104 protein-coding genes, 1 other RNA gene and 2 pseudogenes (1 of these 107 running past the window's edge) are annotated in these 113594 nt (G+C 60.0%); 56 read left to right on the top strand and 51 right to left on the bottom strand.

Translation table 11 applies throughout. The annotated features are described in order from the left end of the window. A protein-coding gene (rep, locus tag K5E40_RS11725) for a DNA helicase Rep (protein WP_221730868.1) crosses the window boundary here: on the bottom strand, window positions 1-1607 show its 5' portion. Its footprint begins 403 nt before the window's first position; 1607 of the gene's 2010 nt are visible here — the first part of the coding sequence; its start codon is at window positions 1605-1607; its stop codon lies off the left edge, out of view. Between the two features lie 262 nt (window positions 1608-1869). On the opposite strand from rep, the gene K5E40_RS11720 reads away from it, so the two are divergent. Then, window positions 1870-3543 (top strand): bifunctional diguanylate cyclase/phosphodiesterase, encoded by a 1674-nt coding sequence (locus K5E40_RS11720; protein ID WP_221730867.1) that lies wholly within the window; start codon window positions 1870-1872, stop codon window positions 3541-3543. A 25-nt stretch (window positions 3544-3568) separates the two neighbouring features. Here K5E40_RS11720 and K5E40_RS11715 read toward each other — a convergent pair whose 3' ends face one another. After that, window positions 3569-4963, bottom strand: a complete 1395-nt coding sequence (locus tag K5E40_RS11715; RefSeq protein ID WP_221730866.1) for a NorM family multidrug efflux MATE transporter — start codon at window positions 4961-4963, stop codon at window positions 3569-3571. Window positions 4964-5122: 159 nt separating this feature from the next. On the opposite strand from K5E40_RS11715, the gene K5E40_RS11710 reads away from it, so the two are divergent. Continuing rightward, entirely contained in the window at window positions 5123-6043 is a 921-nt protein-coding gene (locus K5E40_RS11710; protein ID WP_221730865.1) for a LysR substrate-binding domain-containing protein, read from the top strand. 187 nt (window positions 6044-6230) lie between these two features. Further along, complete coding sequence (locus K5E40_RS11705; RefSeq protein WP_221730864.1) at window positions 6231-8207, top strand: methyl-accepting chemotaxis protein; 1977 nt, start codon at window positions 6231-6233, stop codon at window positions 8205-8207. A gap of 106 nt (window positions 8208-8313) precedes the next feature. On the opposite strand, the gene K5E40_RS11700 is transcribed toward K5E40_RS11705, so the two are convergent. From K5E40_RS11700 to K5E40_RS11650, 11 genes are read right to left on the bottom strand one after another with little or no spacing between them, the layout of a single operon-like run. Further along, complete coding sequence (locus K5E40_RS11700) at window positions 8314-9693, bottom strand: VWA domain-containing protein (RefSeq protein WP_221730863.1); 1380 nt, start codon at window positions 9691-9693, stop codon at window positions 8314-8316. Between the two features lie 57 nt (window positions 9694-9750). Continuing rightward, a complete protein-coding gene (locus K5E40_RS11695) occupies window positions 9751-10257 on the bottom strand; it encodes a hypothetical protein (protein ID WP_221730862.1) in 507 nt (168 codons plus the stop codon). A 4-nt stretch (window positions 10258-10261) separates the two neighbouring features. Continuing rightward, window positions 10262-10993, bottom strand: a complete 732-nt coding sequence (locus K5E40_RS11690) for a hypothetical protein (RefSeq protein ID WP_221730861.1) — start codon at window positions 10991-10993, stop codon at window positions 10262-10264. Window positions 10994-11027: 34 nt separating this feature from the next. Further along, on the bottom strand, window positions 11028-12572 hold the full coding sequence (locus K5E40_RS11685; protein WP_221730860.1) for a formylglycine-generating enzyme family protein: 1545 nt from the start codon (window positions 12570-12572) through the stop codon (window positions 11028-11030). After that, a complete protein-coding gene (locus K5E40_RS11680) occupies window positions 12562-13785 on the bottom strand; it encodes an ABC transporter permease (protein WP_221730859.1) in 1224 nt (407 codons plus the stop codon). Before K5E40_RS11680 ends, K5E40_RS11685 begins: the two co-directional genes overlap by 11 nt. Continuing rightward, window positions 13769-14491 carry an ABC transporter ATP-binding protein gene (locus K5E40_RS11675; protein ID WP_221730858.1) on the bottom strand — a complete coding sequence of 241 codons (723 nt, stop codon included), beginning with the start codon at window positions 14489-14491 and terminating at the stop codon, window positions 13769-13771. Before K5E40_RS11675 ends, K5E40_RS11680 begins: the two co-directional genes overlap by 17 nt. A 10-nt stretch (window positions 14492-14501) precedes the next feature. Continuing rightward, window positions 14502-16493, bottom strand: a complete 1992-nt coding sequence (locus tag K5E40_RS11670) for a vWA domain-containing protein (protein WP_221730857.1) — start codon at window positions 16491-16493, stop codon at window positions 14502-14504. After that, window positions 16493-17518 (bottom strand): SPOR domain-containing protein, encoded by a 1026-nt coding sequence (locus tag K5E40_RS11665; protein WP_221730856.1) that lies wholly within the window; start codon window positions 17516-17518, stop codon window positions 16493-16495. Before K5E40_RS11665 ends, K5E40_RS11670 begins: the two co-directional genes overlap by 1 nt. Before the next feature lie 3 nt (window positions 17519-17521). Next, on the bottom strand, window positions 17522-20236 hold the full coding sequence (locus K5E40_RS11660) for a putative virulence factor (protein WP_221730855.1): 2715 nt from the start codon (window positions 20234-20236) through the stop codon (window positions 17522-17524). Continuing rightward, window positions 20233-23292 (bottom strand): virulence factor SrfB, encoded by a 3060-nt coding sequence (locus tag K5E40_RS11655; protein WP_221730854.1) that lies wholly within the window; start codon window positions 23290-23292, stop codon window positions 20233-20235. Before K5E40_RS11655 ends, K5E40_RS11660 begins: the two co-directional genes overlap by 4 nt. Window positions 23293-23309: 17 nt before the next feature. After that, complete coding sequence (locus K5E40_RS11650) at window positions 23310-24668, bottom strand: SrfA family protein (protein ID WP_221730853.1); 1359 nt, start codon at window positions 24666-24668, stop codon at window positions 23310-23312. Window positions 24669-24935: 267 nt separating this feature from the next. On the opposite strand from K5E40_RS11650, the gene K5E40_RS11645 reads away from it, so the two are divergent. Beyond that, entirely contained in the window at window positions 24936-26150 is a 1215-nt protein-coding gene (locus K5E40_RS11645) for an aldose 1-epimerase family protein (RefSeq protein ID WP_221730852.1), read from the top strand. Here the strand turns inward: K5E40_RS11645 and K5E40_RS11640 are convergent. After that, the gene (locus K5E40_RS11640) at window positions 26147-27640 is read right to left on the bottom strand and encodes a YifB family Mg chelatase-like AAA ATPase (RefSeq protein ID WP_221730851.1); all 1494 of its coding nucleotides are present in this window, start codon (window positions 27638-27640) and stop codon (window positions 26147-26149) included. The two genes, K5E40_RS11645 and K5E40_RS11640, sit on opposite strands and share 4 nt — an antisense overlap. A gap of 291 nt (window positions 27641-27931) precedes the next feature. Here K5E40_RS11640 and K5E40_RS11635 point away from each other — a divergent pair, with 291 nt between their 5' ends. Next, entirely contained in the window at window positions 27932-28438 is a 507-nt protein-coding gene (locus K5E40_RS11635; protein ID WP_221730928.1) for a nucleotidyltransferase family protein, read from the top strand. 150 nt (window positions 28439-28588) lie between these two features. Here the strand turns inward: K5E40_RS11635 and K5E40_RS11630 are convergent, their stop codons facing one another. Beyond that, window positions 28589-29095, bottom strand: a complete 507-nt coding sequence (locus K5E40_RS11630; RefSeq protein ID WP_221730927.1) for a Bro-N domain-containing protein — start codon at window positions 29093-29095, stop codon at window positions 28589-28591. Window positions 29096-30268: 1173 nt separating this feature from the next. Here K5E40_RS11630 and K5E40_RS11625 point away from each other — a divergent pair. From K5E40_RS11625 to K5E40_RS11600, 6 genes are all read left to right on the top strand, one after another. Next, a complete protein-coding gene (locus K5E40_RS11625) occupies window positions 30269-30985 on the top strand; it encodes a LuxR family transcriptional regulator (RefSeq protein WP_221730850.1) in 717 nt (238 codons plus the stop codon). 248 nt (window positions 30986-31233) lie between these two features. Next, entirely contained in the window at window positions 31234-32298 is a 1065-nt protein-coding gene (locus tag K5E40_RS11620; protein ID WP_221730849.1) for a fatty acid desaturase family protein, read from the top strand. A gap of 4 nt (window positions 32299-32302) precedes the next feature. Continuing rightward, on the top strand, window positions 32303-33274 hold the full coding sequence (locus K5E40_RS11615) for a proline dehydrogenase family protein (protein WP_221730848.1): 972 nt from the start codon (window positions 32303-32305) through the stop codon (window positions 33272-33274). Between the two features lie 14 nt (window positions 33275-33288). Continuing rightward, the gene (locus tag K5E40_RS11610; protein WP_221730847.1) at window positions 33289-34539 is read left to right on the top strand and encodes an ATP-grasp domain-containing protein; all 1251 of its coding nucleotides are present in this window, start codon (window positions 33289-33291) and stop codon (window positions 34537-34539) included. Window positions 34540-34541: 2 nt separating this feature from the next. Continuing rightward, window positions 34542-35741: an MFS transporter gene (locus K5E40_RS11605; protein WP_221730846.1), complete on the top strand. Its 1200-nt coding sequence runs from the start codon at window positions 34542-34544 to the stop codon at window positions 35739-35741. Between the two features lies 1 nt (window position 35742). Then, complete coding sequence (locus K5E40_RS11600; RefSeq protein ID WP_221730845.1) at window positions 35743-36864, top strand: aminotransferase class V-fold PLP-dependent enzyme; 1122 nt, start codon at window positions 35743-35745, stop codon at window positions 36862-36864. 10 nt (window positions 36865-36874) lie between these two features. Here the strand turns inward: K5E40_RS11600 and K5E40_RS35605 are convergent, their stop codons facing one another. Beyond that, window positions 36875-37069, bottom strand: coding sequence for a hypothetical protein (locus tag K5E40_RS35605; protein ID WP_221730930.1), 195 nt, complete (start codon window positions 37067-37069; stop codon window positions 36875-36877). A gap of 85 nt (window positions 37070-37154) precedes the next feature. Here K5E40_RS35605 and K5E40_RS11590 point away from each other — a divergent pair, with 85 nt between their 5' ends. Further along, window positions 37155-37409 carry a hypothetical protein gene (locus K5E40_RS11590; RefSeq protein ID WP_221730844.1) on the top strand — a complete coding sequence of 85 codons (255 nt, stop codon included), beginning with the start codon at window positions 37155-37157 and terminating at the stop codon, window positions 37407-37409. A gap of 337 nt (window positions 37410-37746) precedes the next feature. Here the strand turns inward: K5E40_RS11590 and K5E40_RS11585 are convergent, their stop codons facing one another. After that, window positions 37747-38007, bottom strand: a complete 261-nt coding sequence (locus K5E40_RS11585) for an accessory factor UbiK family protein (protein WP_007920416.1) — start codon at window positions 38005-38007, stop codon at window positions 37747-37749. Window positions 38008-38420: 413 nt separating this feature from the next. Here K5E40_RS11585 and glnK point away from each other — a divergent pair, with 413 nt between their 5' ends. From glnK to sutA, 4 genes are all read left to right on the top strand, one after another. Continuing rightward, a complete protein-coding gene (glnK, locus tag K5E40_RS11580) occupies window positions 38421-38759 on the top strand; it encodes a P-II family nitrogen regulator (RefSeq protein ID WP_002555808.1) in 339 nt (112 codons plus the stop codon). A gap of 36 nt (window positions 38760-38795) precedes the next feature. Beyond that, a complete protein-coding gene (locus K5E40_RS11575; RefSeq protein ID WP_221730843.1) occupies window positions 38796-40133 on the top strand; it encodes an ammonium transporter in 1338 nt (445 codons plus the stop codon). A gap of 215 nt (window positions 40134-40348) precedes the next feature. Continuing rightward, window positions 40349-40774, top strand: coding sequence for a secondary thiamine-phosphate synthase enzyme YjbQ (locus K5E40_RS11570; RefSeq protein ID WP_221730842.1), 426 nt, complete (start codon window positions 40349-40351; stop codon window positions 40772-40774). 101 nt (window positions 40775-40875) lie between these two features. Next, the gene (gene sutA, locus K5E40_RS11565) at window positions 40876-41202 is read left to right on the top strand and encodes a transcriptional regulator SutA (protein WP_116028492.1); all 327 of its coding nucleotides are present in this window, start codon (window positions 40876-40878) and stop codon (window positions 41200-41202) included. Window positions 41203-41389: 187 nt separating this feature from the next. On the opposite strand, the gene K5E40_RS11560 is transcribed toward sutA, so the two are convergent. Genes K5E40_RS11560 through lptM form a run of 6 tightly spaced genes read right to left on the bottom strand, consistent with a single transcriptional unit; the run spans window position 41390 to window position 45999 of the window. Continuing rightward, the gene (locus tag K5E40_RS11560) at window positions 41390-42097 is read right to left on the bottom strand and encodes an HAD family hydrolase (RefSeq protein ID WP_221730841.1); all 708 of its coding nucleotides are present in this window, start codon (window positions 42095-42097) and stop codon (window positions 41390-41392) included. Then, window positions 42094-42993 carry a tyrosine recombinase XerC gene (gene xerC / locus K5E40_RS11555; RefSeq protein WP_221730840.1) on the bottom strand — a complete coding sequence of 300 codons (900 nt, stop codon included), beginning with the start codon at window positions 42991-42993 and terminating at the stop codon, window positions 42094-42096. Before xerC ends, K5E40_RS11560 begins: the two co-directional genes overlap by 4 nt. Before the next feature lie 2 nt (window positions 42994-42995). Continuing rightward, a complete protein-coding gene (locus K5E40_RS11550) occupies window positions 42996-43721 on the bottom strand; it encodes a DUF484 family protein (protein ID WP_221730839.1) in 726 nt (241 codons plus the stop codon). Between the two features lie 13 nt (window positions 43722-43734). Further along, entirely contained in the window at window positions 43735-44565 is an 831-nt protein-coding gene (gene dapF / locus K5E40_RS11545; RefSeq protein WP_221730838.1) for a diaminopimelate epimerase, read from the bottom strand. Between the two features lie 3 nt (window positions 44566-44568). Further along, on the bottom strand, window positions 44569-45816 hold the full coding sequence (lysA, locus tag K5E40_RS11540) for a diaminopimelate decarboxylase (protein WP_221730837.1): 1248 nt from the start codon (window positions 45814-45816) through the stop codon (window positions 44569-44571). Between the two features lie 9 nt (window positions 45817-45825). Then, window positions 45826-45999, bottom strand: a complete 174-nt coding sequence (gene lptM, locus K5E40_RS11535) for an LPS translocon maturation chaperone LptM (RefSeq protein WP_007911098.1) — start codon at window positions 45997-45999, stop codon at window positions 45826-45828. 316 nt (window positions 46000-46315) lie between these two features. Here lptM and cyaY point away from each other — a divergent pair, with 316 nt between their 5' ends. The 3 genes from cyaY to rnk all read left to right on the top strand — a co-directional run bounded on the left by cyaY (window position 46316) and on the right by rnk (window position 47414). Beyond that, window positions 46316-46648: an iron donor protein CyaY gene (gene cyaY, locus K5E40_RS11530; RefSeq protein ID WP_077575013.1), complete on the top strand. Its 333-nt coding sequence runs from the start codon at window positions 46316-46318 to the stop codon at window positions 46646-46648. A 4-nt stretch (window positions 46649-46652) separates the two neighbouring features. After that, on the top strand, window positions 46653-46874 hold the full coding sequence (locus K5E40_RS11525; protein ID WP_221730836.1) for a DUF1289 domain-containing protein: 222 nt from the start codon (window positions 46653-46655) through the stop codon (window positions 46872-46874). A gap of 129 nt (window positions 46875-47003) precedes the next feature. Beyond that, window positions 47004-47414 carry a nucleoside diphosphate kinase regulator gene (gene rnk / locus K5E40_RS11520; protein WP_221730835.1) on the top strand — a complete coding sequence of 137 codons (411 nt, stop codon included), beginning with the start codon at window positions 47004-47006 and terminating at the stop codon, window positions 47412-47414. Between the two features lie 7 nt (window positions 47415-47421). On the opposite strand, the gene K5E40_RS11515 is transcribed toward rnk, so the two are convergent. The 3 genes from K5E40_RS11515 to K5E40_RS11505 all read right to left on the bottom strand — a co-directional run bounded on the left by K5E40_RS11515 (window position 47422) and on the right by K5E40_RS11505 (window position 51246). After that, window positions 47422-50265: a class I adenylate cyclase gene (locus K5E40_RS11515; RefSeq protein ID WP_221730834.1), complete on the bottom strand. Its 2844-nt coding sequence runs from the start codon at window positions 50263-50265 to the stop codon at window positions 47422-47424. Between the two features lie 194 nt (window positions 50266-50459). Next, window positions 50460-50705, bottom strand: coding sequence for a TIGR02647 family protein (locus K5E40_RS11510; RefSeq protein ID WP_003229392.1), 246 nt, complete (start codon window positions 50703-50705; stop codon window positions 50460-50462). Window positions 50706-50958: 253 nt separating this feature from the next. After that, on the bottom strand, window positions 50959-51246 hold the full coding sequence (locus K5E40_RS11505; protein WP_221730833.1) for a hypothetical protein: 288 nt from the start codon (window positions 51244-51246) through the stop codon (window positions 50959-50961). Window positions 51247-51369: 123 nt separating this feature from the next. Here K5E40_RS11505 and K5E40_RS11500 point away from each other — a divergent pair, with 123 nt between their 5' ends. Further along, entirely contained in the window at window positions 51370-52029 is a 660-nt protein-coding gene (locus K5E40_RS11500; protein ID WP_221730832.1) for a glutathione S-transferase family protein, read from the top strand. 114 nt (window positions 52030-52143) lie between these two features. On the opposite strand, the gene argH is transcribed toward K5E40_RS11500, so the two are convergent. Further along, complete coding sequence (gene argH / locus K5E40_RS11495) at window positions 52144-53538, bottom strand: argininosuccinate lyase (RefSeq protein ID WP_007911110.1); 1395 nt, start codon at window positions 53536-53538, stop codon at window positions 52144-52146. A gap of 334 nt (window positions 53539-53872) precedes the next feature. Between argH and K5E40_RS35600 the strand changes: the two are divergent. From K5E40_RS35600 to rsd, 8 genes and pseudogenes are all read left to right on the top strand, one after another. After that, window positions 53873-54013: pseudogene (locus K5E40_RS35600) on the top strand (sensor histidine kinase); the annotation flags it as partial. Beyond that, a complete protein-coding gene (locus tag K5E40_RS11490) occupies window positions 54010-54756 on the top strand; it encodes a LytTR family DNA-binding domain-containing protein (RefSeq protein WP_221730831.1) in 747 nt (248 codons plus the stop codon). The pseudogene K5E40_RS35600 and the gene K5E40_RS11490, both read left to right, overlap by 4 nt. Window positions 54757-54894: 138 nt before the next feature. Then, on the top strand, window positions 54895-55836 hold the full coding sequence (gene hemC / locus K5E40_RS11485; protein WP_221730830.1) for a hydroxymethylbilane synthase: 942 nt from the start codon (window positions 54895-54897) through the stop codon (window positions 55834-55836). Further along, complete coding sequence (locus K5E40_RS11480) at window positions 55833-56600, top strand: uroporphyrinogen-III synthase (RefSeq protein ID WP_221730829.1); 768 nt, start codon at window positions 55833-55835, stop codon at window positions 56598-56600. The genes hemC and K5E40_RS11480 overlap by 4 nt, the downstream gene beginning before the upstream one ends. 16 nt (window positions 56601-56616) lie before the next feature. Next, complete coding sequence (locus K5E40_RS11475; protein ID WP_221730828.1) at window positions 56617-57759, top strand: uroporphyrinogen-III C-methyltransferase; 1143 nt, start codon at window positions 56617-56619, stop codon at window positions 57757-57759. After that, window positions 57756-58994 (top strand): heme biosynthesis protein HemY, encoded by a 1239-nt coding sequence (locus K5E40_RS11470; protein ID WP_221730827.1) that lies wholly within the window; start codon window positions 57756-57758, stop codon window positions 58992-58994. The genes K5E40_RS11475 and K5E40_RS11470 overlap by 4 nt, the downstream gene beginning before the upstream one ends. A 218-nt stretch (window positions 58995-59212) precedes the next feature. Continuing rightward, window positions 59213-59764, top strand: coding sequence for a disulfide bond formation protein B (locus tag K5E40_RS11465; protein ID WP_221730826.1), 552 nt, complete (start codon window positions 59213-59215; stop codon window positions 59762-59764). A gap of 183 nt (window positions 59765-59947) precedes the next feature. Beyond that, complete coding sequence (gene rsd, locus K5E40_RS11460) at window positions 59948-60406, top strand: sigma D regulator (protein ID WP_221730825.1); 459 nt, start codon at window positions 59948-59950, stop codon at window positions 60404-60406. 56 nt (window positions 60407-60462) lie between these two features. Here rsd and K5E40_RS11455 read toward each other — a convergent pair whose 3' ends face one another. Beyond that, entirely contained in the window at window positions 60463-61128 is a 666-nt protein-coding gene (locus tag K5E40_RS11455) for an FKBP-type peptidyl-prolyl cis-trans isomerase (RefSeq protein ID WP_221730824.1), read from the bottom strand. A gap of 192 nt (window positions 61129-61320) precedes the next feature. Between K5E40_RS11455 and K5E40_RS11450 the strand changes: the two genes are divergently transcribed. Then, the gene (locus tag K5E40_RS11450) at window positions 61321-62421 is read left to right on the top strand and encodes an AlgP family protein (RefSeq protein ID WP_221730823.1); all 1101 of its coding nucleotides are present in this window, start codon (window positions 61321-61323) and stop codon (window positions 62419-62421) included. Here K5E40_RS11450 and K5E40_RS11445 read toward each other — a convergent pair. After that, the gene (locus K5E40_RS11445) at window positions 62418-62882 is read right to left on the bottom strand and encodes a TIGR02444 family protein (protein ID WP_221730822.1); all 465 of its coding nucleotides are present in this window, start codon (window positions 62880-62882) and stop codon (window positions 62418-62420) included. The two genes, K5E40_RS11450 and K5E40_RS11445, sit on opposite strands and share 4 nt — an antisense overlap. Window positions 62883-62932: 50 nt before the next feature. On the opposite strand from K5E40_RS11445, the gene K5E40_RS11440 reads away from it, so the two are divergent. The 3 genes from K5E40_RS11440 (at window position 62933) to K5E40_RS11430 (ending at window position 66251) form a co-directional block, all read left to right on the top strand. Then, window positions 62933-64843: an ATP-binding cassette domain-containing protein gene (locus K5E40_RS11440; protein WP_221730821.1), complete on the top strand. Its 1911-nt coding sequence runs from the start codon at window positions 62933-62935 to the stop codon at window positions 64841-64843. Beyond that, the gene (locus tag K5E40_RS11435; protein ID WP_221730820.1) at window positions 64843-65424 is read left to right on the top strand and encodes a mechanosensitive ion channel family protein; all 582 of its coding nucleotides are present in this window, start codon (window positions 64843-64845) and stop codon (window positions 65422-65424) included. The genes K5E40_RS11440 and K5E40_RS11435 overlap by 1 nt, the downstream gene beginning before the upstream one ends. 194 nt (window positions 65425-65618) lie before the next feature. After that, a complete protein-coding gene (locus tag K5E40_RS11430; RefSeq protein WP_221730819.1) occupies window positions 65619-66251 on the top strand; it encodes a LysE family transporter in 633 nt (210 codons plus the stop codon). 62 nt (window positions 66252-66313) lie between these two features. On the opposite strand, the gene K5E40_RS11425 is transcribed toward K5E40_RS11430, so the two are convergent. From K5E40_RS11425 to K5E40_RS11405, 5 genes and pseudogenes are all read right to left on the bottom strand, one after another. Next, a complete protein-coding gene (locus K5E40_RS11425) occupies window positions 66314-67057 on the bottom strand; it encodes a penicillin-binding protein activator LpoB (RefSeq protein WP_221730818.1) in 744 nt (247 codons plus the stop codon). Between the two features lie 3 nt (window positions 67058-67060). After that, on the bottom strand, window positions 67061-67648 hold the full coding sequence (gene lpoB / locus K5E40_RS11420; protein ID WP_039757415.1) for a penicillin-binding protein activator LpoB: 588 nt from the start codon (window positions 67646-67648) through the stop codon (window positions 67061-67063). Window positions 67649-67684: 36 nt separating this feature from the next. Then, complete coding sequence (locus K5E40_RS11415; protein WP_221730817.1) at window positions 67685-68059, bottom strand: YcfL family protein; 375 nt, start codon at window positions 68057-68059, stop codon at window positions 67685-67687. Between the two features lie 15 nt (window positions 68060-68074). Beyond that, window positions 68075-69477, bottom strand: a pseudogene (locus K5E40_RS11410) (COG3014 family protein). 204 nt (window positions 69478-69681) lie between these two features. After that, window positions 69682-71091 (bottom strand): COG3014 family protein, encoded by a 1410-nt coding sequence (locus tag K5E40_RS11405; RefSeq protein WP_221730816.1) that lies wholly within the window; start codon window positions 71089-71091, stop codon window positions 69682-69684. 232 nt (window positions 71092-71323) lie between these two features. Between K5E40_RS11405 and K5E40_RS11400 the strand changes: the two genes are divergently transcribed. Then, window positions 71324-73219, top strand: coding sequence for a cytochrome c/FTR1 family iron permease (locus tag K5E40_RS11400; RefSeq protein WP_221730815.1), 1896 nt, complete (start codon window positions 71324-71326; stop codon window positions 73217-73219). Window positions 73220-73321: 102 nt separating this feature from the next. Continuing rightward, window positions 73322-73777 carry a YaiI/YqxD family protein gene (locus K5E40_RS11395; protein ID WP_221730814.1) on the top strand — a complete coding sequence of 152 codons (456 nt, stop codon included), beginning with the start codon at window positions 73322-73324 and terminating at the stop codon, window positions 73775-73777. 126 nt (window positions 73778-73903) lie between these two features. On the opposite strand, the gene elbB is transcribed toward K5E40_RS11395, so the two are convergent. After that, window positions 73904-74572 (bottom strand): isoprenoid biosynthesis glyoxalase ElbB, encoded by a 669-nt coding sequence (gene elbB / locus K5E40_RS11390; protein ID WP_221730813.1) that lies wholly within the window; start codon window positions 74570-74572, stop codon window positions 73904-73906. Between the two features lie 115 nt (window positions 74573-74687). Here elbB and K5E40_RS11385 point away from each other — a divergent pair, with 115 nt between their 5' ends. After that, the gene (locus tag K5E40_RS11385) at window positions 74688-75923 is read left to right on the top strand and encodes a sterol desaturase family protein (RefSeq protein WP_221730812.1); all 1236 of its coding nucleotides are present in this window, start codon (window positions 74688-74690) and stop codon (window positions 75921-75923) included. Here the strand turns inward: K5E40_RS11385 and K5E40_RS11380 are convergent. Further along, window positions 75904-76536 (bottom strand): DedA family protein, encoded by a 633-nt coding sequence (locus K5E40_RS11380; protein WP_221730811.1) that lies wholly within the window; start codon window positions 76534-76536, stop codon window positions 75904-75906. The genes K5E40_RS11385 and K5E40_RS11380 overlap by 20 nt on opposite strands. Window positions 76537-76743: 207 nt before the next feature. On the opposite strand from K5E40_RS11380, the gene hemB reads away from it, so the two are divergent. After that, window positions 76744-77757 carry a porphobilinogen synthase gene (hemB, locus tag K5E40_RS11375; protein ID WP_221730810.1) on the top strand — a complete coding sequence of 338 codons (1014 nt, stop codon included), beginning with the start codon at window positions 76744-76746 and terminating at the stop codon, window positions 77755-77757. An 18-nt stretch (window positions 77758-77775) separates the two neighbouring features. Further along, window positions 77776-80001, top strand: a complete 2226-nt coding sequence (ppk1, locus tag K5E40_RS11370; protein ID WP_221730809.1) for a polyphosphate kinase 1 — start codon at window positions 77776-77778, stop codon at window positions 79999-80001. A gap of 67 nt (window positions 80002-80068) precedes the next feature. Here the strand turns inward: ppk1 and ppx are convergent, their stop codons facing one another. The 5 genes from ppx to K5E40_RS11345 all read right to left on the bottom strand — a co-directional run bounded on the left by ppx (window position 80069) and on the right by K5E40_RS11345 (window position 84621). Further along, window positions 80069-81571, bottom strand: coding sequence for an exopolyphosphatase (ppx, locus tag K5E40_RS11365; RefSeq protein ID WP_221730808.1), 1503 nt, complete (start codon window positions 81569-81571; stop codon window positions 80069-80071). A gap of 203 nt (window positions 81572-81774) precedes the next feature. Beyond that, entirely contained in the window at window positions 81775-82512 is a 738-nt protein-coding gene (locus K5E40_RS11360) for an amino acid ABC transporter ATP-binding protein (RefSeq protein WP_221730807.1), read from the bottom strand. Next, on the bottom strand, window positions 82499-83149 hold the full coding sequence (locus K5E40_RS11355; protein WP_221730806.1) for an amino acid ABC transporter permease: 651 nt from the start codon (window positions 83147-83149) through the stop codon (window positions 82499-82501). Before K5E40_RS11355 ends, K5E40_RS11360 begins: the two co-directional genes overlap by 14 nt. Then, window positions 83146-83814: an amino acid ABC transporter permease gene (locus K5E40_RS11350; RefSeq protein WP_221730805.1), complete on the bottom strand. Its 669-nt coding sequence runs from the start codon at window positions 83812-83814 to the stop codon at window positions 83146-83148. The genes K5E40_RS11355 and K5E40_RS11350 overlap by 4 nt, the downstream gene beginning before the upstream one ends. 21 nt (window positions 83815-83835) lie before the next feature. Continuing rightward, a complete protein-coding gene (locus tag K5E40_RS11345; protein ID WP_221730804.1) occupies window positions 83836-84621 on the bottom strand; it encodes a transporter substrate-binding domain-containing protein in 786 nt (261 codons plus the stop codon). 256 nt (window positions 84622-84877) lie between these two features. Between K5E40_RS11345 and K5E40_RS11340 the strand changes: the two genes are divergently transcribed. From K5E40_RS11340 to K5E40_RS11310, 7 genes are all read left to right on the top strand, one after another. Then, window positions 84878-85585, top strand: a complete 708-nt coding sequence (locus K5E40_RS11340) for a FadR/GntR family transcriptional regulator (RefSeq protein WP_221730803.1) — start codon at window positions 84878-84880, stop codon at window positions 85583-85585. Between the two features lie 120 nt (window positions 85586-85705). Next, entirely contained in the window at window positions 85706-86035 is a 330-nt protein-coding gene (trxA, locus tag K5E40_RS11335) for a thioredoxin TrxA (RefSeq protein WP_003206727.1), read from the top strand. 248 nt (window positions 86036-86283) lie between these two features. After that, complete coding sequence (rho, locus tag K5E40_RS11330) at window positions 86284-87543, top strand: transcription termination factor Rho (protein ID WP_042561678.1); 1260 nt, start codon at window positions 86284-86286, stop codon at window positions 87541-87543. A 137-nt stretch (window positions 87544-87680) separates the two neighbouring features. Beyond that, window positions 87681-89636, top strand: coding sequence for an acyltransferase family protein (locus K5E40_RS11325; protein ID WP_221730802.1), 1956 nt, complete (start codon window positions 87681-87683; stop codon window positions 89634-89636). A gap of 80 nt (window positions 89637-89716) precedes the next feature. After that, complete coding sequence (ubiD, locus tag K5E40_RS11320) at window positions 89717-91183, top strand: 4-hydroxy-3-polyprenylbenzoate decarboxylase (RefSeq protein WP_221730801.1); 1467 nt, start codon at window positions 89717-89719, stop codon at window positions 91181-91183. After that, complete coding sequence (locus tag K5E40_RS11315; RefSeq protein ID WP_221730800.1) at window positions 91183-92151, top strand: CDP-6-deoxy-delta-3,4-glucoseen reductase; 969 nt, start codon at window positions 91183-91185, stop codon at window positions 92149-92151. The genes ubiD and K5E40_RS11315 overlap by 1 nt, the downstream gene beginning before the upstream one ends. Window positions 92152-92347: 196 nt before the next feature. After that, on the top strand, window positions 92348-93016 hold the full coding sequence (locus K5E40_RS11310) for a gamma-glutamylcyclotransferase (RefSeq protein ID WP_221730799.1): 669 nt from the start codon (window positions 92348-92350) through the stop codon (window positions 93014-93016). Here the strand turns inward: K5E40_RS11310 and glpT are convergent. Continuing rightward, window positions 92992-94341 (bottom strand): glycerol-3-phosphate transporter, encoded by a 1350-nt coding sequence (glpT, locus tag K5E40_RS11305; protein WP_221730798.1) that lies wholly within the window; start codon window positions 94339-94341, stop codon window positions 92992-92994. The genes K5E40_RS11310 and glpT overlap by 25 nt on opposite strands. A gap of 226 nt (window positions 94342-94567) precedes the next feature. Here glpT and K5E40_RS11300 point away from each other — a divergent pair, with 226 nt between their 5' ends. Then, a complete protein-coding gene (locus tag K5E40_RS11300; RefSeq protein ID WP_221730926.1) occupies window positions 94568-95197 on the top strand; it encodes a flagellar basal body-associated protein FliL in 630 nt (209 codons plus the stop codon). A 17-nt stretch (window positions 95198-95214) separates the two neighbouring features. Here the strand turns inward: K5E40_RS11300 and K5E40_RS11295 are convergent, their stop codons facing one another. Next, the gene (locus K5E40_RS11295) at window positions 95215-96192 is read right to left on the bottom strand and encodes an NADPH:quinone oxidoreductase family protein (protein WP_221730797.1); all 978 of its coding nucleotides are present in this window, start codon (window positions 96190-96192) and stop codon (window positions 95215-95217) included. 150 nt (window positions 96193-96342) lie between these two features. Between K5E40_RS11295 and K5E40_RS11290 the strand changes: the two genes are divergently transcribed. Next, the gene (locus tag K5E40_RS11290; protein ID WP_221730796.1) at window positions 96343-96750 is read left to right on the top strand and encodes a flagellar basal body-associated protein FliL; all 408 of its coding nucleotides are present in this window, start codon (window positions 96343-96345) and stop codon (window positions 96748-96750) included. Window positions 96751-96769: 19 nt separating this feature from the next. Here K5E40_RS11290 and K5E40_RS11285 read toward each other — a convergent pair whose 3' ends face one another. The 4 genes from K5E40_RS11285 to K5E40_RS11270 form a co-directional block, all read right to left on the bottom strand. Beyond that, window positions 96770-97888 (bottom strand): ABC transporter permease, encoded by a 1119-nt coding sequence (locus K5E40_RS11285; protein ID WP_221730795.1) that lies wholly within the window; start codon window positions 97886-97888, stop codon window positions 96770-96772. Continuing rightward, window positions 97888-100611, bottom strand: a complete 2724-nt coding sequence (gene rbbA, locus K5E40_RS11280) for a ribosome-associated ATPase/putative transporter RbbA (RefSeq protein ID WP_221730794.1) — start codon at window positions 100609-100611, stop codon at window positions 97888-97890. Before rbbA ends, K5E40_RS11285 begins: the two co-directional genes overlap by 1 nt. Further along, the gene (locus K5E40_RS11275; protein ID WP_221730793.1) at window positions 100608-101573 is read right to left on the bottom strand and encodes an HlyD family secretion protein; all 966 of its coding nucleotides are present in this window, start codon (window positions 101571-101573) and stop codon (window positions 100608-100610) included. The genes rbbA and K5E40_RS11275 overlap by 4 nt, the downstream gene beginning before the upstream one ends. 122 nt (window positions 101574-101695) lie before the next feature. Then, the gene (locus K5E40_RS11270) at window positions 101696-102145 is read right to left on the bottom strand and encodes an EVE domain-containing protein (RefSeq protein ID WP_221730792.1); all 450 of its coding nucleotides are present in this window, start codon (window positions 102143-102145) and stop codon (window positions 101696-101698) included. A gap of 197 nt (window positions 102146-102342) precedes the next feature. Here K5E40_RS11270 and K5E40_RS11265 point away from each other — a divergent pair, with 197 nt between their 5' ends. Further along, a complete protein-coding gene (locus K5E40_RS11265) occupies window positions 102343-102498 on the top strand; it encodes a hypothetical protein (RefSeq protein WP_221730791.1) in 156 nt (51 codons plus the stop codon). A gap of 35 nt (window positions 102499-102533) precedes the next feature. Here K5E40_RS11265 and K5E40_RS11260 read toward each other — a convergent pair whose 3' ends face one another. The 4 genes from K5E40_RS11260 to K5E40_RS11245 all read right to left on the bottom strand — a co-directional run bounded on the left by K5E40_RS11260 (window position 102534) and on the right by K5E40_RS11245 (window position 103951). Further along, complete coding sequence (locus K5E40_RS11260; protein ID WP_221730790.1) at window positions 102534-103139, bottom strand: 5-formyltetrahydrofolate cyclo-ligase; 606 nt, start codon at window positions 103137-103139, stop codon at window positions 102534-102536. A 79-nt stretch (window positions 103140-103218) separates the two neighbouring features. Continuing rightward, a non-coding RNA gene (gene ssrS, locus K5E40_RS11255) (6S RNA) lies at window positions 103219-103397 on the bottom strand. Window positions 103398-103427: 30 nt separating this feature from the next. After that, entirely contained in the window at window positions 103428-103745 is a 318-nt protein-coding gene (locus K5E40_RS11250) for a cell division protein ZapA (protein WP_221730789.1), read from the bottom strand. Continuing rightward, window positions 103742-103951: a TIGR02449 family protein gene (locus K5E40_RS11245; protein ID WP_221730788.1), complete on the bottom strand. Its 210-nt coding sequence runs from the start codon at window positions 103949-103951 to the stop codon at window positions 103742-103744. Before K5E40_RS11245 ends, K5E40_RS11250 begins: the two co-directional genes overlap by 4 nt. A 129-nt stretch (window positions 103952-104080) precedes the next feature. On the opposite strand from K5E40_RS11245, the gene K5E40_RS11240 reads away from it, so the two are divergent. The 9 genes from K5E40_RS11240 to gcvH all read left to right on the top strand — a co-directional run bounded on the left by K5E40_RS11240 (window position 104081) and on the right by gcvH (window position 113500). Continuing rightward, window positions 104081-104641: a YecA family protein gene (locus K5E40_RS11240; protein WP_221730787.1), complete on the top strand. Its 561-nt coding sequence runs from the start codon at window positions 104081-104083 to the stop codon at window positions 104639-104641. Between the two features lie 27 nt (window positions 104642-104668). Next, complete coding sequence (pepP, locus tag K5E40_RS11235; protein ID WP_221730786.1) at window positions 104669-106003, top strand: Xaa-Pro aminopeptidase; 1335 nt, start codon at window positions 104669-104671, stop codon at window positions 106001-106003. Further along, on the top strand, window positions 106000-107187 hold the full coding sequence (ubiH, locus tag K5E40_RS11230) for a 2-octaprenyl-6-methoxyphenyl hydroxylase (RefSeq protein ID WP_221730785.1): 1188 nt from the start codon (window positions 106000-106002) through the stop codon (window positions 107185-107187). Before pepP ends, ubiH begins: the two co-directional genes overlap by 4 nt. Further along, window positions 107180-107665 carry a DUF4442 domain-containing protein gene (locus K5E40_RS11225; protein ID WP_221730784.1) on the top strand — a complete coding sequence of 162 codons (486 nt, stop codon included), beginning with the start codon at window positions 107180-107182 and terminating at the stop codon, window positions 107663-107665. Before ubiH ends, K5E40_RS11225 begins: the two co-directional genes overlap by 8 nt. A 9-nt stretch (window positions 107666-107674) precedes the next feature. Further along, complete coding sequence (locus K5E40_RS11220; protein WP_221730925.1) at window positions 107675-108892, top strand: 2-octaprenyl-3-methyl-6-methoxy-1,4-benzoquinol hydroxylase; 1218 nt, start codon at window positions 107675-107677, stop codon at window positions 108890-108892. 176 nt (window positions 108893-109068) lie between these two features. After that, window positions 109069-110073 (top strand): extracellular solute-binding protein, encoded by a 1005-nt coding sequence (locus K5E40_RS11215; protein ID WP_221730783.1) that lies wholly within the window; start codon window positions 109069-109071, stop codon window positions 110071-110073. Window positions 110074-110213: 140 nt separating this feature from the next. Continuing rightward, window positions 110214-111830 carry an iron ABC transporter permease gene (locus K5E40_RS11210; RefSeq protein WP_221730782.1) on the top strand — a complete coding sequence of 539 codons (1617 nt, stop codon included), beginning with the start codon at window positions 110214-110216 and terminating at the stop codon, window positions 111828-111830. A 156-nt stretch (window positions 111831-111986) separates the two neighbouring features. After that, window positions 111987-113069 (top strand): glycine cleavage system aminomethyltransferase GcvT, encoded by a 1083-nt coding sequence (gene gcvT / locus K5E40_RS11205; protein WP_221730781.1) that lies wholly within the window; start codon window positions 111987-111989, stop codon window positions 113067-113069. Between the two features lie 47 nt (window positions 113070-113116). Further along, a complete protein-coding gene (gene gcvH / locus K5E40_RS11200) occupies window positions 113117-113500 on the top strand; it encodes a glycine cleavage system protein GcvH (protein ID WP_221730780.1) in 384 nt (127 codons plus the stop codon). Window positions 113501-113594: the final 94 nt, after the last annotated feature.

The following is a 113594-nucleotide window of genomic DNA, read 5'->3' as shown; positions in this document are numbered from 1 at the left end:
AGGACCAGTTTGCCGATGGCGTCTTCGACAGTCATTTCGCCTTCTTCGTCCTTCTCAAGGGTGTTTTTCAACGCCTCGATCAGGAACCAGACGTTGCTCATCCGGTAATCGGCAGCCTTGTCACTGGAGCTGTTGGTGCGCAGCCAGTTCTCGTAGTCGATGTCCATGACCATGCTGCGCAGGGCTGAGATCGGATCTTCGCCGGCGCACTGCTCACGGACCTTGTCCATGAAGCGCTTGAAACGCGAGAGGCGATCGGTGAAGCGGCTGTCGAGATGCTCGCCCAGACCGATTTCGTTGGTGGCGGCGTACATCGAGATCTTGCGTTCGGTGGCGTAGTTGCCGAGTTTTTCCAGGGTGGTCGAGCCGATTTCGCGGCGCGGCACGTTGATCACCCGCAGGAAGGCGTTGTCGTCATCCGGGTTCACGATCAGCCGGAAGTAGGCCATCAGGTCTTTTACTTCCTGGCGGCCGAAGAAGCTGTTGCCGCCGCTCAAGCGGTAAGGCACCTGGTGGTGCTGCAACTTCAGTTCGATCAGTTTGGCCTGATAGTTACCGCGATAGAGGATCGCGAAATCGCTGTACGGCCGGTCGGTGCGCAAGTGCAGGCTGAGGATTTCCATGGCCACGCGCTCGGCTTCGGCGTCCTCGTTGCGGCAGCGGATCACACGGATCTCGTCGCCGTGGCCCATCTCACTCCACAGCTGTTTTTCGAATTCGTGCGGGTTGTTCGAGATCAGCACGTTGGCGCAACGCAGAATGCGGCTGGTGGAGCGGTAGTTCTGCTCCAGCATCACCACTTTCAGGGACGGATAGTCGTCCTTGAGCAGCATCAGGTTTTCCGGGCGCGCACCGCGCCAGGCGTAGATCGACTGGTCGTCGTCGCCCACCACGGTGAACTGGTTACGCTTGCCGATGAGCATTTTCACCAGCAGGTACTGGCTGGCGTTGGTGTCCTGGTATTCGTCGACCAGCAGGTAACGCACCTTGTTCTGCCACTTTTCGAGAATGTCGGCGTGCTCTTCGAAGAGCTTCACCGGCAGCAGAATCAGGTCGTCGAAGTCCACCGCGTTGAACGCCTTGAGCGTGCGCTGATAGTGGGTGTAGACGATGGCGGCGGTCTGCTCCTTGGGATTACGTGCGTTCTCCAGCGCCTGGGGCGGCAGGATCAGGTCGTTTTTCCAGGCGCCGATCATGTTCTTGATCTCGTCGACGCCGTCCTCGCCCGCGTATTCCTTTTGCATGATATCGGTCATCAAGGACTTCACGTCGGTCTCGTCGAAAATCGAGAAACCGGGTTTGTAGCCCAGCCGCGCGTGTTCCTTGCGGATGATGTTCAGGCCCAGGTTGTGGAAGGTGCAGACCGTCAGGCCACGCCCCTCGCCGGCCCGCAGTAGGGTGCCGACCCGCTCTTTCATCTCGCGTGCGGCCTTGTTGGTAAAGGTCATGGCGACGATGTACTGGGCGCGGATGCCGCAGTTCTGGATCAGGTGCGCGATTTTGCGCGTGATCACGCTGGTCTTGCCGGAGCCAGCACCGGCGAGCACCAATAGAGGGCCGCCGACGTAGTTCACGGCTTCTTGCTGCCGGGGATTGAGTCGGGACATACGAAAATTCGGGAGTCGTTGACGAAATGGGCCGGCATTTTAACAGGCTCAGAGAATTGTGCTGCTCTGTCCGACTTGTGACGCACCACGCGATTCAAATTTGCCGGTTTTGTTACTTTCACGCAGGATGCGCGGAGATTTTGCGGCTAATGTTCTCATTCGTGACAAAAAATAACGTTCTGATAACCGTTGTCATTTGGTCATTGAACGGCGCAACGGCATAATGCCCCGCCCACATCATTGCAGAGTCTAGGGAGCTAGCTTGTCTACGCCTGTCGAACCCTTGCGTTTGCTGCTACTGGCCGAAGAGCCAGCGTGGACAGCGTTATTGCGTGAGTGTCTGGCTCCGATGGGGAGCGCGGCGGTGCTGATCAGCGCGCCGAGCTGGGAGTCGGTCAGCCGTTTGTTCGAAGACAACCGCCACGCGGTGCTGTTGACCGTTCCCGCGTTGCAACCGCTCCCTGGTCGTTGCAGCCTGCCGACGGTATTGTTGCTGGACCAAGAGCCCGCCACGGCGCCCGTTGGCGTCAGCGACTGGCTGGTGTTCGACGCCCTTGACGCCGGCATGCTGCGTCGTTGCCTGCGCCATGTGCGCGAACGCGGCGTGCTGGAAAACACCCTGCAACGCCTCGCCGAACAGGATCCGCTGACCGGTATCGCCAATCGTCAGGGTTTTCAGACCTTGCTCGCGGCGCGCCTCGCGGAAAACGACGGCCGTGGTCTGGCGCTCGGGCATCTTGATCTCGACAACTTCCGCCACGCCAACGACGCCCTCGGCCATCAGGCCGGCGACCGCTTGATCCTGCAAGTGGTGTCGAGGCTGAAAAGTCAGCTGGAGGCCGGCGATCAGTTGGCGCGGTTGGGCAGCGACGAATTTGCCTTATTGATCGACACCCGTCGGGCCCCGCAACGCGCCGAGTGGATGGCCGAACGCATCACCGAAGCCTTGGCCGAACCTTATTGGGTCGATGGCGAAAGCCTGCTGATCGGCTCCAGCCTTGGTATTGCACATGCCCGAGCCCAGGGCGGCGCCGATCCGCTGATGTGGCACGCGCACATCGCCATGCAGCAAGCCAAGAGTACGCAGGGCTGCACCTTTCATATCTTCAACGAGCGCATCAACCGCAACGCGCGAAGCATGGCTGACCTGGAAAGCGAGTTGCGCCGGGCTTTGCGCCGCGATGAGCTGGAGCTGCATTACCAGCCACGTTTGAATCTTGCAGACGGGCAGATCGTCGGCCTCGAAGCCCTGGTGCGCTGGCGTCATGGCGAGCGTGGTCTGTTGCCGCCCAGCGAATTCGTGCCGCTGGCTGAGCAGAGCGGTTTGATCGTGCCGCTCGGTTACTGGGTGATTTCCCGGGCGCTGCGGGACATGCAGGCGCTGCGCGAGCGCGGACTGCCAGCGCTGCACATGGCGATCAACCTCTCTTTCCGGCAGTTTCAGGACAGTCAGTTGCTGCCGACCCTCAGCCGTTTGATCGCCGAGCGTGGCGTCGAGGCGCAGTGGCTGGAATTCGAACTCACCGAAACGGCCGTCATGCGCCGCAGCGATCTGGTCAAGCAGACCATGGACGCCCTCGGTCGCCTCGGCGTGCGCTTCTCGCTGGATGATTTCGGCACCGGTTTTTCGTCGTTTGTGCACCTCAACAGCCTGCCGATCACCTTGCTGAAGATCGACAAGAGCTTCGTCGGTGGCATGGAACAGCGCGAAGAGAACCGCAAACTGGTGCACGCGATGATCAACCTCGCGCACAACTTGCATCTGGAAGTGGTGGCCGAAGGGGTGGAAACCCCAGAACAGCTGGAGTTGTTGCGCGGCTTTGCTTGCGATCAGGTGCAGGGTTATCTGATCAGCCGGCCGTTGCCGTTGGCGGAGTTGGTTGAGTACCTGACGTTTGGATCCAGCCAACAGCCAGCCCTCGAAATCGTGAGCTGACCACATAACTCCCACGGGGTGAAACTTATTCAGGCTGGGGGATATTGAAGCCTTGCGATTGCGGCTCACGCCGAATCATCCGCTTCATTTTCCATTCAAACGCCAGCGTCAAACTCACTGCCGCACACGCCAGCCCCAGCGCCAGCCCCCACCAGACCCCCGTCGGTCCCCAATTCAGGTGAAACGCCATCCACCAGGCCGCCGGCGCACCGATCAACCAATAGCAACCGAGCCCGACCAGAAATGTAGTCTTCGCGTCCTTCAAGCCGCGAATGCAGCCCATCGCAATCGTCTGTGTGCCATCGAACAACTCGAACCACGCCGCCACTGCCAGCAGGCTCACCGCCAGCCTGATCACCTCGGCGAACGCCGGATCACTGTGATCGAGGAACAGGCCGACCAACTGATTTGGCAGCAGCCAGAAGACCATCGCAAACCCGAGCATGGCCACCGCGCCGAACACGATCCCGACCCGCCCGGACATCCGCGCATCGTTCAGTTGCCCGGCGCCGTAATGCTGACCGATGCGCATGGTGATCGCGTACGACAATCCCGCCGGCACCATGAACGCCACCGAAACGATCTGCAGAGCGATCTGATGCGCGCCCAACTGCGTACTGCCCATGGTGCCCATGCACAGCGCCGCGAAGGCGAACAACCCGACTTCCACCGCATAGGTGCCGCCAATCGGCAGGCCGAGGCGCCACAGCTCTTTGAGGTATTGGCGGTTAGGCCGCGACAGGCCGGCGCGCAACGGATAAGCGTCATAGGCCGGGTGCCGACGGATGTGCCAGGCCAGTGCCAGCGCCATGCAGTTGGCAACAATCGCCGTGACCAGACCGATGCCCATCAGCCCGAGTTTCGGCAGGCCGAACATGCCAGTGATCAGTGCGTAATTGAGCAGGAAGTTGGCCACAGTGCCGGCCAGACTGATGACCATGACCGGGGTCGCCCGGCCAATCGCGCTGGTGAAGCCGCGCAGGGCCATGAAACTCAAATAGCCGGGCAGGGCGAATGGCAGCGCAATCAGGAACTGGCCCGCAGCGTTGACGTTGGTTTCGGTCTGGCCGAACAGCAGCAGCACCGGTTTGAGGTTCCAGAGCAGCAGCCCGGCGCCCAATGCCATCAGCCACGCCAGCCACAACCCGGCCTGGGTCAGGCGTGCGACACCGATGATGTCGCCCGCGCCCTTGCGGATCGCCACCAGCGTACCGACTGCAGCGATCACGCCGATGCAGAAAATCGACACGAACGAGTAAGTCGCCGCGCCGAGACCGCCGCCAGCCAGAGCCTCGGGACTCAAGCGCGCCATCATCAACGTGTCGGTCAGTACCATCAGCATGTGCGCCAACTGTGAAGCAATCAGCGGCCCTGCCAGCCGCAGGATGGCCCAGAGTTCGGTACGCACAGGATGCTGCATGGTCATCACCACTCGATTGACAGAGGGAACTGGAGACCGTCGATTCTCGGCGCATGCTCGCGATAGCACAAAGGGATAAAAAGGATGGGTGGCATGATTAAAACTCATCCTGAGCGGATTCTGCTAAGTTGCTCTCGTCCCGCTATAGGAGCTTTCTGAATGTCTCGTCGCCTTCCTCCTTTGTATGCCCTGCGCGCATTTGAAGCGGCGGCGCGGCACAGCTCGTTTACGCGCGCCGCTGAAGAGCTGTCGATCACCCAAAGTGCAGTGAGTCGGCACATTCGCACGCTTGAGGATCATTTTGCCTGCCGCTTGTTTCACCGCAGCGGGCGCAACCTGCAACTCACCGAGTCGGCGCGCATGCTGTTGCCGGGCATCCGTGAAGGTTTTACCGCCCTTGAGCGGGCCTGCAACACCTTGCGCGCCGAGGACGACATCCTGCGCATGAAAGCCCCGTCAACGCTGACCATGCGCTGGCTGCTGGCACGGCTCAGTCGCTTCCGCCATTTGCAACCGGGCAATGAGGTGCAATTGACCAGTGCCTGGATGGATGTGGATTCGGTGGATTTCAACGATGAGCCCTTTGACTGTGCCGTTCTGCTGAGCGACGGCCATTTCCCGCCGGACTGGGAGGCCAGCCTGCTGTTTCCCGAAGAACTGATCCCGGTGGGTGCCCCCAATCTTCTCAATGACCAGCCGTGGGACGTCGCGCGACTGGCGTCCACCGAGTTATTGCACCCGACCCCGGATCGACGCGATTGGCGCAGTTGGCTGGAGTGCATGGGGCTGTCCGATCAGGTGTCGCTCAAGGGCGGGCAGGTGTTCGATACGCTGGAGCTTGGCATGATCGCGGCGGCTCGGGGTTATGGCGTGTCGATGGGGGATCTGCTGATGGTCGCCGAAGATGTCGCGCAAGGTCGCTTGAGTTTGCCGTGGCCGACCGCGGTTGCCAGTGGACTCAACTATTTCCTGGTCTGGCCCAAAACCCGTCCGGGAGGTGAACGTTTGCGCCGTCTGAGTGATTTTTTGCAAGGTGAAGTCCGCGCCATGGAATTGCCGACCGTCGTACGCTTGAGCTGAAACGTTCGAGCCCTCACAATGCCGGCCTTGTGCCATAACCCTGCTTATTGCTCAAGTATTGGGCTTTTGCGCCGAATACGTGCTTGTGGAACCGTCGTGCCGGTGTCCGCGATTCACCCCATTCTTAGAATTTTCCGAGCAAGTGCTGCGATCAAGGAGGATCCGGTGGCTCGGCCAGGAGCTATCCATGTCTCAACCTCGCGCCCGGATCGCCTCACAACTGGGCCTCGCGCTCGCTGTGATATTGGCGATTGTCATCAGCGGCAGTACGGTTTTCGCCCTGCGTTCGCTGGATACCGCCAACCTCGCCACTCGTGAAGAGCATCTGGCCAGTGAGGCCCGCCTGCTGGCGGACCAACTGAGCACTTTCCACGGCACCTTGCGTGAAAGCACGCAGCGCCTGAGCGGGTTGTTCGAAAAGCGATTCAGCACAGGTTTGAGCATTCACCCGAGTGAGCCGGTGACGGTTGCCGGCACCCAGACGCCGGGCCTGCACCTGGGCAGCGAAGTGATGAACAACAACTTCAAGGAAGTTGACGAGTTCCAGCAGATGACCGCCGGCGTCGCCACGCTGTTTGTACGCAGCGGCGAAGATTTCGTGCGGGTCAGCACCTCGTTGACCAAACAGGACGGCACGCGCGCCATCGGTACTTTGCTTGATCACACTCACCCGGCCTATGCGAAGTTGATGGCAGGGCAGGGCTACGTGGGTCGTGCCGTGCTGTTCGATCGCTCCTATATGACCCAATACACCCCGGTGCGCGACGGCAGCGGCAAGGTGATTGCGGTGCTGTTCGTTGGTTTCGACTACACCGACGCGCAGAACGCCCAATTTGAAAACCTCAAGCGCTTCCGCATCGGCCAGACGGGCTCGCTGGCATTGCTGGATGAGCAAAACAAATGGCTGGTTCCGCCAGCCGGCGTGCAGGCGCTGGATCAAGCGATTGCAGTGATCAGCGGTTTGACCAAGACGCCGGGCAAGGGCCAGTTCTGGAGCGACAAGGCTGAAGACTTCTACAGCGTATCGGTGCCGTTCGACGGCGGGCCGTGGTCGGTGGTGGCAAGCATGCCGAAAGCCGAGATTCGCGCGGTGACCTGGAGCGTCGGCACCCAACTGGCAATCGGTAGCCTGCTGGCGATGTTGTTGGCGGTCGGTTCCGTGGTCTGGTTGCTGCGCAGCAAACTCGCGCCATTGAGCGACCTGGTGCGTCAGGCTGAAGCCCTGGGCGCCGGTGATCTGAGCGTGCGTTTGAATGTGTCCAGCAATGATGAAATCGGTCAGCTGTCCCGCGCGTTCAACCAGATGAGCCAGGCGCTGTCGACCATGGTCGAGCACATCCGCCGTGCCTCGGAAGAGGTCAACAGCCGTGCGCAGGCACTTTCCGGCCTGTCCGGCGGCGCGTACGACGGTATGGAACAGCAGTCCGGCGAAATCACCAGCATGGCCGGTGCGGTTGAAGAGTTCAGCGCAACCTCGCTGGACATCGCCGACAACATGGGTGCCACTCAGCGTCTGGCTCAGGAAAATGCCCAGCAAACGCAGATTGGTCGCAGCTCGATGGAAGAGGCTTCGTCGTCCCTTGAGCAAATCGCGGGCGCCCTGAACAGCACTGCCACGGTGATCAACACCCTCGGCCAGCGCTCCCAGGAAATCGGTGGCATTGTCGGCGTGATTACCTCGATTGCCGAACAGACCAACCTGCTGGCGCTCAACGCGGCGATTGAAGCGGCCCGTGCCGGTGAACAAGGTCGCGGCTTTGCCGTGGTGGCTGATGAAGTGCGCAGCCTGGCCTCGCGCACCCGTCAGGCGACGGATGAAATTTCCAGCATGATTCACAGCATCCAGCAGGAAACCGGCAACGCAATCAGCACCATGGAGCAGGGCAACGTGCTGATGCAGGAAGGCTTGTCGCGTAATGCCAACGTTGCTTCGGCACTGGCGCGGATCGATGAGCAGAGTCGTTCGGCCGGGCAACAGTTTGCCGCGATTACCACCGCAACCCAGGAGCAGAGCAGCACGGCGACCTTGCTGAGCAGCAACTTGCAGAGCATCGCGTTGGCCAACAGTGAACAGCGTGAGGTTGTTTCCAACCTTGCGGTGACGGCTAAAGAGCTTGAGAAATTGGCGGCGGACTTGCGTTCCGAGGTTGATCGTTTTCGTTGAGGTGTGGCTGAAGTAGCCATCGCTGGCAGGCTCACGCCTACAGGTCGTCAGAAGATCTGTGGGCGTGAGCCTGCTCGCGATTGGGCTATCTGAATCTCAAAGAACGTCAGTCACACTTGGCGTTGCTGGCGACTTCCTTGCTCGCCAATTTCAACTGTCTGGCCAGTTCCACCGCGTTGGTACTGGCGTAAACCCGGCCACCGGTGTTTTTCGCAATGCACTGTGAAGGCCCGCCGGCACCAATGTTCACCACGTTGACGCGCAAGCGCGGTTGCTCCTTGGCGATTCGACGCGACACCGCACAGACATCCTTCTCACAGCCGTCTTCGCCGTCGACGAACATCACGATCACCGCGTCGTTGTTACGCCCGTCAACCTTGCTGGCGGCTTTGGCCAGACTGTCCGCCAACGGCGTGCCCTGGTTCGGCACCAGACCACGAATACCGTTGATCAGGCGCGCACGATCGGCAAACTTGAACACCCCTTGGTCAGGCGTGCTTTCGCATCCATTGAAGGTGATCAGGCGTGTGTCGATCTTCGGGTCCAGCGCATTGATCATCCCGGCCAGCGAATCCTGGGCGACATTCATGCGGCTGGGTTTGGCGAAAATCTGCAACGTTCGGTTTGGGTCGAGGTACTTGTTCATGTTGTTGCCGAAAAACCAGTCCTCATCGGCTTTCACCGAATTGATGTTCAGTTCCATCGACCCCGAGGTATCGAGCACCACGACAAACTGCGGGACAACGGCATTCGGTGCTTTTTTACGGCAGGCGAAGTTGTCCAGCGTCGGCGCAGGTGCAACCACAACCGGTTTTGGCGGCGGGACAGGCTTGGGTTCTGGTATCGGTTCCGGCTCAGGAACGGGTTCCGGTTCCAGGACAGGCTCAGGCACCGGTTCGACCGCTTGCTCCACCGGCGCCACAACGGCCGCCGGGGGAATCGCGATGACCGCAGGTTCGCGGTGTAGAAACCACCAGAGCAACAGCGCCAACAGCAACAACAGCAGCGCGAGCAGGGCCGCAGCGATCCACCAGCCACGACGCGAGGGCGCTACGACCGGTGCCAGCGGCACCACCGGCGGCACAACCGGTTTCGGTGGTCGCTGGTTCCAGCGCACCACCAGTGGCTCACCATTGAGACTGTAGAGCTTGTCCAGCTCCGGGCTGCCCAACAGGCTGCGCAAGTCATCGGCTACAGTGGGCTGACCGCGTTTTTGCAACTCGTCCGCCAACTGTCCAAGGGACGTCTGGCGCACTTCATAGGTTTGCAGCAAGCGTCGTTGCGCGTCCTCGCTAAGCTCGGCATATGGCGTGGGCTGACCACCCAGTTCGGTCCACCATTCCAGCACATCGCCACTGCCCATCCGCGGTATGGCGAAAAGGCTGGCGGCGGTGGGCGGAAAATGTTTCTGAATGAGGGCAACTTTCGCCTGTAGCGCACTCATCCCCTCCGGTGTGGCGTGCGCATCCCTGATGACCCGCTGCATGACGACGATTCCTGAAAAGGCTGCAGGCCTCGAACGGGAGGCCTGCGGGGTGAACAGTTACTCTTCGTAACCGAGACTGAACTGCAACTGATTAACTTTCTTCTGAAGCACTTTGAGCTGTTCCTGCTTGGCGGCCAGCGTCGCTGGTGAAGCTTTGGCTGTCGGCGCCACCTGCGAGGCCTTGAGCTGCTGTTCTAGATCAGCGATCTGCTTCTGCACCTGGCCTTCATTGCCGCGCCGGCCCTTGAGCGACGTCAGCAACTTGCCCAGCGACTGGTTCAACTCAGCCTGGGACTTCTGCTGGCTGGCCAGATCCGTCCGCGTGCTCAGTTGCTGCGCCTGAATGTTTTCGTAGACCTGACGAAACATCGCGTTTTGCTGGCGGGACTCGGCCAAGGCCAACTCCTTCTGCTTGACCTGATCACTGTAACCACCGGAGTAGTCGCAGTTCATTTTGGTCAGCATGCTGCTGTCGCGATTGGTCGAATCGCATTCGCCAGGTTGGGTCGCGCAACCGCTCAGTGCCAGGACGGCAGTGAGAACTGCCAGTGGTTTTAGCGTCATGTGCTTAACCCAGAGTGATCGCAGAGCGCTGACTGTAGAGACCGTCGACTTCCTTCTGCAGGGCGGCGACTTTCTCGTTCATTTTCAGGATGTTCACATCCACCTGCTTCATTTCGGCGCTGGTACCTTGTGCACGTTCGGCGTCGGCCACTTTGGTGTACTCAGTGACTTTGGTGCGCATGTTGCCGAGGTCTTTGCGCAGGCGCGCGATGTTCTGGTCGATCTCGGCGACTTGCGCCTGAGCCTTGGTCTTGTCGACCTTCTTGTTGGCGATGTCCTTTTTGATCTGAGCGATGCGCGCTTTGTCGTCGTTAATCACTTGTTGAGCGGTCGCGGTACGCGCGATGACGTTTTGCGTGTCTTGCTCGACATCGCTGTTCATCTTCGCCAGACGGGTCGTGGTGTCGGAGTATTCGCTGCGACGCTGGTCCAGATAATAGTTTGCGCCCATGGCCACGCCGCAAGCGGTAATACCGGCGGCGATGGCGCAGACCGCTTTGTTGCTGCTGTTGGACAACGCGCAACTGAGGATGCCGACGCCGGCACCGACGGCGCAGGCCTGGTAACCGGACTTGCTGAAGAACTGCGCGTCACTGCCTTGGGTCAGGCGTGGGTCTGCGCCATCACTGCCGCCGAGCATCGAGCTGCCGGTGTTGGCGCAGCCGGTCAGCAGCAGGCTGCCGGTGAGCACGAAAGCGATTTGAAGCTTGAAGCGAGACCAGAGGCTGCGCGACATGGTGAAACTCCTTGATGACGTGTTTTGCGTGTTGTTATTGAGATACGGTCTTGCAACTGGTCAGCCAGGCGTCGGTGTCGATCTTCTGCTTTTGCAAAAAGGTCTTCTGATTCGCCCAGTGCGTGCGCAAGTAAGGTTTGAGGTCTTGAAGCTGTTTGTTGCGGGTGATGATCTCTTCCATCACGGGAACCTGTGCCTCAAGCAGCGGCTGGCCATACAACGTCGCTGATTCGACGAGGCTACTGGCGTAGTAACGGCTGAGCTTGTGCAGGCGATCTTTCTGCTCGTCGAGCTTGCCTTTGCGCATGTCGCAACTGGCGTCCTTGTCGGCGGACTCACAGTTGAGCTTGTAGTTTTTCTGCAGGAAATCCACGTACTGACCGTCGTCGAGCATCTTGGTGCACAGGAACGCGCCGAGGTTGAGGCTTGCGCGAATCGCTTGGTCACGGGTTTCTTCCTGTTGCTGATTACTGGCGCGCAACTGGTTTTCGAGGGCCTGGAGCTTTTCCTTGAGCGCTTTGTCTTCAACGCCCGAAGCCAGCGAACTGAGGGATTGCACCGTGCCTTTGTCGGCTGATTCGGCTTCCTTGCTGCCGGTACCGAGTTTCTTCCAACTGCTTTCGATACTGGCCACACGTTCGCGAGAGGTCAGCGTCGGCGACACCATGACCAGACGCAGGCCAGTGGTTTTGTTTTTCACATGGCCGTCAGCGTTGTAGTAAGGCGCTTCCTTGCGCAGAGCGGTACGCAGGTCGGCCTGGCTGGTCAGGTAATTACCGCCGCGCACCACGTAACCTCCTGCCTGGCCGTGCTGGCGGTCCAGTTTGTTCAGGCGAAACGGCTCGAACATCATCTCGTCGACGTTGCCGAGCATGTCGTGCAGGCCCAAGGGATTGGGTTTTTGCAGGCCACTCAGTTGAAGTTTGCCGTTGGACGATTGCGCCCCGGCGAACCACTCGTAGGCGTTAATGCCCTCGGGCATCGGGTAGCGCGTGTCGCGAAACTCCGCCGCGCCGACTTCCAGTCCGCCGCGTGCCGCGAACTCCCATTCGACTTCCGTCGGCAGGCGCAGAAAACCCAGTGCGCCGTCTTCCTTGGGCAGCTTGTCGGCGGCGTTCTTGCGCAGCCACAGGTTGTACTTGTCGGCAGCATCGATGGCCTGCACCCAGCTTACGGCGACTTGCGGCAGGCGCATTTTGGTCGCGGCGGTGGGGCAGGTTTCTTCAGTCAGAGCGGTGTATTGCAGCTGGCTCATCTCGTACTTGGCCATCAGGTAGTAACGGGATTTTTCGCTTTTACTACCGGTAAAACTGCCAGCAATGAAGGTCGGGCGAGTCTGTTCGACATAACCGTATTCCGCGCCATCCTGTCCGATATTGATCGGATAATCGTCGAGTGGCCCAGCGACAGGAATGAATACCTTGCGAAAGACCATCGAGCCTTCGCAAGGCATCGGTAGAACAACGTCGCTGGCTTCGGGCATCGGGTTGTAATACTTCTCTTCCCAGCCCGCCGCCGAGGCGTCGAGCAGGTAGCCCAGGCTCATGGGCAACAGCAAGCCAAAACGTTTATAGCTCACGCAGACTCTCCGCAGGTTGGATGCTGATGGCTCGCACGGCACCGATCATGGCGACCAGTGCAGCGACCAGAAAGGTCAGAAGCAGGGCGGTGAAGCCGTGCCAGAAAGTGATGTGGCAAACGAAAGTGCCGGTGGCCTGGCTGCTCCCGAGCAGGTAATCGAACAAATGACTGCCGACGGCATAGAACCCCAGCCCGCCGAGGTAACCGGCCAGACTCAGCAGCAGCGCTTGCACAATCACGAAGCCCGCAACCGCCGCACGCTTGAAGCCCAGCAGACGCATGACCGCGAGGCTTTTGCGTTTACGGTCGATGTTGGCCAGAAACGCCCCGACCATCGATGCCACGCAGCCAATCAGTGCCGCTAGCGCAATCACACCGAAGATCAAACCCAGTACATGGTTGATGGCTTTGACGTTGTCGATGTCGGCCAGTCGGCTCGAGGTTTCGATGTGTTGTTCGTTGAGCCAGCGTTCCAGCGGTGCAACTTGATCGATGTCACGCGCATACACCCGAGCGCGGGCGTACAGCGGTTGCAGAGCACCTTGCGGCTTGCCGGTGTCGAGGCCTAAAGCACTGACCTGATAGCCGTCGCGAAAGCGTTCGAGATCCAGCAGCAATGGCGGTGCGACAAACCCGGCGGCACGGCCGAAGCGTGCACCATCAAGTACGGCGAGTACGGTCAGGGTCATTTCACCGCGCTCGTTGACGCCATCCAAGCGTCGCAGCACGCGCAACTGCACACGGTCGCCGGGCTTTGCCTGCAAGCGTTGCGCAGCGCGGGCGCTGAGGATCACTTGATCGCCCACAGGATTGAGTCTTGGCAGGTTCAGCTGAGGATCGCCGGGTTCGGTGGCGATGATTTCCGCGCTTTCGACAAACCGTTGCATACCGATCAGCAAGTCAGCCTGGGTGTTCAGCGAGCGGGTCTGGCCGAGGGCAAATCCGGTTTCAGGTCGCTGGCGCAGGCGCTCTATCCAGGCACTGTCGTAGTTGCCGTTGCTGAGCATCTTCACTTCAAGGTTGCGTGGGTCGCGCAGCAGCTCATCCTGTAACTGACTGACGACACCGTGCTTGAGCCCGAAAAGCAGCAGCAGCGGTGCGATTACTGCCATCAGCGACGCGGCAATGCACAGCGACAACTTGCGGTCGTGCCAGAGGTCTTGCAGGGCCAGCGTTGCCAGCAGGCGCACGCGGTCAGTCCATCGGTTCAAACAGTGTTTCTCCCTGACGGCTGACAGCGCCGAGCCTTGGCAAACCGAAATCTTTGAGCAAAGCCCAGTCATGCGAGACCACCAGGGCACTCAAGCCCATACTCGACACCAGACTCAGCAACAATTCGAACAAACGCCGGGCGCTATGAGGGTCGAGTGCGGCAGTCGGCTCGTCGGCCAACAGCAACAGCGGCTCATGGGCAATCGCTCGCACGCAAGCCACTCGCTGACGCTCGCCGATTGATAACGCTTGTGGTTGTTTGCCGAGCAAACCTTGCAAACGCAGCACCTCAACCGCGTGGTCGACGTGAGCGCTTTGTGCCGGCATCCCCAGCAAACGTCGTGGCAGGTTGATGTTGTCTCGCACGCTGAGAAACGGCAGCAACCCACCACTTTGCAATATGAATCCCAGATGCCGTGAACGCACCGCCGCCAGCCCCGGCTGATCATCTGTGGCGAGCAACCGAGCGATGTCTTCAGGTGCTTCGGGTTGCGTCGCGCACTGCGCCAGGCCGAGGCGAAAGCGTTCGAGCTCGACCGGCGCAAGCAATAGGCCGATGGCTTCAAGCAGCGTGCTTTTGCCGCTGCCGCTCTCGCCGGTGATGGCGAGGATTTCCCCGGCACCGACCTGCAAACGCGGCAGGCGCACATGGTGGGCCAGTGCGCCTTCACCGCGGCGCACCAACAGGTTCTTGATATCGAGCATCGGCGTCTCGTTAAGGCATCATTTCCAGAGGCACGGGGTAAACGTTGTCCCGGGCGTCACTGTCCTTGGCTAATGCCACCCAACGGTCGACGTCAGCGTTATAACGCTGGTAGTGCCGTAGTTTGGTATTGAGCGTGCGGATGAATTTCTCTTGCGCAAGGCCGTCCCAGCTCTTCCAGGTCTCCTCGTCGAGGTTCAGCACTTCGCTCTGGTACGGCAGGTCTTCGAGGTACTCACCGAGCACGCCCATGTCCGCCAATTTGGCGTTGCTGTTTTGCTTGAGCTGATTGGGATCGGCACCCATGGTCGCGGCCACGGAGCGCAGACGCTCGAACATTTCCGTTGGCGAGATCAGGCCTTCGTTGGCGGCGTCGAGGATCTGTTTCATCACCTCACTCAGGTCGCTGAGTTGGGATTTGGTCAGCAGTACGCGTACATCGGTGGTCGGGATGTTCTGCTTGATCAGGTCGCGGTCGGTGATCCACGCCTTGAACACGGGCGGGGCCTTGCTGTTGGTTTTCTCGCCCAGATACGCCAGTTGCATGGCGTGGCCGATCAATGCCGAGTCTTCGAGCATCTTTTTCTCGGCTGGATCCTGCTTGGCGTTCAGCGCACTGCCGATCGCGTCTTCGCCCATGTAGGCGGCTTTAACCTGCGAGGTGATTGCCATGGCCAAGGTATCGACCTTGCGTCCGAACTCCTGAATGTCGCCAGCGTTAACGGGGTAGTACAGCGAAGTGTTGGTACCCGGGTAAGTCGACAGGTTTTGATACTGCGCCTCGGCTTTGGCGTGGTCCTTGATGCCGGCCGGGGTCTTCAGGTGCAGGGTATAGATCGCCACGCCGGGGTTGGCGGCTTCGAGCCGAACCTGTGCGGCGCTCAAACCTGTTTTCGACAATTTGTCGTCGCCTTCAATAGCGCCGGCATCCGTGATCAACACCACATAACGCGCGCCAAACTGGCTCCAGTCGACCTTGTCGATACTGTGCATTACGCCGGCGTAGGCATCTTCGTCGAAGCTGCTGCTGGAGACCTTGGCCTGCTTGAGGTCGGCAACCTTGGCGAGGAAGTCGGCGCTGTCTTTTACCTTGGTCGGATCGGCGTACATCTTGGTGGTGTATTCCAGCCCTGGCACCGCCTGGGTGCTGGAGCGGAACGCGACCAGTCCGAACTTGACCTGCTTGCCGAGGTTTTGCGACTCGATCTGCTGATACACCTTGCGGATCGCCTCGCGAGTGCGGTCGATATACGGGTCCATCGAGATCGTTGAATCGATGACAAACACTACCGCCGCACTGAACGCCTTCAGTTGGCTGGTTGCCTTGTCTTCGGCCTCCTTACTGCCGGGCGCGGCGTTGTCAGCGGCACCTTTGGCTTCTTTTGCGTCGTCCTTGCTGACCGACGCAACATTGAGCAGGCGGGTACGAAACCCTGCTTCTGTCATGACCTCTTCGCCGCTGAGTACCGGTAGCAGGTAAAACTGCTTTTGCAGGTCGACGAAATATTCAGGCTCCTGGGCCAGTACGCCGGGGGCCTGTTTGCCTTTCTTCAGCGCAGCCCGCAACGGCGCGACTTTGCTCACCGGGTCCGGCGCATCGAGGATGCCTTCGACGGTCTTGCGCTCTTTGAAAAACAGCAGTCGGTCGCGATTGGCCGGGTTGGTGAAGGCCAGCGTCAGCTGCATTTTCCAGTCGGTTGTGCAACTGGCGGGCAGCCAGCCAATGGTTTTGCCGTAGCTATCGGGGCCTACTTTCAGCCATTCGGCGTTGCTCGCCTGAGCCCGCTCGTACACATAAAAACGGCTGAACACGGGTTGCTCTTCGCCTGCTGCGCCGCCCGCCGCCGGGCTGATTTTGCAGCCCGGAGTGGTCAGCACCCGCTGGAACAAGGTTTTTTTTCCTGCCTGGATCAACGGTTTGTCATCGGCCATGGCCAGCGGGCTGATGCACAGCGCCAGCAGCGCGGCACTGCTCAACAGAAAACGATTGATGGACGAGCGCATCACTTTTGCAACTCCTCGAAACGCTGCTTGGCTTCGGCGTTATTCGGGTCCTGGGTCAGGATCGTTTCGTACCAGTAGGCGGCGGTGGCGTTATCCGCTGCCGGGAAGCACTCGCTGGCCTTGAGGTATTTCGGATCGTATTCATGCGCATAGGCGTTGGCGATCAACGCGTCGCCGGCTTGGGCGCGGTTGGCGTAAAGGCGCTGGGCGACACCACAGTGTTTGCCGGCCTTAGCCTGGTTGATGATCTCCAGCAGCTTGGCGCTGTCGGGCGCCGCTTTGATGCAGTTCTGCACGAACGTCAGCTCGGGCAGGCTGTTCATGCTTTCGAGCGTGCACGCCTGAGCTGCGCCGGTGGCCGGTGTGTTTGTCGCAACGGCCGGGGTTGCGGCAGCCGGTTCCGGATTGCGTTTCATCAGCCAGAAACCGACGGCCGCCGCTAATAGCAGCAGCACAACAATGGCGAGAGCGATCAAGCCTTTGTTGCTTTTCTTCACCGGTGCGGGTGCCGGGGTGTAGGCGGGCTCAGGTGCGACCGGCTCAGGCTCTGCCTCTGGCTGCGCGGCGGGCAGCACCAGTTCGGGCAACTCGGGGATTGGCGGTGCCGGTGTACTTGGCGTGCTCAGTTCTGCGCCACCGTAAGTCGAGCGGGTTTCGCCACCGGCCGATGACGGCAGCAGCCCGACACCTGGGCGGACTACGCCAACGTCGCAATGGCCCTGGCTCTGCTCACGCAGTTCAATACGAAACTGCGAATTGGTGCCACCTTCCAGCAGCGGATCAACCACCTCCGGGCCAACCTGTGCTTCGAGGGCTTCACCATTGGCGGCAAGGTTGAAACGCGAAACCTTGAACCAGAACGGGTTGTTGCTCCAGGCTTGTTGATCCTGGAGGTAGAAACTGTCCTGGTTGCGCTGAATGGAAAACTCCAGATGTTCTTCGCCACCTTGCCATTTCTTTACAGTAAGGCAGGCCCGGCCAGGCACATTGGGCTCTAACGCGAGCAGGTCGACACGAATTGGCATTGCTTATCTCGCTGCGAAGGCTGTGAGCACTTGGCCCAGCCGTTCGTTCTGTTCAGGGGTGATTTCGCGACCGGCACCATGGCCGGCGTTGTCCAGAGTGATATAGGCCAGACCGGAGAGCCAGTCGCCCAAAAACAGCTGTGCCTGGTTTGACGGTTGGGCCGGCAGTTGCGGAACCTGTCCCGGGCCGATGTCGGTATAAAACGAGAACAGCGGGGCCTTGGCGCCGGCACGGCTGTTCGGGCGTTCGCTCAGCGGTTTCTGGATGTAGCCGAACCAGGAAACGAAGTCGCGCAGCACGCGCTGCACTTCCAGCACTTGCCGCTCGACCAGTTGATCGCGACGGGCGCCACTCTGTGCGCGCTTGAGCACGGCCCGGCTCAGTTGCCCTGGCAAGTCCTGGCGGTATCCGGCGGTGATCAATTCATCGACCACGGCCTCCAGTAACGCTTTCTCCAGGCCCAGCAGGTTCAGCAGGCTTTGTCGGGTCGTCAACTCACGCAGGTTGGCGATCCAGGCTTTGAAGGCCGCTTTGGCAAACCGGTGTTCATTGCTTTGCAGCTCCGGCGCCGAGGCAGAGGTTTTATTGCTGGCGGGTGGGCTGTCCTGCCCCAGGTCACCACCGAAATCGAAATCGAAACCGGCGTCGTTGCCATACAGGCTCTGGCTCGGTGCCGCCGCAACCGGCTCATCGCTGGCGGCATTTTCGTCATCGGTTTCGTAGACACCACTGAGGTACAGATCCCGAACTTCTTCGCTGGGCATGTCGAGTTGATCAATCAACTCCCCAAGCACCGCGGGGCGACGACCGAGCCCCGACAAGATCATCTGCGCCTGGGCTTTTTTGGCCGCTGCCGCACCGTCACCGTCGGCGTGGTACCAAGTGCTGAGGCCATGAGTGGTGAGGCCTTCGAGGCATTCGTCCAACTGCTCGCGGATGCGCTGCAGCTTGAACTCGATCTTCGCCACACCCGTGAAGCTGCCGCTGAAGTGACTGATGCCACCGTCATCATTGCGCAGCATCTCTGCCCAGGCTTTAGCCGGATGGGCGACGTGTTTGCACACCAGTGCGTTGTTGGCAAAACTGGTGCCCAGCGTATCGATGCGTGCCTGATAAATGCTGTTCAGGCCCGTTTCGGCGCCGCTGTCGTCCTGCACGATAAACGCCGCGTCCATGCGTGGTTTGCGCACCAGGAAGGTGTTCTGAAACGGCGTACCGGCCCAGTCGCTCATCCAGCTCAGGCTGCCGAAGCGCTCGAGCATGGTCAGCTTGACCATGCCGTTCCAGCTCTCGTCGTACTGATCAGCAGTCAGGCTCAGGGAGTTGGTGATGCGCAGATCGAGCATGGTCAGCGCCCAGATCAGACCGGTCTCGCGTTTGCTACGGGCGGCGGCATCGGGGCCCTGGGTTTTTTCGATCCACCGCGTCAGCACCGGGCCAACGTCGTTGACGTCACTCTGTTTGGTCGAGCCGGTGCAGACCACCAGTGCGTTCATTTCCTGATTGTCGGTGTAGCGTTCGAACAGGTAAGCAACCTTGCCGCGCAGTATCAGTTGCGAGACGGAATTGTCCTTGGTAGCTGATTCCGGGTCTTTGGAATCGGCAATCTCATGCAGCTTCTTGCGACCGCGATATCCCGGGAAATCAAGCAGGTCGACCTCATTGACGATGTCGTCCGCCGGCGCGTTGACCAGTCCGAACGTCATCTCGGCCGTCAAGGCCGCCAGTTGCGCAACGGGAATGCTCTGAACATTCTTCAGTTGCCCGGAGACACAAGGACGTACGTCGATCGGCAAATCCGCCGCGCTGCCGAAGCGCTCGAGAATGTCGACGTTCATGATGCTGTCGCGTTGGCTATAGGTGTCGTTCTCGAGCGTCACCAACGCTTTGATCGGTGCAAATACGGTCTCGGGCAGACCTAGCTTGTGCAGCGCGCCGGCCAGTTGTTGGTAGACGCGCGTCAGTTCGCTCTGCTCACCCCAGAGGATGGCGAAGAGCTGCGCACGTTCCTGGTAATTCAGGCGTGGTGCCAGTTGCAGCGCCTTCGGCCAGTACAGGTGTTCGAGTTTCTTGACCGAGTTTCGGAAGTTGTCCCGCAGGTAATCCCACAGCGACACCAGATCGTCAGCGCTGACGCCTGGCTGCAACGGCCCGTTCTCGCGGCCTTCAAACGGTTTTAGCACACGCTGGATGCGTTCTTCGTCGATCTCGTAGGAGATCCGCTCCAGGTCGAAGTCCTTGAACCAGGAGTTGGCCAAAATCTTCGCCAGTTCGATTTCCTTGAACAAGGTCAACTCCACCGGGAACTGCGGGTCCTGGCTTGGCATTGCGCGGCGGCTGAAGCGTGTCACAAGGCCAGTGGCTTCCTTGCCGCCACCGACCGGGTTGATGTGCCGAATGAAGTCCAGGCGCTGACCACCGAAATCGGTTTCCAGTTTGCCGTTCTCGCCGGCTGCAAGGGCCGATATCAGATAGGACTTGCCCGCCTGGGATAAACCGAAAAAGCCTATGGTCATTGGCGTGCAGGCCACACGACCGAGGCTGTGAGCCAAGTTGCGGGCGCGGTGCAGGCGTATGTTCAGATTGTCGGCTTCGCTGTCCAGACGTGGCGCGTTGACGCGTGTCTGGTCAATCCAGTCCAGTGCCTGACCGGCACCTTCATAAACCGCAGCCCACTGGGCAGAGAGCTGACGTTGATCGGGGGTCAGGTCATTCATTTGCGTTTCACACTTCCACTGTCGAGCCAGTACTTGGTCTCGCTCAGGCCGGCGTCGAGCATGGTGTTGAGTTCCAGTTCGAGGTCGCTGCGCGGGTTGAAGTTGACGTTGTTGCTGTTGGATTCGATGTCACGCACCGAGAGTCGGTCGCTGACCAGATCCTGTTTTTTTGTGTATTTGTCGGCGGCCTTGACCTCAAACCGCACCTTGAGCAGCGGCGCACTGCCGTTTTCACCCACCGCACGGGAGAATTTCTCCCGGCCGGTTTTGGTGAAACGCAAGGTGTAGAGCGGCGATGCCGACCAGCGATCAGCGGCGAGTTGACGGAAACCGAGGCGCAGATCACCACGCATTTCCAACTGCGGGGTGTCGGCTTCATCGTCCACGCCGATTTCCGGCAACTTGATCTTGTAATCTTCGGACTGGATGTCGCGGTAAAGCACGTCGGCATCCTTGATCACGTTGTTCAGATCGATCACGCCGATGTGCTTGACCGTTGAATACGGTTTCAGCGCCGAAGAACGGAAATAGAAGTTCGGCACACTGTGGTTGGCGCATAACAGGCACAGCATGGCGCCGACCGACGCGGTACTTTTCGGGTCGTCGATGCGACCGTTCTTGTGGAACGGGTACCAGCCGCCGGTCCGGTAGTTCTGCAGCGCCAGAATGCGCCCCGGAGGCAGCGGCAACACCTTGCGGATAAACGCCTGAATGCCGGGCAGGCGCGAAGGCCTGCCAGTCAGCAACAGGACGTCGCACGGGTATTGCGCGACGACTTCACACAGCGCACCGAGAATCTTGGTGATGTTGATCTGATCGTTGAGGAACGCGGCATGAAGCTTTTGCAGGTCGAAGCTGATCTGCGCTTCATACAGGTCGAAATTGCTCTGCCCGCCGACGTCGCGGCGTACCGCCGCATTGACGTATTCGAGCACGGTCTGACTGATCGCATGGTCGCCGAGCAACTGTCGATAACTCTGCGGACTGACTTCCTGCGGGACTTGCGGATCGTAGTGCTCATACGCCTTGAGCAGTGCCAGGCCGAGTGGCGAGAACACTTGCAGGTTCAATTGCTGGCGCAGGATAACGTCCTGGGCGCTGACCGATTCGTCGCCGCACAATCGTGACATCAGTGAGTCCGGCGCCCTCACGCCAGCATTCTGCAAGGCTTTTTCGAAGCTGGGTAGGATGAAGTCCTGAATCACGTCGAGCAGAATGTCATCGCCGGCGACTTTGAAACCGTCACGGAAACGCTGCTCCGGCACGATGTGCACATTGCTGCCGCTACCGGTATTGCCGGCGCGGTCGAGGCGGTAATCGGTAATGACCAGGTCAGTGGTGCCACCGCCAATGTCGATGGTCGCCAGCGTGATGCGTTCGCGATCGGTCTTGTCAGGCCGGGCGATGGTGTCGAAAAATTCTTCTGGGTGACCGGCGAAGTTCTCGTTGACCTCGGTGTACAGGTACACCAATTGCCCGCAGGAGGCTTCGTCCCATTCGACGCGGATGCTCGGGATCGGCGTGCGCGGGCTGGCCGCTTCATCTTGATGCGGGTCCTCTTCGCCGACGTGCCATCCGAGGCTTTTCCACACCAGGCCGATGGCTTGCAGCATGCGCTCGTTGAGAATGCTGCGTTCGGCCTGAGGCATCCCCGGCGGCACAGTCAGGGTGATGCTGTTGAGTTGGCGCGGCGAGCGTGTATGCCCTTGGCGCGAGCGCTGGGCCGGGCTGTTGATTTGTGACAGCGCTTGCGCCAGCACTTCGGCGAGCATGAAAGTCATCAGTGAGCTGCGCGAATAACGTGGCATGAACACCGGCAGACGGTCATCTTCGTCGAGGCTGTAGAGTGCTTCGCCAGTTTCGTTGATCAGGTGCGAAAACGGTGCGGCGGTGGCGTATGGCTCGTTGTCGGTTTTGACGTACGAGCAGTTGAATCGCCAGCCAGGCGCGTAGGCCTTTTCGTCCCACAAATAACGTTTCGGACTCGACAACCCCGTCGAGCCTTCAGTGCCGCGACGACGACTGGCCAGACGCCCGGCCTCGTTACCAACGCGAGCGATCGTTGCCCATTGGAACGCATCGTGCCGACCACTTTTGACCGAGCAATGGTCCTTGCCAAAGTTCGCCTGAGCGAACTCGACGCGGCTTTCGAACGGCTGGTTGTAGGTGTGTTCCGGGGTGATCAGGTCGCGCAGTTCCAGCACGTAATTGTGCTTGAGTCCGGAGCCGGCCTGACCGTGGTTTTCGATGAGGATGCCGCAAGTGCGCGAGTTGCCGACGTCGAGGACCAGGTCAACCGGGATCGATTGACCGTTGCTGTCGTTGGCGACCACTTTGAGTTCCGGAATGTCGACTTTCGGCCGGGCCGTCGACTGCATCGCTGTCGATGGCTTGCCCAACAGGCTCAACACATTGAGGTAATGCGCTAGGTGATGGTTGGCGCGGATGTCGATGTCGAGTTCTTCGCGCGAACGATGGCTGTTGCCCTCGTTGAACAATTCGAGCAGCCATTCATTAACCCACGGCTGAGTCAGGAACCAGCGGGTTTCGCTGGCCTTGGTCGCCAGTTTGAAAGACACACCGGAGCTGATGTCTTCTTCGTTCGGCGCCAGGTAAGCCGTGCCGTCACGCTTGGGCATCACGCGGCTGTCGAATGCCATGGTCAGGCGGTGCGTGTTGCCGTCGATGTCTGGATTGGCCAGTTTGACCAGGCGCATGCGCGACCAGTTGCTCGGGCCTTCATCGAAGCGGTGCGGTGGCATGAAGCGGAAAAACGGGATTGGCAGCCAGACACCGTTGAGCAGATCGAGACTGCTTTTCATGTCGATGCTGAACGCCGGTTTAGCCTTTTCGATCTTTTCCGGTTCGGGCTCGTAGAAGTAGAAGTCTTTCTCTTCGTTGTACATCAACCGGCAAACCAGCCCGCTGATCATCGGAGCGAACTCGCCGGCGGGCTCCTTGCGAGGGTCCAGGCGCAGAGCGAAATCCATGAACTGGATGCCGGTGTCGCTGACGAGCGTGACGGTGTCTTCGAATTGGGTGACTTCAGGCAACATTTCGCGTTATTCCGTGCTTATTCGCCCATTTGTCGCATGGACATGGGGAATTGATCTTTGCCATAACCGCCCGTGCAGTCGGCGACCGTGGTCGCTCCTTTGCGGCAGTTGACCTTGGGCATGTCGTAGGTGCTGCCATCGCCGCAGACGGCCTGGCCCTGACTGTCGATGGCGAGGCTGCCGCCTTTCATGGCCGCGACGACCGGGCCGCTGCATTTCGAGCCATCTGCCTGATGCACCGTCACTTCGCCCTTGCCGTCCTTGAACTGGTACTCCAGGCGCAGCGGTTTGCCGGTGCGGCGGTCTTGAATGCCGGCGCCGGCACGGTATTGGCCATCAAGGAAATTGGCGGCACCGTCAGCGGCGTCCGGTGGAATGCTCAGGGCCGGGCCTGCTTTTGTCGCGCTGGCTTTTTCCGGGTCGGCCGCTGGAGTGGCCGGCGGGGCGGTCTGGTTCTCGGGTTCGATGGCAGGTGCTTCGGCGGCTGGGTCCTGATTCACGCCAGCGTTTGCGGCATCCGCTTCGTTGCCGTCAACTGCCGGGGTGTCTCCTCCCTGCATGTCGCCCCCCGCCGTGCCGGCGTCGACACTGGCACCACTGCCGATAACCGGGGTGCCGGTTAGTGTAGTGGCGTTGCCGGTGAGTTGCGGCTCCACTTGCCTTTCCACGGGCACGACCCCTTCAGGCAGCAAGTTTACGGCCACCAGTGGGATCGGCACGCAGCCGCGCAGGCCGAGCAACAACCATAGCAACAGCAACAGGAAGGGCAGCAGCAACAGCCACCACCAGCGTCGCCACCAAGGGCGCGCCACAACCGGCACCACAGGCGCGATGGGGGGCGCTACAGGGGGCGGCGTCTCGGGAGGCAGCGTGAAGGTTAGCGGTACTTGATAGAGGCAGTGCAGTGGGTCGCGATTGCGATCAGCCCCCGCGTGCTCAAAACCCCAGAAGGTGAGTACGGGCTTACCTTGAACCAGGTAGACAAAGTTTTCGTCGGGGAAATGGATGACGCGCTTGAGCAACTTGCCGAACACGGCTTTGTCGCCTTGCTGCTGTTCGTCCGGATCAGTGCCCAAAAACCGCTGGCTCAAGTCTTCGAGTGCAGACTTCAGGGCTTCCAGTTGGCGACGGGCAGGCGCGCGCTCTTCTTCGGTCGCACTGCTCCACGGGATCACATCGCCGTCGAGGCCGCTGTACCAATCGATCTGATTGCCCAGTTCATCGCTTTGGGGAATGGCCAGGTGATCGACCATTTCGGGGTTCTTGCGACGAATGGCTTCGCGCAATTGCAGAGCCGCCCGGTAAACGGGTTGACCGGTTTCGCCCAAAGCTGTGAATGACCCGCTCTTGCCGCTGCGTAATAGTGCCCCGCGCATCCATACTCCATATGTTCCGTTGCGCAATGACAGGCGTGAATGCCTGTACCTTGATCCTGCATTTAGCTGGCGACCTTAATGTCATTATGATGTCGCCGTCAATCAGCCAATGGGCCAAAACCGAACGAGGTTAGTTCAAGAAAGCAGGCCTTGCTCGAGATTAATTTTTCATTTGACGAGGAGGCTATCGGAGATGCTGTTTTTGTACTTGCTGAAACGTTTCATCAGCGCTATATAAAAACTACAAATCCAAGAAAAGGCCTTTCCATGACTTCGCTCAAACTCGCTGTCGCCCTCGGCACGATGGCTGCTGCTTCTCAGGCAATGGCCTGGGATTACATCCTGCTCGACACCGACAAACCTGCGCAAAACTGGACAATCACGAGTGAGCAACTGGGCGTAAAAATCGACAAACCGTTTTCCGTGACACTGCGAACCCTGCATGGCGGTCGTCAAGAAGGGGTGGGCATTGTCGACATCGATAACGGAGCGATGAAACTCTCGGTGGTGCCGACCCGTGGCATGAATGTCCTGCACGCCTCCGTTGGCAACGTGCGTATGGGGTGGGACTCGCCGGTCAAGGAGGTGGTTAACCCGGCATTCATCGAACTCAATGGCCGCGGCGGATTGGGCTGGCTGGAAGGTTTCAATGAACTGGTGACCCGCTGCGGCTACGAATGGGTCGGTCATCCCGGCATGGACAAGGGTGAGTTGCTGACCCTGCACGGACGCGCTGCCAACATCCCGGCCAGTACCGTTACGTTGCACATCGACGAAAAACCGCCTTACGCCATCAGCCTGCGTGGCGAGTTGAAAGAGCAGGCGTTCAAGAAAGTCGATTTTTCTGTAGCCACCGAACTGGTCACCGAGCCCGGCAGCGTGCGTTTTGCACTCAACGATACGCTGACCAACAACGGCGATTATCCGAAGGAATACCAGGCGCTGTATCACAGCAACTTCAGCACGCCGTTCCTCGAACAGGGCGCACGTTTTGCTACGCCGGTAAAACAGGTGTCGCCGTTCAACGACAAGGCCAAGGATGAATTGGCGAGTTGGCAGACGTATCGCGCACCAACCAAGGACTACGACGAAACCGTCTACAACGTCGTGCCCTATGCCGACGCCAAAGGCGAGACCCTGGCCGTTTTGCACAACAAGGCCGGCAGCCTTGGTGTCTCCGTCGGCTTCAATACCCAGCAATTGCCGGTGTTTTCCCTGTGGAAAAACACTGACACCCAAGGGCAGGGCTATGTCACGGGGCTGGAGCCGGGCACCAGTTTCTCCTACAACCGCCGCTATCAGCGTCCGCTGAATCTGGTGCCGACCATTGCGCCGAAGGAACACAAACAGTTCCAGATCAGCTACAGCCTGCTCGCGGACAAAGCTGCCGTGGATAACGCCTTGAAGCGAGTAACCGAAATCCAGGCCGGGCGTGAAACCGAAGTGCGGCAAGCGCCGCTGGTTGATCTGACCGAGCATTAAGGCGTCGCCGGCCGGTATTGCAGCGCTTCGGCGAGGTGTTCACGTCTGATTGCATCGACTTGCTCAAGGTCGGCCAGGGTTCTGGCGACCTTGAGTAACCGATGGGCCGAGCGCAGCGATAGCGTTAGCCGTTCACAGGCTGATTCCAGCCATTTTTCATCGGCTGTGGATAACGTGCAGTGCCGCTTCAACCCCGGAAGATCGAGAAACGCATTGGCACAACGCTGACGCTTTTGCTGGCGCTCTCGGGCTTCGGCCACCACGGCGGCTGCACTGGCGCTGTCCTCTCCCGGCTTCACCGTCGGATTCAGCGCCGTCGCCTCCCGCGCTACCGTCAGGTGCAGATCTATCCGATCCAGCAATGGCCCCGACAGTTTGTTGCGATAACGCTGGACCATGTCCGGCGTGCAGGAGCACTTGCCGCTCGGCTCGCCGAGATATCCACAGGGACACGGATTCATCGCCGCCACCAACTGGAATCGCGCCGGAAAGCGCACGCGATCCTTGGCCCGCGCAATCACGATATGCCCGGACTCCAGCGGCTCACGCAGCACCTCCAGTACCTTGCGGTCGAACTCGGGCAGTTCATCGAGGAACAGCACGCCATGGTGGGCGAGGGTGATTTCGCCGGGCTGCGGTTTGGAGCTGCCACCGACCAGTGCCGGGCCGGATGCGGAATGGTGCGGTTGACGGAATGGCCGCTGCGGCCAGTGGGTCAGCGGCACGCCGCTGGCGACCGATTGAATCGCCGCCACTTCCAGCGCTTCACATTCAGATAGCGGCGGCAGCAGCCCCGGCAAGCGACTCGCCAGCAAGGTCTTGCCCGTCCCCGGTGGCCCGCTGAACAACAGGTTGTGCGCGCCCGCCGCCGCAATCAGCAGCGCCCGTTTCGCGGCCATCTGCCCTTGCACTTCATTGAGGTCGGGATAAGGTTTTGCGGCGTGGATCAGCCCGTCCGACACATAAGGCTCCACCGGCGTATGCCCATTGAAATGCGCCACCGCTTCCAGCAGATGATCCACCGCAAACACCTTCAACCCTGAAGCGAGACACGCCTCCTCGGCATTTGCCCGTGGCACCACCAGCGCCCGCCCGGCCTTGCGCGCCGCCAGCGCTGCCGGCAGCACTCCTCGCACTGGCCGCACGGCGCCGGACAATGCCAGCTCACCGAGACACTCCACATCGTCCAGCGTCAGACACGGCACCTGCACACTCGCCGACAGAATCCCCAAGGCAATCGCCAGATCAAACCGCCCGCCATCCTTGGGCAGATCCGCCGGCGCCAGATTCAAAGTGATCCGCCGCGCCGGAAACTGCAGCCCAGAATTGATGATCGCGCTGCGTACGCGGTCCTTGCTCTCCTTCACCGCTGCTTCGGGCAGGCCGACCATGGTCAACGACGGCAGGCCGTTGGCCAGATGGACTTCGACGGTAACGGCGGGAGCATCCACGCCAATTTGGGCGCGACTGTGGACAATGGAGAGGGACATGGTCGTTCCTTGAGCTGAATCGGGGGGCCGCTTCCTGCGGGTTTTTGAAGGGTAGTAGGGGGCGGGTGAGTTGGAGGGGTGGGGGCGTGGGTAAACTTTCACGGGATGTTGCGAACGTATGGCTCTGGTCGCAACCGGGAAATGACTATTGGATGTCGTCTTGTGGCCGCCAGCCTTGAACCTGCGGTGGTTACACTGGCCTGTGTCGAAATCGTGAAGAATTGAAACGTGACAACGGACGTGAAACAGATAGAGCAAATCCAAGTGCTAATCGAGGCGGATCCAGTGCGTATGCGGATATTACGTCTGGTGCAGAGCCTTGGATTACCTGATTGCTGGATAGGGGCGGGATTTCTGCGTAGCGCCGTATGGGATCGATTACACCAGCGCGTTTATTCGCCATTGCCATCGGACATTGATGTCATCTGGTTCGATCAAGAGCGGGCCACTGCTGAATCAGACACTGAACTGGAGGCTTGCTTACGGAATATTGACGCCTCATACAACTGGTCAGTGAAGAACCAGGCGCGTATGCATCTGCGAAATGCTGATGCGCCTTATGCGAGCGCAATTGATGCCATCAGGTTCTGGCCGGAAACAGCGACGGCAATTGCCATAAGGCTCGGTACGCAGGGCGTTCTGGAGGTCGCAGCACCGCTTGGTCTGGATGACCTCTTCGATCTTGTTGTTCGGCCTACTGCGAGGTTCCAAACCGAGAAGCATGCAGTTTACCTGGATCGTTTACGTACCAAGGATTGGCTTGGTGTATGGCCAAACCTGAAGGTTATCGACTACTGACAATTGTTTGCAGGCCTCAACCATCAGGGATTTTAGTCGGGCCAGTCTCGACGCGAAAAAAAACCGCCTTAAGAAGGCGGTTTCAGTTTGCAGGCTTCGGTGAGGCCAAGGCCTGCGCATCCTTAGCGGACACACTCACGTTCGCTGAGGTTATCCATGTCTGCTCGTCGGGACAAGCATCCGTTTAGCCCATTTCCACCAAGGGTTCGCCACCGTGTGTTCTCTGAGTTTCTGCTCCACCACCATCAACGGCACATCCTGCAACCGTATCCACGGCTGGTTATTCCAGTGCAACAAACTCAACGTCATGTCCGGCCAACTGAGCAGGCTCAGTTGTGGGCGTTCGCTTGTGGTGGGGTGTTGGGTGTCGCGCAGGGTGGGGATGACTTGGTGAGTAAGCCATTCGCGCAAGGCTCGGTATTCGGGGCAGTAGTGGTAGACGAGGAGGGCGTAGACGCCGGATTCGCTGATCAGCAGGATGTTTTCGATTTGGTTGTGGATCAGGGTTTTGCGGGTTTGGTGTTGGTCGGGGTCAAGTTTTCGCAGCATGCGTTCGTTTAGGTAGATGTGCAGTAAGCGCCCGAGGTCGCGGGCGGAGAACCAGGGCTGGTTCTGGATCAGGAGGGCGTGGAGGGGGAGTTTGTGGCGAGTGAAGATGTATTGTCCCTGGCTATCCTGGGCGGTTGCGCTAACGGAAAGTCACAGAGAGGCGGAACCAGCTACAGTCGATAGAACATTCAAAGGTGGTGCGTATGAGACATCACTATCTGCGTCGTATGTGGTGATAGCGCCGAGAAAGCTTATCCAGAAGGCAGTTTTGATGATTCTAAATGTCCGAGCTGTGGCTACTACTCAGTCAATCGGCAGTTGATTGAGGAGATGGAGGCAGCAAATCAGGTCTTTGATACCGAGCGCACCCAGCAATATTGATGATCCACTCTCGGCCGGGCCAGGTGCCTGCGATTACGCGTGACGAGCCTACAAAGCATCAACTAATTGTGGAGAGCACGTGAACAAGGTGGGGGGTTCCGAGCAATGCCGGTGCTGGCACCACCGCCACCGGCGAACAGGTCAACCACCAGTTCTTTTTCAAACGGCGGGCCCCTGCTTGACTGGCCATGGATGAACTGGGGTAACTTCTATTGTGCGGACATAGAGGATCCTCGTCGGCTGGCGTGAAGTGGTTTTGTGGGCTATTGCGTGGTATGTCGGTGGAGTGCTGGATGACAAGGAAGTCGAAATGGGCTTATTGGTAGAACGGCCTTATCCTGTGGATTACGTCCACCCAAATGGTAAAAGAGCGAAGATTGATTTCATCTGGGGAAAGCCGGATAACCCTGCCCCGGTGGGGCTTCGTGTCCGGGGGCGAGACGGTAGTAACGATGTCCTGCTAGCCAAAGAAAGCTGGCCTTGGAAAAGCTTCGATGAAGCAATGAGGCGCGGGATTAGACTGGCTACGAAATGGTGTGAGCGATAATTGTTATTAGCAAGCCGGTCTCGGTTGCTTAAGTTATTGCGCAGCGAGCTGAGTTTCAGTCCAGCTTCAGCCACTTGGGCCGAGATCTGAACCGGCTTGGGCATCAACCTCATGCTGTGCCTTGCGTGGTGATTATCGGTCTCCAGCCAGAAGGGGACCAGAACGGGCCTTGCCTGACCACTGTCGGCTCCTTGTCGGAGCACTGGACAAGGCTGGTAGGGCATGCTCTATTCTTGCCTTTGATTTGGGAAATTTCCTACAGCCCGGGTCGAATCTGATGAGGCGCTTCAGGATTAAAGCGTCTCCGCCAGCTCGCTAGCCTCCGCCGTTGTCACTTATCAAGGATGATATTCATGCGAAACGATTGTCCAACCAATAACAACGCGCCCATGCAGTCCGTCGACGTGCACCAATTGCTCGATGCCGAGCTGAGCAGACGTGGCCTTGGGCATTTCGAGGTTTATCAGTGTGGGCCGACGCTGGATGAAGCGGAAATCATCACCAATTATCCCGATGCGCTGGACCGCGGTGACTCTGCGGATGACTTCTACCAACGCGGTCAATTGCTGTCTTTGTCGAAGCGCCGCATAAAACCGTTTTTCTGGAGCGATGAAAACATCCTCGCGCCCGCAGCAGAAGCGGTCCCGGTGCCGGGGCCCTGTGCACCCGTCGGTGAGGGAGCCAGTTTTATTGTGCATGGCAATCGGGGTTTTTATTCCATCCTCAACCTGTGCAGCTTCGGCGAACACCAGCAGTTTCGCGAGAAAGTGCTGGCTAACAAAAGTGAGCTGCAGATGCTGCTGGTCTCGGTCTACGACGAGGCCTTGGAAAGCGACGTAGCCGTGCGCGCCCCAGTTTTACAGGAAACTGTACTCACGCCTCGGGAAACGGAGGTGTTGTCCTGGACCAGCCTGGGCAAGACCTATAACGAAATAGCGCTCTTGGTTTCAATAAGCCCGCGCACCGTCAAGTTCCATATGAAGAATATCTTCAGCAAGTTGGATGTCACCAACGGAAAGTCCGCAATTCGCAAAGCCTTGCAATTGGGCTACATCCGCGAACAGGCCTGATCAGCAGGCACTCCCATCTGCCAATGCCACGCCAGCCGGTGAATTTTCACCGGCTGGCGTGCGCGCGCGCGCGTGATTTGGCCCTACCTGTCTAAAAGGGCAGCTTGTTCGCGATCAAGCGGTGCTTTAGTTTTTTTGCAGCGGATGAGTCTAGCTCAGGCAAAAAAACAATAGCCGCAACATCTGAAAAAACCTTAGCCCAGCAATGAGCCTGGTGTTGCAGCGTGCCGCTTAATTATGGAGTGATTATGCTGGTCGATAAAAACAAAGAGCCTGTTGGCGAATACGCTGCGGGTATTTCCCGTGAAACCTTCGGAATGCTCAAGCATCTGTGCAAGAAGGATAACTATCACTGGGCCATAGCGCTGGGTAAGGACTACGCAGTCATCGTCTTTGCCATCTACCTGTCCCTGGGTGTCAGCTACTGGTTCTATCCGCTTTCGCTATTTCTGATCGGTACCACCCAACGTGCCCTGACGAACGTGCTACACGAGTCAACCCACAAGGTCTTGGCGAAAAATCGTGCGATCAACTGGTTCGCCGATACATTTCTCTCGGGCTACCTGGTTTTCCACCTGTATCAGTCCTACAGCACATCGCACATCAAGAACCATCATGTGCACTTGGGGCATCCGGAAAAAGACCCTGACTACAATTTTCATCTCAAATGCGGCCTATACGACTTGCAACAGAGCGAGCATGAGTTTTTCTTGAAAAACGTGGTGATGGCGCTTTCCGGCTACAGGACCCTTCAGTACATCAAGTACGTGGTCAAGGACCGGGTCCAGGGCCAGGACCCCCGCATCCGCAATGAACGCAGGATGATGTGGGCCTACTGGGCGGTGATTCTGGCGGTGGCCGTCTGGTTTGGCGTGGTTGCTGAACTGGTGCTGTTCTGGCTGGTACCGCTATTCACCACCGCCGTCGCCGTAGGCTGGATCATCGAACTCGCCGAGCATTATCCGCTGCCTGCCGTAGAGACCGACAAGCTCTTGCTGACCCGTAACCGTAAAGGCAACGTGCTGGAAAACTTCTTTTTTGGTCGCCATGACGATAACTATCACCTTGTGCACCACCTGCACCCGTCGATACCCCATTGGAATATGCGCAAGGCACATAAGCTGCTGATGTCACACCCTGAGTACGCTCGCTGGGACAACATGTGGGCCGGTATTTTTACTCGCGACCGGCATAGCCGCCATAAAGAGACCATGCTCAGTTACGCGGCCAAGTTCCGCGCCCACAAGATTGCCAATCAAGGCGACGATTCGAGTTTCGCACGTCGCATGCTCAACCAAACTTACGGGGTTTAATGCCATGAACACTACAGATAACAGCCTGCTGGCCACCCTGGCTCTGAAGAAACTGGCGGCAAACAAGAGCTATCGTGACTTGTTCCTGGCCAGCGAGACGCTGCGTGATTTTCTACGTCCTGCTGCCCTTCGCTACATCATTTCCGAAGACCGCCTGGAGATGCTCGACAAGCTGGCTGCCCTGCTGGGGAAAGGCTATCGCACGGGTGTCGAGTTTGTCGGCGAGGAAGCGACTACGTTGGCCGAAGTGACCACCGCAACCGATGAGTACCTGAAGCGGATCGACTTGATCGTGCAGCACCCCAAACTCGGTGAACCACCTCAACTGGGGTTCGACCTGTCCAACGTAGGCACTATCATTTCCAGGGAACTGGCGATCGAGAACTGCTCGAAGATCCTGACGCACGCGGCCGACAAGGATGTCGGTGTGATCATCAGCATGGAACGCTCTCAATGGACGGATTCGATCCTCGATATCTTCCTGCAACTGAGCAGGCGCTTTTCAAACGTGGGCATCACCCTGCAGGCGCAGTTGAACCGAACCCCGGATGATCTGGGGGCGATCCTGGAAACCGGCTGCAAAGTACGCTTGGTCAAAGGCGTCTATGCTGAGCCTGCGGCGATTGCTTTGCCCCGTGGCTCGGCGCTCAACGAACGTTACGTGGGGCTGCTGGACCGGATCAATGGAGGCCGCGGGCAGTTTGCGTTCGCGACCCAGGACCCTTTGCTGGTTGAAGAGATCCTCACCAGCCGCATCGCCGATCGAGGCGAGCTGGAGATGCTTCACGGCGTGCGTCCTGAACTGATCAAGGCGGTAAAAGACCAGGGCCAGGTCAAGACCCGGGTGTCGGCGGTTTATGGCACCAACTGGTACTTGCACCTACTGCACCGTGTGGCTGAGTTTCCGCAGAACATTTTCCTGGCGCTGGACGACGTGGCTTCTCCACGGACCTCTGAAACCGCCACTCAATACTGAAAAGGGACATTCTTATGAAGCAGTACGTTGCATTGGTGGATGTCTACTCAAGCGGTAATTTCCTGCCGCAGTATTTCCGGGATGCCGGCTTCAGCCTGATCCATGTACAGAGTACCCCCGAGTTGATGCCGAGCATGCTCGGGCCGAACCTGTCGGAGTTTGAGCAAAATTTGGCGCTCAACGACAACGCCGAAGAGATCGTGCGACGCTTGCGTGAATTCAACGTGGTTGCCGTCATTGCCGGCCAGGAGCCTGGCGTGCCATTTGCCGACTACTTGAGTGAACAGTTGCAATTGTCCACCTCCAACGGCAGCGCAGGCTCACGCGCTCGCCGCGACAAGTTTGAGATGATCAGCAAGGTCGCCGCCGCAGGCCTGTTAACGGCACGCCAGCTCAAATCGGCGGACCCCGCCGAACTGCTGGCCTGGGTAGAGTCCGGCCAAGTGTTTCCCTGCGTGATCAAACCGCTGAGCTCGGCTTCGACCGACGGGGTTTCGATCTGCCACAACGCCGAAGACGTCAAGCGTGCTTGTGAGGAAGTGGTGTCCAACCTGGATATCTTCGGCCTGGCCAATACCGAGATTCTTTGCCAGTCCTACCTCAAAGGCCCGGAGTACATCGTCGATACCGTCAGCCGTGATGGGCAGGCCTACGTCTGTGGGATCTGGCGCTACGTGAAGCGCGAAATCAGCGGCGGTAAGAATATCTACGACCGCGACGTGCTGATTGCCTCGGACAGTGCCGAGGCTAACGTGCTGGTGGACTATATCGTGCAGGTGCTCAAAGCGTTGGGTATCAATAACGGTCCGGCCCATTCGGAAGTGATCCTCACCGAAGCCGGCCCCGCGCTGGTGGAAGTCGGTGCTCGCTTGAACGGCAACATGGAACCCAAATTCCATGACATCAGCCTGGGCGGCAACCAGGCACAGCTTACTTACCTCGCGTACTGCGACGGTGAGGCGTTCAAGGCAAACTACGCTGGCAAGCGCTACCACAAGCTCAAGGAAGCCTGCGTCATCAACACCGACACCACGCTGCAAGGTGAGGTTACCGGCTTCAATGAAGAGGCCATCCAGCTGATCGAGGGGTTGCCCTCTGTGCATAAGCTGAGCGTCAAATACAAGGCCGGCAAACTGATGAAAAGGACCGTGGACCTGCTCAGCAGCCCGCTACGGGTGTTCCTGGTATCGGAGAGCCAGCGCGATATCGACCAGGATTACGAGCAGATCCGTCAGTACAAAGACAACGTCTATGTGATCCGCTGAATATGGGCACTTATCGCGCGTTACGCGGGCTCAACGCTCGCTTGCAGTTGCTGTTCCTGATCACCCTGGTGTTCCGCATGGGCACCATGGCGTTCCCTTTCTATGCGGCGTACCTGATTCATCAGCACGCCGTATCGGCGGGCACCGCAGGCTTGCTGGTGGGCGTCTATGGCGCAGGGGCGTTGTTTGTGGACTTGATCATCGGCGGAGTGATCAAGCGGTATTCCGCCAATCGGGTGATCCTCGGTTCGTTGCTGCTCAACGCGCTGCTGCTGTTAATCATTCCGTCGGTGGATAACCCCGCGGTGCTGTTTGTGCTGTCGTTTCTGTGGGGCGCCTGTTATGAGGCATTCACCCCCGCGACGTTCTCCGAAACAGTCAGCCATAGCAGTAGTGAGTCGCGCAAAGTGGCGTTCTCTTGCAACCGCCTGGCGATCAATATCGGCATGGCGATCGGGCCACTGCTGGGCAGCCTGATTTTCCTGAGTAACGCCGACGCGGTGTTCTACATCAACGCGGCGTTGTCCCTGGTGGCCTTCGTTGCCTGCCTGCGTTTCGGGCGTGCGGTGCCGGCGACGGAAGGGGCTGCGGTCGTCAGCAAGGGCAATGGTTTGCCGGAGAGCGCATTGCACGAGCGCTCGCGCTTGCTGGTAATTTTGCTGGCGGCATTGCCGGTGCACATCGCCTATGCGCTGCCGCCGACTTTTCTGTCGGCCTACATCATCAACTACACCGAATTGCCGGCGTACTACGTGGGTATCATCTTTTTCATCAATGCACTGTTGGTGATTCTATTCGAAGTGCCGATCAACCAGCGGATGTCGCACCTGTCGAGCAGCCGGTCGCTGGTGGCCGGTTTCCTGGTGGCGGGCGTGGGGTTCTTCCTGATGGGCTTCAGCCATATCGGTGTGTTGTTACTGGTGGCTACGGTGCTCTGGAGCCTGGGGGAGATGATCGTGTTTCCCGGCATCACCCACTACGTCAGCAGTATCTCAAGCCGTCACACCGTGGATCGCAACCTCGGCTATTACTCGGCGGGAGTCAATATCGGCGTGATGATTACGCCGTCGCTGGCGTTCATGCTGGTGTCACAGCCATCCCTGCCATCGCCGTGGCTGCTGGCGGGTACGGTATTGGTGCTGTTCGCGGTGGCGGTGGGGGTAATGAAAGGATCGACTGTTTTGTGGAACAAGGAAGCGTGAAATGAATGTGGTGCATTTGAACACTGCTGGTGCGGGCCTGATGTCTTCGGCCACTCTGAATGCGATCCAGCGTTTTACCGCCATTGAAGCGCAAATGGGTAGCTATGAAACCGAGCTGGCCTACGAAGAGTTGCTCAACGTCGACCTGTACCGGGTGGCGGCCGGGTTGTTGAACGCACAGCCTTCGCAGATTGGCTTTTTCAGCAGTGCCACCGAAGCTTGGACCAGCATCCTCAGCAAACTGCATTTTCCCCGAGGTAAGCGGGTGTGGGTATCGACCTCGGAGTACGCGGCAAACCTGATCTTTTTCAACTACCTCAAGCTATCGCGCGAAATTCGTGTCGAAGTGATCCCGACCACGGCCACCAGTCCGCTGGACCTGGAATGGGTGCAGCGTCATTTGGATGATGATGTGTTTCTAGTCAGCGTGTCGCACTTGCCCTCGTGCTGTGGGGTAATCAATCCAGTAGAAGCGCTGGGTGCGCTGCTCAAGGGTTCGAACGCGCTGTATGTGGTGGATGGGTGCCAGTCATTGGGGCAGTTGCCGCTGGATGTGCGTGAAATCCGCTGTGATCTATTGACGGGCGCGGGCCGCAAGTTTCTCTGCGGGCCCCGTGGCAGTGGGATTGCCTACGTGTCGCCCCGCCTATTTGGCCAGTTGCAGCTGAATTTTGCCGATTTGCACGCCGCCAGCACGGATGGCCAGGTCAACCGGGTGGAAATGTCCGGCGCGCGGGTGCTGGAGATCGCTGAAAAGAGCTTTTCGGCGCTGGTGGGGTTGCACACAGCGTTGCAGGAGTACGTGCAGGTGGGCGGCGGGCAGATGAGCACGGAGCCCTATGCGCTGTTGGTGCAGGAGTTGCGGCGTCTGCCGAAGTTAACGCTTATGTGTGACCAGTTCGAACAGACCGGGATTGCCTCTTTCGTGCCGCACAACATGCCGGCCCAGGCATTTGTCCGCCAGGCCCGCGAGCTGGGGCTCAACCTATGGGCGGGCACCGCCGCCCATACCCCTTTGCTGCTCAAGGACTTGGGCGTCACGCACTTCGTGCGTGCCTCAGTGAGCCGGCACATCACCCTCGCCCAGATTGAACAGGCTCTGGTGATCCTGCGGAGTCTTTAGCTGCGGCCACTCACTGCGCGGCGATGGTGTAGCCGTCAAAGGCGCTTTGCTGATGCCGCGCGGTCACGATGCTCTTGCGCGTGACCCGCTGCTCTGCGCCACTGTTGCCCGAACCACCACGGTACGACCCACGCCGCGCAATGCGTTGAGCGAGAGCGAACGACAAGCGATCCTGACGCTGTGCAACAGCCCTGCTTACGCTCATCTACCGCGAGCTGCTGAGACAAAATTTAGGCTTTGATAAAGGACGCTACGTAGCGGCTGATCGAAGAGCCTTTGCGCAGAAGGCAATGGCCATTGTAAAGCAGGCCGATCTTTCGGTTATTCGCGAGCATTCAATCAAAACCTATCTAAACAAGTTGCCTCGTTCAAGAGAGAGGGATGAGTTTTTACTGGCACCAGATAGACCAAAAGAGGCCCACGAGCGCTGGTCGGTTTGGTTCGACAGCCAGATCAAAGTGCGTCCGTTTGATGTGACGATATCTGAACCCGCTCAAGAGGGGCCACGTCGCCAAACGATCGGGTGGCAGTTGTACGCGGGTTAACCGGAGCAAAAGGAACCCGGCAGACCCGAAGATCTCCCACGCACAACCGCCATAACTCGATGAGGCGGTACATCTTGCCGCCATCAGATGGTAGTCGTGCGCCTTAAGCTTTCCAGGTCGCCAAACCCGGTGCTGAACATTCAGCATCGGGTGAGCTTAGGAACCGGGGCTTTTCGACGCAATCGGACGGCGGTCACTCAGGTTGTAGGACGTTGCCGAGATGATTGAAGGGCTGAAGATCAAAAGATCGCAGCTTTCGACAGCTCCTACAGGTGAATCTGAAGGTCGTGCCGACCTTCAATCGCGAGCAGGCTCGCTCCTACAGTGAATTGCGGGCTTATTCGGCGGGCGGTGTCAGCTTCGCTTCCATCTCGGCCACCTTCGCTTCGAGGCTCTCGAGGCGAGCGCGAGTGCGGGCCAGCACCACCATCTGACTATCAAACTCTTCACGGCTGACCAGATCGAGTTTGCTGAAGGCACTTTGCAACAGCATCTTGAACTGGCTTTCGATTTCGGCTTTCGGCAGCGGGGTGTCGCCGCTGAACAGGCGGGAGGCGGTGCCGCTCAGGGCGTCGAGGAAGTCTTTGGGCGCGAGCATGGTGAATGTCCTGAAAACAATGGCCGGCAGTGTATCACGCAGTGTCTATAGTCAATCTCGCAGGTAGGGATGCACGCTTTTCGCGCAAGGGGATAGATGGCGACGCACTGTTATTGTGCGTATCCGCATGGCCTTTTGCACGAAGGTGCTTGCGACAGCGGCCAAGCGATTGAAATCAGTGGGTTTTGGCGAGATGGCAAGGTTTCTGCTTAGTGACCTGTGACCCATGCACTGATGCAGTCGCTGTGACGAATGCAGTGCGGCAGGCGGAGCGGGGAGTTTCGTCAGCAGCGGTTAGCTGGCGTCAGTCGGGCAGGTAAGGCCGACGATGCGTTACAAAGCCAGGCACTGCGCTTAGACTTGAGTCGGGTTTGTTTTCCTGGGGCAAGTCCACCAATTCGGGAGAAAGTTTCATGAAGCTAGTCACTGCCATCATCAAGCCGTTCAAGTTGGACGACGTGCGCGAGTCGCTGTCCGAAATCGGCGTGCAGGGCATTACCGTTACTGAAGTCAAAGGCTTCGGCCGGCAGAAGGGTCACACCGAGCTGTATCGCGGCGCGGAATATGTGGTCGATTTTCTGCCCAAGGTGAAAATCGACGTGGCCATCGACGACAAGGATCTGGATCGCGTTATCGAGGCGATAACCAAGGCGGCCAACACCGGCAAGATAGGTGACGGCAAGATCTTCGTGGTCAATCTGGAACAGGCGATTCGTATCCGTACCGGCGAAACCGATACCGACGCGATTTAAGCCGCCACAAACCCCAACGCCCCAGGAGAAAACAATATGACTCTGCGTAAATTCGCAGGGCTAGGAGCCCTGTTGTCCATCGTAATGCCAAGCCTTGCAATGGCGGCAGACGAAGTGGCGGCCCCAGTCCTCAATTCCGGCGACACTGCCTGGATGCTCACCTCGACAGCCCTCGTGCTGTTCATGACCATCCCGGGCCTGGCGCTGTTCTACGGCGGCATGGTTCGCTCCAAAAACATTCTTTCCGTGATGATGCAGTGCTTCGCCATTACCGGTCTGATCAGCATCCTGTGGGTCATTTATGGCTACAGCATTGCGTTCGACACCACCGGCATGGAGCAGGGCGTCGTCAACTTCAACTCGTTCTTCGGCGGCATGGGCAAAGCGTTCCTCGCAGGCGTTACGCCTGACAGCCTGACCGGCCCGGCCGCGCTGTTCCCTGAGGCGGTGTTCATCACCTTCCAGATGACCTTCGCAATCATCACCCCAGCGCTGATCGTCGGTGCGTTCGCCGAGCGGATGAAGTTCTCCGCGATGCTGATCTTCATGGGCGTGTGGTTCACCCTCGTTTATGCGCCGATCGCACACATGGTCTGGTCCGGTAACGGCGGCCTGCTGTGGGACTGGGGTGTGCTCGACTTCGCTGGCGGCACCGTTGTGCACATCAACGCCGGTATCGCAGGTCTTGTGGCGTGCCTGGTGCTGGGCAAGCGCAAAGGCTTCCCGACCACTCCGATGGCTCCGCACAACCTCGGTTACACCCTGATGGGCGCGGCGATGCTGTGGTTCGGCTGGTTCGGCTTCAACGCTGGTTCCGCTGCGGCGGCCAACGGCACCGCCGGTATGGCGATGCTGGTCACTCAGATCGCTACTGCGGCGGCGGCGCTGGGCTGGATGTTCGCCGAGTGGATCACCCACGGCAAACCTAGCGCATTGGGCATTGCCTCGGGTGTGGTGGCCGGTCTGGTTGCGATCACTCCGGCTGCCGGCACCGTGGGCCCGATGGGCGCACTGGTCATTGGTCTGGCGGCGGGTGTGGTGTGCTTCTTCTGCGCCACCACTCTGAAACGCAAACTCGGTTATGACGACTCCCTGGATGCGTTCGGCGTACACGGTATCGGCGGTATTCTCGGCGCGATCCTCACCGGTGTGTTCGCTGCACCGTCGCTGGGTGGCTTCGGCACCGTCACCGACATCGCCGCTCAAGTATGGATTCAGTGCAAAGGCGTCGGCTTCACGGTGATCTACACCGCGATCGTCACTTACATCATCCTCAAGGTACTGGACGCCGTGATGGGTCTGCGTGTGACCGACGAAGAAGAGTCGGTGGGCCTGGATCTGGCACAACACAACGAACGCGGCTACAACCTGTAAGTACGCGCACTAAAAAACTTGCCCGGTTCGCCGGGCATTTTTTTGTCTGGGATTTGTCATTGAAGGACAAGCTGAAAGGATTTTTCGTACGGCTTTTGTCGTGTTTATGAAGGGTGTTTTTCTGCGGGCAATGGCTTACACCATTGCAGGAATATTAGGGCCTTTGTTTTTTCCCAGAGCGCGCTAGAATGCGCCCCGAACGTGCGGAGAACTGTATGTGGCAGCAGACTCTGATAACCCTGCGGGCGCGACCCCGGGGCTTTCATCTGGTAACGGACGAGTTGATCAATGGCCTGCCTGAACTCAAGGCGTGCCGGGTCGGTCTTTTGCATCTGTGGCTGCAACATACCTCGGCGTCGTTGACCATCAACGAGAACGCCGATCCGGCGGTCCGTCGCGACTTCGAACGATTTTTCAATCGTCTGATCCCACAAGGAACAGACGGCTATGAGCATAACGACGAAGGCCTGGACGACCTCCCGGCGCACTTCAAGGCCAGCGTGTTGGGTTGCCAGATCAGTCTGCCGGTTTCGGCAGGTCGACTGGCACTGGGCACCTGGCAAGGCGTTTATCTGGGCGAGCACCGTGATCATGGCGGTGCCCGTAAAGTCCTTGCCACCTTGCACGGTGAAGGGGCATAGCCGCTGATCAGCAGCGGTGAATGATTTTTTAACGGCGACTTTCGACAGTTGCCAAAGCTGGTCTATAACTAATCTGCTTTTCGCAAGTCATGAGGTAGAACATGAGCGACGATGATCTGGAAAACGACGACCTCGAAGTAGGCGACGAAGACGAGGCCGAGGAAGGCCTGGAAGCAGCAGCGGAAGACGTTGCTGACGACGATGGCGGTGACGATGCGCCGGCCCCGGCTGCCAAAGGCAAAGCCAAGGCTGCGGTGTCGGTTGACGAGTTGCCGAGCATTGAAGCCAAGAACAAGGAGCGCGACGCCCTGGCCAAGGCCATGGAAGAGTTCCTGTCGCGCGGCGGAAAAGTGCAGGAAGTGGAGGCCAATGTGGTCGCCGATCCGCCGAAGAAGCCGGACAACAAGTACGGTAGCCGCCCTATCTGAGGCGTGCCGCTTGCTTGCTGAAAAAGCCCGCCGTCGCTGCGGGCTTTTTCATGCCTGGATTAAAGTTTTTGGGTGCGCCGCTATCCCTGGTGGTAGCGGGCTTGCTCGCGAATGCGGTGTGTCATTCAACTGATATGTCGACTGACACGACCTCTTCGCGAGCAAGCCCGCTCCCACAGGGGGTGTGTCAATTTGAGGAAGCATTCCAGCGTGCCAGCACCGCCGGCAAATCAGTCAGGCTGCGAATTTCGGCATCCGGCAGGCGATCCGCCTCCCAGACTTTGCCCGTTGGGTTGAACCATACCGCGCGTAATCCCGCTTGCTGCGCCCCGGCGATGTCGTCGCCTGGATGATCGCCAATGTGTACGGCCATATCAGCGCTCACGCCACCGCGCTGCAAGGCTTCGTGAAACAGCCGCGCATCCGGTTTGGCAATGCCGATGTCCTCGGCGCACAGCGCGAACTTGAAATAATCCGCCAGCCCTAAACGACGCACATCGGCATTGCCATTGGTGACCACGCCGAGGGCGTAATGGTTGGCGAGAATCTCCAGCACCGGCTCGACCTCGGGAAACACTTCGATCTGATGCCGCGCATGCAGAAACACTTCAAAACTCTTGTCCGCCAGATCCGAGGCTTCGCCGTGGGCGTATCCCGCTTCTTCCAGGGCATGGAACAGCACCCGCCGACGCAGCGCGCTGATGCGGTGTTTGAGGCCCGGTTCATTGGCCAGCACCCGCTCGCGGATCGACCACAAGTGTTCCACCGGCAGCGCGCCCAGATTCGGTGCGTGTTCGCTCAACCATTCGCGTAATACTGCTTCGGCGCTGACGATCACCGGGGCGGTGTCCCACAGGGTGTCGTCGAGGTCGAAGGTGATCAACTGAATGCTCATGAATCATCGCCTTTCATGCGTTTGGCCCGTGGATGGGCACTGTCGTAGACCGCCGCCAGGTGCTGGAAGTCCAGATGGGTGTAGATCTGCGTGGTCTTGATGTCCGAGTGGCCGAGCAGTTCCTGCACCGCGCGCAGATCCTGCGAGGATTCCAGCAAGTGGCTGGCGAAGGAGTGCCGCAGCATGTGCGGATGCAGGTTCTGCCCCAGTTCGCGCTCGCCGGCGAGTTTGACCCGCACCTGAATCGCTCGCGGGCCAAGGCGCCGGCCTTGCTGGCTGACAAAGACCGCGTCGTCCGCCGGGTGGGTCATGGCGCGCAGCGGCAGCCAGTGTTCGAGGGCTTCACGGGCCTTTTTACCGACCGGTAGCAGCCGCGTTTTGCTGCCCTTGCCGAGCACTTGCACCATGCCGTCGGCGAGGTCGAGTTGATCGAGATTGAGCCCGGTCAGCTCGGAAAGGCGCAGACCGGAGGAATAGAACAACTCCAGAATCGCCTGATCACGCCGCGCTAGAAAATCATCCTCGACCGCACCTTCAAGCAGTTGCAGTGCGCGGTCGGTGTCGAGGGTTTTCGGCAGGCGGCGTTCGCCTTTCGGCGGCGCCAGCCCGGTGGCCGGATCGTGGTCGCATAGACCTTCGCGATTGAGATAGTGATAGAGCCCACGCACTGCCGACAACAAGCGGGCGAGACTGCGCGAAGACTGGCCCTGTGAATGCAGGCGAGCGACCAGGCTGCGCAGACGCTGGATGTCCAGCGCGGCCCAACTGCCGATGTTCTGCTTGATGCACCAGCCGAGGACTTTATCGAGGTCGCGGCGGTAGGCCGACAGCGTGTGCGGCGACACCTGCCGCTCACTGCGCAGATGTTCGCAGTAAGCGTCCAGTTGTCGTTCCATGTTCAGCGTACCGAGCGCAGGGAGCTGTTGACCCGTGGCAGCACGCGGCCCATGACTTCGGCGATGTAGCTTAAGAACAGCGTGCCGACCGAACTCTTGTAATGTTGCGGGTCGCGGCTGGCGATGGCCAGAATCCCGTGGATACCTTGATGGCTGACGGCGACCACGGCGGTGGAGCCGATCTGCTTGCGCTGTTCTTCGCCAAACAGGAAGTCCAGCTCATGCTCACGCAGGGTGCCGCTGACACTTTTGCCTTCGGTGAGCAGGCCTCCGATGGCGGTTTGTGCATCGGCGTGGCTGACCCAGCGGCCGACCGGGGCCGGGTTGTCGCCAAGCAGGATGAGGCTGACAAAAGGCACCTGAAAGTCCTGGCGCAGGCTGTCTTCGACGCAGATGACCACGTCTTCGAGGCTACTGGCGTCCATCAGGGCGAGGATCAGGCGACGGGTCTTGTCGAACAGGCGATCGTTGTCGCGGGCGACGTCCATCAGTTGCGAAAGGCGATGACGCATCTCGATGTTGCGGTCGCGCAGAATGGTCATCTGGCGTTCGACCAGCGACACGGTGTCACCGCGCTGGTGGGGAATGCGCATCGCCGGCAGCAGTTCTTGGTGTTCGACGAAGAAGTCCGGATGAGCCTCAAGGTATGCGGCAACCGCTGCCGCCTCCAGGCTCTCGGACGCTGATTCGTCGGACTGTCGGGCGGGTACCTGAGGCTTATCGGTCATGGCTTCTGCTCACTCAAAGACGCACTTGTCCTTCGTATACACGTACTGCCGGACCGGTCATCAGCACCGGTTGGCCAGGGCCTGCCCATTCAATGGACAGACGCCCGCCGGGCAAGTCGATCAACAGCGGCGAATCCATCCACCCCTGACTGATTGCAGCAACCGCCGCGGCACAAGCGCCGGTGCCGCAGGCCTGGGTTTCCCCGGCGCCACGTTCCCAGACGCGCAACTGTGCGCGGTGGCGGTCGATGACCTGGAGGAAGCCGACATTGACCCGCGCCGGGAAGCGCGGGTGGTGTTCGATTTTCGGCCCCAGTTCATGCACCGGTGCATTGTTGATGTCCTGCACACGCAGCACGGCGTGTGGGTTGCCCATCGACACGGCGGCCAGTTCAACCGTGGTGCCGTCGACTTCCAGCTGATAGCTGCAAGCCTGCGCCGGGGCTTCGAACGGAATGTCCGCCGGCACCAGACGCGGAGCGCCCATGTTCACACCGATCTGGCCGTCGTTACGCACGTCCAGTTCGATGATGCCGCCCTTGGTCTCGACGCGGATCTGGCGTTTGGCGGTCAGACGCTTGTCGAGCACGAAGCGTGCAAAGCAGCGCGCACCGTTGCCGCACTGCTCAACTTCGGAGCCATCGGAATTGAAGATCCGGTAGCGGAAATCCACGTCCGGATTGCTCGGCGCTTCGACGATCAGCAACTGGTCGAAACCGATGCCGGTATGCCGGTCGCCCCATTGCTTGGCGTGCTTGGGCTGAATGTGCGCGTGCTGGCTGACCAGGTCGAGAACCATGAAGTCATTGCCCAGGCCGTGCATTTTGGTAAAACGCAGCAGCATGGGTTACTCCGGCAGCAGGCTTTCGCCGGCAAACAGCTCGGCCACGGTTTCGCGGCGGCGCACTTCAAATACCTTGTCACCGTCCACCAGCACCTCGGCGGCACGGCCACGGGTGTTGTAGTTGGAGCTCATCACGAAGCCGTAGGCCCCCGCCGAATGCACGGCCAGCAAGTCGCCTTCTTCCAGCGCGAGCTCACGGTCCTTGGCGAGGAAGTCGCCGGTTTCGCAGATCGGGCCGACGATGTCGTACTTGCGCGCGGCCGTGTCGCGTGGTTTGACGGCGGTGACGTCCATCCAGGCCTGATACAGCGCCGGGCGGATCAGGTCGTTCATGGCCGCGTCGACGATGGCGAAGTCTTTGTGTTCGGTGTGCTTGAGGTATTCGACCTGCGTCAGCAGCACGCCAGCGTTGGCGACGATGAAGCGGCCCGGCTCGAACACCAGCGCCAGATCACGACCGTCCAGACGCTCGCGCACGGCTTTGATGTAGTCAGCGGCCAATGGCGGCTCTTCATCGCGATAACGCACACCCAAACCACCACCGAGATCGATGTGGCGCAGGTGAATGCCGCAATCGCCGAGACGGTCGACCAGAGCCAGCAAGCGATCGAGCGCGTCGATGAAGGGCGGCAGCGTCGTCAGTTGCGAGCCGATGTGGCAATCGACACCGATCACTTCCAGGTTCGGCAGGTGCGCGGCGCGCACGTACACGTCTTCGGCGTCGGCAATGGCGATGCCGAACTTGTTCTCTTTGAGACCGGTGGAAATGTACGGGTGGGTGCCGGCGTCGACATCCGGGTTCACACGCAACGAAACCGGTGCGCGAACGCCCAGCTCGGCGGCCACCACTTGCAGGCGTTCGAGTTCGTCAGTGGATTCGACGTTGAAGCAGTGCACGCCGACTTCCAGCGCACGACGCATGTCGTCACGGGTTTTGCCAACGCCGGAGAATACGATCTTGTCGGCGCTGCCGCCAGCGGCGAGTACGCGTTCCAGTTCCCCACGCGAAACGATGTCGAAACCGGCGCCGAGACGGGCCAGGACATTCAGAACGCCGAGGTTGGAGTTGGCTTTGACGGCAAAGCAGACCAGGTGCGGCATGCCGGCCAGCGCATCGGCGAAGGCCAGATACTGGGCTTCGATGTGTGCGCGCGAATAAACGTAGGTGGGCGTGCCGAAACGGTCGGCGATGGCGGACAGCGCCACACCTTCCGCGAACAGCTCCCCGCCACGGTAGTTAAAAGCGTCCATGGCGATCCCTTATTGGTAAACGTCGTGCTTGTGTGCTTTGGACGGCTGCTTTTGCGAAGACTGGGCTTGCTCGGCCGGGTCCTGATCGTCATCCGGCAGGTACAGCGGGCCTTTTTGACCGCAGGCCGAGACAAGGCAGGCAACCGCGACGAGCGCAGCAAGGGAAGAGATCAGGCGCTTCATGGCGAAATCCTTGAAAATGCGTTAATTGCGCCGGAGTATACCGGCCACCCGGCAGCTTGCCTATGCGACGGGGTTCCCGTCCGGCGGGGGTCCACGGATACGCATCATCCCCTGTGGGAGCGAGCCTGCTCGCGAAGGGGCCGGCAAGTTCAACAGGCTCGTTGCCTGGAACACCGCTTTCGCGAGCAGGCTCGCTCCCACAGGGGCAGTGTTGGAGGCGCAGGCAGGTGCTTGGTCGTTAATCTTTGCAATCGGCCGGCGGCGTCCGTATCTTTCGGCGCTTGAGCCTGATCAGACATTTTTTGAGGTTGCCGCAATGAGTTTGTCCGAAGCCCGTTTCCACGATCTGGTCGATGAAACCCAGGAAAAACTGGAAGACATCTTTGATGAAAGTGACCTGGATATCGATCTGGAAAGTTCGGCCGGCGTGCTGACCGTCAAGTTCGAAAACGGCTCGCAGCTGATCTTCAGCCGTCAGGAGCCGCTGCGACAGCTATGGTTGGCGGCCGTGTCCGGTGGTTTCCACTTTGACTACGACGAAGAAAGCGAACGCTGGATGTGCGACAAGAGCGAAGAACAACTGGGCGAAATGCTCGAGCGCATCGTCAAGCAGCAGGCCGGTGCTGAATTCGACTTCGAAGGTCTGTGATTCCGTGACTGACACCGCTCCCGTTCGTCCGCCCAAGCCGCTCTACAGCAACATCAGCCCGGCGGTGCCTTCGCCGTGTAGCGGGGTGTGCCGGCTGGACGAGCAAAAGGTCTGCCTCGGCTGTTTCCGGCATGTCGAAGATATTCGCGAGTGGCGTTCGGCAGACGATGAGCGGCGGCGGGTGATGTGCGCGCAGGCACAGCAACGCCGCGCCACAAGGGCGTGACTTGTATATTTTTTGAGCTGTGATAGTGTCCGAACACGCCTCAACCCATCGAGGCCTGATGAAAACCCCGTCTTTTTTTGGCGGGGTTTTGCTTTTTTTGTGTGCAGAAGAAAGGAGTCTGCTCGGATCATGACCGCACCTTCCATCACCCTTACTCGTCTGGACGTGCAACGTCTGGAGCGCCTGATCGACAGCCTGGACGACACGCTGCCGGGCGTTATCGCGCTGCAAACCGAACTGGATCGCGCCGATACTCTGGTCAGTCACGAAGAAGTGCCTGCCGATGTCGTCACGATGAACTCCCGCGTGCATTGCCGCGAAGAAAGCAGCGGCAAGGATTATCACCTGACGTTGGTCTATCCCAAGGATGCCAACGCCGATGAAGGCAAGATCTCGATTCTGGCACCGGTTGGCAGTGCGCTGCTGGGCCTGAAGGTCGGTCAGCACATCGACTGGCCGGCACCCGGTGGCAAGACCCTGAAACTGACCTTGCTGGAAGTCGAATCGCAGCCGGCCAATGGCGGCGATTTCCGCGAATAAGCCTGCCTCAGACCTGTTCGAGCGCCTCGTTCAGGGCGCGCTCCAGATCCGCCTTGTAGCGTAGATACAGATTGCTTGAACTTTGCCCATCACCGAGCAGGCCCGACAGGTCCAGGTCGGTGATGTAGCAGCGATAGCGCTCGGTCTCGCGGCGCTGTTCGACGATTTCCCGGGCGACCACGCTGAACAGTTGGTCGCCATGTTCCAGCTCGCTGAATTCCCGTTGATTGCAATACAGCGTGACCTGCACTTGCCCCGGTGCGGCTTTGCCGACAATCGCCTGCACGTCGTAGAACGGTTTGTTGACCGGTGTCTGCGGTGCTGGCCGCGCTTCGACCCGCCGCGCCCGTCCCGGGCCAGACGGCAATAACTGGTAATACAAAGTCTCGAAGCTGGCAGCGGAGCCGGCATCCATCGGCAGCACCGCTTCACGCCGGAACTGGATCGATTGCAGGAATCGTTGCAGCGGCACCAGCAGACTCTGTTCGTCGTGATACGGCAAATGTTGTTGCCACAATGCGTTGAACTCATCCAGCACGTACAACTCGGCCTGTTGCTCGGTGATCCGGTAGAACACCTGAATGCACTCGGGCTGACCCATCGGCAGGATCAGCGCCAGGTCATGTTCCTCGAGCGCCATCGGGTCCAGATGCAACGGACTGTAGCTCGGCTGTTCTTCGCCGAGGTAGTCGAGCAAGGCGGGCAGGGTGGCGAGGGCGACATGGTTGACCTGGCCGGGCACCAACTCCAGAACGTGATAGTGCTGCTGCACCTGAATCAGGTAGCGGTGATTCAACTCGCTGAGCAACAGATGCTGTGCCGTGTCGACGATTTCTTCAACACGGCGGGCGATGAACTGCGCGCGGTTGTGGCAGAAACAACGCACCTTCAGCGACGGTTGCATCGGCCCGCGAGGCAGGTTGTTGAGGTAGTCGCGCAGGCAATCAAGCAACGCATGAGGGCCGTCGAAGCGGTTGACCAGCACTTCGTTCCAGCTATTGAGCGTGACCTGGTCGAGGGTCAGCACGAGGTTTTCGCGTACTCCGGCGTAGCTCAGCGAGTCGGTGCGCTCGGTGGTCATCACGATGTTCAGGTCACGGTGATGCTTGAGCGGGTCGACGCCGACATTGACCAGAACCAGCACCTCGCTGGGCACGGCGGCGCGCAGCAAGGGCTCTTCCGCCACCGTGGGCAAGGGTAGGGCGATGCTCTGTTGCAGGCTGCCGAGCAGGTTGAACAGTTCGAACTCGCTGAGGTCGCTGGTGCCCGGGTGCAGGGCCAGTCGGGTACTGCTGTCAATCACGCCGTTGCGGTGGCACCAGGTCAGCAGTTCGAGTAGTTGGCGACTGCGCTTGATCGGCGCGAAGTGCTCCCACTCAAGTGCCGTGAGGCTGCCGTTGTACAACCCCCACTGGGGTTGCCCTGGCTCTTTTTTGTTCGGCGACTGCACCAGCGTCAGGGTGTCTTCGGCAAGGTCGGGGGCGATGCCGGGGTTGATGAACTCGACTTTGTCGGCCTTGCGCTCGAAGGCTGCATACAAACGACGACCGAGAACGTTGAGATCACGTTTGTTGATCAGGCTGACAGTCTGTTCGGTGCGGGCGAACTGGGTCAGGAAGCGATAGCTGTAATTCAGTGCGTTGACCAGCGCCCGGCGTTCGGCGCTGACCTGGCGGACTTTCCACTGGCTACGGCTATCGAGCAGCGCCAGTTGCCGTTGATCCCAATGCCACTCGCTGGCCAGACGTTCGAGCAAGGCGCGCTGCCAACTCTGAGTGCGGCTATTGCCGGTGAGTTTGCGGTTGACCTTCAAGTACAGCGCTCGGCGCACCAGTTCCAGGCGCTCCGGCTCGTCGCGGGCGGTAAGGTACTCCTCGATGCGCCGATACACGACCATGTACGGGTCCAGTTCATCCAGGTCCAGCCGGTTGGCGAACACCGCTTGCTTGAAGCGCAGGCTCAGGCAATGCACCTTTGGGTGTTCGCTGGCGTAGACCTCGGTCAGCAGCAGTTTGAGCACCGACTTGTAGGGTGACTCGATACCCTTGAACAGTTGCCACAATCCGGCGCCGATGAACTCACCCGGCGGAATTGTCGCCAGATGTCCGAGGTCGAGGGTCTCGTCGGCGCGGATGAAGCGCTTGGAAATCAGCGTGTGAGTGTAAGTGTCGTAGGCTGTTTCTTGGTAAACCGGCACCAGCCACCAGATTGGCGTGCGCCCGGCCAGCCAGATCGCGGTGCGATAGAACTCGTCCAGCAGCAGATAGTGCTGAGTGGTGCCGCAGTCTTCGGAACTGAGCTGGGTGTCGCGCTCGCCTTTGACGAAGCGGACCGGATCGATCAGAAAGAAGTGCGCCTCGGCGCCCAGAGTGGCCGCCCAGGTTTCCAGCAACTGACATTTTTTGCGCAACTCGGCGAGTTCGCTTTCGTTCAGGTCCGGCGCGTGGCACACCCACACGTCCATATCGCTCTGATCGGCCTGGGCCAGCGTGCCGAGGCTGCCCATCAGGAACAGTCCGTGAATCGGGCGCGGTGGATTACTGCCGTGGCGCGGCTTGTAGGAGAACGATCGGGTCAGGCGTTGGGCTTCGGCGAGGGCGTTGGCGTCTGGCTCGTAATTGGACAGGCCCGCCGGCGTGCTGCCTGAAACGTAGCCCGGCAGCAGCGGATGATTGACATGAAAGAACAGCGGCAACAGCGTCAGCACGCTTTGCTGGCGCGTCGACAGACCTTCCAGTGCGCGGCCCAGGCGACCTTCATTGAGTTTGAGAAAACGCGCACGCAGTTGGCTGAGGACCTTGCGGTCAATTCCCTCGTCCAGGTCGGGGCGGATTTCGTGGGTGCGCGTCATGTCAGCTCAAACCGGCTCGCGGGCTCGGACGTAAAGGGTCTCGGAATGTGAGGCAGTTTAGCCTTTGCGCAGAGGGACTTTTAAGCTGAATTTGTTTTTTGACGTCAGATTTATATCGCGAGGTGACGGCTGGCGAACGGATGAGCCCGCGGAAATCCCGTGGCAGGAGTTCCCGTGGGCAAAGTCGGGGAGGGTCAGGCGGTTTCTTGCTCTCTCAGAATCGTCAGCACGGTTTGCACGTTTTGCGCAGCATCGCGACCCAGACTGGTCAGATACCCGCCATCAGGCTGGTCGGTCAGTTCTTTTTCGAAGAGGCGTTTGGCAGCGGCGATGTGTTTCGGGGCAGCGGTCTGATGAATTTTCAGACCTTCCTGGGAACTGTCCAGGTTGAAGAGTGCGAGGACTTCCAGTTCGGCAACCAGCTCAGGGGTAAGCGACATAAGGACTCCAGACTTTCTAGGAATTGGACGACAGCGCCCCTAAGGTGAACCTGCCGGCGCGGACTGTCCAGTGTGCGCGTCAGGGTTTTTGTCTGGGGGCGAATTCCAGTGTAGTCAGGGGCTGGCAGAAGGCCGGATGGAGGGGTGACAAATTGTGTGGGAGCGAGCCTGCTCGCGAATGCGGCGCGTCAGGCGCCGCATATTTCGAATGTTCGGCCTTTTCGCGAGCAGGCCCCCACAGGGCAAGCGGCGATTATTGCTTTTCGGGTGGCAACTCAGGCAGCGCACGCAACGCGGTCTCATACCATTCGGTATTGAAGGCACGGTCGTCATCGAGCATGGCGTCGATTTCGTAGGCCAGAACGTGGGCCATCAAGTTGAGGATATCCTCACGCTCGTAACCCACCAGGGTCAGCTTGTTGAAGGTTGCCTTGGCCGCTGGCGGGTTGTCGCTTTCGATCTGGTTTTCGATGGCGTCGATCAGAGTGGTCTCGGTGAACTCTTCTTCGTCGTCATTATTGATGTCTGTCGGCTCGCTCATGGCAGGCTCCTCAAGGAAAGTCGCCAGTTTACCCGCATTCAGTGGCGTGATGCTGCTGGCGGGAATCGCGTATGCGATCTATAAACAGGCACTGCCCACCCCGCACGGCCTGGAGGCTATGTGATGTTCAAGCTCTATGGATTCTCTGTCAGCAACTACTACAACATGGTCAAGCTGGCGTTGATGGAAAAAGGCCTGCCGTTCGAAGAGGTCACGTTTTACCCCGCGCAGACCCCGGACTCGCTGGCGATCAGCCCGCGCGGCAAAGTGCCGGTGCTGGGCGTCGACGGAGGGTTTATCAATGAAACAGCGATCATTCTCGAATACCTCGAACAGACGCACAAAGGCACGCCGCTGCTGCCGAGCGCTCCGTTCGAGCGCGCGCAGGTGCTAGCGATTGCCAAGGAAATCGAGCTGTACATCGAACTGCCGGGACGCGCCTGTTATGGCGAAGCCTTCTTTGGCATGACGCTGCCGGAGGCTATCAAGGAAAAGACCAGGACCGAGTTGCTGCTGGGTTTTGCGGCGCTGGGCCGACACGGCAAATTCGCCCCGTATGTGGCCGGCGACAGCCTGAGCATCGCGGATCTGTACTTCCTCTACAGCGTGCCGTTGGCCTGCGCAGTAGGGCAGAAGTTGTTCGGTATTGATTTGCTGGCAGAGATGCCGCAGGCGAAAGCGCTACTGGAGCGGCTTGAGCAGAATCCGCATGTACAGAAGATTGCGGCCGACAAAGAAGCCGCCATGCCGACGTTTTTGGCGATGATCGCTGCTAAGAAGTAGGGTTTGTAGCGTTTTAAAGTCACTTTCGCGAGCAAGCCCGCTCCCGCACAGACACTTTGGTGAACACCATAAGTTCCTTGTGGGAGCGGGCTTGCTCGCGAAGCTTTTGGCTTTTTAGCGGCTGGCGATCAGTGCCTGTCCGCGTACAACCGCTGCCTTGACCTGCGCTGGCGCAGTGCCGCCGATGTGGTCACGGGCATTCACCGAGCCTTCCAGGGTCAGCACGGCAAACACGTCCTGCTCGATCTGATCGCTGAACTGACGCAGTTCTTCCAGGCTCATCTCGGCCAGATCCTTGCCGGTGTCGACGCCGTACTTCACGGCGTGGCCGACGATTTCGTGGCAATCACGGAACGGCAGGCCACGGCGTACGAGGTAGTCGGCCAGGTCGGTCGCGGTGGAGAAACCGCGCAGCGCCGCTTCACGCATGATCGCGTGTTTCGGCTTGATCGCCGGGATCATGTCGGCGAACGCACGCAGCGAATCTCGCAGCGTGTCGGCGGCGTCGAACAGCGGCTCTTTGTCTTCCTGATTGTCCTTGTTGTAGGCCAGTGGTTGGCCTTTCATCAAGGTCAGCAAGCCCATCAGCGCACCGAACACACGGCCAGTCTTGCCGCGCACCAACTCTGGCACGTCGGGGTTTTTCTTTTGCGGCATGATCGAACTGCCGGTGCAGAAACGATCCGGCAAATCGATGAACTGGAATTGCGCGCTGGTCCACAGCACCAGCTCTTCGGAGAAACGCGACAGGTGCATCATCGCGATGCTCGCGGCCGAACAGAATTCGATGGCGAAATCACGATCGGATACGTTGTCCAGCGAGTTGCCGCCCACGGCGTCGAAGCCCAACAGTTGCGCGGTGTATTCGCGATCGATCGGGTAGGTGGTGCCAGCGAGTGCGGCGCTGCCCAGGGGCATGCGGTTGGTGCGCTTGCGGCAGTCGACCAGACGTTCGTAGTCGCGGCTGAGCATTTCGAACCAGGCCAGCATGTGGTGCCCGAAGGTCACTGGCTGTGCGGTCTGCAAATGGGTGAAGCCCGGCATGATGCTCGCGGCTTCGCGCTCGGCTTGCTCCAGCAGGCCTTTTTGCAGACGCGTGATTTCGGCGAGGATCAGGTCGATCTCGTCACGCAGCCACAGGCGGATGTCGGTGGCGACCTGGTCGTTGCGGCTGCGCCCGGTGTGCAGTTTTTTGCCGGTGACGCCAATGCGGTCGGTCAGGCGTGCTTCGATGTTCATGTGCACGTCTTCGAGGTCGATGCGCCAGTCGAACTGGCCGGCTTCGATTTCGCCCTGAATGGTCTTCAGGCCGTCGATGATGCTGTCGCGCTCGGCATCTGTCAGCACACCGACCTTGGCCAGCATGGTGGCGTGGGCGATCGAACCCATGATGTCGTGGCGATACAGGCGCTGGTCGAAAGTGACGGAGGCGGTGAAGCGGGCGACGAAGGCGTCGACGGGTTCACTGAAGCGGCCGCCCCAGGACTGATTGGTCTTGTCAGTGCTCATGAATTCGCTCGTATCGGCTTGAAGAAAAAAGGCGTGAAACGCTGTCGCGGATAATAACAGGGTTGCCATTGCTGTCGCTGACACTGGTCGATACGTTTTTTTCTCATCTGCTCGTCCATAGTCGACGCGGTCGCCGGGGGATTTGCGCAAGGATATTTTCCGATTGAGCAATATCGGCCCGACGAGCGTCTACAGTTGGACATAAGGGTCGGCGCGAGTGCAGATCGCGAAAGGGTCTGGCCGCCGACTAATAAGAAGAGGGGTGGGTGTATTGTCCTTGGACAAACGGCGTGAAAAACGCGGGAAACAGCGGGCTTTGAGCAGTACGACCCGGACACTGGCAAATATTGCTGGCCGACGTACGGCACTTTTTGGTGCTCGGACTAGTCTTAGCGTGGATCGCGGTGACGGACGTCACTCCACCTGTCTACGCTATCCTTGTGCGAGACTCACGCAGGAATCCAGCGCAATATGAATGTCCTGATCGTTGATGACGAACCACTGGCTCGCGAGCGCCTCAGCCGAATGGTGAGCGAGCTTGAGGGTTATACAGTCCTGGAGCCCAGCGCCACGAATGGCGAAGAGGCGTTGGCACTGATCGACAGCCACAAACCGGATATCGTGCTGATCGATATCCGCATGCCGGGCCTGGACGGCCTGCAGGTCGCTGCCCGTTTGTGCGAACGAGAAACGCCGCCGGCCGTGGTGTTTTGCACCAGTCCCGATGAATTTGCCGTGGAAGCCCTGCAGGCCAGCGCCGTGGGCTATGTGGTGAAACCTGTGCGAACCGAACACTTGCATGACGCCCTGAAACGGGCAGAACGTCCCAACCGGGCGCAACTCTCGGCCCTGACCCGTCCCGCAGCCGAAAGTGGCAACGGCCCGCGCAGTCACATCAGCGCTCGCACCCGCAAAGGCATCGAACTGATCCCGCTGGATCAGGTGGTCTATTTCATCGCCGACCACAAATACGTGACCTTGCGCCACGAGTCTGGCGAAGTGCTGCTGGACGAACCGCTCAAAGCCCTTGAAGACGAATTCGGTGAACGCTTTGTGCGCATCCACCGTAACGCATTGGTTGCCCGTGACCGAATAGAACGTCTGCAACGCACGCCGCTGGGGCATTTTCAGCTCTTTCTGAAAGGGCTCAATGGCGACGCGCTGATTGTCAGCCGCCGGCATGTGGCGGGTGTGCGCAAAATGATGCAGGGCCTGTAACCTGGCCTTTCCGGGTGGTTCACATTTCTCTTTACCGGGCATCGCAGGCCAGGGAGGCCGCGCCGTTTCTGATTCAAGTCAAAGTGGATTTGACTGAGCTGTTATTATCCGCCGTATCTATTCAGTACGGATTGATCCATGTCTTCTCGCGAAATCCGCATCGCCACCCGAAAAAGTGCACTGGCCCTTTGGCAGGCCGAATACGTCAAAGCCCGTCTGGAAGCGGCCCATCCGGGTCTGCTGGTGACGCTGGTGCCCATGGTCAGTCGCGGCGACAAGCTGCTCGACTCGCCGCTGTCGAAGATCGGCGGCAAGGGCCTGTTCGTCAAGGAACTGGAAACCGCGCTGCTGGAAAACGAAGCCGACATCGCCGTCCATTCGATGAAAGACGTGCCGATGGACTTTCCTGAAGGTCTGGGACTGTTCTGTATCTGCGAGCGTGAAGATCCGCGCGACGCTTTCGTTTCCAATACCTATGCCAGTCTTGATGCCTTGCCAGCCGGTAGCATCGTCGGCACTTCCAGTCTGCGTCGTCAGGCGCAGTTGCTGACCCGCCGCCCGGATCTGGAAATCCGTTTCCTGCGCGGCAACGTCAACACTCGTCTGGCCAAGCTCGATGCCGGCGAGTATGACGCGATCATCCTCGCGGCGGCCGGGCTGATTCGACTCGGTTTCGAAGACCGCATCACGTCGGCCATCAGTGTCGATGACAGCCTGCCGGCCGGTGGCCAAGGCGCGGTTGGCATCGAGTGCCGCAGCGCCGATACTGAAATTCACGCTTTGCTGGCGCCACTGCATCACGCCGATACCACTTCGCGTGTCACGGCCGAACGCGCACTCAACAAACATTTGAATGGCGGCTGCCAAGTGCCGATCGCCTGCTACGCCGTGCTCGAAGGTGAGCAATTGTGGTTGCGTGGTCTGGTGGGCGAACCGAGCGGCGGCAAGCTGCTCAGCGCCGAAGCCCGGGCGCCGCGCGCGGATGCCGAAGCCTTGGGTGTGCGGGTCGCTGAAGACCTGCTCAGCCAGGGTGCCGCTGACATTCTCAAAGCGGTGTACGGCGAGGCAGGTCACGAGTGACTGGTTGGCGCCTGCTGCTGACGCGCCCTGCCGATGACTGTGCGGCGCTCGCCGAGACGTTGGCCGCGCAGGGGGTTTTCAGCAATTGCCTGCCGCTTTTGGAAATTGCACCCCTGCCGGTCTCTGACAAAATACGTCAGGCGATTACGCGGCTGCCCGGTTGCAGCGCGGTGATCGTGGTGAGCAAACCGGCGGCACGAATTGCAGTGGATCTGCTCAAGGCCCATGGCATGCAGTCTCTGGCGATGCCGTGGTTTAGCGTCGGTGCGGCGACTGCGCAGATTCTCAAGGATCACGGCCTCGATGTGAGCTTCCCGGCAGAAGGCGATGACAGCGAAGCCTTGCTGCAATTGCCGCGTCTGGGTGAAGCTGTGGCCCGGCCCGGTTCGCAGGTTTTGATCCTGCGTGGTGAGGGCGGCCGCGAGCTGCTCGCCGAGCGCTTGCGCGAGCTTGGTGCTAGTGTCGAGTACTTGGAGTTGTATCGACGCGATCTACCAGCGTATGCGCCGCAAGCGTTGTCGTGGCGTATCGAAGCGGAACGCTTGAATGGGCTGGTGGTCAGCAGTGGACAGGGTTTTGAGCATCTGCGCCGGATGGCCGGTGATGCATGGCCTGCGATTGCGCGGTTGCCGTTGTTTGTTCCAAGCCCAAGGGTCGCCGAGCTGGCAGTTGCCGCCGGGGCCCAAACAGTTGTGGATTGTCGCGGCGCGAGTGCCGCGGCTTTGCTGACGGCGCTACGGGAGCATCCCGTGCCCGTTTTCTAATGCAAAGGATGGATACGTGAGCGAAACAGCCTTGCCTAAAGATGACGTCCAGCCTGTGCTTGAAAAGCAGGTTGAAACTCCACCGCCGGCCAAAGAGCCGCGCCGAGACAATGGACTGGCCATCGTCGCCCTGTTGCTCGGTGCTGCCGGTGTCGCGATCGGTGGTTGGGGTGTCTGGCAGGTGCGTCACCTGCAAACCAACACTGAGCAGCAGTCGGGTCAGGTCCAGACGTTGAATGATCAGGCGCAGAGCCTGAAGCTCAGCGAGCAGCGGCTGAGCGAGCGTCTCGCGCAGTTGCCGGGCGCCGACGAACTTGCTGATCGCCAGCGTCTGGTGGCTCAGCTTCAGGGTGATCAGCAACGACTGAGTCAACGTCTGGAAACCGTCCTTGGCGCCAGTCGCAAGGATTGGCGTCTGGCCGAGGCCGAACACCTGCTGCGTCTGGCCAGCCTGCGTCTTTCGGCGTTGCAGGACATCAGCAGCGCTCAAGCCCTGGTGCAGGGCGCCGACGAAATTCTTCGCGAGCAAAACGACCCCGGCTCTTTCGCTGCTCGTGAGCAAGTGGCGAAAACCCTCGTCGCATTGCGCAGCACCGAGCAGCCGGATCGCACCGGGTTGTTCCTGCGTCTGGGTGCGCTGCGTGATCAGGTTATCGGCCTTACCGAACTGGCGCCGGAGTACAAGGATCGCGGCGAGTCGCTGCTCGGTCTGACGGCCGATGGTGACGGCGCCAGTCGCTGGGCACAGTGGTGGGATGAGGTCTCTCGCTACATTCGTATTGATTTCAACGCTGACAAGAATGTGAAGCCACTGCTGGCCGGGCAGAGTCTGAGCCAGGTGCGCCTGGCTTTGAGCCTGGCGCTGGAACAGGCGCAGTGGGCGGCGCTCAATGGTCAGGCGCCGGTGTACACCCAGGCGCTGACCGAGGCGCGGGACGTGTTGCACGGCAACTTCAACCCGGACAATCCGCAAAGCAAAGTGATGCTTGAGCAGGTTGCCGAGCTGAGCAAGGAACCGGTCACGGTCAACACCCCGGATCTGACCGGCACCCTGAGTGCGGTGCAAGCCTATCTGGAGCGGCGTAATGTCAACGCCGAGGAATCGGTGAAACCCTTCGCCAAACCTGCCGCCAACACCGCGCAGGAGGCCACACCATGAAACGTCTGTATGTGATCGTGTTTCTGGTGATCGCCGCGACGGCAGCATTGGGCCTGGCGATTGCTGAGCATTCCGGTTACGTGCTGGTGGCCTACAAGTCCTTCCGCTACGAGTCGAGTCTGTGGGCGACGTTGGCGCTGATCGCGGTGTTGTGGTTGCTGGTCTGGGGCATCAAGGCGTTGGTCGAGCTGGTCATGACGTCCAGTGGCGTGGTCAATCCATGGTCGCGGCGCAACCGCAGCCGGCGGATACAGGTGGCAATCGAGCATGGCCAACTGGATCTGGCAGAAGGTCGCTGGGCCAGCGCTCAGCGTCATTTGTATCGTGCCGCCGAAGCCGAACGCCAGCCTCTGCTCTACTATCTCGGTGCTGCCCGCGCGGCCAACGAACAAGGCAATTACGAGGATTGTGATCGTCTGCTGGAGCGCGCTCTGGAGCGTCAGCCACAAGCTGAGCTGGCGATTGCTCTGAGTCATGCACAGTTGCAGACCGACCGCGGCGATACCGATGGCGCGCTGGTGACATTGCAAGCGATGCACGAGCGTCATCCACACAATGTGCAGACGCTGCGCCAGTTGCAGCGCCTGTATCAACAGCGCGGCGAATGGTCCGCGGTGATTCGATTGCTGCCTGAACTGCGCAAGGACAAAGTCCTGCCACGCGCTGAACTGGCTGAACTGGAACGCCGTGCCTGGGGTGAGAATCTGTCGTTGGCCGCGCAGCGCGAAGAGGACGGCTCCGTTGGCCTGCAGTCCCTCAATCGCGCCTGGCAGCAACTGACTTCGGCGCAGCGCCAGGAGTCGCCGCTGGTGTTGGCTTACGCCGAGCAATTGCGTCAGCTAGGTGCTCAGGTGGAGGCAGAAGAAGTACTGCGTACGGCCCTAAAGCGCAATTACGACAGCCATCTGGCACGTCTTTATGGCCTGGTTCGCGGCAGCGATCCGGCGCGTCAACTGCAAACCGCTGAAGGCTGGCTCAAGGATCATCCGAACGATCCAGGTCTGCTCCTGACGTTGGGGCGTCTGTGTCTGCAAACCAGTCTATGGGGGAAGGCGCGGGATTATCTGGAAAGCAGCCTGCGTGTGCAGCGCAATCCGGAAGCCTGTGCGGAACTGGCGCGCTTGCTCGCGCAACTGGGCGACACTGATCGCAGCAATCAGTTGTTTCAGGAAGGACTGGGTCTACTGGACGAGCGCCTGCTGGCCGCGCCGCTTCCGGTCCCGGCGCACGTCTGAAGTCACGAGGGAGGTCGCTCCCTCGTTCCCGTTTGGCGACCGAAAATTTAACTTCAAGGCGCGTCAGGGGCAAAGTCCTACAGTGGATTGCACCTATTCCTCTCGAACCTGTCGGGTTTTCCCTACACATCTGGTGAACTGTCGGCAGGGCGTTGCCTTGAAAGGCTGACACGCTTTCCTCTACCGTAACCGTCTGTCTCTACTGTTACGGAAAAGCCATGTCGTTGGCCTGCTCACGCTCCTTGTTCTTCATGGCTTTCACTGCGGGGGCCTTTGCTCTGGGAGCTTCCTATTATCTTGAATACGCGGTCGGCCTGACGCCGTGCAGTCTATGCCTGGTGCAGCGGCTGTTCCTCACGCTGCTGTGCGCCTCTTGTGGTCTGGCGGCGGTGCACGGTCCCAAACGTGTCGGTCTGTGGCTTTACTGGCTGTTTGCGCTGGGCGCAAGTCTGGGGGGCACCACAGCGGCCTGGCGGCAGGTATTGATTCAAAGTGATCCTGTGCTGCAAATGCTCAATTGTGCCCCGCCGCCGGAAACGATGTTCAACGGTTTGCCGTGGATCTGCGCGTTGCAAAAGATGTTTAACGGCGGTGCCGATTGCGCCGAAATTTCCTGGACGCTGTTCGATCTGAGTATCCCGGAGTGGAGTTTGTTGTTCTTTGTAGCGGTGTCGATTCTTGCCGTTTATCAATTGTTGCGACTGGTCTGGAATGCTCTGCAACGACCGCCGGGCGGCGAAGCGTCGCACCGGAAGCTGATCAGGGATTAAACACTTGTATGAACTTTATCTCCTGCGTACCTTGAAGCCATAGGCGTGCGGGCATAATCTGGCCCCCACGTGTCATTGGATTTATGTTGCTCGATGACGCTCTGCCCGGCCGTCCCCCAAGTCAAAACCAAAAGCGGGACGCGGGTGTAGAGCAGCATGACCCACAAGGGAAGAGAGATCGCCATGCTCGAAAGTTGTCAGAATGCTCAGGAACGTTGGGGTGGAGTTCATCTGCTGATCGACCGCTGGTTGCAAGAGCGTGAGGAGCTGATTGGCGCCTACGACAAGCTCGGCGCTGAGCCCCAGGCGTTGTCCGAGAATCGCAAGCCCTTGCAGGAATTCTGCGGCGTGCTGGTCGACTACGTATCGGCTGGACACTTCGAAATCTACGAACAGTTGACCGGTGAGGCCAAGGCATTTGGCGACACTCGCGGCCTTGAACTCGCCGAAACGATCTATCCGCGCATCGATGTCATCACTGAAAAACTCCTCGCGTTCAACGATCTTTGCGATGACGGTAAATGCGTTGCAGAGAAGTTCAAGGAGCTCGGTGGACTGCTTCACGAACGCTTCGAGCTGGAAGACTGCCTGATTGAAGTGCTGCATACCGCACACAAAACAGAAGATCCGGTTCAGGCCTGATTGGCTTTTTCAATAAAAAACGGTGCGCCCAAAGCGCACCGTTTTTTTATGCCTGATCAGCTCGTCGCACCGCGCAATTCGACTTCAAACACCAGTGGTGTGAATGGCGCGATCAAGTCGCCTGCACCATCGGCGCCATACGCTTGATCCGATGGAATCACCAGTCGCCATTTGGAGCCCACCGGCATGTTTTGCAAAGCGGTGCGCCAACCGGCAATCACGCTGTCGAGGTTGAACCATTGCGGCTGAGTGTTCTGATCGAACACCGTGCCGTCTGGCAAACGACCGATATACAACACCTGCACTTTTCCATCGGGACCGGCCTTGGCGCCGGTGCCGTGCGCAAGCTCGGTGAGCAGGATGCCGTCGGCGAGTTCCTTCACACCCGGTTTGGCTTTTTCGGCGCTCAGAAAGCGCTGCTCGTTTTCCATCGCCGCGTCGCTCGTAGGCATCGCGGCGTGCTCGGCATTCTGCGATTCATGATCGGCCAGAATCTGCTCGATCCGCGCTTCACTCAGCGCCAGCGGCTTGCCTTGATAGGCCTGTTGCAAGCCGTCCACCAGCGCCTGGATCTGCAACTGCGGGACTTCCTGGCGCAAGCGTTCGCCCAGGCTGGCACCGAGGCTGTAGGCAAGATCATGAGCGTCGTTCGCGGTGGTTTTTTCGTCGGCGTGGGCCGCTGAAAAAATCATGCAGAGGGATAAAAAAAGGTAGCGCGACATAGGCACTCTCCGACCTGAGATGCGGTGGATTATGCCAGCGCGAACGTCTGCAACGGTGAACTGCTTTTGACTTAATGCAGAACATTTTCACTTCGGTGCAACGCAGCGCTTTCCTTACTGTCAAGATGACCTAGCGGCGGTAGCAGCAGAGGTCTAGTATGAGCCGCACTCACGTCAGCCAGGAGGTAAACCATGTCGGCCACCAAGAAGCCTGTAAACACTCCGTTGCACTTACTCCAACAACTCTCGGGCAGCTTGCTCGAGCATCTGGAAAACGCTTGCTCCCAAGCCTTGGCTGATGCTGAAAAACTGCTCGCCAAACTGGAAAAGCAACGCGGCAAGGCGCAAGAAAAACTGCACAAGTCGCGCACCAAATTGCAGGACGCCGCCGCCGCCGGTAAAGCCAAGGCACAGACCAAAGCCAAAGGCGCAGTGAAAGAGCTCGAAGAACTGCTCGATGCTCTGAAAGAACGTCAGTCCGACACTCGCAACTACATTCTGCAACTCAAGCGCGATGCTCAGGAAAGCCTGAAATTGGCCCAGGGTGTTGGCCGTGTGCAAGAAGCAGTGAGCAAGGTTCTGTCATCCCGTGACGCGAAGCCTGCTGCAGCACCTGCGAAGAAAGCAGCAGCCAAACCTGCTGCTGCCAAAGCACCGGCGAAAACGGCTGCTGCCAAACCCGCTGCAAAGCCGGTAGCTAAGCCAGTTGCAAAAGCACCTGCAAAAGCACCTGTGAAAACGGCTGCGAAGCCTGCGGCGAAAAAACCGGCTGCGGCAAGCGCTGCAAAAACGGCGGCTAAAACTACTGCTGCAAAACCGACTGCTGCAAAACCAGTTGCGGCCAAAACGGCTGCTACAAAAGCCGCTGTAAAACCAGCCGCTGCCAAAGCTGCTCCAGCTAAATCCACAGCGGCAAAATCAACCGCTAAACCGGCTGCCAAAGCGGCGGTAAAAACCGCTGCTAAACCGGCTGCCAGGACTGCCGCTAAACCGGTCGCCGCCAAAGCTGCGGCGAAACCCGCCGCCAAGCCAGCTGCAAAACCAGCAGTTAAACCCGCCGCCAAACCGGCTACTGCTGCCGTCAAGCCAGCAGCCAAATCGGCCGCCAAGCCTGCCGTGAAAAAACCAGTTGCTGCCAAACCAGCCGCTGTAAAACCGGCAACCGCTCCGGCTGCCAAGCCTGCTGCACCGGCAGCCCCGGCCTCGTCGGCCGCCAGTGCTTCGACTACCACGACTGCACCAGCGCCAGCCGCTGCGTCGAGCAGCACCAACAACCCGACCAGCGCTTCCTAAGTGCCGGCTGCCGCGACGCGCAGCCTTTGCAGCGCGTCGCGGTTCAGGTTGGCGGCTGTTGTCGCCAAGCTCTCCAGCCATGCCCCCGACCCTGGGGCGTCATGCAACGGCCAATTCTGCGCCGCCTGCTCCAACTGCCACAGCAGATGCCGTTCGGCTTCCAGCTCCAGCGACTTCATTTGATCGCGCAGCCCCTTGAGCACCGGATCTTCCTTCGCCAGGCTTTTCCATTGAGTGCGCAATGCACGCAGTGGCTGCACCACCTCCACGTCCCAAGGTTCCACCAGCATTTGCAGTTGCCGCACGCGTTGCTCACTGCAGGTCACCCCGCGTTGTTCCAGCCATAGGCCGCAAAGCAGCAAGCAGACATTGGTGCCCGCCGCTTGCATGTGCAGGCAGGCGTTTTCCACGCCCGGGCGGGCGTAGGTGGCAAGGGAAAAGCTCCACAGGTCAGAGGACATCGTGCTACTCGCGCCAGTTGTGAGCGAAGCTGGTAGACTCCGCCGCCATTATGATCCGACTTCAGAACCTGACTTTACAGCGTGGCCCGCAACGTCTGCTAGAAGACGCCGAGCTGACCCTGCACGCCGGCCACAAAGCCGGCCTCATCGGCGCCAACGGCGCCGGCAAATCCAGCCTGTTCGCCTTGCTGCGCGGCGAGTTGCACCCGGATTCGGGCGATTGCCTGCTGCCGGCCGACTGGCGGATCGCGCACATGCGTCAGGAGGTCGACACGCTTGAACGCCTGGCGGTCGACTATGTGCTCGATGGCGACCTGCGTCTACGCGAAGTGCAGCGTGACCTTACCGCAGCCGAAGCGGCCCATGATGGCGTGGCGCTGGCCCGCCTGCACGCCGAGCTCGACAGCGCTAATGGCTACACCGCCGACGCCCGAGCCCGCAAGCTGCTGGCTGGCCTGGGATTTACCAACGAACAGATGGATCGCCAGGTAGGAGATTTCTCCGGTGGCTGGCGGATGCGTCTGAATCTGGCGCAGGCTTTGATGTGTCCGTCGGATTTGCTGCTGCTCGACGAACCGACCAACCACTTGGACCTCGATGCCATCATCTGGCTCGAAGAGTGGCTGAAAAGTTACCCGGGCACCTTGCTGCTGATTTCCCACGACCGCGATTTCCTCGATGAAGTCGTCGACCATGTGGCCCACGTCGATCAGCGCAAAATCACCCTCTACCGTGGCGGCTACACCGCGTTCGAACGTGCCCGTGCCGAGCGTCTGGCCCAGCAGCAACAGGCCTACGAGAAGCAGCAGGCGCAACGTGCGCACATGGAAAGCTACATCGCCCGTTTCAAGGCTCAGGCCACCAAGGCCCGTCAGGCACAGAGCCGGATCAAGGCACTGGAGCGCATGGAAGAACTGTCGGCGGCCCACGTCGATTCGCCGTTCGACTTCGTGTTCCGCGAGTCGACCAAGATCTCCAGCACGCTGATTGATTTGTCCGATGCGAACCTGGGCTACGGCGACCGAACCGTGCTGGAGAAGGTCAAGCTGCAACTGACCCCCGGCGCGCGGATCGGTCTGCTCGGCCCTAACGGTGCGGGTAAATCGACGCTGATCAAGAACCTCGCCGGTGAGCTGCAACCGCTGGCCGGTCGCCTGACGCGTGGCGAGAACACCGTGGTCGGCTATTTCGCCCAGCATCAGCTCGACTCGCTGGATGCCAAGGCCAGCCCGTTGCTGCACTTGCAGCGTCTGGCGCCAACCGAGCGCGAGCAGACCCTGCGCGACTTCCTCGGCGGTTTCGACTTCCGCGGTGCACGGCTCGATGAGCCGGTGCTGAATTTCTCCGGTGGCGAAAAGGCCCGTCTGGCCCTGGCGTTGATCGCTTGGGAGCGGCCGAACCTGTTGCTGCTCGATGAACCGACCAACCACCTCGACCTGGAAATGCGCCTGGCGCTGACCATGGCTTTGCAGGAGTTCAGTGGCGCGGTACTGGTGGTGTCTCACGATCGGCATTTGCTCAAGAGCACCACTGATAACTTCTATCTGGTCGCCGACGGCAAGGTCGAAGAGTTCGATGGCGACCTCGAAGACTACGCCCGTTGGCTGGTGGAATACCGTCAGCGCAACGCGCCGGTCAGCAACAACCCAGTCAACCCGGACAAGACCGACAAAAAGGCCCAGCGCCAGGCCGCTGCTGCATTGCGTCAGCAACTCGCACCGCACAAGCGTGAAGCCGACAAGCTTGAAGCCGAACTGGGCAAGCTCCACGAGAAACTGGCCAAGGTCGATGCCAGCCTCGGCGACAGCGACATCTACGAACCGGCACGCAAGAACGAGTTGCGTGATCTGCTGGCCGAGCAGGCCAAACTGAAAGTGCGCGAAGCCGAACTGGAAGAGGCGTGGATGGAAGCTTTGGAGACGCTGGAAAGCATGCAGGCGGAGCTGGAGGCGCTGTCCTGATGGACGCGTTCAGGCTGTCGCTTCCGGCCATGTGGGTCGAGCCGATCTGGCTCGGCGTGCAGATTCTGCTGATCCTGCTGGTCGGCTACCTCGCCCAGCGCTTTGTCGCCAAATGCCTGACCCGTCTGGGTGAGCGCTATCCGTTTCCGCCGCAGTTGCTGATGCCGCTGCGCGGTGGCTTGCGCTGGCTGATCATGGGCAGTGCGCTGATCTTCGTGCTTGAGCGCCTTGGCGTATCGGCGACGGTGTTGTGGACGGCGTTGTCGGGATTCGTCGCGGTGGCGGCGGTGGCGTTCTTCGCAATGTGGAGTGTGCTGTCGAATCTGCTCTGCGCGATTCTGATCTTTACCGTCGGGCCGTTTCGGCTCGGTGATGTGGTCGAGTTGGTGGACACCACCGACAAGCCTGGCGTCAAAGGCCGGGTGGTGGCGATCAATCTGCTTTACACCACGCTGATCGAGGCTGAGGAACTGGGCACGGGGAGCGCGATGGTGCAGGTGCCGAACAGCTTGTTCTTCCAGCGCTCGGTGCGGCGCTGGCGCGGCAGTGATGTGTTTCCTTCCAGCGGTTTCGAGAAGTAAATTCCGTGGCGTATGTTCTGACGCCTTCGCGAGCAAGCCCGCTCCCACATTTGGAATGCATTCCCCTGTGGGAGCGGGCTTGCTCGCGAAGGGGCGCTCAGCAGCTCCGGCAACATTCAGCAAAAAATCGGTAGTCATCCATTCAAACCCGCATTAGCTTAGGCATTTGTCACGAGCATGAGTCGAGGTGTGCGATGGAGCTACAAACATGGCTGGCGTTTTTTGCTGCCTGCTGGGTGATCAGTCTGTCCCCTGGCGCCGGCGCCATTGCGTCGATGTCCAGCGGTCTGCAATACGGTTTCTGGCGCGGTTACTGGAATGCCCTTGGCCTGCAAATCGGCCTCGCGGTGCAGATTGCGATTGTCGGCGCCGGTGTCGGCGCAGTCCTCACCGCCTCGGCTACGGCGTTCCATGCGATCAAATGGTTTGGTGTGGCCTACCTGGTTTATCTGGCGATCAAGCAATGGCGCGCGCTGCCCATGGACATGAGTGATGACGCAGCGGTGCGGCCGATCGGCAAGCCGCTGGCGCTGGTGTTCCGTGGTTTTCTAGTGAACATCAGCAACCCCAAGGCACTGATTTTCATGCTGGCGGTGCTGCCGCAGTTCATCAATCCCCACGCACCGCTGCTGATCCAGTATCTGGTGATCGGCGCGACCATGATCTGCGTCGACCTGATCGTCATGGCCGGCTACACCGGTCTGGCGTCGAAAGTGCTGCGGTTGCTGCGCACGCCCAAACAGCAGAAACGCATGAACCGCACGTTTGCCGGGCTGTTCATCGGTGCGGCGGCGTTTATGGCGACGTTGCGTAAAGCAGCGGTTTAAACCCCCGCAGGCATAAAAAAGGCGACCTTTTGAGGTCGCCTTTTTCATTTGTGGCGTAGGCTTTAGCGCAAAATCACCGGCGCGGTATCACGCGGCAGATTGTTGCGCGGCTGCGGCTCGCGCGGCTGCTCGTAACCGCCACCGCCGAGTTGTTGGCTCAGTTGCCCGGCCACGTCCTCACCCAGCGCCTTCGACACCTCACGCACCACCCTTGGGCGGTTCAGCGAGATCTTGATGTCGCGGTGGTTCACCAGTTTGGTGTCCTGCGCTTCACCCATCGCCGTGAAGGCCGAAGTGATCTCAAAGGTCTTGGTGTTGATCAGGCTGAAGTCCGCCACCAAGGTCAGGCCCAGCACGGCCGAATAGCTGTCGGTGTGCGCCAGCTCGTTCATGTCCTGGGTGAAGTCGATGTCCGATACGGTACCGAACAGAACATAGTCGGCGCCCTTGAAGTTACCGGCCTTGATCCGCTTGATCACGTCGTAGATATCACCCTTGGACGACGCGGTGTACGGCGTGCCTTGCACCAACTGGAACATGCCGGTGCGCAGGATTTCACCTTTGATGTCACCAGTGAATTTGCGCAGTTCGGTTTGTTCGATGTAGCTGGTGGTCGCTTCGAGCTCGTTGTAGTTCGAAGAACCGCTGGAGCTGTAGTAACCCTCGCGGTAATTGCTCTGCGCCGAAACGATGTGGATGTATTGCTCCACACGTTCCTGGTACGCCAGATCCGTCACCGCGACTTTCGGGGCCGCTTGCACGCTGAACGCGCAAGCCAGGGCCATCATGCCAATCCATGTGCGCATCGATTAACGCTCCGTGGTTTTGCGGATCTCTTTTTCGTCCATCCACTCGGCCAGACCGCTTTCAACGTCGATCAATTGCAGGCTGAATTTGTAGAAGACGTCCTTGTAATCGCTGCTGCGCTTGACGATCGAGCTGATCGAGCCTTCGATGCGGTACTTGGCGGCGATCATGTTACCGGTCTTGGCCACGGTGCTCTTCTTGTACAGGCCGCTCTGGTTTTGCAGCTTGAGCTGGTCAACCTGGCTCTGCATCGCATTGTTGTCGCTGGCGAAGCGCGCAACGCCAGTCTTCATCAGTTGGGTCTTGATGCTGGTGGTGATTTCGCGGGTGTCGATGTACTCGCTGGTCTTGTTCTTCACGTCGTAGACCTGAACCACCGGACGGCCCTGCAGAATGCCGGACTGGGCCAGGGAGCGGGTCATCGACTCGGCGATCATTTGCAGGTCGGTCGAACCGAATTCGTTGGTCACGGTTTCAACCGCTTTGGTGTCGCCGTAGCTGATGTTCTTGCTGCCCAGGGTCGGCGAAGTATTGGCGCAACCGGAGGCCAGCAGGGCGATGACGGCGATGCAGGAAAAGCGTGCAAACATGGGAATGCTCTCTAAAACAGGAATAGTGGGTCGGGCTTAAGGCGTCTTGAGTTCCAGACGGAAGTCCACGGCTTTCGGGGTCGGGGCGATGCCCTGGATGAAGCTGGTCTGCGCGCCGTACATCATCTGGCTTTTCCAGACTTCTTCCTCGGCAATCGGGAAACCTTCCGGGCCGAGCCAGGCGAAGCGGTAGTAGAACGTCTTGTTGCTGTTGAGGGTGTTGCTCAACTGCACGTTGACGGTCATGAAGCCGTTTTCGCGCGCGACGCGCATGGCGCCGACGACGATGTGTTTCTGCGGGCCCATGGCCACGACCTTGCTCGCGGCGCTGCCCGGCTCCGGTGGTGGCGGGGTAGCGCAGCCGCTGGCCAACAAGGCGAGGGCGGCGACGGCGATGAGTTTGAAGTGCATGCAAAGACTCCGTTCTTAAGGTTGTTTGATGCTGGCGACGTTGGTCGCGCCGGCGCTCGGGATCACGTGGGCGGCGAGACCGCCAGCGAACACCTGATTGCCCACGGCGCGCAGGCTGATCACCTGATAACGTTGATCAACAGTGACCTTGACCACTGAACCGCCTACGGCACTCGGCAGGGTGACTTGGTGTTCACCTTTCTTCAAGCGCAGACGCACCACTTGGGTGTTGTCCGGCAAGGTGCGCCACGTACGGGTATCGGCACCTTCGAGCACCGCTGAAGAGATACCGACGGCCAGACCGGCCAGCGGATTGGTTTCGTTGATTTTCTTCTGCGCCACACCTTTGGTGATCGCACGCACGGTGGTGCGCAGGATGATCCCCGGCATGTCATCGCGCAGAGCACGGCGGGACATTGCGGTGGTGCTGTTGAGAGCCGTCAGGTTGACCTGCTGGCCGTCGACACCGATCTGTGCGAACGGCGCGGTGGAGGTGTCAGGTTTGATGATCGGGAACGACAGTGGCGTGATCACCACGTTGTTGGAGATCGGCAGAGGCAGCGGCACGCGGATGGAGTCGCGCGATGGCGCCAGACCACTTTGCACCACGATCAGGATGTCACTGTCATCGCTCTTGGTCGGCTTGTCGAGGTTGACCAGCGCCTGCTCCAGCAGCGGCGTGTTCGGGCGCAGTTCGGCCGCTTTGCGGTAGCCCGGCGCAGCCAGGTCTTTTTCACCCAAGGCTTCGTAGACGAAACCGGCCAGGTAATGGCTGAACGCACTCTGGTAGCTGTTCTTCAGGCTGACCACTTCCGGCGCGTCGAGGCTGGCGACCGGGTAGCCTTGCAGGTCTTTGTACTGAGTCTTGATGCCTTCTTTCTCGGCCTCTTCCTCGCTCTTGAGGTATTCCTTGTCACGCAGGTCGGCGATCACCGCTTCACGTTCGTGGGTCCTCTTGATTGCAGTGCGTGCACCGTCGAAGTCATTGACCGCCAGCAGGTTCAGGGCCATCTGCGTGGTCAGCATGACTTTTTCGTAGTCGTAGCCTTCGTAGCGGCGCGCTTTGTCGTTGACGATGAAACTGCCGAACTGGGCCAGATACTTGCCCGTGTCGAGCTTGACCGAGTCTTCCCACTGACCAACCACCTGGTCGGCGCTGGTCCAGGCATTCTGGCTGCCGGACAGGTCGCCCTTGGCGCGCAGCAATTCACCTTTTTCGAAGTAATAGAGCAGGTCTTTGTCTGGGCCGGCGTTGTTCTTTTCCAGCAGGGTCAGCGCGGCATCGACGTTGCCGGAAGCTAGTTGCTGGTTGGTCTGGGCCAGTTCGGAGTCGTAGTTGCGAAACGCCGAACAGCCGGACAGCCGGACAGCAGAGTGATAGCGCTGAGCGCGATCAGAGTAGGGGCGCGGAATGCCATGGGGGTACTTCTTCCCTGGAGTAACTACAGCCGCGGATGCTGGTCGGGCTGGTGTGACCCATCGACAGTGGCGTTGGCCTCCTGCCAATTCCTCATAACCAGAGGAGCTTTAATGCCGCATCGCGATAGCGCGGGCGCGGCATTATAGGCGTGCGGTGCTGGCTATATAATATCTTTTTGATTTCACTGGTTAGTTAGGTGCCATTACTGCCCGGCGCTGCCAACGTTCGTAGGTGCTGGTGCTTCGGGTAGCACCAGCGCAGACCCCACGTAGTAGTTCTTGCCCATGAATACCCGCAGATTGAACACTTGATGGTTCTGGTCGACACGTACGGTGAACCCGTCCGCTGCACGCAAGTACGGGAAGCTCACGCGATGCAGGCCTTTTTTCAGGCGTAGGCGGGCGACCAGGGTTTTGTCCGGCAGGGTGCGCCAGGTGCGCGTATCCGCCTCTTCGAAAGGATCGTGTTCAGTAACCACCAGCGAAGCCTTGGCCGGATCGCGTTCATTCTTTTGAGCCTGACTGATGGCGGCCATGTTGGCGCGGAACATGGCGCGAGAGATGATCGCCGGCATGTCATCGCGTAACGTACGCATGGCCATGTCAGTAACGCTGTTGATCATCGTCAACGGGTATTGTTTTCCGTCGACGAGCACACTCGGAACAGGAGGTGTGATCGTATCGGGCACCATTACCGGAAACGAGATCGGCGCGACAATCGTCAGGTTTTCGTTCAGCCGCACCGGGATCGGCACTTGCACCGAACTGCGCACCGGAGCAAACCCGGCCTGGACAACGACCAGAACCTCGCTTTCATCTGCTGCCGGCGGGGGCTTGTCCAGATTGCGCAAGGCTTTTTCGAGAAGCGGCACACCCGGGCGCAATTCGATAGCCTGCCGATAACCTGGCGCCGCGAGGCCGCGTTCACCCAGGGCTTCATACGTGAAACCCGCCAGGTAATGGCTGAACGCACTCTGGTAGCCGTTCTTCAGTTCAACCACTTGCGGGGCGTCGAGGACGGCGACCGGATAGCCTTGCAGATCCTTGTAATGCAGCGTGATTCCCTGGCTCCTGGCCTGCTCTTCAGCCTCTTCGTATTGCCGTTCCCGCTGACGCGCAATCAGGGTTTCGCGCTCGTGGGTTTTCTTGATGTCGGCGCGCGCACCGTCGAAATCGTTTTCCGCCAGTTGGTTGAGGGCCATCTCTGTGGTCAGCATGACTTTTTCGTAGTCGTAGCCTTCGTAGCGCAGCAGCTTGTCATTGACCAGCATCGTGCCCATTTCGTTGCCGAACCGGGTCAGCAGCTTCATGGCGCCGGATGGGTTGGCCTCTTCGCGCTGGAAAATCATCCGGTCAGCCGTGCGCCAGGCTTCCTGACTTTGCGGCAAGGCCGTGCCGGCGCTGAGAATGGCGCCTCTTTCCAGGTAATACAGCAGATCCTTGTCTTCCCAGGGATTGTGCAGCTTCAGCAGATAGAGCGCTTCGTTGAGTTCGCCCTTGGCCATCTCATCGATGGTCTGCTGCATCTCCGAATCGTAATCGCGGTAAGCGGCGCAACCGCTCAGGTGCACGATGGCACTGAACAACAGAAAAAACGGCAGGCAACGGCGCATGGAGTCAGGTTCTTCCTTGAACGGCAAGGGCTGGAGGTGAGGCAGTATAGGGGCTGGTTGTCTCGGCATGTCGCCTTCACGGTGCGGGCGTTCGTCGAGTTCATGCAAGGACACGACCGAGCATCGGCGACACCGTTACACTGAAAAAACGACCGTAGCTCCGACAAAGCTTGAGTGAATCTCATTGGAAGTGAACAATGTGTTACTTCGTATTACCAATTGAGATTCGTTCATGACTGCGCCGTCCCGTTTTCTGGCCTGGCTGTTGTTCCCGTTGTGCGCTCTGAGTTGCTCCAACCTGCTGGCCGATACGGTGGAAGGCGCACCGCAAGCCCTGCACATGCTTGATTACATCAGTGCCGACTATCCGCCGACGGTGGACGCGGGCAAGGTCATTGATGACGCCGAGTATCGCGAGCAGCTGGAATTCATTCAGGTGTTGCAGGGGCTGATCGCAGAGTTGCCGGGCAAACCGGAGAAGGCTGGACTGGAACAGGGCGTCATCGCCTTGCGTGCAGCGGTCACCGCTCGGCAGGACGGCGCGGACGTTGCCCGTCAGGCGCGGCAGTTGGGTGCGAAGCTGGCCGTGGCCTATGAAGTCAGCCAGGCGCCGGTCATCACCCCCGATCCGGCGCGTGCCGCACCGCTCTTCGCCCAGCATTGCTCGGTGTGCCACGGTGAAACCGGTGCCGGCGATGGTCCGGCCGGTGTCGGTCTGATGCCGCCCCCGGCTAACCTGCGCGATGCCGCGCGTCTGGACCACCTGAGTCTGTATGCGATTTACAGCACCCTCGGTCAAGGCGTCGAAGGCACCGACATGCCGTCCTTTGCCGATCAATTGGACGATCGCCAGCGTTGGGACATGGCGACTTATGTCGCCGGGCTTAGCGCCGATGCCTCGGCCGCCAAAGCCGAAAAAACCTATAACATCGCCGATCTGGCCCGCCAGACTCCGGCCGAAGTGCAAATCGCCGAAGGCCCGCAAGCCGCTGCGACGTTCCGCGCCCAGCGTGCGCAGCCGCCGCAGGTCAAGCGTGGCCCGGCGCAGTTGCTCGACTACACCGCAGCGACGCTGGACAAGAGCCTCGCGGCCTACCGCGCCGGCGAACACGATCAGGCTTACGATCTGTCGGTGGCGGCGTATCTGGAAGGTTTCGAACTGGTCGAGAGTTCGCTGGATAACGTCGACGCCAACGTGCGCAAGGACACTGAAAAATCCCTGATGGCTTATCGACAGTCATTACAGGACGGTTTGCCGGTGGCGCAGGCCGAACAGCGTCTCGACGCGGCCAAGGCCAAGCTCAAGGAGTCTGCCGGTCTGTTGGGCAACGATGGCTTGAGCTGGTCGCTGAGTTTCATTTCCGGCCTGCTGATTCTGCTGCGCGAAGGTCTGGAAGCGATTCTGGTGCTGGCGGCGATCCTCGCGTTCCTGCGCAACACCGGTCAGCAGTCGGCAGTGCGTAGCGTCAATGTCGGTTGGGGGCTGGCATTGCTGGCCGGCCTCGGTACGTGGGCGTTAGCGGCGTATGTGATTGATGTCAGCGGCTCGCAACGCGAATTGCTTGAGGGCGCTACGGCGCTGTTCGCCAGCGTGATGGTGTTGTGGCTCGGCGTGTGGATGCACGACCGCCGCCATGCAGCGGCCTGGCAGGATTACATCAAGAGCAGTCTGGTCGGCGGCGGCGGGCGTTTCGGCTTTGCGATCCTGGCGTTCTTCTCGGTGTATCGCGAACTGTTCGAAGTGATCCTGTTTTACGAAACCCTGTGGCTGCAGGCCGGCCCTGCCGGACACAACGCGGTGCTGGCCGGCGGCGCGACAGCGTTGGTGCTGCTGGTCGGTCTGGCGTGGGTGATCCTGCGTGGCTCGGCGAAGTTGCCGTTGGCGTTGTTCTTCAGCATCAACGCTGCGCTGCTGTGCGCTCTGTCGGTGGTGTTTGCCGGGCATGGCGTTAAGGCGTTGCAGGAGGCTGGGATCTTCGGTACGCGGCCGGTGGCGTTCTTTGATTTCGACTGGCTGGGCATTCATGCCGATGCGTATTCGCTGACGGCGCAGGCGGTGGCGATGGTCGCCATTGTCGTGTTGTACAGCCGCAGTCGGATGGCCGAGAAGAAGCGGGTCGCCGCTTAAAGGCATTCGCTGCGCTCACATTCGCGAGCAAGCCCGCTCCCACATGGATGGCGTATATCCTGTGGGAGCGAGCTTGCTCGCGATTTTTTTGGAGGTTAAAAAATGCGTGTATGGATCGATGCCGACGCCTGTCCACGGGCGGCGAAGGATCTGGTGGTGAAATTCGCCCTCAAGCGCCAGTTCGAAGTGGTGCTGGTGGCCGGGCAGCCGCAGATTAAACCGGGGTTGGCCATCGTCAAACTGATCGTGGTGCCGAGCGGCCCGGACGCGGCGGATGATTATCTGGTCGAGCACGCCGTGCCCGGTGAACTGGTGATCTGCAGCGACATTCCGCTGGCCGATCGGCTGGTGAAAAAGGGTGTGGCGGCGCTGGACCCGCGAGGCAAAGAGTTTGATGCGCAGAACATGGGCGAGCGCCTCGCCGTGCGCAACCTGTTCACCGATTTGCGTGAACAGGGCCAGATGAGTGGCGGCCCGGCGCCATTTGGTGATCGCGAGAAGCAGGCGTTTGCCAACGCATTGGACCGGATTCTGACCCGGCTCACCCGCAAAACCTGAGTCTTGCACTGACCCTGTGGGAGCGGGTTTGCTCGTGAAAGCGCTGAGTCATTCAACTCAAAGTTGGCTGATACGACACCTTCGCGAGCAAGCCCGCTCCCACACAGATTTCGTTTGCAGTCAGGCTCAGACGTCGTTTTCGTGGGTCAGCTCAAGTACGCGATCAACGAGTTTGTTGATCCCGGACGCCGCTTCACTGATGTTCTGCGCCAGCATGTAAGCCGGGGTGGTCACCAGTTTGCGCGCCTTGTCTTCGATGATGTCGCCCACCGCGCACTCTTCGTGGCTGGCGCCCATCTTGTTCATCGCCGTGGCGGTGTCGGTATCGTTGCCGATGGTGCAGGTCACGCCCGGGCCGTAGATCTTCGCCGCAAGTGCCGGCGAAATGCAGATCAGCCCCACCGGTTTGCCCGCTTCGGCAAATGCCTCGGCCAGGGCCAGCACGTCTGGCTGCACGGTGCAGCCGGCGCCTTCGATGGCGAAGTTCGACAGGTTTTTCGCCGCACCAAAACCACCCGGCACGATCAGGGCATCGAAGTCTTCAACGTCGGCCTGGCGGATATCCTTGATGTTGCCGCGGGCGATGCGCGCCGATTCCACCAGCACATTGCGCGACTCGGGCATTTCTTCGCCGGTCAGGTGATTGATCACATGCAATTGCGCAATGTCGGGGGCGAAGCACTGCACCTGCGCGCCGCGTTGATCGAGGCGCAGCAGGGTGATGACGCTTTCATGGATCTCGGCGCCGTCGTACACGCCGCTGCCGGACAGGATCACTGCAACTTTTTTGCTCATGGGTTTCTCTCCAGATTCATGGCGCTAAATGTCCACTAATTTGTCGCGCGTTGCCATAGGGTTAATGGGCGGCTAAGCCTAGGATCTGTCCTAAGGTTTCCCGTCAGGACGCGTCATGGACTTCATTCTCTATGCGGTGCCGTTTTTCTTCGTGTTGATCGTGGTTGAACTCATCGCTGACCGTTGGCGTGGGGTCAGCCACTATCGCCTGGCCGATGCGGTAAACAGCATCAGCACCGGCGTGCTGTCCACCACCACCGGCCTGCTGACCAAGGGCGTGGGGCTGTTGACCTATGCCTTTGCCCTGGAACATCTGGCGCTGCTCAGGCTGCCGGCGGACAGCGTTTGGGTCTGGGTGTTTGCCTTCGTCCTTTATGACATCTGCTATTACTGGCTGCACCGCATGGGCCATGAGCGAAACATCCTCTGGGCCGCGCATTCGGTGCATCACCAGAGCGAGGAGTACAACCTCTCGACGGCGTTGCGCCAGACCAGCACCGGTTTTCTGTTGAGCTGGATCTTCTACCTGCCGCTGGCCGTGTTCGGCGTGCCGCTGCTGGTATTTGTCAGCGTCGCGGCGTTGAATCTGCTTTATCAATTCTGGGTACATACCAGGCACATCCCCAAGCTTGGCTGGTTCGAGTGGTTCTTCGTCACGCCATCCAATCATCGGGCTCACCATGCGCAGAACGCTCTCTACATGGATCGCAACTACGGTGGGGTGTTCATTCTTTGGGATCGGTTGTTCGGCACGTTTCAGGAAGAGGACGACAACGAACCGATGATTTTTGGCGTGACCACGCCGTTGGCGAGCTGGAACCCGCTGTGGGCCAATCTGCAGTTTTATGCGCAGTTGTGGAGCGACGCGCGTCGGGCCGAGCGCAAATGGGACAAGCTGCGGATCTGGTTCATGCGCACCGGGTGGCGGCCAGCGGATGTCGCAGCCAGGTACCCGATGAACAAGCCGGACTTGAGCCAGTTCCGCAAGTTTGAAGTGTCGATCGACAGCCGCCAGCAGTGGTATGTGGTGGCGCAGTTTGGCGTCTATATCGCGCTGGGCAGTTATTTGATGAATCTGGAACGCAGCTTGCCGGTCGCCGCGTTGATACTCGGCTGGGGGGCTGTGGCGTTCGGTGTGTTTGCGTTGGGCGTGGCCTTGGAGAATCGGCCGTGGGCGCTGAAGGTCGAGCTGCTGCGGCTGGCATCGAACCTGGCGTTGGTGTGGCTGGCGCCGTTGGTTGGGCTCTGGCCGGCCAGCCCGGTGGTGTGGGCTGGCGTGCTCAGTTACAGCCTGCTCAGTGGCATCGGGCTGTACGTGTGTCGCCTGCGACTTACTCGGCTGGCGTCTTAGGCTCGGCTGATTTTGCCAATTCAGCTTTCTGGATTTGCTCGTCTTCGTAGATCTTCTTCGCCAGACGAGCATTCTTGAAACGACGGCGCAGCCACAGGCCAACGCCCAGTATCAGCAATGCACCCAGTACCCACAGCTCGTACTTCTTGATGCTGCCGAGCATGCCTTCCAGTACCGCTCCGAAGTGGTAAGCCGCGGCGGCCAGCGCAGTGGCCCAGATCGCCGCGCCAATGCCGTTCAGCAGCAAGTAACGTCCCGGCGGATACCCCGACAGGCCGATCGCCACCGGCATCACCGTGCGCAAGCCGTAAACAAAGCGGAAGCTCAGGACCCAGATATCAGGATGCTTGCGAATGTGCTCCAGCGCGCGGTCGCCCATCAGTTGCCAGCGCGGTTTGCGCGCCAGTAATTTGCGCCCATGCTTGCGGCCGAGGAAGTACCACAGCTGATCGCCGGCATAGCTGCCCAAGAACGCCACGACCACCACGATGTTGATGTCCATGTAACCGCGGAACGCGAGGAAGCCTGCGAGCACCAGGATGGTTTCGCCTTCGAAGAACGTGCCTAGAAAAAGGGCAAAGTAGCCGAAGTCATGCAGAAATTGTTGGAGCATTGTCTGGGTGCTGGCGAAATGAACGCGCAGCCTACCCCTTCGGACACATTCAGGAAAGTATCGAGATGTGTCTCGACGTGAACAATTCCTACACTGAGAATGGAATACGCCTACCTGTCACAGGTCTCACACAACTGTCATCTGTTGGTCATAATGGCCGTCTATAACTGTCACGCTCGCCCGTTTGCGCGGGCTCAGGAGTCTGCCGTGAGCTTTACCCCTGCCAACCGTTTGTTCCCCGCCACCCGCCTGCGTCGCAATCGCCGCGATGATTTTTCGCGTCGGCTGGTGCGGGAAAATGTGCTGACGGTCGATGATCTGATCCTGCCAGTCTTCGTGCTTGACGGTGAAAATCGTCGCGAAGCAGTGGCCTCGATGCCGGGTGTAGAGCGCTTGACCATCGACCTGTTGCTTGAAGAAGCCGCCAAATGGGTCGAACTGGGCATTCCGGCACTGGCGTTGTTCCCGGTCACACCCGCAGAACTCAAGTCCCTCGACGCCGCCCAAGCCTGGAACCCTGAAGGTATCGCCCAGCGCGCCACTCGCGCTCTGCGTGCTCGTTTCCCGGAACTGGGCGTGATCACCGACGTCGCGCTCGATCCGTTTACCACCCACGGTCAGGACGGCATTCTCGACGAAGAAGGCTACGTGCAGAACGACATCACCGTCGACGCACTGGTGCGCCAGGCCTTGTCGCACGCCGAGGCCGGCGCTCAGGTGGTCGCGCCATCGGACATGATGGACGGGCGCATTCAGGCGATCCGCGAAGCGCTGGAAATCGCCGGCCACGTCAACGTGCGGATCATGGCCTACTCGGCCAAGTACGCCAGCGCCTATTACGGCCCGTTCCGCGATGCCGTGGGTTCGGCCTCGAACCTGGGCAAGGCGAACAAAGCCTCTTATCAGATGGACCCGGCCAACAGCGACGAAGCGCTGCACGAAGTCGGTGCGGACTTGTCTGAAGGCGCGGACATGGTCATGGTCAAACCCGGCATGCCGTACCTGGACATTCTTTTGCGGGTAAAAGATGCCTTCAAAGTGCCGACCTTCGTCTATCAGGTTAGCGGCGAATACGCCATGCACATGGCGGCGATCCAGAATGGCTGGTTGAGCGAGGCGGTGATTCTTGAATCACTGACCGCCTTTAAACGTGCCGGCGCTGATGGCATCCTGACTTACTTTGCTGTCCGCGCCGCTCAATTGTTACGAGAGCAGAAATAGCCCTCCCAGGAACATTCAATGAATACCGAAGGACTCACTGAAGTTGCAGTAAAAGAAGCTCAGCCGGTGGTGGAGCAGATCACCGAAACCCCACCGGAACTCGAGCCAGCGCCACCCGCGCCGGTCGCCGAACCCGCTGCGGCGGCGCCGGTGATCGCTATTCCGGGCCTGGATGACAGCAGCCTGTACATCCACCGCGAGCTCTCGCAACTGCAGTTCAACATCCGCGTGCTGGAGCAGGCGTTGGACGAGTCCTACCCGTTGCTGGAGCGACTGAAGTTCCTGCTGATCTTCTCCAGCAACCTCGACGAATTCTTCGAAATTCGCGTCGCTGGCCTCAAGAAGCAAATCACCTTCGCCCGTGAACAGGCCGGCGCCGATGGTCTGCAACCGCATCAGGCGCTGGCGCGGATCAGTGAACTGGTACACGGTCACGTTGACCGTCAGTACGCGATCCTCAATGACATCCTGTTGCCGGAGCTGGAAAAGCACCAGGTGCGCTTCATCCGTCGCCGCCACTGGACGACCAAGATCAAAACCTGGGTGCGCCGTTATTTCCGCGACGAGATCGCGCCGATCATCACCCCCATCGGCCTCGACCCGACGCACCCGTTTCCGTTGCTGGTGAACAAGAGCCTGAACTTCATCGTCGAGCTCGAAGGCATTGACGCCTTCGGTCGTGACTCCGGTCTGGCGATTATCCCGGCGCCGCGTTTGCTGCCGCGAATCATCAAGGTGCCGGAAGAAGTCGGCGGCGCGGGTGACAACTATGTCTTCCTGTCGTCGATGATCCATGCTCACGCCGATGACCTGTTCCAAGGCATGAAGGTCAAGGGCTGCTACCAGTTCCGCCTGACCCGGAACGCCGACCTTGCGCTCGATTCCGAAGACGTCGAAGACCTTGCCCGCGCCCTGCGTGGCGAGCTGTTCTCGCGGCGTTACGGCGATGCGGTGCGTCTGGAAGTTGCCGATACTTGCCCGAAACACCTGTCGGACTACCTGCTCAAACAATTCAACCTGAGCGAGACCGAGCTGTATCAGGTCAACGGTCCGGTCAACCTGACGCGTCTGTTCAGCATCACCGGTCTGGACAGCCATCCGGAACTGCAATACACGCCGTTTACGCCGCAGATCCCGAAACTGCTGCAAAACAGCGAGAACATTTTCAGCGTGGTCAGCAAGCAGGACATCCTGTTGCTGCACCCGTTCGAGTCGTTTACCCCGGTGGTCGACCTGCTGCGTCAGGCCGCAAAAGACCCGCACGTTCTGGCCGTGCGCCAAACGTTGTACCGGTCCGGCGCTAACTCCGAGATCGTTGATGCGCTGGTGGATGCCGCGCGTAACGGCAAGGAAGTGACGGCGGTCATCGAGCTGCGAGCGCGCTTTGACGAAGAGTCCAACCTGCAACTGGCCAGTCGTCTGCAAGCGGCCGGTGCCGTGGTGATCTACGGCGTGGTCGGCTTCAAGACCCACGCCAAGATGATGCTCATTCTGCGGCGTGAGGCCGGCGAGATCGTGCGTTACGCGCACCTCGGCACCGGTAACTACCATGCCGGTAACGCCCGTCTGTACACCGACTACAGCCTGCTGACTTCCGACGACGCCTTGTGCGAGGACGTTGGCAAACTGTTCAGCCAGTTGATCGGTATGGGTAAAACGCTGCGCATGAAGAAACTGCTGCATGCGCCGTTCACCCTCAAGAAGGGCATGCTCGACATGATCGCCCGCGAGACGCAATTTGCGCTCGAAGGCAAACCGGCGCACATCATCGCCAAGTTCAACTCGCTGACCGATCCGAAGATCATCCGCGCGCTGTACAAGGCCAGCCAGTCAGGCGTGCGCATCGACCTGGTGGTGCGCGGCATGTGCTGCCTGCGTCCGGGCATCGCCGGGGTTTCGCACAACATTCATGTGCGCTCGATCATTGGTCGCTTCCTTGAGCACACCCGCGTGTTCTACTTCCTCAACGGTGGCGAGGAGCAGATGTTCCTATCCAGCGCCGACTGGATGGAGCGCAACCTCGACAAGCGTGTCGAGACTTGCTTCCCGGTGGAAGGCAAGAAGCTGCTGACTCGCGTGAAGAAAGAGCTGGAGCTTTACCTGACCGACAACACCCACAGCTGGAGCCTGCAGTCGGATGGCCGTTACATCCGCAACACGCCAACCGGCAACCAGAACCCGCGCAGTGCGCAGGCGACGTTGCTGGATCGGTTGGGCAGCCCGATTTTGCCGGTGAGCAGCTAAGCTTCGGCTCAAGCGCAATAAAAAAGGCGATCCCTCGGGATCGCCTTTTTTGTATCTGCTCAATGTGTCAGTGCACGGTGAGGAAAATCCCCACCCGCGTCAGCCAATCCGCCTCAAGCCCGAAATCCGCCTGTGTCAGTTGATTCTCGTCCAGCCAGTGTTCCGGGAACTCCACTTCCAGACTGTCGCCATTGGCATGCAGCACCACCTGCGGCATCGCCTGAGTGCCACGAATGTGGTGGAACAGAATCGCAAAGCGCAGCAGCACGCACAGGCGGATCAGCTTGATGCCGTCATCGCCGAACTCGGCGAATTTGTCCTTGGGAATGTTGCGGCGGTGGCCGCGAACCAGCAGTGCGAGCATTTGCTGGTCTTCACGGGAGAACCCGGCCAGATCCGAGTGCTCGATCAGGTAGGCGCCGTGCTTGTGGTAGTGATAGTGGGCGATGTCCAGGCCGACTTCGTGCACTTTCGCCGCCCACCCGAGCAGTTCGCGCCAGATACCGTCATCCAGTTCCCAATCCACAGCGACCTGATCGAAGGCGTGCAGGGCTTTGCGTTCGACCCGTGCCGCTTGCTCCAGGTCGACGTGATAGCGCTCCATCAGCGAGGTCAGGGTGCGTTCGCGCACGTCTTCGTGATGATGACGGCCAAGCAGGTCGTAGAGCACGCCTTCACGCAGCGCGCCGTCGCAATGATCCATGCGTTGCAGTTCGAGGGCGTCGAAGATCGCTTCGAGAATCGCCAGACCCGCCGGGAAAATCGCCCGACGGTCAGGTTTGATGCCGTCGAAATCGATCTTGTCGACATCGCCGAGCTTGAACAAACGGCGTTTGAGCCAGGCCAGACCTTCGGCATTCACCTCGCCAGTGCCATGCCCGCCGGCCTTCAGCGCCAGGCCGATGGCGCGGATGGTGCCCGAGGAGCCGATGGCTTCATCCCAGGTCAGGCGGTGCAGGGCGTGTTCGATGCTCATGATCTCCAGCCGCGCCGCCGTGTACGCCTGAGCGTAACGGGCCGGGGTAATCTTGCCGTCCTTGAAATAGCGCTGGGTGAAGCTGACGCAGCCCATTTGCAGGCTTTCACGCAGCAGCGGTTCGAAGCGCTGCCCGATGATGAATTCGGTACTGCCGCCGCCGATGTCGGCGACCAGGCGCTTGCCTGGGGTGTCGGCGAGGGTGTGCGACACACCCAGATAGATCAGACGCGCCTCTTCACGGCCGGAGATGACTTCCACCGGATGGCCGAGGATTTCTTCGGCGCGATGAATGAATTCGAGGCGGTTACGCGCTTCGCGCAGGGCGTTGGTGCCGACGATGCGCACGGCGCCCAGTGGCATGCCGTTGATCAGTTGGGCAAAGCGCTTGAGGCAATCGAGGCCACGCTGCATCGATTCTTCGTTGAGTTGGCGTTCATCGTTGATGCCAGCGGCCAACTGCACCTTCTCCCCGAGGCGTTCGAGAATGCGGATCTCGCCGTTCTGGGCCTTGGCCACGACCATGTGAAAGCTGTTGGAGCCCAGGTCGATAGCGGCGATCAGGGACAGATTCTTGGCTTGGGATTGCGGCATGGTCAGGGGGTCTCGGTCGATAACCTCGACATCGTGCCACGATCAAACGCTGACGCCAACGCGCAAGGTACAAACCGTTGATTCAGCGCATAAAAGCTTGAGACCGCGGCGTGGCCATTCGCGAGCAAGCCCGCTCCCACAGGTGACCGCGTTCCAATGTGGGGCTTGCTCGCGAAGAGGGCATCACAGGCAATGAGGATCCATCAGGCAGTCGCTTCGACGGTACCAATGAAATTCGCCAACTCCGCCGTCTGCGGATTGGCAAACAGCACCTTCGGATCGCCCACCTCATGCACCTTGCCGTGGTGCATGAACACCAGTTTGTCGCCGACCTCACGGGCAAAGCGCATTTCGTGGGTGACCATGATCAGCGTCATGCCTTCCTTGGCCAGTTGCCGCACCACGCTGAGCACCTCGTTGACGAGCTCCGGATCCAGCGCCGAGGTGATTTCGTCGCACAGCAGCACCTTCGGCGACATTGCCAAGGCGCGGGCGATCGCCACGCGTTGCTGCTGTCCACCGGACAGCCGATCCGGGAAAGCATCGAACTTCTCGCCCAGACCCACGCGCTCGAGCATCTTGCGCGCCAACTCCGTAGCCTTGGCTTTTGGCACTTTTTGCACCACTTGTGGCGCAAGCATCACGTTCTCACCGACGGTCAGGTGCGGGAACAGGTTGAACTGCTGGAACACCATGCCGACTTTCTGCCGCAGGCTGCGCAGGTCGGCGCGGGCGGCGTCGAGGTATTCGCCGTCGACTTCGATCACGCCGTCGTTGATCGACTCCAGGCCGTTGAGGGTGCGCAGCAAAGTGGATTTGCCCGAGCCGCTGCGACCGATGATCGCCACCACCTGGCCTTCCTCGACGCTGAGGTCGATGCCTTTGAGGACGTGGTGATCGCCGTAGTATTTATGCAGGGCGGAAATTCTAAGCAGAGGCATGCAGTCTCCTTTCCAGGTAGCGCGCACTGAGGGACAAGGGGTAACAAAGCAGGAAGTAGCCGAGGGCGACGAGGCCGTAGACCATGAACGGTTCGAACGTGGCATTGGCGAGCATGCCGCCGGTTTTGGTCAGCTCGGTGAAACCGATGATCGAGGTCACCGCGGTGCCTTTGACCACTTGCACCGAGAAACCCACGGTCGGCGCCACGGCGATGCGCAGCGCTTGCGGCAGGATCACATAGCGCAGTTGCTCCAGAGGATTGAGCGCCAGACTCGACGAAGCTTCCCACTGACCGCTGGGAATCGCCTCGACACAACCGCGCCAGATCTCTGCCAGATAGGCGCTGGTGAACAGCGTCAGGGCAATCGCGGCGGCCATCCACGGCGAGATTTCAATCCCGGCCAGCGCCACGCCGAAAAACACCAGAAATAGCTGCATCAGCAGCGGCGTGCCCTGGAACAACTCGATCCAGGTGCGGGCAATGCTGCTCGGCAAGGTGTTTTTCGAGATGCGCATGATCAGGATCAGCAGCCCGACAATACCGCCACCAATAAATGCCACTAGCGACAGCGCCAGCGTCCATTGCAGGCCGATGAGCAGGTTACGCAGGATGTCCCAGAACGTGAAATCGCTCATTGGCTGCTCCTCGAAATGTAGCGCCGACCGATCCAGTTCAGCAGTTGGCGGATCAGCAGCGCCATGCACAGGTAGATCAGCGTGGTCAGCGCGTAGGTTTCAAAGGCGCGAAAGTTGCGCGACTGAATGAAGTTGGCAGCAAAGCTCAACTCTTCGGTGGCGATCTGCGAGCACACGGCCGAGCCGAGCATGACGATGATGATCTGGCTGCTCAGGGCCGGCCAGACCTTGCCCAGCGCCGGCAGCAGCACCACATGACGAAACGCTTCGAAGCGACTCATCGCCAGCGCCGCCGCCGCTTCCAGTTGCCCGCGAGGGATTGCCTGGATGCCGGCGCGGATAATCTCGGTCGAATAGGCCCCGAGGTTGATCACCATCGCCAGCACCGCCGCTTGCCACTCGGAAATCTGCACGCCGAGCGACGGCAGGCCGAAGAAGATGAAGAACAGTTGCACCAGAAAGGGCGTGTTGCGGATCAACTCGACGTAGACCCCGAAGATCGCCGAGAACGGGCGGATGTTCCACGCCCGCACCAGCGCCCCAACGATGCCCACGCCCACCCCGAGCACCGCGCCGATGGCTGTCAGCTCCAGGGTAAACAGCGCCCCGCGCAACAGCAGGTCGGTGTTCTGCACCACCGGCATGAAATCGAACTGATAAGCCATGAAGGTCTCCCGCGCAGTCGATCAGAGATCGGCCGGCAGCGGCTCTTTCAGCCAGGTTTTTGAGTTCTTTTCCAGCGCGCCGTCAGCCTTGGCGGTGGTCAGGATATCGTTGACCTTGGTCAGCAGCGCCGCTTCGTTCTTGTTCACGCCGACGTAGACCGGCGAATCCTTGAGCTTCACTTTCAGTGCCGGAACGCGCTTCGGGTTCTTCTCGCTGATGGCGACCATCACCACGTTGCCGCTGGCGATCAGGTCAACTTGCCCGGCGAGGTAGGCGGCGATGGTCGAGTTGTTGTCTTCAAAGCGCTTGATGGTCACGCCTGCCGGGGCAACCTTGGTCAGCTCGATGTCTTCGATGGAGCCTCGGGTCACGCTGATGGTTTTGCCCTTGAGGTCATCGAGGGTGGTGATCGCAGCGTCCGGTGGGCCGAACACGGCGAGGTAGAACGGCGCGTAGGCGCGGGAGAAGTCGATGACTTTTTCGCGCTCGGGGTTCTTGCCCAGGCTGGAAATCACCAGATCGACCTTGCCGGTGGTCAGGAACGGGATGCGGTTGGTGCTGTTGACCGGCGTCAGTTCAAGTTTGACCTTCAACTGATCGGCCAGCAGTTTTGCCGTGTCGATGTCCAGTCCGCGGGGCTTCATGTCCGGGCCGACTGAACCGAACGGCGGGAAGTCCTGGGGCACGGCAACTTTCAGCGTGCCGCGTTTGATCACGTCGTCCAGACCGTCAGCGTGGGCGGGGACCTGGCTTAACAGCAGGCTGGAAAACAAGGCGGCGAGGAGGGCGCTGTAACGCTTGGTCATGGACAATCTCCGGATCGGCGGGAAGTGATTTCTGCGATCTGACACAGCACGGGCCATGCCAATACGCAGCTTTCATCCCGCAAGGCCGCATTTTCAGTGGGTTTGCTCGGTCTTACTGGTCTGAACAGTCAGGATGTTTTTCGCACTCCGATGGCGCATCGACGCTCATCACCGAACCCTGCTGGGGCACGACTTGCCGGACTCGGTGAATAGCTTTACAACTAGCCGCACATTGGCCTGGCTCGTCTGAAAAACCATGAACTCGATCTCCCGCGCCGTACCTGAAGTGGCGCTTCAAGCGATTCGCAAACTGATCACCGAGCAGGGCTTCGGCCCGGGCGATGCCCTGCCGTCGCAACGGGATCTGGCACTGCAGTTGGGCGTCAGTCGGGCGTCGTTGCGTGAAGCGCTGTCGTCACTGAGCGCGCTGGGCGTGGTCAGTATTCAGCCGGGCAAGGGCGTCTTCGTGCAGTCGCCGGTAGAGCTGTCGCGTGGTGAGAATGCGCCGGGCTGGTCGTTCGCCGCGCAGGCTTCGCCACTGGATATCTTCCAACTGCGCTACGCGCTGGAGGGATTTGCGGCGGGGCTGGCGGCGGTGACGTTGAGCACCTTCGATCTGGATGCGCTGGAGGACAATGTCGCGGCGATGCGTGAACAACTGCGTGCCGGCGACTTTGATGCGGCGGCGAAGCTGGATTTCGAATTTCACCGGCGGATCCTGCTGGCCAGCGGTAATCAGGCGATGCTGAGCATTCTCACGGCCAGCGCCGAGATCTTTCTGGAGAGCCAGAAGCTACCGTTCATCCGCGCAGAACGTGCCATGGAAACCTGGCAGGAACACCGCAAGATCCTCCGTGCGCTGGCTCGCCGTGCTTCTGGTGCGGCGCAAAAAGCCATGCAGGAGCATGTGCGCAATGCCGCGCTGCGTACTGGAATCGCCTTCATCGCCCCCGCCACGGCGTGACTTGAGCTATACCCAAACTCATGGGGCACCATAGCAAGACTCAATCATCTGCGGCTTCCTGAACGGAGGAAGGGCGGATATGATGGGCCACGTTTTTTTGCTTACAACCTGGAGAATTCCATGAGCAGCGATCTTATCAAACACGTTAGCGACGCTAGCTTCGAAGCCGACGTACTCAAGGCCGAAGGCGCTGTATTGGTCGACTACTGGGCTGAATGGTGCGGCCCATGCAAAATGATCGCTCCGGTTCTGGACGAGATTGCCGAGACTTACAAAGGCAAGCTGACCGTTGCCAAACTGAACATCGACGAAAACCAGGAAACCCCGGCCAAGCACGGCGTGCGTGGTATTCCTACTCTAATGCTGTTCAAGAACGGCAACGTTGAAGCGACCAAAGTCGGCGCCCTGTCGAAGTCGCAACTGGCTGCTTTCCTCGACGCCAACATTTAAGCGTCGCCATAAAAGGCCAAAAAAAGCCTCGCATTTTGCGGGGCTTTTTGCGTATTCAGGGCTAGACGCTCCGAAACTCAGGTGGTACATTCGGCCCCGCAATGGTTTCTCCACTGCCCCCTGCTAGCCGTCGCCGACGCACTCCTTTTCGAATAAGTACGCGATCCTGTCGCCTTCTCCGCGGCGCGGCCTCATTAAGCCAAAAGCTTAATTTCCCCCCCCTCCATAAATGATTACGTCATTCCTATATGAATCTGACTGAACTCAAGCAAAAGCCGATTACCGAACTGCTCGAATTGGCCGAACAGATGGGCATAGAAAATATGGCCCGTTCGCGCAAGCAGGACGTGATTTTCTCCCTGCTCAAAAAGCACGCGAAAAGCGGCGAGGAAATCTCCGGTGATGGCGTGCTGGAGATTCTCCAGGACGGCTTCGGCTTCCTGCGCTCCGCTGACGCCTCCTATCTCGCCGGCCCAGACGATATTTACGTCTCGCCGAGCCAGATCCGCCGCTTCAACTTGCGCACCGGTGACACCATCGTTGGCAAGATCCGCCCTCCGAAGGAAGGCGAGCGGTATTTCGCCCTGCTCAAGGTCGACACGATCAACTTCGATCGTCCAGAGAACGCGAAAAACAAGATTCTCTTTGAGAACCTGACCCCGCTGTTCCCGACCGTGCGCATGAAGATGGAAGCCGGTAACGGTTCCACCGAAGACTTGACCGGTCGTGTGATCGACCTGTGTGCTCCGATCGGCAAAGGCCAGCGTGGTCTGATCGTGGCGCCGCCGAAAGCGGGTAAGACGATCATGCTGCAAAACATCGCAGCGAACATTGCCCGTAACAACCCTGAAGTCCACCTGATCGTATTGCTGATCGACGAACGTCCGGAAGAAGTAACCGAAATGCAGCGCACCGTGCGCGGCGAAGTGGTTGCCTCGACCTTCGACGAGCCGCCGACCCGTCACGTCCAGGTGGCCGAAATGGTGATCGAGAAGGCCAAGCGCCTGGTCGAGCACAAGAAAGACGTGGTGATCCTGCTCGACTCCATCACCCGTCTGGCCCGCGCCTACAACACCGTGATCCCGAGCTCCGGCAAGGTGCTGACCGGTGGTGTTGACGCCCACGCCCTGGAGAAACCGAAGCGTTTCTTCGGTGCTGCGCGCAACATCGAAGAAGGCGGCTCGCTGACCATTATCGCCACCGCACTGGTTGAAACCGGTTCGAAGATGGACGAAGTGATCTACGAAGAGTTCAAGGGTACCGGCAACATGGAGCTGCCTCTGGATCGCAAGATCGCCGAGAAGCGCGTGTTCCCTGCGATCAACATCAACCGTTCCGGCACCCGCCGCGAAGAGTTGCTGACCGCCGACGACGAACTGCAGCGCATGTGGATTCTGCGCAAACTGCTGCACCCGATGGACGAAGTTGCCGCCATCGAGTTCTTGATCGACAAGCTGAAAACGACCAAGACCAACGACGAGTTCTTCTTGTCGATGAAGCGCAAGTAAGACGCCGCTGTTAAAAAAAGCGCCCCGAAAAGGGGCGTTTTTTTTGCGCTGGATTATTGGTGTTCGGGATTGAATTTTACGCGGCTGATAACGGTCTCCCTTTCTAGGTTTGTATCCAAAACAAAGAAAGGGCTTTCATGCATACGTTTGGCAATCGCCGTGATATCGACGGATTACGGGCACTGGCGGTTATTCCCGTCGTACTGTTTCATTTCGGATTCAGTACATTCAGTGGGGGCTTTGTCGGGGTTGACGTCTTTTTCGTCATTTCCGGCTTCCTGATCACCACCATCCTGTTCCGCGAAATCAGCGCTCAGCGCTTCAGCTTCATCGATTTCTGGGCGCGCCGTGCCCGCCGCATCATTCCTGCCCTGACCGTGGTCATGCTGGTGACGCTGGCGCTGGGCTGGTTGCTGCTGACGGCCAAGGACTTCTCCGAGCTGGGCCGAACGGTGCGCTATCAGTCTCTGTTTATCTCCAACATTCTGTTCATGCGCGAGGACGGCTACTTCCAGCCTGCTTCTGATCTGAAACCGCTGCTGCATACCTGGTCGCTGGCGGTGGAAGAGCAGTACTACATCTTCTTTCCACTGCTGATGGCTGCGCTGATCCGTTATGTCCGGCATTGGCGCTGGATGTTGTTCGCGGTGCTGTTGGTGTCGTTTGGCTTGAACATCACCTACATCGAACAAAAGCCGGACTTCGCGTTCTTCTCACTGCCGACCCGCGCTTGGGAGTTGTTGTGCGGCGCGATGCTCGCGGTGATGCCAGCGCCGAAACGTGCTGTGCGTCCCTGGCTGTATCAGGCAGTGGGCCTCGCCGGTCTGGCGGCGGTTTTGGGCGCGGTGTTCATCTTTGACAAGGCCACGGTTTTCCCGGGCTGGGCGGCGTTGTTGCCGGTGCTGGGCACAACGGCGTTGATCTGGTCGGGCGCGCAAGGGGCTAGTTGGACCGCGCGGTTGTTGAGCCTGCCAGCATTGGTTTGGGTCGGGTTGCTCTCTTATTCCCTGTATCTGTGGCACTGGCCGGTGTATGTCTACGCCAACGCTATTTCGATCGACGGCATTCAGCCATTGGAGGCGATTGCCTGGATAGCCTTGGCGCTGGGCCTTGCGTGGCTGAGTTTGCGCTATGTCGAGTTGCCTTTGCGGGAAAAACGCCTGCTTGTCTCTCGCAATGCGGTGCTGGCGGGAGGTCTTGCGGCCATCGTTGTGCTCGTGGCAACGGGATCGGCGATCCGTTCGGCCGATGGTGTTCCTCAGCGCCTGACCGGTAAGGCGCTGGAGTACGCGCAGTCCCGTGAGTGGCATGCAGGGCAGATGAAATGCATGTTGGTCACCCAGGACAAGTCGCTGGACAAGGCCTGTCTGGTGGGTGGCAAGGAGAATGTCCCGGCCACTCAGTTGTTCTGGGGTGACAGCCATGCCGCCGCCTTGCTGCCGGCCATCGAGAGCAATGCCCGTCGCGAGGGGCGTCCGGTATGGCTGTACAGCATGAGCGCCTGTCCGCCGATTCTCAGTGATGACCCGCGTCAGCGCTGCAAGGATTTCAACGAACAGACCATGGAGCGGGTGCGCAGCCTTGGCATCAAGGATGTGGTACTGGCTTCCAACTGGAGCCTTTATGTGTACGGCCGCGAAGACGGTGACAAGAAAGTGTTGCTCAATTCACACGACGATACTGCCCAGGCCGAGCAACGCATGGCCGCCGCGCTGAAGGCGCGCGTGGCTGCGTTGCGAGAGGCGGGGGCGCAAGTCTGGTTGTTCAAGGAAGTGCCGCTGCAGCGCAAAGGCAGCATCAATCGACTGACCAGCCTGGCGCGGATTGGGCGTTCGACCGAGGGGCTCGGTCGTCCACTGGAGGAACATCTGGCGCGCCAGCATTTCATCGGTGTCTTGTTCGACGCCATCAGTGCCGCCGACCCAGGGGTGCATGTGATCGATCCAACGCCGCTGATGTGCGCCAACGGGATCTGCAGCATCGAGGTCAACGGTCATTCCCAATACAAGGATGAGGATCACCTCTCTGATGTGGGCAGCGCCAGACTGAGTCCCCTGTTTGCGCCGTTGCTGCTGGGTACGAGCCACAATTGAGCGATGCCAGGCGCTGACGGGCTGCTGTTTGCCCGTCAGAGCAGGTAGGATGTACGCCTATTTTGAGGGTGCCATCGTCAATGAAATTCAAGGATCTTCGGGATTTCGTGCAGCAGCTTGAGCAGCGCGGAGAGTTGAAACGCATCCAGATTCCCGTCTCGCCGGTGCTGGAGATGACCGAGGTGTGCGATCGCACACTGCGGGCCAAGGGCCCGGCGTTGCTGTTCGAGAAACCGACCGGCCATGACATCCCGGTGCTCGGCAACCTGTTCGGCACCCCCGAGCGGGTGGCGATGGGCATGGGTGCCGAGTCGGTCAGCGAGCTGCGCGAAATCGGCAAGCTACTGGCCTTCCTCAAAGAGCCTGAGCCGCCGAAGGGCTTGAAAGACGCGTGGTCGAAGCTGCCGATCTTCCGCAAGATCATCTCGATGGCGCCGAAAGTGGTCAAAGACGCGGTGTGTCAGGAAGTGGTCATCGAAGGCGATGACGTCGATCTGGCCATGCTGCCCGTGCAAACCTGCTGGCCCGGCGACGTCGGCCCGCTGATCACCTGGGGCCTGACCGTCACCAAAGGCCCGAACAAGGACCGCCAGAACCTCGGCATCTACCGTCAACAAGTGATCGGCCGCAACAAGGTCATCATGCGCTGGCTCAGCCACCGTGGCGGCGCGCTGGATTACCGCGAATGGTGCGAGAAGCACCCGGGCCAGCCGTTCCCGGTGTCCGTGGCCCTTGGCGCTGATCCGGCGACCATTCTCGGCGCCGTGACCCCCGTGCCGGACAGCCTCTCCGAATACGCTTTCGCCGGTCTGCTGCGCGGTAACCGCACTGAGTTGGTGAAGTGCCGCGGCAACGACCTGCAAGTGCCGGCCAGCGCCGAGATCATCCTTGAAGGCGTGATCCATCCCGGCGAGATGGCCGACGAAGGTCCGTATGGCGACCATACCGGCTACTACAACGAAGTCGACAGCTTCCCGGTGTTCACCGTCGAGCGCATCACCCACCGGATCAAGCCGATCTACCACAGCACCTACACCGGCCGTCCGCCGGATGAGCCGGCCATTCTCGGCGTGGCGCTGAATGAAGTGTTCGTGCCGATCCTGCAGAAGCAGTTCCCGGAGATCACCGACTTCTACCTGCCGCCCGAAGGCTGTTCGTACCGCATGGCCGTGGTGACGATGAAGAAGTCGTATCCGGGGCATGCCAAGCGCGTGATGCTCGGTGTCTGGTCGTTTTTGCGACAGTTCATGTACACCAAGTTCGTTATCGTCACCGACGACGATATCAACGCCCGGGACTGGAACGACGTGATCTGGGCCATCACCACGCGCATGGACCCCAAGCGCGACACGGTGATGATCGATAACACGCCGATCGACTACCTGGACTTCGCCTCGCCGGTCTCCGGCCTGGGTTCGAAAATGGGCCTGGATGCCACACACAAGTGGCCGGGCGAAACCACTCGCGAGTGGGGCCGCGTGATCGTCAAGGACGACGCCGTCACTCAGCGGATCGATGCCATCTGGAATCAGTTAGGAATAGATTGATGCGTGTAACCCTGCAGCCCTCCGGAGCGGTGCTTGAGATACAACCCGGTGAGCGGATTCTCGATGGAGCGCGGCGCCTGGGCTACGACTGCCCGCAAAGCTGCCGCAACGGTAACTGTCATGTGTGCGCGGCGCTGCTGGTGGAAGGCCGGGTCGAACAGGCTGGCAAGGTGCACGATCACGGCGAGTTCTACACTTGCATAGCCGAGCCGCTGGAAGACTGCATCCTGTTGTGGGATGGCGTGCTCGCGCTGGGAGAGTTGCCGGTGCGCAGCCTGTCGTGTCAGGTCATCGAATGCCGGGACGTGGGTGGCGACACCTGGCGTGTGCGCCTGCGCGCGCCGGCCGGTAAACCACCGCGCTATCACGCCGGGCAGTATTTGATGATCGAGCGCGAGAACGGCGAGAAATCGGCGTTCTCCATGGCGTCGGCGCCGCACGGAGGGCGTGATCTGGAAATCCACGTACTGGCGCGCGAAGCCAGTGCGTTGAGCCTGATCGAGCAGTTGCAACGTAACGCGATGGTGCGCGTCGAGTTGCCAATGGGCGACACCCACCTCGCCGAACTGCCCGATGGGCCGCTGGTGTTGATCGCCGCCGGTACGGGCATGGGTCAGATTCACAGCTTGATCGAACATTGCCGTGCCAATGGCTTCAAGCATCCCGTGCATCTGTACTGGGGCGTGCGCCGTCCGGAAGATTTTTATGACATCGAACATTGGGACGAGTGGCTGAAGCTGCCGAATCTGTTCCTGCACAAAGTCGTCAGCGACCAATGCGGCTGGGAAGGGCGCTGCGGGATGCTGCACGAGGCGGTCTGTGAAGACTTTCCGGATCTCAAGCCTCTGCACGTCTACGCCAGCGGCTCACCTGCCATGGTCTACGGCACGCTCGACGCTTTGGTCGAGGCTGGGATGGATGCCCATCAGATGCGCGCTGATGTGTTTGCCTACGCCCCACGTGCCTGAGTCGTTATAACCCTCTATATAGCTGATCGGTATTTATGCAATTACATAAATACCGGTAGGTTATATATCCATCAGGCAATTAATTAAGAACTGTGCCATGGCACTTAAATTGCCTTTAAATATATGTGCCTTATTGTTTCAGCGGTGCGTTCTATTAAGTAATTCATCACCCGCGGGGAGCTGAACGCTATTCGCCATGAGCGCCATTGAAAACGCTTTTCTGAACCTGGCTTACCCTCCACGGCTCGATCTTGGGCCGCAGTTGACGCACGAACAACTTCTCGCCTCCATGCAATCGACCATGGCGCGCCACAAGGGCGGGCCGGTGTGGCTGTTCGCCTACGGATCGCTGATCTGGCGGCCGGAATGCACAGCGGTGGAGCGGGTGCGCGGGCGAGTGCACGGTTACCACCGTGGCCTGTACCTGTGGTCGCACGAACACCGGGGTACGCCGGAAATGCCCGGATTGGTCTTTGGTCTGGATCGTGGCGGCTCGTGCAGCGGCTTTGCCTATCGCTTGCCGCAAGAGAATCTCGACAGTTCGCTGTATGCGCTGTGGAAACGCGAGATGCCGTTCCCGTCCTATCGGCCACACTGGCTCAACTGCCGGCTCGAAGATGGCAGCCAGGTTCAGGCGTTGGGATTTGTTCTGGAGCGACACCTGCCCAGCTATGCCGGCAACTTGCCGGATCATGTGCTGAGCCAGGTGTTCGAAAGCGCTTGCGGGCGTTACGGTACCACTCGCGATTATGTCGAGCAGACCGCCCACGCCCTGCGCAGCCACGCCATGCCAGACCGGAATCTGGAGGCGCGGCTCAAGCGCTGTCGATTAAAAGCCGATCAGGCGACGGCTTCGCGGCTCTGACTGGCGACTTGCTTGTGCCATAACGTCGGGGCCAGGAAGGCCATCGCCAACAGGCAAGCGCCGACCAGCAGGACGAAACCGCCGTCCCAGCCGAAGTGGTCAACGGTGTAGCCCATCGCTGCACTGGCCGCGACCGACCCCCCCAGATAACCGAACAGACCGGTGAAGCCCGCGGCGGTACCGGCAGCTTTCTTCGGCGCCAGTTCCAGCGCCTGCAAACCGATCAGCATCACCGGGCCGTAGATCAGGAAGCCGATCGAGAACAGGGCGATCATGTCGACGGTCGGGTTGCCGGCCGGGTTGAGCCAGTAAACCAGCGTCGCGACAGTCACCATCGCCATGAACACCATGCCGGTCAGGCCGCGGTTGCCACGGAAGATCTTGTCCGACATCCAGCCGCACAGCAACGTGCCCGGAATACCCGCCCACTCGTAGAAGAAATAGGCCCACGAGGTTTTATCCACGGAGAAACCCTTGGCTTCCTTGAGGTAGGTCGGTGCCCAGTCGAGTACGCCGTAGCGCAGCAGGTAGACGAAGACGTTGGCCATGGCGATGTACCAGAGCATTTTGTTGCGCAGCACGTATTTGACGAAGATTTCCTTGGCGCTGAATTCGTCTTCGTGGCTGGAATCGTAGCCTTCCGGGTAATCGTTCTTGTACTTCTCGATCGGCGGCAGGCCGACCGATTGCGGGGTGTCGCGCATGGTAATGAAGGCAAACACCGCCACGCCCAGCGCTACCGCTGCCGGTACATAGAACGCTGCGTGCCAGTCGTTGAACAGGCCCATGCCGATCAGGAACAGCGGGCCGATCAGGCCACCGCCGACGTTGTGCGCCACGTTCCACACCGAGACCACGCCGCCGCGTTCCTTCTGCGACCACCAGTGCACCATGGTGCGTCCGCTCGGCGGCCACCCCATGCCCTGGGCCCAGCCGTTGATGAACAGAAGAATGAACATCATGGTCACGCTGGACGTCGCCCAAGGCGCGAAACCGAAAACGAACATCACCCCCGCCGACACCAGCAAGCCGAACGGCAGGAAGAAGCGCGGGTTGGAACGGTCGGACACCAGGCCCATGAGGAACTTCGACAAGCCATACGCAATGGCAATCGCCGACATCGCCAGACCCAGATCGCCACGGCTGTAGCCTTCGTCGATCAGGTACGGCATGGCCAGGGAGAAGTTTTTGCGCAGCAGGTAATAACCCGCGTAGCCGATGAAAATACCGGCGAAGATCTGCCAGCGCAGGCGTCGGTAGGTGCTGTCTATTTTTTCTTCAGGCAATGGAGCCTGATGTGCGGCAGGACGAAAGAAAGCAAACATTCAAGAGCTCCAGATTTCTTGTTTTGACTGCGGATGCGAATGTTACAGTTTCGTTACCGAAAATAGCACCGGTTCGCATTGGCAAAACAGCGGAAAATGTTGGAAGTCGCATGTTCTTTTACGAACCTGTCGCTCAGCTGTAAAAACAGGGCGTTTTTGTCGCGTCCAATACGTTGTGTCTTAGACTCGCCGTCAGTAACCCCCACTGCTTCAGCAGAGTTGAATGATGGCCCTGAAAATTCGCAGGTTGGTGCCCCGATTGTTAGTCGCGATAGCGCTCACTGTTTCGGTGCTGGCGCTGAGTTTCGCGCAGTACCCCGTTGCGCCGGGATTGCGCAATGTCACCGTGTTGATCGTTCGTCATGCGGAAAAGCCTGATGTAGGCAGAGGACTCAATGCTCGAGGCGAGCAACGCGCGGTTGCCTATGCCGACTATTTCACCCCGTTGAAACTGGCGGGCGAAACACTTACGCCCCAGCGCCTGATCGCGGCCGGCGATACCGCTGAGAGTGCCCGCTCGCGCTTGACCCTGACCCCGCTGGCCGAGCGCCTGCAGTTGCCCATCGAGCAGCCTTACGACAATGGCGACTTTGAGCAACTGGTCAAAACGCTGCGCAAGAGCAATCAGGCGCATACGCTGTTGATCGCCTGGCATCACGGTCACATCAATAAGCTGATCGCGGAGTTCGGCGGCGATGGTCCGGCACTCACTGGCCGGCCAAAGTGGCCGGATAACGTCTACGACTGGCTTATCGTGCTGCGCTTCGATGACAAGGGGCGTCTGATCCAGTCGCAAAGTCAGAAAATTCAGGAGCATCTGCTGCCGGGCGACCTCCAAGGCGCGTCCGGCGGCTGACGTCTGCGCAACAGCGTTTAGCGCACCTGCACCACCACCTTGCCCACCGCTTTTCGCTGGCCAAGATCATTGATCGCCTGCGCCGCATTGCTCAGCGGATACACCTGCGACACCAACGGTTTTAACTTGCCTTCGGCAAACCAGCCGAACAACTGCTGGAAGTTCGCTGCGTTGTCTTGCGGCTGGCGCTGGGCGAAGGAGCCCCAGAACACGCCGACCACCGCTGCGCCCTTGAGCAGGGCGAGGTTGACTGGCAGTTCGGGAATGCGGCCGCTGGCGAAGCCGACGACCAAGAGGCGGCCGTTCCAGGCGATGGCGCGCACGGCTTGATCAAAAAGATCGCCGCCGACCGGGTCATAGATCACATCAGCGCCTTGGCCGTCGGTGAGGCGTTTGATTTCGTCCTTGAGGCTGGTTTCGCTGTAGTTGATCAGTTCGTCGGCGCCGGCTGCCTTGGCCACCGCGAGTTTTTCCGCACTGCTGGCAGCGGCGATGACGCGGGCGCCCATGGCTTTGCCGATTTCCACGGCAGCCAGACCGACACCGCCGGATGCACCGAGCACCAGCAGGGTTTCGCCCGGTTGCAGGTTGGCGCGTTGCTTGAGCGCGTGCATCGAGGTGCCGTAGGTCATGCTGAATGCGGCGGCAGTGTTGAAGTCCATCGACGGCGGAATCGGCAGTACGTTGTAGCCCGGCACCGCGACTTGCTCGGCGAAACTGCCCCATCCGGTCAGGGCCATGACCCGGTCGCCAACCTTCAGATGACTGACCTTTTCGCCGACGGCGCTGACCACGCCGGCCGCTTCACCGCCCGGGGAGAACGGGAAGGGCGGCTTGAATTGGTATTTGCCCTCGATGATCAGCGTGTCCGGGAAGTTGACCCCGGCGGCATGCACCTCCAGCAGGATTTCGTTCTTCTTGGCGACAGGACTGGCGACGTCTTCCAGCACCAGCGACTCGGCAGGGCCGAAGGCTTTGCACAGCACGGCTTTCATCAGGGCTATTCCTTTGGGAGTGATGGCCGATAAGTGTAGGTGTGTCAGTCAACGGGTCAACGAGCATACCCGGCCCTGATAGTCAGCCATAAGCTTGTGCTTGCGCGGCGGGCCGTTATGCTAGGCCGCAAACCGGATAAGGAGCGAATTGTGAAAGCGTGGATCATGTTGTTGCTGGCCCTGTCTCTGCCTGTGGCAGCGCTGGCCGAAGAAGCCAAAGAAGGCGAGGCGCCGAAGGTCAACTACATCACCCTGAGCCCGCCGTTCGTGGGCAACTACGGGTTGGACGGCACGCCAAAACTGAAGGTCTACAAGGCCGACGTGGCGCTGCGCGTAACGGGTGAAGAGGCGACCAAACTGGTCAAGGCCAACGAGCCGCTGATCCGCAATCAACTGGTGGCGCTGTTCGCCCAGCAAACCACCGAGGCGATGGGCAGCATCGATGGCAAGGAAAAACTGCGTCAGGAAGCGCTGAAGCAGACTCAGCAAGTGATGAATGACGAGACCGGTAAACCGGTGGTTGAGGATCTGTTGTTCAATAACCTGATCATTCAGTAAACCATCGCCTCGCCGCTGTTCAAGACGCCAGGCTCTTGCGGAATCGCAGCAGGGCAATGACGAAGAACAGCAGGCCGATGGCCGTCAGCGCCAGCAAGTCCGGCCAGACCACGCTCAGCCCGGCGTCGCGAAACAGTATCGCGGCGCTGAGGCTGACAAAGTGCGTGGAGGGCGAGCCCTGCATGACCCACTGCAACCACTGCGGCATGCTGTCCAGCGGCGTGCTGCCGCCCGACAGCAGCAACATCGGGATGATCACCGGAATGGCCAGCAGGCCGAACTGTGGCGTCGAGCGCGCCAGGGTCGCCAGGAAGATACCCAGTGCGGTACTGGCAAACAGATAAACCGCAGTCACCAGCAAAAACAGGCTCATCGAGCCCGACAAAGGCACGCCCAGTGCCCCTTTGACGACCACCTCCAGCGACAGCCAGGTGCACACCACCACCACCAGCAGGTTGCTCCATATTTTCGCCAGCATGATTTCCATCGCCGTCAGCGGCAGCACCAGCAAGTGGTCGAGGGTGCCGTGTTCGCGTTCGCGCAGCAGTGCCGTGCCGGTCAGGATGATGGCCAGAATGGTGATGTTGTTGACGATCTGAATCACCGCCAGAAACCAGCCTCCCTCAAGGTTGGTGTTGAACAGGGCGCGACTGACCAGTGTCACCGGGGCCTGGGTCGCGGCTTCGCTCTGCCCGCCATAGGCCTGCAGTTCACGCTGGAATATCCGGCTGATGTAGCCGGCGCCCATGAACGCCTGGCTCATGGCCGTGGCGTCCACATTGACTTGAATGGCCGGTTGGCGTCCGGCAAGCAGATCGGTTTGAAAGCGCGCCGGGATGTTGATGACGAACGTGTACTGGCCGCTGTCCATGACGGGGTCCAGTTGCGCATAAGGCAGCAGCACCGGTGTCTGGAACTCCGGCGGTTGCAGCGCCTGAGCCAGTTGGCGCGAAAGGGCGCTGTGGTCTTCGTCGACGATGGCCACGCTGGCGTTGTGTACGCCGATCACCGAACCGGCGGCCGGCATGTAGATCGCCACGGTGAACGCGTAGAACAGGAACAGCAGCAACACGCTGTCGTGGCGCAGACTGGTGAGCTCTTTGAGTCCCAGGCGCAGGATGTGCGCAAACTTGTGCATCAAACCTCCTGCTTCTTCAGCATGACCAGGCTCAGCCCGGTGAACCCGACAAAGAACCCGAACAAGGCCAGACATTGCGGCCAGAGCTGTCGCAGATTCAGCGCTTTGGTAAACGTGCCCACCGCGATGTCGAGGAAATGGCCGGCCGGAAACAGCATCCCCATGACCGCCGCCGCCCCTTCGAGCGAAGAGCGCGGCACGATCAGCCCGGAAAACTGGATGGTCGGCAGGCTGGTGATGATCATGGTGCCGAGGATCGCGGCGATTTGCGTGCGGGTGAAGGCCGAGATCAGCAGGCCCATGCTGGTGGTCGCCAGCACGTACAGCAAGCCGCCGAACGCCAGTGTCAGCAGGCTGCCCTTGAACGGCACGCCGAACAGCCAGCGGTTCATCGCCACCAGCACGGCGAGGTTGACCAGACTCACCAGCAGGTACGGTGCCTGTTTGCCCAATAGAAACTCCAGGCGCGTCAGGGGTGTGGCGTAGAAGTTGGTGATCGATCCCAGCTCTTTCTCACGCACGATACCGAGCGCGGTCAGCATCGCCGGAATGAACGCCAGGATCAGCGCCATGACCCCGGGGCCGATGGCGTTGACGCTGACCACATCCTGGTTGTAACGAAAGCGGGTTTGCAGGCTGGCGGCCGGTTGGCGGCTTAACGCGGGACTGCTCTGTTCGGCCAGTTGTTGAAGATTGGCCAGATGCACGGCTTCGACGTAGTTGCGACTGGTTTCCGCGCGAAACGGCATGCCGCCATCCAGCCACGCTGCCACTTCGGGCTGGCGCCCGGCGTAGAGGTCACGGCCGAAGCCGGGCGGGATCTCCAGCGCCAGTTTGATTTCCGAGCGTTGCAATCGTCGATGCAGCGCTTGGGCGTCGTGAATGGTTGGCTGTTCCTCGAAGTAGCGCGAGCCGCGAAAGGCTTCCAGATAAGCCCGGCTCTGCGGCGTTTGATCCTGGTCATAAACGGCGAACGCGAGGTTTTCGACGTCCAGGGAGATCCCGTAGCCGAAAATCACCATCATGAAAATCGCCCCCGCCAGCGCAAACACCATGCGTACCTTGTCGCGCAGCAACTCCTTGCCTTCGCGACTGGCCACCGCCAACAGGCGACCGAGGCTCAAACCTTGCTGCTTGACCGGCTCAGTCGCGGCCGCTGGTGCCATTGGCGGTTCGGCCACGGGGCGTGATTCGGCCGTGCCCTGGGCCTGTTCCAGGCAGGTCACGAAGGCCGCTTCCAAAGTGTCGCCGGCGAACTGACGTTGCAGCGCGGCCGGCGTGTCGCAAGCCAATACTTTGCCTGCGTGCATCAGCGAGATGCGGTCGCAGCGCTGGGCTTCGTTCATGAAGTGGGTCGACAGGAAAATCGTCACGCCTTGATCGCGGGACAACTCGATCAGCAACCGCCAGAAGTCGTCGCGTGCCGCGGGGTCGACGCCTGAGGTCGGCTCATCGAGGATCAGCACTTCCGGGCGATGCAACACCGCCACCGCCAGCGAAAGGCGTTGCCGCAGCCCCAACGGCAGTGCGCCGGACGGTTGGTCAGCGACGCCGAGCAGATTGAAGCGCTGGATCAGCCCGTCAATGCGCTTCGCACTCTCGGTTTTGGGCAAGTCGAACAACCGGGCGTGCAGGTCGAGGTTCTGCCGCACACTGAGTTCGCCGTACAGCGAAAAGCTCTGGGACATGAACCCGACCCGCTTGCGCGTGCCCAGATCCTTAGCGTTCACCGGGTTGCCCAGCAGCGTCGCGCTGCCTTCGCTCGCCGGCATCAGCCCGGTCAGGACTTTCATGGTGGTGGTCTTGCCGCAGCCGTTGGAGCCGAGAAAGCCGAAAATCTCGCCGCGACCGATGGCGAAGCTGACGTGGTCCACCGCTGTGAAGTCGCCGAAACGCAGGGTCAGGTCATGGGCTTCGATGGCGATGTCGGTGTTGCCATCGGTGCGGGGCGCAATCACCAGCGGCTCAGCATCGTGATCGCTGTCGCCCTGAAAATGAGTAAAGGCGTCATCGAGTTTGCCGCTCGGAGTGACAGCTGCCAGTTCATGGCTCAGACCGGTGGCGATCAACTTGCCGCCATCGAGCATCAAGCACTGTTCGAACTGTTCGGCTTCCTCCATGTAGGCCGTGGCCACCAGCAGGGTCAATTGCGGGCGCTGGCGTCGCACATCGTCGATCAGTTCCCAAAAACGCCGGCGCGAGAGTGGATCGACGCCGGTGGTCGGCTCATCGAGGATCAGCAGATCCGGTTCATGAATCAGCGCGCAGCACAGCCCCAGCTTCTGCTTCATGCCGCCGGACAACTTGCCGGCCGGGCGATCGGCGAATTTCAGCAGATCCGTGGCGAGCAGCAGGTTGTGCATGCGTTGCTCGCTTTCGGCATTCGACAGGCCAAAGAGTGTGGCAAAGAACTGAATGTTCTCCGTGATCGACAGTTCGGGATACAAGTTGCCGCCCAGCCCCTGAGGCATGAAGGCGATGCGTGCATAGAGCGTGTTGCGATGGTGGCGATCCTGAATCGGGCCGCCCAGGACGTCCAGTTGGCCTTGCTGCAGGGCTTTTACGCCGGCGATCAGTCCCAGCAGACTGGACTTGCCCGCGCCATCGGGGCCGATCAGCCCGCAACGGGTGCCGACCGGCAGGCTGAAGGCAATGTCGCTCAACGCCTGCTGTTTACCGTAGCGGTGGACGATACCGGTCGCCTGAACCGCGCAGTTGCTCATTGCAAATTGGCCGGCCAGGCCATCGGCGCGGTGCGCACATAGCCGGCACCGGGCATGCCGGGTTTGGCCTGCGGCACGGCGCTGGGTTGCACCAGTTGCAGCTTGACGCGGAACACCAGTTTTTGCCGCTCGTCGCGGGTCTCGACCTCTTTAGGAGTGAACTGCGATTTGGCGGCAACGAAGCTGATTGTCGCGGGCAACGGCTTGTCTGGCAGGGCATCGAGCAGGACTCGCGCTTCATCGCCCACCGCCAGGCGCCCAGCCACGGAGGCTGACAGGTAGAGATTCATGTATTGGTCGTTAGGGTCGATCAACAACAACACCCGACCGCCAGCCCCCAGCACCTCGCCGGGCTCGGCCATGCGCAACTGGATCACTCCGTCGATGGGGGCGCGCAAGCTGCTGTCATCGATCTCACTGGTCAACTGCGCCACTTGCGCCTGCGCCGCCCCGATCGCCGCACCCACCGCAGACACTTGGGCCCGGGCTGCGTTGACGGCGGCGTTACCGGTGCCGATGCGTGATTGCAACTGATCGATGACCTGGGCGCTGACGTAACCGTGCTTGAACAGCGATTGGGATCGGCCAATCTCTTGCTGGGCCAGCAGCAACTCACTCTGGCGCAATTGCACGTTGGCCTGCGCGGCGTTGAGGTTTTCCCGGGCGCGCAAGACTTCGGCTTCGGCCTGGTTGCGCTCGGCCTCGAGGGTGCGGGTGTCCATGCGGGCGAGCAGTTGCCCTTTGCTGACCTTGTCGCCTTCATCGACCAGCACCTCGGCCAGGCGGCCGGGCGTCTTGCTGGCGATCTGCACCTCGGTGGCTTCCAGTCGTCCATTGCCCAGCGAAAGGCCTTCGGGCATGCGGTTGCTTACCGAAAGCCAGTAACCGAAGCCACCCGCTCCCGCCAGCAGAACCAGGAGAGCCCCGGCGTATATGAGTGAAGATCGGCTGTGCGTTGGCATGAGGGCATCCTGCGGCTGTTGCGTCCAGTCTGACGGTTCAAGCGACGGCGTCGCTTGATGTCAGTCAAATGAGCGCCAAGCCTAGCCCCTTTTGTGAGTAAAGAACGGTGACCGAAGAGTTCTCAGCGCAATCCGAGTACCGCAGCCCATTGCTGGGGTGTGACGGGCATGACTGACAGGCGACTGCCTTTTTGCACCAGCGGCATTTCGGCCAGTGCGGTCTGCTGCTTGAGGTAGTCCAGCTTCAAGACCCGGGAAAATGTTTCGACATGGGAGACATCAATCGCGCTCCAGGCGTTTTTCTCTGGTGTGGCCTTCGCATCGAAGTAATGACTCTCCGGCTCCAGAGCCGTCGGATCGGGGTAGGCCGCTTGAATGATTTTGCCAATCCCGGCAATGCCCGGCTCAGGGCAACTGGAATGGTAGAAAAAGAACTCATCGCCCACTGCCATCGCCCGCAGGAAGTTGCGCGCCTGATAGTTGCGCACACCGTCCCAGCGCGCTTTGCCGAGTTTCTCCAAGCCTTTGATTGAGAGTTCGTCGGGCTCGGATTTCATCAGCCAATAGGCCATGTGTTTTTCTCCTGGCGGAATGGGTGGGCAAGTTGTCGGGCAATTTTATGACAAACCGACGGTCGGTTGACGTCAGCGTTTGCGCACAGGTTCACGTTGCCGCAAAATGCCGGCCTTTAAAGCTTGACGCTGCTGCACGGCCTACGAACGGAAACCGCTGCTGTCATCGTGATGATGTGCCTTGAGGGGGGCAATCGATGAAACGCAAACCGGATTTGCTATGGACTTTGGTTATTTTGTTTGGCTTGGGCGTCGTGACCACCGGTTACGCGCAGAGCCTTTGGACCAACAAGGCCGACGCTCCAATCGAAGTCGCGCAACAGGTTCAACAGTCGACCGCGTTCAAACGCTGAAACTGTCTTTTCGACGCCGCTGATCTGCGCGGCGTCTATCGCGCGAAATACCATGCCTTGTCAGTGACCGTGCCTTGCAACGGTACATCCCAGCTCGCCTGCGCCAATCGTTCGACTTTCTGACATTCATGGGCAAGCCCCAGCAGCGTCGGCTTGCGCCAGTTCTTGCGCCGCGCCAGATACGCGAGGCTGCGATCATAGAAGCCGCCGCCCATTCCCAGTCGACCACCGACGTCGTCGAATCCCACCAGCGGCAATAACACCAGATCCAGTGTCCAGATCTTGCGCTGGCGAGCCAGATTGGCGCGCGGCTCGAGAATGCGGAAGCGATTGGGTTTGAGTTTTTCGCCGGGACAGATGCGCTGGAAAACCATTTTGGTGCGTGGCCAGGCGCTGAGCACCGGCAGGTACGTGGCCTTGCCCCGACGCTGCGCTTCACGCAGCAGCAGGCGTGGGTCGATTTCACCGTCGGTGGGCAGGTACAGGGAAATGTGTTTTGCCCGGCGAAAGTGCGGGTCTTGCGCCAGTTGCCGGAACAAGCCTTTGGCGGCCTGACGTTGTTCGCCCGGTGTCAGTGAGCGGCGCGCCTTGCGCAGCAGGCGGCGGAGTTGCGGGCGGGGCAGTAGCGCGGGTTCGGTCATGGTTCGGCTTCGGCAGGTTGGACGAAAACGTACGCATAAAAAATCCGATGTCGGCATGAACCGACATCGGATTCGAATCAGGCTCCCCGGATGAACCGCTGTCAACTTAGCCCTTGAACCCGAAAGTTCAAGGTGGAAGATGCAGTAGACTTTAAGGCTTTCCGTCTGGCGGACATGCACACCAGCCCAACGTGCAACTTCCAGGGTAGTGCGAATCGGCTCAGGGACATCGTCAACTGGCAAGCACCCCAGGGAGTGCGGCGAGTATACCTCAAGCGGTCTGGCGAATCAGCCTTTGCTGACGTCCGGATCGTCGGCCAGCACCAGATCGACACGATCGAGCAAGTCGCGTACCTGTTCACGGGTCGAGCCGCTGGCCTGAATATCCGGGCGCTCTTCTTTGTGCAATAGATCGTGCGTGATGTTCAGCGCAGCCATCACGGCAATGCGGTCGGCACCGATGACTTTGCCGCTGCTGCGGATCTCGCGCATTTTGCCGTCCAGGTAGCGTGCGGCACTGACCAGATTGCTGCGTTCTTCCTGCGGGCAGATGATCGAATATTCTTTGTCGAGGATCTGCACGGTAACGCTATTGCTTGAACTCATGAGTCTTGCTCCAGGGCCTTGAGGCGCGAAATCATCGATTCGACCTTACGCCGGGCGATTTCGTTTTTTTCAATGAGGTGAGCGCGTTCCTCGCGCCAGGTCTTTTCCTGAGCAAGTAAGAGTGTATTTTGACTCTTTAGTTGCTCGACTCGGGTAATCAGTCTTTCGAGTCTGGCCATCAGCGCTTGCAGGTCGGTGTCTTCCATTGGGGTTCACTGAGTTCGTGTCTGACGGGAGGTGACAGCCGGACAGCCTTTAATAGTCTTGGCGAGTCTGTCGATGTAGGATACAAGGCCTTCATTCTAGACATAGCGCCGTCTGGCGCCTAGCTGCCCATGACCATTGCCAATTCCCCGTACCAAGCTTTTGCCACCCTGCTGACTGCCAGCGGCCACAACGTCTCGCCTGCCGAACTGCATGGCCTGCTGCTCGGACGCAGTTGCGCCGGTGCCGGCTTCAATGCCGAAGAGTGGCTGATCGATGCCGCCGAACTGCTGGAAAGCGAGCCCCAGGACAACGTCCGCAACGCCCTGATCGGCCTGCAAGAGATGGTCAAGGGTGAGTTGACCGGCGACGACGTGACGGTCGTTCTGCTGCTGCCAACCGACGATGCCCCACTCGCTGACCGCGCTGCTGCACTGGGCCAATGGTGCCAGGGTTTCCTCAGCGGTTTCGGCCTCAACTGCCGCGACAGCAGCATGCTCAGCACAGAAGCCACCGAAGTGCTGCAGGATCTGGCAGCCATTTCCCAGGTGCAAGATGCCCTGGAAGAATCCGAAGACGGCGAGACCGACTACATGGAAGTCATGGAGTATCTGCGCGTTGCGCCGCTGCTGCTGTTCTCGGAAACCAAGAAAGCCGACGTGCCGCCAGCCGCCAAGCCGTCGCTGCATTAATCGCGTGCCAGGGAAAGCCATCTGCCCATGACCCATATCCCGAAAGCGGAATACAGCCGTCGCCGCAAGGCCTTGATGGCGCAGATGGAACCCAACAGCATCGCGATCCTGCCTGCCGCCGCAGTTGCCATCCGCAACCGCGACGTCGAGCACGTCTACCGTCAGGACAGCGATTTTCAATACCTCAGCGGGTTCCCCGAACCTCAGGCCGTGATCGTCCTGATGCCCGGCCGCGAGCATGGCGAATACGTGCTTTTCTGCCGTGAACGCAACGCCGAACGCGAATTGTGGGACGGCTTGCGCGCCGGCCAGGAAGGCGCGATCCGCGACTTCGGTGCCGACGACGCATTCCCGATCACCGACATCGACGACATCCTGCCGGGCCTGATCGAAGGCCGCGACCGGGTGTATTCGGCGATGGGGAGCAACCCGGAATTTGATCGGCACCTGATGGACTGGATCAACGTGATCCGCTCCAAGGCGCACCTAGGCGCCCAGCCGCCGAACGAATTCGTTGCTTTGGATCATCTGCTGCACGACATGCGCCTGTATAAATCGGCGGCAGAAGTGAAGGTGATGCGCGAAGCGGCACGAATCTCGGCCCAGGCTCACATTCGTGCAATGCAGGCCAGCCGCGCCGGGCTCTACGAATACAGCCTCGAAGCCGAGCTCGATTACGAATTCCGCAAGGGCGGGGCGAAAATGCCGGCCTACGGCTCGATCGTCGCCGCCGGGCGCAACAGCTGCATCCTGCATTACCAGCAGAATGACGCACTGCTCAAGGGTGGCGATCTGGTGCTGATCGACGCCGGTTGCGAGATCGACTGCTATGCCAGCGACATCACCCGCACCTGGCCGGTCAACGGCAAGTTTTCGCCTGAGCAGAAAGCGATTTACGAATTGGTATTGGCTTCGCAGGAAGCCGCGTTCGCCGAAATCGCCCCGAACAAGCACTGGAATCAGGCGCACGAAGCCACAGTACAAGTGATCACCACCGGGCTGGTGAAGCTGGGGCTGCTGCAAGGCGACGTCGACGAGTTGATCGCGACGCAAGCCTATAAAGCCTTTTACATGCACCGCGCCGGCCACTGGCTGGGCATGGATGTGCACGACGTTGGCGAGTACAAGGTCGGCGGTGAATGGCGCGTGCTGGAAGTCGGCATGGCGCTGACCGTGGAACCGGGCATCTACATCGCCCCGGACAATCAGAACGTAGCGAAGAAATGGCGTGGCATTGGCGTACGCATCGAGGACGACGTGGTAGTGACCAAGAGTGGCTGTGAAATCCTGACCCACGGCGTACCGAAAACCGTCGCCGACATCGAAGCGCTGATGGCCCAAGCACGGACACACGCAGCATGAGTCGAGTCAATCTGGCAATCATCGGTGGCGGCCTGGTCGGTGCCAGTCTGGCATTGGCCCTGCAGGCCGGAGCCAAGGCCCGCGGCTGGAAAATCGTCCTGATCGAACCGTTCGCCCCCGGCGACAGTTGGCAGCCAAGCTATGACGCGCGCTCGTCGGCGCTGTCCTTCGGTTCGCGGCAAATCTACCAACGGTTGGGCGTTTGGCAGGAAATCTCCCGCCGTGCCGAGCCGATCAAACAGATTCATGTGTCTGACCGTGGGCGCTTCTCCACCGCGCGTTTGTCGGCGATGGAAGAGGGCGTGCCGGCGCTCGGTTACGTGGTGGAAAACGCCTGGCTCGGCCAGTGCCTTTGGCAGCACATTGATAAAGAAGTGATCAGTTGGCGCTGCCCGGCGGAGGTCACCCGTATGGAGCCGCTGCCCGATGGCTATCGCCTGACCCTCAACGATGAAACCACCCTTGAATGCGACCTCGCGGTGTTGGCCGATGGCGGTCGCTCGGGCCTGCGCGAGCAATTGGGCATCAACGTGCGCAAGCGTCCGTACAACCAGAGCGCGCTGATCGCCAACATCACCCCGAGCGAAGCGCATAACGGCATGGCCTTCGAGCGCTTCACCGATGAAGGTCCGATGGCGCTGCTGCCACTGCCGGAAAACCGCTGCGCTCTGGTCTGGACCCGTCTGGGCATGGACGCGCAACGTCTGGCTGACTTGAGCGAGCGCGATTTCCTCAGTGAATTGCAGGGCGTGTTCGGTTATCGCCTCGGCACGTTGAAGCAGGTCGGCGCGCGACATTTGTATCCGCTGTCGCTGGTGGAGGCCGAAGAGCAGGTGCGCTCGCATTTGGCCGTGCTCGGCAACGCTGCGCACAGCCTGCATCCAATTGCCGGGCAGGGCTTCAACCTGTCTTTGCGTGATGCCGATGCCTTGGCTGCCGCCTTGCTCGGCAGTGACAAACCGCTGGGCGACTTCGCCACGTTGCAGGCGTACCGCGAGCGTCAGCGTCTGGATCAAGACCTGACTGTCGGCTTCTCCGATCAGGTCACGCGTTTGTTCGGCAGTTCCCAGCCGCTGGTCTCGCTAGGTCGCAACATCGGTTTGCTCGGACTTGATCTGCTGCCACCGGCCAAGCGCTGGTTCGCCCGTCAGGCCATGGGCCTTGGAACGCGTCCTGATGCTTAACTGGTTGATCCGTTCGTTCGGCAAGGCACGATTGATGCGCTGGGTGATGACGCTCTACCCGCCCTACTTCGGTGCCGGTGTGCGCGTGCGGCACATCAGCGATGACTTTCGCGACGTTCAGGTGTCGATGGGGCTGGGCTGGTACAACCGCAATTACGTGGGCACCCAGTTCGGTGGCAGCCTGTATTCGATGGTCGATCCGTTCTTCATGCTGATGCTGATGGAAAACCTAGGGTCGCGTTACATCGTCTGGGACAAGGCGGCCGACATCGATTTCATTGCGCCGGGCAAAGGCACGGTGTTCGCCCGGTTCAACATCGACGACACCTTGCTCGACGAGATCCGGCGACAGACCGCCAATGGCGAGAAATACCTGCCGCAGTTGCAGGTCGACATTCATGACGGCGCCGGCAATCTTGTGGCGCGGGTCGGTAAAACCCTTTACGTGCGGCTCAAGCCGCAAGCGAGACAGGCTTAAAGCATGGAAATGCGCGCAGATCTGCTGATTGTCGGAGCCGGAATGGTCGGCAGCGCCCTGGCGCTGGCGTTGCAGGACAGTGGGCTGGAAGTCCTGCTGCTCGACGGCAGCCCGCTGAGCGTCAAACCGTTCGATGCTCAAGCGCCATTTGAACCGCGTGTCAGCGCGCTATCGGCCGCTAGCCAACGAATTCTCGAGCGCCTCGGCGTATGGGACGGCATCGCCCAGCGGCGCAGCAGCCCATACACCGACATGCATGTCTGGGACGGCAGCGGCACCGGGCAGATTCACTTTTCGGCGAGCAGCGTGCACGCCGATGTGCTTGGCCATATCGTCGAAAACCGCGTGGTGCAGGATGCCTTGCTCGACCGCTTGCATGACTGCGATCTGGGCATGTTGGCCAACGCCCGACTGGAGCAGATGCGCCGTTCGGGTGACGATTGGTTGCTGACCCTGGCCGATGGTCGTCAATTACGCGCGCCGCTGGTGATCGCGGCGGATGGTGCCAACTCGGCGGTGCGCCGCCTGACAGGTGTGGCCACTCGCGAGTGGGATTACCTGCACCACGCCATCGTCACCAGCGTGCGTTGCAGCCAACCGCATCAGATGACCGCGTGGCAGCGCTTTACCGACCACGGGCCGCTGGCGTTTCTGCCGCTGGAGCGTGATGGGCAGCAGGATTGGTGCTCGATCGTGTGGTCGACCACGCCAAGTGAGGCCGAGCGTCTGATGGCGTTGGATCAGGCAGATTTCTGCCGCGAGCTGGAACGCGCCTTTGAAGGTCGACTTGGCGACGTGATCAGTGCTGATCCTCGCCTGTGTGTGCCGCTGCGTCAGCGTCACGCCAAGCGTTATGTGGCCGAAGGCCTGGCGCTGATCGGCGATGCCGCGCACACCATTCACCCATTGGCCGGGCAAGGCGTGAACCTGGGTTTTCTTGATGCGGCGGTGCTGGCTGAAGTCCTGTTGCAAGCGGCGGAGCGCGGCGAGCGTCTGGCCGATGTGAAAGTGCTGAGCCGTTACGAGCGTCGGCGCATGCCACACAATCTGGCGCTGATGGCGGCGATGGAAGGCTTTGAGCGGTTGTTCCAGGCCGATCCATTGCCGGTGCGCTGGTTGCGTAATGCCGGGTTGAAACTGGTCGAGCAGATGCCGGAAGCCAAGGCGCTGTTTGTGCGCGAGGCCCTCGGTTTGACCGGTGATCTTCCGGCCCTCGCCAAGCCCTGAGATTTTCATTGAGGCTACAGGCCTCTTCGCTGGCTCGCTCGCGAAGGGGCTACAACCGACAGCACAAATTACAGGCTGCGCAACATCTGGTAACTCCTTGGGAAAGTGTTCGATTGAGAACCTAAATGTGAGTCCTTATCATTTGGCCCACCTTTTCCGACCGAGAGATCACTCCCATGTTGGCACCCAAGCGTCTTCTGACCGCACTGGCCTTGACCCTGATCGGCACCACCGCCGCCCAGGCCGCTGACGAGGTAGTGGTTTACTCCTCGCGTATCGATGAACTGATCAAACCGGTATTCGATGCCTACACCGCCAAGACCGGGGTGAAGATCAAGTTCATCACCGACAAGGAAGCGCCGCTGATGCAGCGCATCAAGGCCGAAGGCGAAAACGCCACGGCCGACCTGTTGCTGACCGTCGATGCCGGTAACCTCTGGCAGGCCGAGCAGATGGGCATTCTCCAGCCGTTCACTTCCAAAGCCATCGATGCCAACATTCCCGCCCAATACCGCTCGTCCACCCATGCCTGGACCGGCCTGAGCCTGCGCGCACGAACCATCGCCTATTCCACCAAACGGGTGAAACCGGGCGAACTCACCACCTACGAAGCGCTGGCCGACAAAAACTGGGAAGGCCGCCTGTGCCTGCGCACCGCGAAGAAGGTCTATAACCAGTCGCTGACCGCCACCATGATCGAAGTCCATGGCGCAGCGAAGACCGAAGAAATCCTCAAGGGCTGGGTCAATAACCTGTCCACCGACGTCTTCTCCGACGACGTCGCGGTGCTCGAAGCGATCAACGCCGGGCAATGCGATGCTGGCATCGTCAACACTTACTACTACGGCCGTCTGCACAAGCAGAAGCCGGATCTGGCGGTAAAACTGTTCTGGCCGAATCAGGCCGATCGAGGTGTACACGTCAACCTGTCGGGTATCGGTCTGACCCAACATGCGCCGCACCCTGAAGCCGCCAAGGCGCTGGTCGAGTGGATGACCACTCCTGATGCGCAGAAAATTTTCGCTGACGTGAACCAGGAGTTCCCGGCCAACCCGGCGGTGGCGCCGTCCGAAGAAGTCGCAGCGTGGGGCAAGTTCGTGGCTGACACCTTGCCGGTGGAAGTGGCAGGCAAGCGTCAGGCTGAAGCGATTCGGTTGATGGATCGGGCGGGTTGGAACTGAGCTATCTGATGTACGCTCCGCGTGGGAATGCATCCTTCGACGCTGCGCATCGATTCGCTGAAACCATGACGCGGAGCGTCAAAAGATGTGTGCCCACGCAGAGCGTGGGCACAATCATTTAGCCCCTCAGAGAGCCAAAAGTGGCCCACCCCGCCCAACGCCGCTGGTATCCCATCGTCTTCGCCATTGCCGCGCTGGTGCTGTTGCCCCTGAGCGTCCTGCTGCTCTCATGGCAGAGCATCGACCAGCAGATCTGGTCGCACCTGTGGCAAACCCAGATGCCGCGTCTGTTAGGCAACACCCTGACGCTGGTGCTGGGCGTCGGTGTCGGAGTGACGCTGCTCGGCGTCAGCCTCGCCTGGCTCACCAGCCTGTGCGAATTCCCAGGGCGCCGCTGGCTCGACTGGGCGCTGATGTTGCCGTTCGCCATCCCGGCCTACGTGCTGGCGTTTGTCTTTGTCGGCCTGCTTGATTTCGCCGGCCCCGTGCAAACCCTGCTGCGCGAATGGTTCGGCCCGGGCCTGCGACTGCCGCGGGTGCGCTCCACCGGCGGGGTGGTAGTGGTGCTGGTGCTGGTCTTCTATCCCTACGTTTACCTGCTGGCGCGCACCGCGTTCCTCGCGCAGGGCAAAGGGCTGATGGAAGCGGCGCGGGTGCTTGGCCAATCACCGTGGCAAGCGTTCTGGCGCGTGGCGTTGCCGATGGCGCGTCCGGCCATCGGCGCCGGCGTGGCGCTGACGCTGATGGAAACCCTCGCCGATTTTGGCGCGGTGTCGGTGTTCAACTTCGACACCTTCACCACCGCCATCTACAAAACTTGGTACGGCTTCTTCAGCCTGTCGAGCGCTGCGCAACTGGCCAGCCTGTTGCTGCTGGTGGTGATGCTGGTGCTGTATGGCGAGCGCCGAGCGCGGGGGGCGAACCGGGCGGGCAACGAGCGGCCGCGGGTCAAGGCGTTGTATCACTTGCGTGGGTTGAAGGCGTTCGCGGCAATGAGTTGGTGCGGATTGGTTTTCGCCTGTGCGTTCGTCATTCCGCTGTTGCAACTGATCGTCTGGTTCTGGCAGCGCGGACGCTTCGATCTGGATGAGCGCTACGTCGGACTGATCATCCACACCCTGTACCTGGGGGGGATGGCGGCGTTGATTACTGTCAGCGTTGCGTTGTTGCTGGCCTTCGCCCGACGTCTGGCGCCCACCCGTGCGATTCGCTCCGGGGTGAGTCTGGCCAACCTCGGTTACGCCTTGCCAGGGTCGGTGCTGGCGGTATCGATCATGTTGGCGTTCAGTTATCTGGACCGGGAAATGGTGATCCCGCTCTCCGGCTGGCTCGGTGGTGCAGGCAAACCGTTGCTGCTCGGCAGTCTGGCAGCGTTGCTGATGGCGTATCTGGTGCGGTTTATCGCTGTGGCCTATGGCCCGTTGGAAAACAGCCTGGCGCGTATACGGCCCTCTTTGCCCGAAGCGGCACGTAGCCTCGGTGTCAGTGGGCCACGACTGTTTTTCAAAGTGTATCTGCCGTTGTTGTTGCCCGGGACGTTGAGCGCGGCGTTGCTGGTGTTCGTCGATGTGCTCAAGGAAATGCCCGCAACCCTGCTGATGCGCCCGTTTGGCTGGGATACGCTGGCTGTGCGCATCTTTGAAATGACCAGCGAAGGGGAGTGGGCGAGGGCTTCGCTGCCAGCATTGACGCTTGTATTGGTCGGGCTGTTACCGGTCATTGGCTTGATCAGACGTTCTGCACACAGAAACACTTAGTCGTCAGTCCTGAATCATGCGGCTACAATGCGCGGCATTCGGTGCGGATCGTCTGACAGACCCGTTCGCTGAACTCGGCTGAAAGCCTTCTATTTCAAGGCTTGAGCGCCGTGCAGCGGCTGTCCGCACCTTCGCCACGCCCGGAAGGAGAAACCCATGGGACAGCGTACGCCTCTGTATGACCTGCATCTGGCCCTCGGCGCGAAGATGGTCGATTTTGGCGGTTGGGACATGCCACTGCATTACGGCTCGCAGGTCGAGGAGCATCACGAAGTGCGCCGCGATTGCGGGGTGTTCGATGTGTCCCACATGACCGTTATCGACGTTGATGGTCCTCAGGCCAAGGCCTGGCTCCAGCATTTGCTGGCCAACGATGTCGAACGCCTGCACCGCCCCGGCCGTGCGTTGTACAGCACCATGCTCAATGAGCGCGGCGGCATCGTTGACGACATGATCGTCTATCGCCTCGACGACGGTTATCGCCTGGTGGTCAACGCCTCCACCCGCGATCAGGATCTGGCCTGGATGCAGGCGCAGCTGGCCGGGTTCGACGTGCAATTGCACGAACGTTCAGAGCTGGCGATGCTCGCCATTCAAGGCCCGCAGGCCCGGCACAAGATTGCCGAACTGGTGACCCAGTCCCGCGCCACGCTGATCCAGCACCTCAAACCTTTCGAAGCTTACGCTGACGGCGACTGGTTCATTGCCCGCACCGGTTACACCGGTGAGGACGGTCTGGAAATCGCCCTGCCAGCGGATCAGGCGCCAGCGTTTTTCAACGATCTGGTCGGCGCCGGCATTTCCCCGATTGGCCTGGGCGCCCGCGACACCCTGCGCGTTGAAGCCGGGATGAACCTCTACGGTCAGGACATTCATCAAGACGTTTCGCCACTGGCCTCGAACATGGCCTGGAGCATTGCCTGGGAACCGGCATCGCGTCAGTTCATTGGCCGCGCGGCGCTTGAGGCGGAAAAAGCCGCTGGCATTGCGCACAAACTGGTCGGTCTGGTGCTGGAAGAACGTGGTGTTTTGCGCGCTCATCAAGTGGTTCGTATCGCCGATGTTGGCGAAGGGGAGATCACCAGTGGTAGTTTCTCTCCTACGCTAAGCAAATCGATTGCGCTGGCGCGTGTTCCGATGGCCACTGCCGACCGCGCCGAAGTGGAAATCCGTGGCAAGTGGTACCCGGTACGCGTGGTCAAACCGACCTTCGTGCGCCATGGCAAAACTTTGATCTAACCTTTCCGGCGGGCACGACCGCTGATAATTTCCTGAGGACACCGAGCATGAGCAATATCCCCGCTGAACTGCGTTTTGCCGAAAGTCATGAGTGGGCGCGTCTGGAAACCGACGGCACCGTTACCGTGGGCATCAGCGATCACGCGCAGGAAGCGCTGGGCGACGTGGTGTTCGTTGAGCTGACCGAAGTGGGCAAAGTGTTTGCGGCTGAAGATCAGGCCGGTGTGGTCGAATCGGTGAAAGCTGCTTCCGACATCTACGCCCCGATCAGCGGTGAAGTGATTGCCGTCAACGAAGAGCTGAGCGGCTCGCCGGAACTGCTCAACTCCGATCCGTATGGCGCGTGGATCTTCAAGCTCAAGCCAAGCGACACCGCTGATCTGGAAAAACTGCTCGATGCAGCGGCCTACAAGGCTGCCATCGGCGAGTAAGCCAAACGCAATACCCAAAGCCCCGATCCGTCGGGGCTTTTTTGTGGTGCGCCAGGCATGGCGCGTAGCGCCGTGACTGGCGCTGTTCAGCTCA

Source organism: Pseudomonas baetica, from assembly GCF_019733355.1.
Lineage (GTDB): Bacteria > Pseudomonadota > Gammaproteobacteria > Pseudomonadales > Pseudomonadaceae > Aquipseudomonas > Aquipseudomonas baetica_A.
The sequence above is the reverse complement of the archived record's forward strand: the minus strand, read 5'-3'. Positions and strand labels throughout refer to the sequence as shown.

What these genes read in the sequence shown, in the direction of transcription:
- K5E40_RS11215 (WP_221730783.1), top strand. Translation starts at nt 109,069, where the DNA reads ATGTTGGCACCCAAGCGTCTTCTGACCGCACTGGCCTTGACCCTGATC.
- K5E40_RS11560 (WP_221730841.1), bottom strand. Translation starts at nt 42,097, where the DNA reads ATGAGCATTCAGTTGATCACCTTCGACCTCGACGACACCCTGTGGGAC.
- K5E40_RS11270 (WP_221730792.1), bottom strand. Translation starts at nt 102,145, where the DNA reads ATGGCCTATTGGCTGATGAAATCCGAGCCCGACGAACTCTCAATCAAA.
- K5E40_RS11590 (WP_221730844.1), top strand. Translation starts at nt 37,155, where the DNA reads ATGGCCATTGTAAAGCAGGCCGATCTTTCGGTTATTCGCGAGCATTCA.
- lpoB (WP_039757415.1), bottom strand. Translation starts at nt 67,648, where the DNA reads ATGTTTGCACGCTTTTCCTGCATCGCCGTCATCGCCCTGCTGGCCTCC.
- K5E40_RS11490 (WP_221730831.1), top strand. Translation starts at nt 54,010, where the DNA reads ATGAATGTCCTGATCGTTGATGACGAACCACTGGCTCGCGAGCGCCTC.
- K5E40_RS11275 (WP_221730793.1), bottom strand. Translation starts at nt 101,573, where the DNA reads ATGCCAACGCACAGCCGATCTTCACTCATATACGCCGGGGCTCTCCTG.
- K5E40_RS11655 (WP_221730854.1), bottom strand. Translation starts at nt 23,292, where the DNA reads ATGTTGCCTGAAGTCACCCAATTCGAAGACACCGTCACGCTCGTCAGC.
- K5E40_RS11220 (WP_221730925.1), top strand. Translation starts at nt 107,675, where the DNA reads ATGCGCGCAGATCTGCTGATTGTCGGAGCCGGAATGGTCGGCAGCGCC.
- K5E40_RS11615 (WP_221730848.1), top strand. Translation starts at nt 32,303, where the DNA reads ATGAACACTACAGATAACAGCCTGCTGGCCACCCTGGCTCTGAAGAAA.
- K5E40_RS11225 (WP_221730784.1), top strand. Translation starts at nt 107,180, where the DNA reads ATGCTTAACTGGTTGATCCGTTCGTTCGGCAAGGCACGATTGATGCGC.
- K5E40_RS11695 (WP_221730862.1), bottom strand. Translation starts at nt 10,257, where the DNA reads ATGACGCTAAAACCACTGGCAGTTCTCACTGCCGTCCTGGCACTGAGC.
- K5E40_RS11715 (WP_221730866.1), bottom strand. Translation starts at nt 4,963, where the DNA reads ATGCAGCATCCTGTGCGTACCGAACTCTGGGCCATCCTGCGGCTGGCA.
- K5E40_RS11265 (WP_221730791.1), top strand. Translation starts at nt 102,343, where the DNA reads ATGAAACGCAAACCGGATTTGCTATGGACTTTGGTTATTTTGTTTGGC.
- K5E40_RS11550 (WP_221730839.1), bottom strand. Translation starts at nt 43,721, where the DNA reads ATGACCGATAAGCCTCAGGTACCCGCCCGACAGTCCGACGAATCAGCG.
- K5E40_RS11690 (WP_221730861.1), bottom strand. Translation starts at nt 10,993, where the DNA reads ATGTCGCGCAGCCTCTGGTCTCGCTTCAAGCTTCAAATCGCTTTCGTG.
- K5E40_RS11450 (WP_221730823.1), top strand. Translation starts at nt 61,321, where the DNA reads ATGTCGGCCACCAAGAAGCCTGTAAACACTCCGTTGCACTTACTCCAA.
- K5E40_RS11240 (WP_221730787.1), top strand. Translation starts at nt 104,081, where the DNA reads ATGACCATTGCCAATTCCCCGTACCAAGCTTTTGCCACCCTGCTGACT.
- gcvT (WP_221730781.1), top strand. Translation starts at nt 111,987, where the DNA reads ATGGGACAGCGTACGCCTCTGTATGACCTGCATCTGGCCCTCGGCGCG.
- K5E40_RS11455 (WP_221730824.1), bottom strand. Translation starts at nt 61,128, where the DNA reads ATGTCGCGCTACCTTTTTTTATCCCTCTGCATGATTTTTTCAGCGGCC.
- trxA (WP_003206727.1), top strand. Translation starts at nt 85,706, where the DNA reads ATGAGCAGCGATCTTATCAAACACGTTAGCGACGCTAGCTTCGAAGCC.
- K5E40_RS11710 (WP_221730865.1), top strand. Translation starts at nt 5,123, where the DNA reads ATGTCTCGTCGCCTTCCTCCTTTGTATGCCCTGCGCGCATTTGAAGCG.
- sutA (WP_116028492.1), top strand. Translation starts at nt 40,876, where the DNA reads ATGAGCGACGATGATCTGGAAAACGACGACCTCGAAGTAGGCGACGAA.
- K5E40_RS11250 (WP_221730789.1), bottom strand. Translation starts at nt 103,745, where the DNA reads ATGAGTTCAAGCAATAGCGTTACCGTGCAGATCCTCGACAAAGAATAT.
- K5E40_RS11400 (WP_221730815.1), top strand. Translation starts at nt 71,324, where the DNA reads ATGACTGCGCCGTCCCGTTTTCTGGCCTGGCTGTTGTTCCCGTTGTGC.
- ppk1 (WP_221730809.1), top strand. Translation starts at nt 77,776, where the DNA reads ATGAATACCGAAGGACTCACTGAAGTTGCAGTAAAAGAAGCTCAGCCG.
- K5E40_RS11600 (WP_221730845.1), top strand. Translation starts at nt 35,743, where the DNA reads ATGAATGTGGTGCATTTGAACACTGCTGGTGCGGGCCTGATGTCTTCG.
- K5E40_RS11575 (WP_221730843.1), top strand. Translation starts at nt 38,796, where the DNA reads ATGACTCTGCGTAAATTCGCAGGGCTAGGAGCCCTGTTGTCCATCGTA.
- K5E40_RS11285 (WP_221730795.1), bottom strand. Translation starts at nt 97,888, where the DNA reads ATGCACAAGTTTGCGCACATCCTGCGCCTGGGACTCAAAGAGCTCACC.
- dapF (WP_221730838.1), bottom strand. Translation starts at nt 44,565, where the DNA reads ATGCTGCTGCGTTTTACCAAAATGCACGGCCTGGGCAATGACTTCATG.
- K5E40_RS11355 (WP_221730806.1), bottom strand. Translation starts at nt 83,149, where the DNA reads ATGAGCGATTTCACGTTCTGGGACATCCTGCGTAACCTGCTCATCGGC.
- ubiD (WP_221730801.1), top strand. Translation starts at nt 89,717, where the DNA reads ATGAAATTCAAGGATCTTCGGGATTTCGTGCAGCAGCTTGAGCAGCGC.
- glpT (WP_221730798.1), bottom strand. Translation starts at nt 94,341, where the DNA reads ATGTTTGCTTTCTTTCGTCCTGCCGCACATCAGGCTCCATTGCCTGAA.
- rho (WP_042561678.1), top strand. Translation starts at nt 86,284, where the DNA reads ATGAATCTGACTGAACTCAAGCAAAAGCCGATTACCGAACTGCTCGAA.
- K5E40_RS11620 (WP_221730849.1), top strand. Translation starts at nt 31,234, where the DNA reads ATGCTGGTCGATAAAAACAAAGAGCCTGTTGGCGAATACGCTGCGGGT.
- K5E40_RS11675 (WP_221730858.1), bottom strand. Translation starts at nt 14,491, where the DNA reads ATGCTCGATATCAAGAACCTGTTGGTGCGCCGCGGTGAAGGCGCACTG.
- K5E40_RS11435 (WP_221730820.1), top strand. Translation starts at nt 64,843, where the DNA reads ATGGACGCGTTCAGGCTGTCGCTTCCGGCCATGTGGGTCGAGCCGATC.
- K5E40_RS11345 (WP_221730804.1), bottom strand. Translation starts at nt 84,621, where the DNA reads ATGACCAAGCGTTACAGCGCCCTCCTCGCCGCCTTGTTTTCCAGCCTG.
- K5E40_RS11405 (WP_221730816.1), bottom strand. Translation starts at nt 71,091, where the DNA reads ATGCGCCGTTGCCTGCCGTTTTTTCTGTTGTTCAGTGCCATCGTGCAC.
- K5E40_RS11300 (WP_221730926.1), top strand. Translation starts at nt 94,568, where the DNA reads ATGGCCCTGAAAATTCGCAGGTTGGTGCCCCGATTGTTAGTCGCGATA.
- K5E40_RS11505 (WP_221730833.1), bottom strand. Translation starts at nt 51,246, where the DNA reads ATGAGCGAGCCGACAGACATCAATAATGACGACGAAGAAGAGTTCACC.
- K5E40_RS11340 (WP_221730803.1), top strand. Translation starts at nt 84,878, where the DNA reads ATGAACTCGATCTCCCGCGCCGTACCTGAAGTGGCGCTTCAAGCGATT.
- K5E40_RS11610 (WP_221730847.1), top strand. Translation starts at nt 33,289, where the DNA reads ATGAAGCAGTACGTTGCATTGGTGGATGTCTACTCAAGCGGTAATTTC.
- lysA (WP_221730837.1), bottom strand. Translation starts at nt 45,816, where the DNA reads ATGGACGCTTTTAACTACCGTGGCGGGGAGCTGTTCGCGGAAGGTGTG.
- K5E40_RS11385 (WP_221730812.1), top strand. Translation starts at nt 74,688, where the DNA reads ATGGACTTCATTCTCTATGCGGTGCCGTTTTTCTTCGTGTTGATCGTG.
- gcvH (WP_221730780.1), top strand. Translation starts at nt 113,117, where the DNA reads ATGAGCAATATCCCCGCTGAACTGCGTTTTGCCGAAAGTCATGAGTGG.
- K5E40_RS11665 (WP_221730856.1), bottom strand. Translation starts at nt 17,518, where the DNA reads ATGCCAATTCGTGTCGACCTGCTCGCGTTAGAGCCCAATGTGCCTGGC.
- K5E40_RS11670 (WP_221730857.1), bottom strand. Translation starts at nt 16,493, where the DNA reads ATGCGCTCGTCCATCAATCGTTTTCTGTTGAGCAGTGCCGCGCTGCTG.
- K5E40_RS11470 (WP_221730827.1), top strand. Translation starts at nt 57,756, where the DNA reads ATGAAACGTCTGTATGTGATCGTGTTTCTGGTGATCGCCGCGACGGCA.
- K5E40_RS11465 (WP_221730826.1), top strand. Translation starts at nt 59,213, where the DNA reads ATGTCGTTGGCCTGCTCACGCTCCTTGTTCTTCATGGCTTTCACTGCG.
- K5E40_RS11650 (WP_221730853.1), bottom strand. Translation starts at nt 24,668, where the DNA reads ATGCGCGGGGCACTATTACGCAGCGGCAAGAGCGGGTCATTCACAGCT.
- K5E40_RS35605 (WP_221730930.1), bottom strand. Translation starts at nt 37,069, where the DNA reads ATGAGCGTAAGCAGGGCTGTTGCACAGCGTCAGGATCGCTTGTCGTTC.
- K5E40_RS11430 (WP_221730819.1), top strand. Translation starts at nt 65,619, where the DNA reads ATGGAGCTACAAACATGGCTGGCGTTTTTTGCTGCCTGCTGGGTGATC.
- K5E40_RS11350 (WP_221730805.1), bottom strand. Translation starts at nt 83,814, where the DNA reads ATGGCTTATCAGTTCGATTTCATGCCGGTGGTGCAGAACACCGACCTG.
- K5E40_RS11415 (WP_221730817.1), bottom strand. Translation starts at nt 68,059, where the DNA reads ATGCACTTCAAACTCATCGCCGTCGCCGCCCTCGCCTTGTTGGCCAGC.
- K5E40_RS11640 (WP_221730851.1), bottom strand. Translation starts at nt 27,640, where the DNA reads ATGTCCCTCTCCATTGTCCACAGTCGCGCCCAAATTGGCGTGGATGCT.
- K5E40_RS11260 (WP_221730790.1), bottom strand. Translation starts at nt 103,139, where the DNA reads ATGACCGAACCCGCGCTACTGCCCCGCCCGCAACTCCGCCGCCTGCTG.
- K5E40_RS11500 (WP_221730832.1), top strand. Translation starts at nt 51,370, where the DNA reads ATGTTCAAGCTCTATGGATTCTCTGTCAGCAACTACTACAACATGGTC.
- K5E40_RS11295 (WP_221730797.1), bottom strand. Translation starts at nt 96,192, where the DNA reads ATGAAAGCCGTGCTGTGCAAAGCCTTCGGCCCTGCCGAGTCGCTGGTG.
- pepP (WP_221730786.1), top strand. Translation starts at nt 104,669, where the DNA reads ATGACCCATATCCCGAAAGCGGAATACAGCCGTCGCCGCAAGGCCTTG.
- K5E40_RS11440 (WP_221730821.1), top strand. Translation starts at nt 62,933, where the DNA reads ATGATCCGACTTCAGAACCTGACTTTACAGCGTGGCCCGCAACGTCTG.
- K5E40_RS11325 (WP_221730802.1), top strand. Translation starts at nt 87,681, where the DNA reads ATGCATACGTTTGGCAATCGCCGTGATATCGACGGATTACGGGCACTG.
- K5E40_RS11310 (WP_221730799.1), top strand. Translation starts at nt 92,348, where the DNA reads ATGAGCGCCATTGAAAACGCTTTTCTGAACCTGGCTTACCCTCCACGG.
- K5E40_RS11705 (WP_221730864.1), top strand. Translation starts at nt 6,231, where the DNA reads ATGTCTCAACCTCGCGCCCGGATCGCCTCACAACTGGGCCTCGCGCTC.
- xerC (WP_221730840.1), bottom strand. Translation starts at nt 42,993, where the DNA reads ATGGAACGACAACTGGACGCTTACTGCGAACATCTGCGCAGTGAGCGG.
- K5E40_RS11700 (WP_221730863.1), bottom strand. Translation starts at nt 9,693, where the DNA reads ATGCAGCGGGTCATCAGGGATGCGCACGCCACACCGGAGGGGATGAGT.
- rsd (WP_221730825.1), top strand. Translation starts at nt 59,948, where the DNA reads ATGCTCGAAAGTTGTCAGAATGCTCAGGAACGTTGGGGTGGAGTTCAT.
- cyaY (WP_077575013.1), top strand. Translation starts at nt 46,316, where the DNA reads ATGAGTTTGTCCGAAGCCCGTTTCCACGATCTGGTCGATGAAACCCAG.
- K5E40_RS11380 (WP_221730811.1), bottom strand. Translation starts at nt 76,536, where the DNA reads ATGCTCCAACAATTTCTGCATGACTTCGGCTACTTTGCCCTTTTTCTA.
- K5E40_RS11660 (WP_221730855.1), bottom strand. Translation starts at nt 20,236, where the DNA reads ATGAATGACCTGACCCCCGATCAACGTCAGCTCTCTGCCCAGTGGGCT.
- K5E40_RS11510 (WP_003229392.1), bottom strand. Translation starts at nt 50,705, where the DNA reads ATGTCGCTTACCCCTGAGCTGGTTGCCGAACTGGAAGTCCTCGCACTC.
- K5E40_RS11315 (WP_221730800.1), top strand. Translation starts at nt 91,183, where the DNA reads ATGCGTGTAACCCTGCAGCCCTCCGGAGCGGTGCTTGAGATACAACCC.
- K5E40_RS11605 (WP_221730846.1), top strand. Translation starts at nt 34,542, where the DNA reads ATGGGCACTTATCGCGCGTTACGCGGGCTCAACGCTCGCTTGCAGTTG.
- ubiH (WP_221730785.1), top strand. Translation starts at nt 106,000, where the DNA reads ATGAGTCGAGTCAATCTGGCAATCATCGGTGGCGGCCTGGTCGGTGCC.
- rbbA (WP_221730794.1), bottom strand. Translation starts at nt 100,611, where the DNA reads ATGAGCAACTGCGCGGTTCAGGCGACCGGTATCGTCCACCGCTACGGT.
- ppx (WP_221730808.1), bottom strand. Translation starts at nt 81,571, where the DNA reads ATGCCGCAATCCCAAGCCAAGAATCTGTCCCTGATCGCCGCTATCGAC.
- K5E40_RS11245 (WP_221730788.1), bottom strand. Translation starts at nt 103,951, where the DNA reads ATGGAAGACACCGACCTGCAAGCGCTGATGGCCAGACTCGAAAGACTG.
- elbB (WP_221730813.1), bottom strand. Translation starts at nt 74,572, where the DNA reads ATGAGCAAAAAAGTTGCAGTGATCCTGTCCGGCAGCGGCGTGTACGAC.
- K5E40_RS11445 (WP_221730822.1), bottom strand. Translation starts at nt 62,882, where the DNA reads ATGTCCTCTGACCTGTGGAGCTTTTCCCTTGCCACCTACGCCCGCCCG.
- argH (WP_007911110.1), bottom strand. Translation starts at nt 53,538, where the DNA reads ATGAGCACTGACAAGACCAATCAGTCCTGGGGCGGCCGCTTCAGTGAA.
- K5E40_RS11515 (WP_221730834.1), bottom strand. Translation starts at nt 50,265, where the DNA reads ATGACGCGCACCCACGAAATCCGCCCCGACCTGGACGAGGGAATTGAC.
- K5E40_RS11425 (WP_221730818.1), bottom strand. Translation starts at nt 67,057, where the DNA reads ATGCGCACATGGATTGGCATGATGGCCCTGGCTTGCGCGTTCAGCGTG.
- hemC (WP_221730830.1), top strand. Translation starts at nt 54,895, where the DNA reads ATGTCTTCTCGCGAAATCCGCATCGCCACCCGAAAAAGTGCACTGGCC.
- K5E40_RS11625 (WP_221730850.1), top strand. Translation starts at nt 30,269, where the DNA reads ATGCGAAACGATTGTCCAACCAATAACAACGCGCCCATGCAGTCCGTC.
- K5E40_RS11395 (WP_221730814.1), top strand. Translation starts at nt 73,322, where the DNA reads ATGCGTGTATGGATCGATGCCGACGCCTGTCCACGGGCGGCGAAGGAT.
- K5E40_RS11645 (WP_221730852.1), top strand. Translation starts at nt 24,936, where the DNA reads ATGACTTCGCTCAAACTCGCTGTCGCCCTCGGCACGATGGCTGCTGCT.
- lptM (WP_007911098.1), bottom strand. Translation starts at nt 45,999, where the DNA reads ATGAAGCGCCTGATCTCTTCCCTTGCTGCGCTCGTCGCGGTTGCCTGC.
- glnK (WP_002555808.1), top strand. Translation starts at nt 38,421, where the DNA reads ATGAAGCTAGTCACTGCCATCATCAAGCCGTTCAAGTTGGACGACGTG.
- rnk (WP_221730835.1), top strand. Translation starts at nt 47,004, where the DNA reads ATGACCGCACCTTCCATCACCCTTACTCGTCTGGACGTGCAACGTCTG.
- K5E40_RS11585 (WP_007920416.1), bottom strand. Translation starts at nt 38,007, where the DNA reads ATGCTCGCGCCCAAAGACTTCCTCGACGCCCTGAGCGGCACCGCCTCC.
- K5E40_RS11635 (WP_221730928.1), top strand. Translation starts at nt 27,932, where the DNA reads ATGCGGATATTACGTCTGGTGCAGAGCCTTGGATTACCTGATTGCTGG.
- K5E40_RS11360 (WP_221730807.1), bottom strand. Translation starts at nt 82,512, where the DNA reads ATGCCTCTGCTTAGAATTTCCGCCCTGCATAAATACTACGGCGATCAC.
- K5E40_RS11570 (WP_221730842.1), top strand. Translation starts at nt 40,349, where the DNA reads ATGTGGCAGCAGACTCTGATAACCCTGCGGGCGCGACCCCGGGGCTTT.